A 115343-nucleotide genomic window follows, 5' to 3' on the forward strand; every position below is an offset into this window, starting at 1 on the left:
CGGCCTTCAATCATGGCCGGCCGGTGCCCTGCGAATGTTTCCAGACCGGCGAACGCTGGCCGTATGTATGGACCCGCGATGTCAGCTTCGCCGCCGACCTGGGGTTGGCGCGGCTGGACCCGGTGCGCACCCGGCAATCACTGCAGTTCAAGCTCTCCGCGGCGCGTGACGGGCGTACTGCGGGAATGTTCGTGGCCCAGGACACCGGCTCCGGTGGCAGCTGGCCGATCAGCAGCGACCGCGTGGTGTGGTTTCTCGCCGCGCGCAGCCTGCTCGATGACCGTGCTTTTGCCGAACAGACCTGGCAGGCGCTGCAGGGCACGCTGGCGCAGGACCGTGCGATGGTCTTCGATGCGCGCATCGGCCTGTACCGCGGTGAGACCTCGTTCCTGGACTGGCGCGAGCAGACCTACCCGGACTGGACGCGGGAGGACGTGCGCTTCATCGGCGAGTCGTTCGCGCTGTCCACCAACGTGCTGCACTACCAGGCGCTGCGCCTGGCCGAGCGGCTGGCGCGCGAACGTGGCGATGCCCGTGCCAGTGAATACGGCGGTTCGGCCGCCGCCCTGGCCACGCAGATCGATGCGCGCTTCTGGCGCGACGATGCCGGCCAGTACATGAGCTACATCGGCGAGGCCGCGCACCCGGTGCCGTATGCCAAGTACGACCTGCTGGCGACCTCGCTCGGCGTATTGGCCGATGTTTTTCCGGCCGACCGGGCGCGCCGCGCGCTGTCCGCCTACCCGGCGGTGGAAGGTGGCAGCCCGGTGGTATGGCCGCAGGAGGCGCAGCAGCCGATCTACCACAACCGCGCCGTGTGGCCGTTCGTCAGTGCCTACTCGCTGCGCGCGGCGCGCAAGCTTGACGATGCAGCACGTATCCAGCTGGACATCCAATCGCTCATGCGTGGCAGCGCGCTGGCCGGGTCCAACATGGAAAACTACGAGATGCGTGGCCTGGCCGTGCACGTCGAGGACGGCGCACTGAGCGGGCCGGTGGTGAATTCGCCGCGCCAGCTGTGGTCGGTGGCCGGCTATCTGTCGATGGTGCTGGAAGGCGTGTTCGGCGTGGAGGCCGATGGCAGCGTCACCCCGAAGCTGCCCACCGCGCTGGTCCCACTGCTGTTCGGCAAACGCAGCAGCATCGAACTGGACGACGGCACGCGGCGTTACATCCTCAAGCGCCCGCGCAGGCTGGACGGCGACCTGCTGGTTGCCAGAAAGGTCGTGCGCAACGGCAACACCGTCACCGTCCAGCTGGTGGCGGTCGCCGCGCCACGCCCGGCCGCGCATGTCGTTACGGCAGCGTCTACCTACGCCCCCGCCACTCCCGCAGCCCCCACGCCAACAAAGCGTGGCAATGCCTGGACCTTCCCGGTCCCGCCCCACCACACCCTCTGGCAGGACGGCCGCGAGGTCAGCACGGCCACCGCCTTCACCCTCAACGATGACGGCCACCAGCATTGCCTCAGCCTGACTCGACGCGAGGGCAATGTGGAATCGCTGCACAGCGCGATGACCTGCGTCGGCCCGCAGCAGCGCCTGGCCGGTGCATCGACGTGGAACTGGAATGCCGCGCAGGCCACCCGCGTGCGCATCCGCCTGCGTTACAGCAACCCGAACGGTCCGATCAACACCGGCGTCACTGCGGCGGTCAAACAACTGGTGGCCCAATGCCCCGGCCAGCCCGAACAGCGCGCCCCCGTGGTAATGCCGCACAGCGTGGGGGTGCAGACGTCCACCGCCGCAACCTTCGACCTGGGCAAGGGCCGCTGCCGCTTCCGCCTGGAGGAGGGCTTCAACATGAGCGCGCTGGAACACTTCGCCGCCTACAACGGCGGCAAGGGCGGCCGTGAGGGCGTACTCAACCAGGCCACGGTCAGCGCACTGCTGATCGCTCCGATCGCCGCCGACGTGGAGTTTGCCCGATGAACCGCCCGGCCAAGCCGACCCTGTCGTTCTGGCAGATCTGGAACATGTGCTTCGGCTTCCTCGGCATCCAGTTCGGCTTCGCGCTGCAGAATGCCAACGCCAGCCGCATCTTTGAAACCCTCGGTGCGCCGATGGACGCGGTACCCGGGCTGTGGATCGCCGCGCCGCTGACCGGCCTGCTGGTGCAGCCGATCATCGGCTATCTGTCCGACCGCACCTGGACCCGATGGGGTCGTCGCCGCCCGTATTTCATGATCGGTGCAGTGCTCACCACGCTGGCGTTGCTGGTGATGCCCAACTCGTCCACGCTGTGGATCGCCGCTGGCACGCTGTGGGTGCTGGATGCCTCGATCAACGTGTCGATGGAGCCGTTCCGCGCCTTCGTGGGCGACCAGTTGGCGCCGCGCCAGCGTCCCACCGGGTTTGCGATGCAGAGCTTCTTCATCGGGGTCGGCGCGATCGTGGCCAGCTTCCTGCCCTACCTGCTGACCCAGGTTGGCGTGACCAACACCGCACCCCCCGGCAGCGTGCCCGATACCGTGCGCTACGCGTTCTACTTCGGTGCGGTGGTGCTGTTGGGGGCAATCACCTGGACCGTGCTCAGCACCCGCGAGTACGCGCCCGCCGAGCTGGCCGCCTTCGACGATGCCGAACCACCGCTGGCGCAGCAGCACACGCGCAGTGCCGGGCCACCGGCTTGGACGCAGAGCGTGCAGTGGCTGTTGATCGGTGTTGCCCTGGCCGCACTGATCGCCTGGCAGCACGGCGACAAGATGCTGTACGTGCTGGCTGGCCTGTGCGTCGGTTACGGCGTGCTGCTGGCATTGGCGCGGTACCTGCCCGGCACGCACATGCTGGCGGTGATCGTCGATGACCTGCGCGCGATGCCGCCCACCATGCGCCGGCTCGCCTGGGTCCAGTTCTTCTCATGGTTCGCCCTGTTCGCAATGTGGATCTACACCACGGCCGCCGTGGCCGGCACCCATTTCGGTTCGGTCGATCCAGCGTCGGCGGCCTACAACGAAGGCGCCAACTGGGTGGGCGTGCTGTTTGGCGCCTACAACGGCTTTGCCGCGCTGGCCGCCTTGTTGATCCCGCTGATGGTGCGTTGGCTCGGCCTGCGCTGGAGCCACCTGGTCAACCTGTGGCTGGGCGGACTGGGGCTGGTGTCGTTGCTGTTCATCGACAACCCGACCTGGCTGCTGTTGTCGATGGTCGGGGTGGGCTTTGCCTGGGCCTCGATCCTGTCGTTGCCGTATGCACTGCTGTCCGACAGCGTTCCCGCCGCCAAGATGGGCGTGTACATGGGCCTGTTCAATTTCTTCATCGTGATTCCGCAGCTGGTCGCGGCCAGTGCGCTCGGCTTCGTGCTGCGCACCGTGCTGGGCGGTAATCCGATGCACGTGCTTGCCGTCGGCGGTGCCAGCCTGTTCGTGGCCGGCCTGTGCGTGCTGCGCGTGACCACCCACCCGGAGGTTGCATGATGCGTTGTCGTTCGCGTGTGTCGTTGGGGCTGTCGCTGGCCCTGTTGTCGGGCCCGGTCATGGCCGCATCGCCGCCGGAGTACGTGGGGACGCAGGAGCCGTTCGCCAGCGACGCGGTGTACTTCGTGGTCACCGATCGCTTCGTCAACGGCGATCCATCCAATGACCATCGCGACCAGGGTGGCAAGCATCCTACGTTCGACATCCCGGTGGCCTGTCCGGACAAGGTGGACGGCAACATCGGTTACCTCGGCGGTGACTTCAAGGGCGTGCTCGACAATGCCGGGTACATCGCCAACCTCGGTTTTGGTGCGGTGTGGATCACGCCGATCGTGGACAACCCCGACGAGGCCTTCACCGGCAGCAAGCCGATCAGCTGCAGCAGCACGCTGACCGATCGCGGCAAGACCGGCTACCACGGCTACTGGGGCATCAACTTCTACACCCTCGACGAGCACCTGCCCAGCGCCGACCTGGATTTCGCCGGGCTTACCCGCGGCCTGCACGCGGCCAAGCTGAAAGTGGTGCTGGACATCGTCGGCAACCACGGCTCGCCGGCCTGGACCATGCCGGTGCGGCAGCCACAGTTCGGGCAGGTCTTCGACAAGGCCGGCACCCTGGTCGCCGACCACCAGAACCTGCCGCCGCAGCAGCTGGACCCGGCACACAACCGGCTGCATGGGTTCTACAACACTGTCGGCCCGGTCGACGGTGAGCACGGTTCGATCTTCGACGGCAACCTGGCCGAGCTGGGCGACTTCAACCAGGCCAATCCGGCGGTGATGGATTACCTGGTCGATGCCTACCTGCAATGGACCGCGCAGGGCGTGGACGCGTTGCGCATCGATACCATCGGCTGGCTGCCACACCCGTGGTGGCACGCGTTTGTCCGTCGTATCCGTGCCGAGCATCCGGGCATGTTCATGTTCGGCGAAGCGTTCGACTATGACGCCAGCAAGATTGCCGAGCACACCTGGCCGGCCAACGCGAACGTGAGCGTGCTGGATTTCCCGCTGCGCGGCGCACTGTCCTCGGTGTTCGGCAAAGAGCAGAAGGGCTTTGAAACACTGGCCGAGCCGCTGTACCTGCTGGGTGGGCCCTATGCCAACCCGTATGAGCTGATGAGCTTCTACGACAACCACGACATGGCGCGACTGGATGCCACCGATGCCGGTTTCATCGACGCGCACAACTGGCTGTTCACCGCGCGCGGCATTCCGGTGCTCTATTACGGGTCGGAAACCGGCTTCATGCGCAGCCGTGCCGAACACGCCGGCAACCGCGCGTACTTCGGCCAGCAGCGTGTCGATGCCGCCCCGCAGAGCCCGATCTTCGGCCCGCTGCAGCGTATCGCCAGGCTGCGCGCCGCCACCCCGGCCCTGCAGCGGGGGCTGCAGGTCAACGAGCGGTTGTCCGGCGAGGAGGCGGTGTTCTTCCGTGTCCTGCAGCACGACGGCATGGCCCAGACCGCGCTGGTGCTGCTCAACAAGGGCGACACCGCGCGCCGCATCCAGGTCGGCCGCTACCTACAGCCAGGCCAGTGGCGCGACGCGCTCGATGGCGGCAGCCGGCAGGTGACCGACCGCCTGGAGGCCGAGGTGCCGGCCCACGGGGTCAAGGTCTTCCTGCTGGACGCGGTGGTGAACCAGAAGGCGCTCCAGGCCGAACTGCACCGCGCCGTCACCGACCAGGCCGCCAGGACCAGGCGCCTGGCCCGGTAACAGGGTAGGTACCGACCGTTGGTCGGTACGCGCGGTCTACGACCCGGATGCCAAAGGAAATACAGCCGGGCAGGGAGCGCCTCTACAATGGGGCGCCCCTCACCTCCTGCCGCCATGACCGACCTGCCGCCCCAGACCCCGATCGAAACCCTGCTCAAGTCCGCGATGGACGGCCAACTGCCGATCGCGCTGTTCATGAAGGCATTCGTCGCCTCGGAGGTGGTGTTGTTGACCGGCAGCTTGGTGACCGCCGATGGCAGCGGCTTCGATCCGCTGCTGTTCGACAAACAGGGGGTGCTGCACGTGGCGGTGTTCACCGGCCTGTCGCGGGTCGGCTTCCACAGCCAGCAGGCCCCGCACACGCTCCACATGCAGATGCTCAATGTGCTCAAGCGCGTGCCCGGCGGCTACGGCGTGGTGGTCAATCCCGGGACCTCGCTGGGGCTGGAATTGTCCGCCGCGGGCATTGGCGAGATCCTCAAGGATTTTGCCTGACGCCTGTCGCGCGGCCACCACGTCGCGCCTTGCGTTGACGAGGGCTTTCATGCCTTCCACTACGCCGTCATGAGTTTGCTGAACGTGCCGCTCTGGCGCGATCTTGATCACACAATTCGTACACAGAACCCGTTGCTAGACTCCCCGTCGTTGAAATTGGGGATTTTATGCAGACACAGAGTTCACGCATAACCACCGGTATCCAAGGCCTGGATCAGATCCTGCGCGGCGGCTTTCCACAGGGGCGGCTGTACCTGCTGGAAGGTCCACCTGGCTCGGGCAAGACCACGTTGTCGCTCCAGTTCCTGATGGAGGGGCTCAAGCGCGGCGAACGCTGCCTGTACATCACCCTGTCGGAGACGGCCGAAGAACTTCGCGAAGTCGCTTCGGCGCACGGCTGGTCGCTCGATGGCCTGCATCTGTTCGAACTCGGTTCGGCCGAGGATGCACTGGGCAATGGGCGGCTGCAGTCCGTGCTGCACTCCTGGGAGGTGGAGCTGGACGAAACGGTCAACCTGATCCTGGGCGAGGTGGATCGCATCGCGCCCCAGCGCGTGGTGTTCGATTCGTTGTCCGAGCTGCGCCTGCTGGCCCAGGATTCGCTGCGCTACCGCCGCCAGATCCTGGCCCTGAAGCAGTTCTTCGCGCCCAAGAGCACCACCGTGTTCCTGGTCGATGACCTCACCTCCACCGGTCAGGATCACGATGGCCAGTTGCACAGCCTGTGCCATGGCGTGCTCTCGCTGGAGCGCCTGACGCTGGACTTCGGCGCGGCGCGGCGGCGGCTGCAGGTGCAGAAGCTGCGCGGCGTGGATTTCGTGGCCGGTTACCACGACATGGTGATCCGCGAAGGTGGGCTGGAGATCTTCCCGCGGCTGATCGCCTCCCAGCATCACGAGCAGTTTGCGGGGGCGGCGATCAGCAGCGACGTGGTGGAAATAGACAACCTGCTGGGCGGCGGGCCGCTGCGTGGCACCTGCACGCTGCTGACCGGCCCGGCCGGCAGCGGCAAGACCAACGTGGCGCTGCAGTACGTCTGGGCCGCCTGCGAACGGGGCGAGAACTGCTGCATCTTTGAATTCGACGAGCGGGTCGGCACGCTGCTGACCCGGGCCAAGGCGCTTGGGCTGGACCTTGGCGCACACCTGGCCTCGGGCCGGTTGGAGATCATGCAGATGGATCCGGCGGAAATCTCGCCCGGTGAGTTCTCCTGGAACATCCAGCGGGCCGTGGAGGAACGCGGCTGCCGTGTACTGCTTATCGACAGCCTGAACGGTTACGTGGCGGCGATGCCGCAGGAAAAGCAGCTGATGCTGCAGCTGCACGAGATGCTGTCCTACCTCAACCAGAAGGGCGTAGTGACCTTCCTGGTCAATCCGCAGCACGGGCTGGTCGGAACCATGTCCACCGGAAACCTCAACGTGTCCTACATCGCCGATGCGGTGATCCTGTTCCGCTTCTTTGAAGCGCAGGGGCGCATCCGCAAGGCGATCTCGGTGATCAAGAACCGCGGCGGTGCCCATGAGGACACCATCCGTGAGCTCAAGATCGATGCCGGTGGATTGTCGCTCAGCGCGCCGCTGAAGGAGTTCAAGGGCATCCTGACCGGCACGCCGGAGTTCGTCGGCGACAATGGCGCGCTGCTGGGCCACCCCTATGCCGGATGATGACGACGCATCGGGAATCGTCCATATCGTCGCGCCGTTCGGGCGGATGCCCCGAGCATTGCATCGGTGCTGCACAGTGCCGGGCTGACCCCCCAGGTGCAGCCCCACCTGGCTGCCCTGGCCGACGCACTGGATGAACGCGCCGGCCTGGTGGTAGTGACCGAAGAAGCCGTGGCCGCCGACACCGATGGGCTGATGGCGGCGCTGTCCGCACAACCCACCTGGTCGGACCTGCCGTTCATCCTGCTGCGCTCTCCGCGCACGCACCGACGTTCACCGGCCGACGGGTTGCTGCCGGGTTCCATCAACGTGGTCGAACTGGATCGCCCGTTGGGCAGTTTGTCGCTGCTCAGCGCGGTGCAGGGGGCGCTGCGGGCCCGTGAAAAACAGTACCTGGTACGCGACCAGATGCGTGCATTGGCCGATAGCCGTGTCGCGCTGGTGCGCAGCGAGTCGGAGCTGCGCCTGATCGCTGACGCGATGCCGGTGCTGATCGCCTTCATCGACCGCTCGCTGCACTACCGCTTCGCCAACAAGGCCTACGAAGCCTGGTTCGAGCTGTCGGTGGGCGAGGTGATCGGACGGCACGTCAGCGAGGTGATCGGCAACGACGCCTGGGAGGCGCGCAAGCCGGCGATGGCGCGCGCGCTGGCCGGCGAGGAATCGGTGTTCGAGATCCACTGGCCGCGCCCGGACGGACGTCGGCGTGACAGTGAGGTGCGCTATTCGCCGCGCTTCACCGCCGACGGCAGTACCGACGGCTTCCACGTGTTCGTTACCGACATCACCGTGTCCAAACTGGCGCTGGAGACCAGCCGCCAGCACGCCCAGGACCTGGAGGCGATGGTCGCCGAGCGCACCGGCGAGCTGGAGGCACAGATGGCCGCACGCGAGGCCAGCGAAGCGGCGTTGCGCCAGGCCCAGAAAATGGAAGCGATCGGGCAGTTGACCGGGGGCATCGCGCACGACTTCAACAACATGCTGACCGGTATCCTGTCGGCATTGGACATCGTGCGCATGCGCCTGGAAATGGGCCGGTTCGACGACCTGGAGCGCTTCCTGGATACCGCAACGGCATCCAGCCAGCGCGCAGCCGCGCTGACCCAGCGCTTGCTGGCGTTTTCGCGACGGCAGTCGCTGGATACCCGCCCGGTCGAGCTCAATGCGCTGGTGGCGGCACTACCGCAGCTGCTGCGCAGCTCGCTGGGGGAAACGGTGCGCATCGAGACCCGCATCGCCGCCGAGCCGCTGCATGCCGCACTGGACACCAACCAGTTCGACAGTGCGTTGCTCAACCTGGCGATCAACGCCCGCGATGCCATGCCGCACGGTGGCGTGCTGGAGCTGCGAACCTCCTCGGTGGTGATGCAGGAGGGCGAATCGGCCACCATTCCGGCCGGTCGCTATGCGGTGATTGCCGTGGCCGATACCGGTGCCGGCATGGCCCCGGAAGTGGTGGAGCGCGCGTTTGAACCGTTCTTCACCACCAAGCCGATCGGCAAAGGCACGGGGCTGGGCATGTCGATGGTGTATGGCTTCATGCAGCAGTCCGGCGGGCACATCGGCATCGATTCGATGCCCGGCCAGGGCACCACGGTCTCGCTGTTCATCCCGCTGGTAGCGGCGGCGCAGCCGGAGCAGGAGGCCGGCACACCGGCGGTAGCGCTGGGCGCAGGCCAGTCGATCCTGGTGGTCGAAGATGACGAACAGGTGCGGATGCTGGTCACCGTGGTGCTGGAAGACCTCGGCTACCAGGTCGAGGTGGTGGGCGATGCCAATGGCGCGATGCCGATCCTGGCCTCGTCCCGCCACATCGACCTGCTCATTACCGACGTGGGCCTGCCCGGCCTCAATGGACGTCAACTGGCCGAAATCGCCCGGCAGTCGCGGCCGCTGCTGCCGGTGTTGTTCATGACCGGCTACGCGGAAAAAGCCCAGGAGCGTTCGTCCTTCCTGGAACCGGGCATGGCGATGATCGCCAAACCCTTCGTGCTGGATGAGTTCAGCGCGGCGGTGCGCGGCTCGATGCCGGCGCTGGCGATGGCCGGCAGCGGGTGAACGCTTCGCGGCCGGCACTGCGGGTCAGGTGATCCTGCCCCGCGTGCCGGTGCCGCGCCAGCGTGCTCCAATCGATGACAGCGCGATGCAGCCGGCCCCGGCCAGCATCCACGCCAGTGCATTGGGTCCTGCCCAATGGGCCCACGCCTGCCACCCTGCGGGTGCATACCATGCGCCGATCAACACGGTAACGGTGGCAAGCAGGCCCAGCAGCACCCGGGAAACCCAGCGCTCGACCCAGGCGTCGTGCCCGCTGATGCGTACCGCCACCTCGCCGGCCAAGTCCATCGGTGGCCCACTGAGCGGTGCGGTGGCGATGGCCTGTGCGACACGCAGGTAGTCCGATGTCGTCGTATCGGCAACCAGGCGCTCGCCGGACAGCGTCGCGCGCAGCGCACGCTCCTGGGCGTCCCATTCGACGGGGTCGATATGCGGATTCTCCGCGCTGTTCATACCGGCACTCCGATGCGTGATTCGAGTAGATCCCGCAGCCGCTTGCGGCTGCGGAACAGGTGGCTCTTGATGGTGCCTTCGGCCAGGTCGGTCAGCATGGCGATCTCGGCGATGGGAATCTCTTCCAGGTGGTACAGCGTCAGCAGCGTGCGTTGCAGCGGTGGCAATGCATCGATTGCCGCATGCAGGTGCGCGGCGATCTCCCGTTCGCCGACGCACGCCTCCAGGTCGATCCCGTCACTGATCTGGTCCATCAGCGATACGCCATTCTGGTCGGCGCCATTGTCGGCGATGGGGAGGCATCGCCGTTCCAGGTGGCGCTTGGCCACCGAGTAGGCGACCTGGGCCACCCAGGACTTCAACGCACTTTCGCCACGGTACTGGTGGATCGACTGGTGGATGCGCAGGAAGGCTTCCTGGCACAGCTCGCGGGTGTCATCGGGGTGGCGCACCATGCGCTCGACCACGCGCCAGCACAGGCCCTGGTACTGGCGCACCAGGTGGTCGAAGGCACCGGGCTGGTGCGACAGGATCGCCGCGACCAGGGCGAGGTCGGCGTCCAGGCTGGCGGTGGCGGCAGCAGGCGGGGTAGTCATCAGTACAGGGGATACGTCGAGCAGGCGGTTGGTTGCACGCGCATCGGCTGCAACCGGGCGCGCACTGGGTGTATCTCAATGCACACACCCCCACTCAATGGAACCGCCGCCTCATGGACTTCAACCTGATTCTTCCCATCACCTTCATCCTGGGCACCGTCTACGCGATCAAGGCGGTGGTCGATGCACGTACGCGCCGGCGCATCGTCGAGGTACGCGGTTCCGAAGCGCTGGTGCGCTCGCTGCTGGAAGGCGACACCGCCAAGCGACGCCTGGCGGCCCTGCATTGGGGCTGCGTGATGCTTGCCCTGGCGCTGGGCTTCGGCCTGGTCGACCTGCTTGGGATCGACCGCGTCACTCCCGGTGCGATTGCCCTGCTGCTGGGCGCGACGGGGCTCGGCAACGTGGTGTACTTCGTGCTGGATCGGCAGGTCAAGTAACCAAACTACAGGCGATCCCAGGCGCAGCGATGCGCCCGGGATGGTCGTACTACAGGTTCACCTTGCGGCGGTTGTCCTCGCTGACCCGGTCGATCAGCTTGTTGTACGGATCAAAGCCAGCCTCGTCCGGCCTGGCGTCCACGACCACGGTAAGGGTAGGCGACCCACTGGTGATGTGGTGGCGCTGCAGGTACAGCACCTTCTGGTCGCGCTCCTTGCCCGAGGGCCCGTTGGCGAACACGCCCACCTCGATCCAGTCGTCCATCGTGCCCTCGCTCTCCTTGCCGCTGCCATCGGCGTAGCGCTTCTGCGCGTGCAGCGACAGGCTGACGTCGTACTTGCCGTCGGGCCGCTTGCGCGCCGTGGCCGCCAACAGCCGGTTGTCGTACAGGCTGATTTTCTCGAACAGGTCGGTGACCAGTTGCTGGCGGTCGGCCGGCGTTTCGGCACGGATGTAGTCCAGCAGCTCGCGCGAGGTGGTGTAGGGCGGCTGCTGGTAGCCCTTGTCCTGCGCGAAGCGCTTGAGGGCGCGGTTCAATGCCGCCTCGCCGATCTCCTCGCGCAGCCGGTAGAACGCCAGTGAGCCTTTCTCATAGTGGATGTACTGCTGGTTTTCCACGCGCGCCAGCGGCAGCTCCTCGATGCGCTCGCCGCCGCGGCCGGACAGGTAACGGTCCAGCTCGGTCTTCAGGAACTGACGCATGTGCGCCCGGCCGTATTCCTTCTCCATCACCATCAATGCCGAGTACTGCGCCAGCGATTCGGACAGCATCGTTGCCCCCTGCACGTTGGCCCCGATCACTTGGTGCGCCCACCACTGGTGCGCGATTTCATGCGCGGTGACGTAGAACACGTAGTCGATCTTGTCCGGGTCGCGCAGGTCGGCGATGAACCCGATCGACTCGGAGTAGGGGATGGTGTTGGCGAAGGACTGCGCGAAGCTCTGGTAGCCCGGGAACTCGATGATGCGCACCTGGCGGTGCTGGTAGGGGGTGAAGTTGGCCTCGTAGTAGGCCAGCGACTTCTGCACCGCCTCGATCATGCGGTCCACGTTGTAGTCATGGCGCGGGTCGTAGTACACCTCGATCGGGATGTCCTTGTACATGCCGCGCTTGACCGTCCAGCGTGCCGACAGGTACGCATAGAAGTTCAGCATCGGTCGGTCCATGGCATAGCGGAAGCAGCGTCGCCCATCCACCACCGATTCCTGCTGCAGGTAGCCCGGGGCCAGGGCGATCTGGTCCGGTGCGGTGCACACGGTGGTGCGGAAGTCCAGCCAGTCCGCATCGTCGGAGATGTAGGTGTTGGCGCGCGCGGCCTCGTCTTCCAGCTTGGGCATACGGGTGGGTTCGCCCAGCCCGCGCTTGCGCCGCTCGTTGCGATCCTCCAGTTCCGCAGCGTCGTCATAACCGAAGGAGGGCAGCATGCGGCTGTTGAAGAAACTGCCGTTCTCGACCAGGTTGGTCGGTGCCTGTTCGGCGGTGAGGCCGGTCGGGTGCTGGTCCACGCGGAAGTGGACGCGGCGTTCCTCCCCGGGCTGCAGCGGGGTTGCCAGGCGGTAGATGCGATAGCCCAGCTCGACATCGTGGAAGCCCAGCGTCTGCCCGCCCAGGTCCACCGACACCAGTTGGCGGTCGTCGCCCATCGTGATGTGGATGTCCTGGATCGGCGCATCGTGGGTGTTGCGCACGGTCCAGTCCGCATCGATCACCACCGATTGGGTTTCCGGATGCAGGTCGACCCGGTTGTCCACGGCGATGATCCGCGGCTGCGGCAGGTTGCGGTACCTGGACAGCTCGCGCTCGTAACGGGCCTGCAGGTCGCGTTGCTGGTCTGGAGACAGGAAAGGATTGGCGATGTTGGTGCTCCAGTACAGCCAGCCGCCCACCGCGATGAAGCCCAGCATCGCCACCGCGGTGCCCAGCCCGGCCGGCCCACGCAGGCGACGGCCGGCCAGCGCCAGCCGCTGGCGCAGGCCATTGCCCACACCACGTACCCAGAATGCCGAGGCCAGGCATAGCAGTGCGGCCAGCAACACTGCCCAGTAGCCCTGGAACGCCAACTGGCCGGGCAGGAAATGACCGAAGCCGTTCATCTCCGAATACGGGGCGTTCGGCCAGCTGCCGAAGTTGTAGATGTTCTGGCTGTAGTCGAGCATGCCCAGCGCGATCTGCCCGATCATCACCAGGATCAGCAGCGCGTAGCCGAAGAACTTGTTGTTGGTCAGCACCTGCAGCACCAGTGCCATGCCGCCCATCAGCACATAGAACATCGAGCCCAGCGCCAGCGTCTGCAGGTAGACCAGCGGTTCCAGGCGTGTATAGCCCTGGGCCAGCTGCAGCGCCATCGATACCAGTGCACCGATGCCCTGGAAACAGGCAATCACCACCACCAGCGTGGTGAACTTGGCCAGCAGCGGCACCCAGTTCGGCACCGGCATGGCGTCGTTGACTTCATTGAGCCGCGCCGTGCGCTCCTTCCACACCAGCTCGCCGGCATAGAACAGCACGATGATCACCAGCAGCCAGCTGTAGGCGCCCTGCAGCGCGGCCAGCATCTGCGAGGTGACCGGCCAGATGGGGGTGCCGTAGAGAGTGTCCTGCGACAACGCGGCGGGGATGAAGTTGGCCAGGCCCAGCACCAGCAGCACCAGGAACGGCACGCTGCGCAGCACGCCGGAGGTGTCAAAGCGCACTTGGCGCAGGTACTGGTGCCAGCCCGTGGCTGCGCTGAAACGCGGATGCACGCGCGGCAACGTCACCTGCGCCGGGCGCGGCGAGGTGGCGGCCGGTGTAGCACGCTGGCGCCCCCAGCGACGGCGCCCGCTGCCGCTGCGCTCGGTACGGAACAGGGCGAAGGTTGCCGCGAACAGTACCGCCGCCACCCCCAGCCACAGCGCGCGGTTGGCCAGCAGGTAGCCGGAGAGCGCCGGCAGCTGGGTGTTGCTCTGGTCGATGGCCCAGTAGCGCACCGTGCGGCCCAGCGCACGCATGCCCAGCGGCTCGCTCAAGGTGGCGATCCAGGTGTTGTCGATATCGCGCAGCAGCGAGGCGCTCACCCCGTACAGCACGAAATAGCCGACCAGGCCGATGTACACCCACAGGATCGAGCGGGTCAGCGCGGCCAGCAGCGACAGCAGCGCGACGGTGAACACCACGTTGGGCACCACGATGAAGGCGAAGCTCCACGCATAGGCGCGCAACGAGATCGGGCCGAGCCGGGCTGGATCCACCCACGGCATGAACGGTGCCAGGAAGATCCCGACGGCGATGATCACGTACACCAGCAGGCTCGCGCACAGCGCGGCCAGGATGCGGCCGCTGAGGTAGTGGCTGCGCTTGATCGGGCTGGCGAAGATCAGTTCGGCGGTACCCAGCTCGAAATCGCGCAGCAGCGCATTGCTGACGAACAGCGTGGACACCAGCATGCCCATCATGGTGAAGATGCCCATGAAGCGGGCGATCACGATGGGCGCGTTGCTGTGCACGTTGCCGCTGCCACCGCCGATCTGCACGGCCTCGGAAGAGGCGGCGGCAAAGGCCAGGGCGGCAAACAGCAGGGCCAGCAGCCACAGCAGCGGGGAGCGGAGCTGCTCGCGCAGCTCGAAGCGGAAGAAGGTGGCGATCATGGGCGTGCTCCGGTCAGGCTGCACGCGCCTGCAGGCGCAGGCGTTGGAAGTAGACGTCCTCGAGATCCGGCGCGACCGGCACGAAACCATCGCCCGGGTCGCTGGCACTGTGCACATGGATCACCGGCCGCCCGCCTACCAGCCGGGTGGACAGCACCACATGGTTGGCCTCGTAGTCCGGCAACGCCGACGCATCCACCTGCTTGCGCCACACCTGCTGCTGCAGCGCCTCGATCGCGTCGGTGGGCTTGCCGGTCAGCAGTACCTGGCCCTTGTTCATGATCGCCATGCTCGGGCACAGGTCGGTGACGTCCTCCACGATGTGGGTGGACAGGATCACCGCGACGTTCTCACCGATCGCCGCCAACAGGTTGAGGAAGCGGTTGCGCTCTTCCGGGTCCAGGCCGGCGGTGGGTTCATCGACGATCACCAGGCGCGGATCGCCCAGCAGCGCCTGGGCGATCCCGAAGCGCTGGCGCATGCCGCCGGAATAAGTGCCCAGTTTGCGCTTGCGCGCATCCCACAGGTTCACCTGCTGCAGCAGCGCATCCACCACCTCGCGGCGCTGGCCGCGGGCAGTGATGCCCTTGAGGAGGGCGAAGTGGTTGAGCAGGTCCAGCGCGCTGACCTTCGGGTACACCCCGAAATCCTGCGGCAGGTAGCCCAGCCGGCGGCGCACCGCATCCTTGTCGCGCAGTACATCGATGGCCGCCTCGCCGGGAATGGCCAGGCTGACGCTGCCGCTGTCGGCTTCCTGCAGCGTGGCCAGGGTGCGCATCAACGAGGATTTACCGGCGCCGTTGGGGCCGAGCAGGCCGAACATGCCGCGCGGGATGTCCAGGGTCACCGCATCCAGTGCGTGCACACCATTGGCATAGGTCTTGGAAAGCGACTGGATCTGCAGCATGGGGCGGACACCTTTCCCTGTGTGGAAGAGCGAGTTATCCCGGCAAAGGGGCGCCACCACATCGGCCGTAAGTCATGGCTGCCGCAGGACGAAGCAGGTAGGCTGCCGGCTACTCTCCGATCCGGACTGTCCATGGGCGAGCTTTCGCTTGAGGCACGTGGTGAACGACATACCAATATCGCCGTCTGTCTTTTCCTCATCGAGGTACTGGGCAGCGCGGCGCTGGGCATGGTGCTGGCCGCGCTGGGGTATTCGGCCGAACTTGCCCTGGTGGTGGTGTGGCTGGTCAATCTGGTCGCGGCCTGGCACGTGGCCCAGGCGGCACGTGCGCAGGGCAGGCGCGCGTGGTTGTGGGGCGCGCTCGCCGCGATCTGGCCGGCAGTGGCGATGGGGGTATGCTGTTTCCTGACCTTCAGCCGTTGGTTTGGTTGGAGCGCGCCGCGCCATTGAAGGCGTGCTCGCACCGTGGTGATCGCGTTTCATCGCGCCAGGGGGGCCTTCGTCATGCCGTAGTGGCAGGCGGCAGCCGGTAGCGGCACGCTGGGTCATCGACTGCAGGAGCGCGCCATGTCCATCCATGCCTCATCGTCCCGTGTGCGGCTGCGGCGTCTGGCGATGCTGTCGGCCGTGTTTCTGGCGACCGGCCTTGCCAGCGCCAGCCCCGCGCCCGACCCGTCGGCCTCCCCGCACTGCGCGGTGGGCAGTTACCGCATGCGCGATGGCAGCAGCCTGGACATCGGCCCGGGCGCCACGGCCGGGGAACTGCGCTGGCGGCTTCCGGACGGGCGCACCGGCAGGTTGCGGGCGGTGGCGCCGGGCCGCTGGTCCAGCACGCTGGGCTGGACCGAACGCGCCGACGGGCATCGGCTGCTGCTGCCGGAGTGCGGCGACACCACCATCGCCTTCGATGGCCTGCACGGTGAACGCATCGCGCTGCTGCAGACCGACACCCGCTTCACCTCCAGCGGGGCATTGCTTGCCGGCCGGCTGACCCTGCCGCCGGGTAGCGGGCCGGTTCCCATCGTGGTGCTGGTGCACGGTGCCGAACATGACGCGGCACTGCCGCGCTACTCGCTGCAGCGTGAGTTCGCCGCCGCCGGCATCGGCGTATTCGCCTACGACAAGCGCGGCACCGGCCACTCCTCGGGCCGCTACACGCAGAACTACCTCACCCTGGCCAACGATGCCATCCAGGCGGCGCGCGAGGCACGTCGGCTGGGGCTGGCCGGCTCGGCTACCAGGGCGGCAGCCAGGGCGGTTGGGTCGCACCGCTGGCGGCCAGGATCGAACCGGTCGATTTCGTCATCGTCAGTTTCGGGCTGGCCGTGTCGCCGTTGGAAGAAGACCGCGAGGCCATCGCCGGGGACATGGCACGCGCCGGTTACGGAGCGGACGTGGTGGCCCAGGCGATGGCCGTCGCCGATGCCACCGCGACCCTCGTCGACAGCGGCTTCACCGACGGTTACGCAGCGCTGGACGCAGTGAAGGCACGCTACGGGCAGGCGCCGTGGTTCAAGGCGGTGCGCGGCAACATCAGCGGTTACCTGCTGGCCACGCCGGAGGCCATCGTGCGGGTCGATGGGCCCCGGCTGCTCGACGGCGTACCGGCGCATTACGACCCGATGCCGGTGCTGACCCACCTGGACGTCCCCCAGCTGTGGGTGTTCGGCGGCCAAGACCGCGACGCTCCACCGGGCGAAACCCTGCGCCGCCTGGCACGCCTGCAGCACGAGGGCCGACCGATCCAGACCGCGGTGTTCCCGGACGCGGACCACGGCATGTATGCCTTTGAACGCGATGCGGCGGGCGAGCGTGTGTCCACCCGGCAGCCCGACGGCTATCTGCGCCTGATGCAGGCGTTCATCCAGGCACGCCCCTTGGCCGAATCCTACGGCGCGGCCAAGGTAGTCGGCAGGCCGCCTTCACCCTCGCCGTGACGACTCGCGCAGCACCTGCTTCACCGCGATGGTCTGGCCTTGCACCGGCTCGCCGTTGATCAATGCCAGCAGTTTCTCCACCAGCAGTTGCCCGGCCTGTTTGGTGTCCTGCTGCACGGTGGTGAGCGGGGGCGATACCGAGGCGGCCAGCGGAATGTCGTCGAAGCCGGTCAGCGCCACGTCCTGCGGAATGCGCAGGCCCTGCTCGCGCAGCGCACGCATCGCACCGATGGCGATCAGGTCGCTGGCCGCGAACAGGCCGTCAAAGCGTTCGCCGCGCGCCAGCAGCGCCTGGCAGGCATCGAAGCCGGACTGTTCGGTGGTGATCGCATCGCACTGCAGGCCTGGCGCGGCGGCGATGCCGCGGGCGGCCATGGCGGCTACGTGGCCGCGGTAGCGTTCCTCGAACTCGGGGTAATGGCTGGAGGCATGGCCGACAAAGGCGATGCGGCTGCAGCCCTGGTCGAGCAGATGGGCGGTGATGTCGAAGCCGCCCTGGAAGTTGTCGCTGCCGATCGACACCCCCGGCTGGTCGGGCAGGGCCGCGCCCCAGCGCACGAAATGGGTGCCCTGTTCAACCAGCCGCTGCAGCCGCTCGCGCGACTCGTGGTAGTCGCCGTAGCCGAGCAGGATGATGCCGTCGGCCTTGTTGCTGTCCTCGTAATCGGCCTGCCAGTCAGTGGACAGCTGCTGGAAGGACACCAGCAGGTCGTAGCCGCGCAGCGCGCAGGCGCGGGTGATCGCACCCAGCATGGCGTGGAAGAACGGGTTGATCAGCGAATCGTCGTTGGTGGGGTCTTCAAAGAACAGCAGCGCCAGCGTGCCGGCATTGCGCAGGCGCAGGCTGGAGGCGTTCTTGTCGACTTTGTAGTTGAGCTCGCGGGCGATGCGCAGGATGCGCTCGCGGGTTTCCTGGTTGACCATCGGGCTGCCGCGCAGGGCACGCGACACGGTCGGCTGGGAAACCCCGGCCAGGTGGGCGATGTCCAGGGAGGTGGCTTTGCCGCGGATGGTCATAAGGGGCAGGGCGGGGACGACGATCTGCATGATGCCATGCGGCGCATACCCCGGCCGGTCGCGCGGATGCGCGGGCGGGGTAGGCCCGGGGGCGGCGCGGGCGTCAGCCTGGCGGGATCCCGCGGGCCTTGGGGCGCTAGGCCTGGGCAGGATTCCGAACCCTGCAGGGAGGATTCCTGACAGGGCCGGGGACGGCCGCGATGGTAAGATGGGTTGTTCTGGATCCCCCCCCAATTCTCCCGTGGGCGGCCCGGCGTATCTGCACCCCGCCCGGGGCTGTGATATGACTGCGGCCTGCCCTCGGACAACGGAAGAGCAACCCTATGGCGCGCGGCATCAATAAAGTCATCCTGGTCGGCAACCTCGGCAACGACCCGGACGTGAAGTACACCCAAGGCGGCATGGCGATCACCCGCATCAGCCTGGCCACCACCAGCGTCCGCAAGGACAAGGATGGCAACCAGCAGGAGCGTACCGAATGGCACCGCGTGGTGTTCTTCGGCAAGCTCGGCGAGATCGCCGGCGAATACCTGCGCAAGGGCAGCTCGGTCTACGTGGAAGGCAGCCTGCGCTACGACAAGTACACCGGCCAGGACGGTGTGGAAAAGTACTCCACCGACATCATTGCCGATGAAATGCAGATGCTCGGCGGCCGTGAAGGCGGTGGCGGTGGCGGCGAGCGCCCGCAGCGTCAGCAGGCCCCGCGCCAGGAATACGGCGGTGGTGGTGGCGGCGGTCAGCGCCAGGGCGGCCAGGGTGGGCAGGGCGGCGGCTACGGCCAGCAGCGTCCGCAGCAGCAACCGCAGCAGGCGCCGCCGATGGACGACTTCGCCGATGACGATATTCCGTTCTAGGTCCTACTTAAGCGTTTTGTTGTTGATAGAGGCCTCCTTCCCTACGGTTGGAGGCCTTTTTCGTTAACAACATTTATTTCTGGCAGAATTTCGCTGTGATCTAACCTTCTACCTACCCGAGGTGTTGATAGATGACTGGCTACACGGCTGAGCGAATCAGATTTGAAAACGGAGAGCGGCACTCGGTGCTCCGTGGACCCAGTGGCCTCCCTGCGCATGAAGTGACGCTCTACCTGGGCACGTTCAGGACGAAGGGGCTCGCGGCGAACACGATTCACTTTGCTTGCGCAAGCATAGCTGTCCTCTACAACAGCCTAAGATCTGAGAAGATCGACCTGATTCAACGCCTTTGCCACGGTGAGTTTCTAACGGCGCCGGAACTAGCGCGCATAGCCACGGCCGCCCAGTACTGGGTGCAGGATGGCGACGAGGAGGTAAGTAAGCCATCCTCCGCGATCAATGTTCGGACAATCAGCGCTAGACGGGGCAGAAGCGATACTGAGGTCTTGAAACGCGTGGTCGACGTTCAGACCCGTGCCTCGCGCTTACGCTACATAGCGGGCTTCCTGTCATACATCTCTAGTTACGTTGGGGCAACTTTGCCGCGTGTGCAGCGCGACGAGCTAAGGGCCGAAACCCTTCATGCACTCGCAGGCTTTCGGGAGCATATTCCGCGCATCACTAAGCGGGCCAAGTTGGGCGCACGTGTGGGCTTGAGTATGGAGGAGCAGGATCGAGTTCTCGTGGTCGTTCACCCGGAGTCGCCCACCAATCCGTGGGTGCGTGGGTTCACCCGTCGACGAAACTGGCTCATCGTTGTTCTCCTCTTGGCAATCGGCATTCGCCGAAGTGAGCTGCTCGGCTTGCAGCTTAGAGACATACACGCGGATCAGCCAAAGATCGACATCATAAGGCGCGCTGATGCGCCGGAAGACGCAAGGCTCAGTCAACCAAATACGAAGACCAGTGATCGGACCCTCGAGGTCGCACCGTCGATCATGCGAGTACTGCTTGCTTATGTGAAAGAGCGCCGTGTTATCAAGTTGGCGCGAAGGCACCCTCAGCTGATCGTATCTGATGAGGGCGATGCGCTATCGCAGAAAAGCATCGACAAGATTTTTCAGCAGATCAGGGCTGCTTGCCCGGACCTCTCGGTGAAGATAACGAGCCATGTGATGCGACACACATGGAACGAGCGATTCTCTGAGCAGGCAGATGCCATCGGCCTATCGGAGATTGTGGAGCAGCGGGCCCGGAACTCCCAGCAAGGTTGGAGCGACAACTCGAAGACGGCGACAACATACACGCGGCGGCACACGGATAGGAAGGCACAGCAGCTGTCGTTGAGGATTCAAGAGGACTTGGAGGGGAAGATCAATGGCAAGCAGTAATCTCGCCAGGGCGGTGTCACTCACGAGGCTCCCTTCAAGGGCGCTGACTCGGAGTGGCCTGGTGTTTAATCCTCGAGATGACGTGTGGCAGTGGGTTGACGGTGTGTTCTCAATCCGTATGGACTTTAGTCGTCTTTCGATGCATGACAATCAGTTCGTGGAATCATTAAAGTACACGCTGCACATCCTCGTAAGAAGCAATGCTCCCACATACGCCCTTAACCTCTTCAACGAATTTCTCCATTTTCTCCGCGAAACCGAACTTGAGTCGCCCGTCGAATCAATTGGCGTCGAGGACTTGTCTTCCTATAGGGCTCGGTTGGCCGAAGACGAGGCATGGCGCGTAGGTTGGCTGAATGTACTGATTCAAAAGTGGGTCAAGCTGGGGTTGCCGGGTGTTCGTGCCGACTGCGCCGAGTATCTTCGGGAAAGGCGCAAGCCAGGAAATGCCAAAGGCCGGGCAGTAAGACAAAGCTGTCCTGTCGAAGGCCCGTACTCAGATGAAGAGTACGTTGCTCTTTACAGATCAGTAGATGCTGCCTACGGGCAGGAGAAGATTCCTCTCTGGGTACTGGTTTTAACACGACTTCTGTTCGCTACAGGCGGTCGGATCTCCCAGCTCGCATCCTTGAAGGTGAAGGATTTCACGTGCGTCAATGGCTCATATCTGCTGGAGCTTCCTCAAGTAAAGAATGGCCTCGATCACTCTCGCGAGTCATTCACGGTATTCCCCATTAGCCATCCGACTGCGCGCTTGGTGCTTGATCTTATCGAGAGTCGTGTTGATTGCGATGCCGAATCAGCGCTTTTTCTTCAGGAAGAGGTGATGTGGCGTCGGCCTCGTCGGGATCAAAGGGCTGAAGGTGATCCGTTCTTTGGCCACTGCACGCAACAACTATTGAGTCGAATTTTCAGCACAATTCTTGGCTCTATCGCTCCGCTTACCTCCAGACTGGATTTCGAGAAGATCCCAATCAATCCGAGGAGGTTTCGCTACACGTACGGCACGCGCTTAGCCGAAGAGGGGGCAAGTAAGGCTGAGATCGCTGATAGGTTGGGTCATGCCGACCTTCAGAACGTAGACGTGTATTTTGAGGCATCTCCGGACATCGTGGACAACATTGACCACGCCATGGGAGAGCAGCTCGCTCCGCTGGCCCGAGCCTTCCGTGGCCGCATGATCGATGCTGAAGAACAAGCTACACAGGCGGGTAGGGCAGGCAGCCGAATCATTGATTTCCGCGTATCCAGTAATCCGTTAGCAAGTTGCTCTGCCGGTGGGCGGGGGTGTGCGCTGAATAAACCGGTTGCCTGTTATACATGCTTCCGCTTTGAACCTTGGCTTGACGGTCCACACGAGTTGGTCCTGGCCCGCCTCGAGCGAGAGCGTGATCAATGGGCAGCAGATCCTAGAATGGCGGCGATCAACAATCTCGCGATCATGGCAATCCGGGAGGTCATTGCAGACTGTGCGCACGTGCGGAAGCAGCGGGACGGCGGGGTGGCTATATGACAAAGAATGTACTCCACTTTACGCCGAGGGATGAGCTTGAGCCGCGCGAGAACATTCAACAGTTCATAACGATTTGCCGCAAAAGCAAGGTCCTAGGAGCAAACTGTCAGTTCGATAGCGATGTCTGGAGTCTGGGTAGTTTTAAGGGCCACAACAAAGTACACAGGGCAGTCTTCAGTACCTATGAATCTGTGCGGGGCGGGCGAAGCGTCGAGACGATGTCACAGCCATTTCTGGATTTTGCGAAGGCCACTCTGATTTATCTTCACGATTGTCGGCCGGTGGTCTCGCAGAGCATTCGAGTGTCTGCTCTACGCTTTCTAGAAGCCGCTTTGCGCCAGGGGAACAAGGCATCTAGGCCGACCGCAGTTGACATCGGTGTTCTGGATAGTGCGGTTGAGCTTGCTGTGAGATCGGTTTCGCCCTCGGTAGCATATAGGGTTGGTGGCCAGCTGGAGCTCATTGCGAAGTTCATGAGGGAAAAGAATTTCATCAGCCTGACGCAGAATTGGAACTGCAGCCTGGTGAAGCCGAAGGAGCTCGGTTCCCGAATATCCGAGCAGGCCATGCAGGCGCGACAGGACAAGCTGCCATCAGCTGCCGCGCTGCGCGGGCTCGGTGGCATATTCCAAGAAGCGGTCAAGCCTCTGGACGTCCTTGTTTCGAGCTATTCGGCCCTTCTGAGCTGCGCGCCGGAACGGATCAACGAAGCGCTGCGACTGGAGCGCAATTGCATAGTTGAGGGCTCGGGGCGCTTTCAGGCAAAGCTGGGCTTCCGGTGGCCGGGATCGAAGGGAGCGAAGGACACCATCAAGTGGCTGCCCACGCAGATGGCATCTATCGCGAGAGAAGCTCTGAGGAAGCTTCTGATTGCAACGCATGCGGCGAACCGAGTTTCTGCGTGGTACACGAAGAATCCGGGCGTGCTGTTTCTAGGTGATGATGTAGCTCATCTTAGAGGGGTAGAGGTTCTGATTCCGGCTCAGATTGCGCTGATACTTTGGGGTGACGAGAGTGCTTTCCGTTCTGCATTTCATTGGGCGAGGAGCGCGAAGAAGCTTGAACCAGTTCAGATGGGGGGAAGGCAGATGGGCTTTCGTTTTTCAGATGTAGAGGAGGCAGTGATCGCGATGCTTCCTCGCACATTTCCATTTGTCCCTGGTGCGCCTAACCTGCTATGTCGGGACTCGATCGGTGTTGTGCTTGTCAATGAGCTTCATGCCCACAGGGGTACCTATACGTGTATGTTCAGTTGCGTGGACTACGGGGCGATCGCAAACGCGCTTACTACGCATGATGGCCAGCCGTCCATCTTCACGCGATTCGGATATGCCGAGGATGACGGCACCCCAATCAACATGAACACGCATTCGCTTCGGCACTACTTGAATATGCTTGCTCAGATGGGAGGTATGAGTGACGTCGAGATTGCGATCTTCTCCGGCCGCAAGGACGTAGCGCAGAACCGCGCATACGACCATATGACCTCTGACGAAGTCCAAGCTCCAGTGAGTCAAGCCATCGCATCTGGCTTCATGGCCAATCTGGTCGACAAGCCGTCCAAGCACATCATCTTGCGAAGCCGATTCTCCGAGGCGGGTGCCTCAGCCGCCCACACAACCGCGTTTGGCTGGTGCGTGCATGATTTCGCAAGCGAGCCATGTCCGATGTATCGCGATTGCATCAATTGCGAGGAGCAGGAGTGCGTGAAGGGGGAGGAGCAGAAGGAGCGGAACCTGCGTGCATTGAAGAAGGAGACCGAGTCGCTTCTGGTGGCTGCCAAGCTTGCACTTGAAGAAGAGGAGTACGGCGCAGACACATGGGTGAAGCATCAGGAGCTGACGCTGGAGAGAATTGATTCGCTGCTGGCTATATTGGAGGACAATTCAGTTTCCGCTGGTGCACGCATTCGGCTGAACATCGTCAATGCAGCACTGATCGTAGACCGCAGTGAAGTTCAACGTAGTTTGTCCAGGTCCAAGAATTTGAAGCTAGCCAAATGAAGAAGAAACGTGCTCCTGACCTCACAGAGGATCTCGTGGGTAGCGTCCTCGATGCTATTGACGGCTGGAAGGGCAAGCTGACATGGGGCCTGCTTATCGCTGCAGTGGAGAGGACGACGGGCATTGCATATTCCAGGTTTACGCTAAGTGCGTATCCAGAGATCGCCAACGCCTTTACGCTGCGGAAGGAGGCTTTGAGAGGTACTTGGGTAATCCCTCCGCTTTTAGCGGTCGCCAAAAGTGGAACTACGCTGCCAGTGCAAGCTTCTGCATTGGCGTGATGCCGCCGAGCGCCATGTTCGGGCGCTCGTGGTTGTAAGTCCATAGCCAACGGGTGGCGATGTCCTGGACCTGCTGGATGTCATTGAACAGATTGCTGGCAAGCCAAGCGTAACGCACGGTCCGGTTGTAGCGTTCGATGTAGGCGTTCTGCTGAGGATTGCCTGGCTGGATGTAGAGCAGCGCAATGCCTTGCTGCTCGGCCCATGCTTGCAGCGCTCCGCTGATGTACTCGGGCCCGTTGTCGCAGCGTATGGCGCGAGGCTTTCCGCGCCATTGAATGATCTGTTCCAAGCTGCGGATAACGCGCGCCGCAGGCAAGGAGATGTCGACCTCCATCGCCAGACCCTGCCGGTTGAAATCATCCAGTACGTTGAGCATCCGGAAGCTGCGTCCATCAGCCAGTTGGTCGTGCATGAAATCCATCGACCAAGTGTGGTTCGCCGCCTTCGGAACCGCTAGCGGCGCCGGCACTTCTCGGACGATGCGCTTACGCGGCTTGATGCGCAGGTTCAGCTCCAAATCGCGATAGATCCGATACACGCGCTTGTGGTTCCAAGCGAAGCCCTTCACGTTGCGCAGGTGTAGGAAGCACAGCCCAAAGCCCCAATCGCGGTAGGCGCTGGTCAGCCTGAGCAACCAGTCAGCGATGATCGCATTTTCTTGGCAGGCCTTGGCCTGATAGCGGTAGCAGGTCTGACTCACCTCGAACGTCCTGCACGCATGAACGATGCTGGTGATGCCTGCCTGGACCGCCAGTCTGGCCATCTCGCGACGCTGAGATGGCCTCACCATTTTTTTGAGAGCGCTTCCTTCAGCAGCTCGGCACTGAGCTGGGCATCGGCGTACATCTTCTTCAGCCGCCGGTTCTCGTCCTGCAGTTCTTTTAGCTGGGACACCATGGACGCATCCATGCCGCCGAACTTGCTGCGCCACTTGTAGAACGTCGCTGAGCTGATGCCATGCTGTCGGCAAAGGTCCGGGACAGGCGTGCCGGCCTCGGCCTGCTTGAGTACGGCGATGATCTGGCTGTCGGTGAATCGTGATTTCTTCATGGGATCTCCTCGGGTTAGGTTACGAGAAAATTCCACTTCTGGCTGCTACTAACCTGCGGGGGGATTACCTGGAGGCCGGCGTCTTCTAGTGCATAGATGTCCTGGAGAGCCGGGCTGGAAGCCAGTGTTTCGAGACTCGCGGCCACGGCGGTGTATTGATCGACTAGGTGATTGATATGAGAGGTGGACGATTCGTACGCATCATCAAACATCCGCTCTAGCTCAGCCTTGAGGTCATGAGGCTCAGTCTGCTGGCAGAAGGGGCAAATACCCTGTGTTTGTGCCGACAGTTCAATGCCTTCCTTAACCCAGTTCTGCGATGCTAGCCTATCGATAAGCGGAGATAGTCTGCTGTCGGTAGATGGCGCAATCACGGCTCCGAGAGTTGGATCGCCTTCCAGTGCAAAGTGTACAAAGTCTTCCGTAACCGGTTCCGGCTTTGCCGTGGGGTTGTCCTCGTCAAGCTCGTGTGCAGTGGCGAGCAATTCCTCTAGTGAATGGCTTCCGTCAGCAGTGGGGACCTTGAGAAGGTGCGTGAGCAGGCGACCCTTGTCCCCCAGCAGGGATTCACTTTCCAAGCAGAACCTAAGGGGGCTAAGTGCATAGTCCTTTTTGATCTGCCAAGTGGCTTCCTTTGCCGCAACCTCTGCTGCATCCAGCGATGTGCCAATCTGGACAATCTGCGCTTCCAACTCTGGGAGTTTTGCTTGGGCCACCGTGAGCAACTGCTCAGCTTCCGCTATCGCGGCAAGGTCCTCCGCAGATTTTTTCCCCAGTGTGAAAATACCCTTTATGCCGGCTCCTTCCTTGGGCTGAAAAGTGTCTTCCACGTAGTCAGTGTCGTAGATGAGGATCTCAGGATTTGCCAGTCCGGTCACGGAGATCTGGCATTTTCCTGCCGGCCCCAACGCTGGATTACTGTGATGTCTCAATGCGCGTGCGATCGTGCTCTTCCCGGAACCGTTCGTGCCGTAGATCATCGCGATTGGCTTCTCGATCACTAGTGTCGCCGGAGTCGCCTCCGAGTAGCTCGCAAAGTCCTTAAGAGTAATGGTTATCCTTGCCATTTTCCTTCCCCTTATCGCTAATGAGAAACGCTGATGCGCAGCCGATCTTCGCGCACGATAACGCGCGGTCATGCGCCTGTGCAATTGCTGGCGCGGACTGGCCTAGGCATCAGCGGATTCTATCCGCAACTTAACGAATTGTAGCTTGCTCCCGTTCGCGGAGGCACGCCCAGCCCAATGTCACGCGGGTATTGGTCAATGTCAAAGAGGGTTAAGCGGCGGCCAGGGGGATTGGGTCGTTCCCAATGGATACCCTGGTCAACTGCTCGTATTGCGAGCATCGTGTGAACCGGCACGGCTGAGGACATCGTCCCTGTCGCTGGCCCCTTGAAAAATAGCTCGCCTTACAGGGCAGCTTAATTTGCGGATTGAATCGCCCAGGGTTTTGTAGACAGTCGTCAACCGTTTAGTGCGTACTGCTTCTCAAACTCTACCGGGGACAGCCCGTCGTTGGAACCGTGCCGCCGTTTTGGGTTGTAGAACATCTCGATGTACTGGAAGATGCCGGCCCGTGCCTCGTCGTGATTGCTGTAGATCCTCCGCTTAATACGCTCCCGCTTCAGTAGCTGGAAGAAGCTCTCCATCGCTGCGTTGTCATGGCAATTTCCTCGTCGACTCATGCTTCACACGATGTCGTGTTCGCGCAGGAAGCTCTGCCAATCTTCGCTGGTGAACTGGGTTCCCTGGTCGGAGTGAAGCAGAAGCCCGGGGCTTGGTTTGCGCCGCCACACTGCAGCCAACAGCGCCTGCAAAACCAAGTCCGTATGCTGAGTTGGTCGGGTTGCCCATCCAACAACCTGACGCGAAAACAGATCAAGCACTACCCCAAGTACAGGAAGCCGTCGTACGTGCGGATGTAGGTGATGTCCGTCACCCACGCGCGATTTGGTTCACTGACCTTGAAGCCGCGAGCCAGGACGTTCTTGGCGATTGATCCAACAGGGCCGCTCAATGGGCGTGGTCTCCGACCGTACCCTCCCTCCCCGAAGCTCTATAAAGCCTTCGTGCAAAGGCGCTTGGCGAAGGGAAAGTGGCATCCGCCGGGCGTGGCCAAGTTGGGCCTCAGAACGCGTGGGCTGTAACTACCCGCCGGATGGACTCCACCACGCTCATGCCTTCCCCTCTTGGCGCTCCCCGCACTTGAACGACCAGGTCGCAGGATGTCCGGATGGGGGGGCAGCTAGGCATGCCAAGCATCTACCGGACACGCAGGGAGCAGGTGGGTCCGCTCCAGGTACAGGGCGAGCCATTGGCACAGGGCATCGCTCTCGCCCACCCCGGTCTTCTTGGCGTGTCCGGCCAATGTCTGGCGCAAGGTCGAGGACAGCGGCACTTTGAGCAGCACGCCTGTCAGCGGAGGCCTGAGCGTAAGAATCATAGCCTGCCTCGGTCGGTCCACGGGAGCTCGGGGTAGACTCGCCCGAGCGAGCGCTCCAATCTGGCGCTGTCCACCATGGCTTCCATCTCGCGGGCACATCCAGTAGCGCTTGATAGAGTGTCGGCCCAAGTACACGCCATTGCTTGAGGAAGGTTTCGCTGGGAGCTCCGCCGTCCACAATTGGAAGGCCATGCCATATGACACCTAGAGCCGTTGCTCGCTCAGGCAGCGCCACGATCCTGAGCTCATCGAACTCCCACGGCTCGATGAGGGAGATCAGGTGCGCGCCCCCCCCCATCTGCGAATCGCGCATAGGTCCAGATCTAGGTCGCGGTTCCATGATCCCGTCATGGCTGTCTCCTGGTACTTCCCCGGTGCGAATGTCACGCCTATCGCGCCGCCGTTACCTCCTACAGCACACTGCCCGCAGCAGAACGGGATGGTCGAACGCGTGATCCGGACGCTCAAAGAGCAATGCGTGCACCGGCATCGCTTCGAGAGCCAGACCCACGCGCTGCGGGTGTTACTGACTGGATCGCCTTCTACAACCAACAGCGCCCTCATCAGGCGCTGAAGATGATGACCCCAGATGCGGCCTATGCGGCTACATTAACCGCGTGACCTGAGCAGAAAGCGGTGGGTCATTACACTCAAGTCTTGGACTTATGTCCGCGTCTGACCTCTTAGGCGGGCTGCCTGAGTAGGAGCATGGGCTGAACTATCTGGCGAGAAGCGCTTTGCGGTCCTGACGGGCCTGCACACTTGTTACAAGTGCGATCAAGCAACAAGGATCAGCGAAGACGACTCACCCTTGACCCTGCTCCTCGCGCTTCCAGCGCGTCAGCAACGTATCTCGGATCCTCCGCCCCTGGGCCTGGGCACAGCTCACACCCGGCCGGCCTACCCGCTCAACCGCACCGCGCTTGAATTCTGCGCTGAACTTCCTTGCGTCCGGCATGAACACTCCTCATGACCTAGATTGGCCCTCTTGTAATTGCCTTCAGCGCCGGGCATCGTTATCGCCATCCGCATTGCGAATCCGTGGACCGCTACACCACCGTGGGAGCTGTTCCGCCTGCGTGTGAGTACTTCTGCGGAAATTCCGACAGAGGCGAGACCTGAAAGACCCGGAAAAGCATCCTAGTGACGGACTTCCACCAAAAGCATCGTTAAGGTCACTCACAGCTGGCGCTCGTACAGCAGCTTGATGCCTATATTGCTGTCGGTGCCGTAATACCGCGAGCTCGTGCCGTCTGGGTCCTGATAACTGACGCGCGAAGACTGCGTCTGGTGCAGCAAATTGGAAAGTGACAGCGTGATCTTGCTTGCCGCGTCGATTTTCCAGTTCGCGTAGGCGCCGAGCGTGCGTTCTGGCCACGACGACATGCTCCAGACCGGGCTGAGGCGATTGAAGCTGCTTCCCACATAGCTGAAATCCATGCCGCTCGAGAACCGCTCCGACATCTTCCATTCAACGCCGAAGGTGCCGCTGAACGGAGTCTGGTTCGCCAGCCGGTTGTCCGGGCCGGGAACCGCATCAACCCGCGACCAGTTGCGTGTCAGGTTGCCACGAAACTGAATATCCGCCGTGGATTGGATCAGATCGCTCAAGGCGAACTTGGCTTCGAGCGTCAGCCCATGGGTACGCGCCTTGCCCGCATTGAAGGGCATCGAGATCCAGATGCCGTCCTGCTCGAACAGCGACTCCAGTGTGACGTCGTCGATCCGGCGAACGTAGCCGCCCAGGCTCACCATGGCGTCCTTGCCAAAGTAGTGCTCATAGGCTGCGTCCAGGCCCCAGGCGATCTCAGGGCGAAGGCCAGGGTTGCCCTGCTGGTCGGGATTGGTGGGGCCGTTGCCGTTGTTTACCGTATAGCGGCGTGGCACCAGCCGCCTCGGCAGCGGCGCGCTGAACGTGCGTGCGACACCCCACCGCAACTGGTCCTTACTGTTCTCCGATAGCTTCCAGACCATCTGCGCGATCGGACTGAACTCACTCGAACGGTTGCTGATGCGGGCGATGGTGCGGCCACTCACCGAGGTGTTCCAGCCCTCCCAGCGCAGGCCGAGGTAGGTCTGCAGTCGCGCGGCAGTCTGCCATTCGTCCTGCGCATAAAGGGCGATTCTGCTGATGCCGGCGCTGTAGTCCTCATCGATCAGGTCCAGCAGCGTGCCATCCGGGGCGAGATCATGCTGGAGTCGGCTTTCGCTGCGATGCGTGTAGGCGCCATCCCATCCGAAGGTCATGCTGTGCTTGTTGCCAACGTGGGTTACGTACTTGCCGACGGTCGTATAGCTGGTATCGATCGCGTCGGACACAACTTTGCGATCCAGCGCGAAATCGCCCGCCGGTGCGAACCCCAGGAAAGCGAAATCGGTGTCCCGCTTGAGGTAATTCACGCCGAACTTGATGTTCAGGCTATCTCCCTCGCCGATTTCACGCGTCCAGTTGCCATCGGTCTTGGCAGACAGCGTGCGTGAATCGCTGATCCATATGTTGCGCGGATATTCACTCGGACCGCCCGCGAGCACCTCCTCGTTGCGGTCGCGGGACCATTCCTCTTTGCCATACTGAAGCAGACTCTGCCAGCTGAATGAATTGCTCTCGCCGAAGTCCCACGTGAGCCGCGGCGCAAGATTCAGGGTTTTGTTTTCGCTCTCATAGCGTTCCCGCGTATGACGCTCGTAGAGCGTTGCCCCGGAACTGTCGGTGGCCTCATCGTCAATAACTCCATTCAGGCGATCCTTGGGATTGGATGCGGTTCCACTCAATGACCAGGAAAATCCTTTCCGCTTTCCGGAGAAGAGCAGGGTGGCGCTGGGGTACCACTCCGCGCCCGCCTTGGCTGCATTCAATTTAAGCGTGCGTTGGCGGGTGCTCGCCGACTTGCGCAGGACGATGTTGATGGTTCCGGCGATCGAGCGGGTGCTGTACTCGGCGATGGCGGTAGGCAGGATTTCGATACGTTCGACTAGGTCCGGTGGGATCGAATCGAGGGAGAAACCAGTGGGTGCGGGGTCTCCGTCCAGAAGAATCTGCACGTAACCGCCCCCCAGTCCGCGCATGCGGACACCTTCGGCAGTGACCGTCACCCCCGGAAGGCGTCGCAACGTACTGCTCAGCTGATCATCGTTGTGGCGCTGGATCTCTTCACGGCCAATGCTGATGCGATTGGTGACTTCCTCGCGCCGGATGCCGGTGTCTGAGGTCCCTGATACTTCAACGGTTTCGAGTACGACGGTGTTCTGCTCCTTGCCGGCGTCCTGCGGCGCTGCCCGTGCGGTGCCGCCCCCTCCGAGCAGGGCGAGGGAGAGGGCAAGGCGAATCGACGTTGCCAGTGATGTCGTCATGGTGTCTGGTCGGCACGGAAGAATGAGTGGGCCGGCAAGGAGCGTGCGGCAAGGCACACGCGCGCAGCCTGCGGGCAAATGATCACGGGCGCAGGAGAAACATGTCCGGCTGTGGGATGCGATGCTGTCTGGCGGGCAGGTCGCAGCAGATGACCCGGTGGCGCGACGGCGCGCGTTGAATGATCCAGTTGCGGTCCAAGCATCCCTGCTTCCTTCTGTCCGCCCGGGTCCGTCCCGATCTGGGCGACTCTATACCAGAGTCTGTCACATCAACAAGTTTCTACCGTAGATGCAATGCGCTAGCGCACGGCGTCTTCAGGACGCACGTCGGGGGGCGTTGGCAGGCAGGTGGCCGCTACAGAAGATTGTGCCGGCCGATTCATGTTTTCCATGTCCGAGCGAATCAGCCAGGCCCCGTCCGCCGTGCGCCGCAGTGTCAAGGTGAACTTTCCGGTTTCGGTCGTGTTCTGTCCAAACCCATAGGTGCCGATGATCGAACCGCTGTCCCCGCTTACATCGTAGGCGAGTGCGCGCAACCGCAACGGGCTTCCACCCTGGCCGTTGTAGACGGCACGGATGGCCTCGCGGCCGCGCACCGGCGGCCTCGCGTTCTGCAGGACGAATCCATCTTCCGAGAACAGCAGCGAGAGCGCGGATGCATCGTTGCGTTGCCACGCCTGTTCATAAGCGCGAAGCAGGCCGGCCAGATCAGCAGGAAGGTCGATGGCTGCCTCTGCGCTGCCGTGCAGGGCCTGCGCGGGCGCAGGGCCCGGCGTGCGCTGGTTCACCCGTCCTTGTGTCTGTGCCAGCGCGAAAAAAGCAACGCTGGACGCCAGTACGGTGGTGCCAATCAGACGTCCGATGCCCAGTTTCATGCATTCCCCCTTTTTGGGTTGTTCCATCGCCATGCAGACTGACCCGCATGATAGGCGCGAATCGACGAATTCAACGCCAGTATTCGTGATGCAGTGCGCAATAGCTGATTTGGACACCGCCGATTTCACATCGTGATGTAGTGCGGTGCCAATTCAGAAAAGCCGGATCCCGCTGGCCCGTCCATCCTGCCCCGATTATGTTGACTATTCGAATTCCCGCCGATAGTGTCTGCTAGGTCCTGCATGCAGATGCTGCAGGGAATGCCTGCCCATGCACTCGCCGTTGATGAACTACGCCGGTGCGATGGAGGAGGGTCCGCAGGTGTCGATCTGAATGCGACGCGGCTGCGGACAGTGATTTGTCCGACGTTGTTCCGATCCTTGTTGCGGTATGCCTCACGGAAATGGATGAAACGAAATGGAATTCGATGCACTTCAAGGTTGGTGCTGGCCCGTCCCGCAATGTGCATGGCGGCGATCCCGGTTGAGATCGTGGACACACCAGAGCGCAGCCGTCCTTGCGCGGTCATGGGGCCGATGACATGCAGTTGCTCCCGGAACTGGTAAGAGAACGCTGGCAGACCCACCCTGATCGGATTGCCTATCGCTTCTTCCAGGGTCGTGGCGAGCCGCAGGTTCTTACGTTCAACGGACTCTGGCAACGCGCCAGCAGCCTGGCGACCGCATTCATCGAGCGCGGCTGGCATCGCCAATGCGTTTTGCTGGTCTGCAAGGGGCAGCAGGAATTCGTTGTCGCGTTCTACGCGTGCCTGCTGGCGGGTGTGGTCGCGGTGCCGACAGCTCCGCCGCGCCGTCAGCTTCTTCGGGAGCGGCTGCGGTTGCTGGTCCAGGATTCGCGGGCCGTAGCGATCATCTGCGACTTTCCCATGCAGGAGGCCCTGGGGGCTGGCGCGAAATTCGCCGGCGTGCACCTGTTCGATATTCGCGAGCCGTCCGGTTTCGAGAATCCGGGTCTCGTTCCCAGGATGGGCTCCGGGCACGACCTGGCATTTCTGCAATATACGTCCGGCTCCACGGGGGATCCCAAGGGCGTTGCGGTCAGTCATGCCAACCTGATGGCAAACAGTGAAGCAATCCGCGGGTCGATGGGTATGTCCTTCGCCTCGTCGGTACTGATCGGCCTACCGCTCTTCCATGACATGGGCCTGGTGGGGGGCGTGGTGCAGTCGATGTTTGTCGGCTGCCAGGCCAGTTTCATTCCGCCATCGGAGCTTGTGCAGTACCCGGAACGTTGGTTGAGCCTGATTTCGGCCCTTCGCATCACCACCAGTGGCGGGCCTGATTTCATCTATGACCTGGCCACACGGGAAGTGAGTGACACCGACCTGCAGGGGCTTGATCTGTCGTGCTGGACGCTGGCCTTCTGTGGTGCCGAGCCGATCCGCGCGCGCACTTACGAGCGGTTCGCGGCGCGTTTCGCGGCCGCTGGATTCCGCCCGGAGGCATTCTATCCCTGCTACGGCATGGCCGAAGCGACGTTGTTCATCACCGGCAACCGGCTGGGGCAGGTGCCCCGGATGACGGCCCGCGACGGTGTGGACGTGGTGTGCTGCGGCGAACCTGCAGCGGGCACGCAACTGCGCATCGTCGACCACCGCACCGGGCAGCCAGTGGCCGAGGGGGAGATTGGCGAGATCTGGGTGCGCGGAAGTGGTGTTGCGCAGGGCTACTGGATGCGCGAAGCGCTTTCCCGTGAAGTGTTCCATGCGCGCTTGAGCGGCGAACCGGCGGCGCGCTACCTCAGGACTGGTGACCTGGGCTGGCTGGAGGACGGGCAACTTTTTGTCTGCGGGCGGCTGAAGGACCTGATCATCGTCAACGGCCGCAACGTCGCGCCACAGGATATCGAGGAATCCGCCGAGAGTGCGTGCTCGCTGCTTCGGCGCGGCGGGGTGGCTGCATTCATGATGGAACACACGGCCGGCGGCGAACGGCTTGTCATCGTTGCGGAGATTGAACGCGAGGGTCTGCGGCAGACCCATGCGTGGCTGCAGATGGAATCCGCCATCCGTGCCGCGGTGTTCGCTCGTCACGGCCTCACGGTCACCGACATTGTCTTCATCAGGCCTGGCATGTTGCCCAGGACATCGAGTGGCAAGGTGCGGCGTTCGCAATGCCGCGCGGACCACCTGGCAGGAGCGTTCTCGCAGGCTGCGGCAGGTGCTGCGGTTTGATAACGGCTCGCGCGTCAACAACGGCGGCTCCATTGGGTTGGTTTTGATCTCAACGAGGCAGGGATGCGTACTACAGAACAGTTGCTGCTTGAGATTCTGCGCCGGGAGATGGACGTGGATGCCGGGCAGGTATCTGCAGAAACAGCGTTCTCAGCGTTGGGGCTGGATTCGATAGCGGGCCTGCGCTTCATGCGCAGGGCGCAGGATGCATTGGGGATCGAGATTGAGCTGGAGTGGATGTACGACCATCCCTCCGTCGCCGAGTTGGCGCGATTCCTGGATGGACGTGTAGCGTCCGGTGAAGCCGATGAGGCGAACGCCGATGCCTGACGGCACGACCATGGGCGGTGACAGCCAACGGTACTGGTTCGACCTGTCGCATGCCCAGCGTGCGCGGTGGTTCATGTATCAGTGGGCTCCGCAACGGCAAGGGCAGCACAACAACGTGTTCGCCGCGCGCCTGCATGGCAGCATCGACGTTGAGGAACTCTCCCGCGCGTTGATCGCATTGGCGACCCGGCATTCGATGTTGCGTGCTCGCTTCCGTGAGGATTCCGGGCAACCCCTGCAGAGCGTTGACTTCATCGCCGATGTTCCGTTCGATTGCATCGATGCCACCGGGTGGAGCGGGGAGGACCTGGTGCGCCGCGTACGCGACGACGCGCTCCGCCCCTTCGATGTCGTCCATTCGCCTCCGCTGCGCGCCGTTCTCTATACCTGCGGGGAAGACGAGGCGGTGTTCTGCCTGGCGGCGGATCATCTGGTACTGGACGGATGGGCGTACTGGCGGCTGCTGGCAGAGCTTGGTGACCACTTGAACGGGTGTGCGGAGACCTCCGCGCTTGCGCTCGATTACGCTGACTACGTCACGGCACAGCAGCGCTGGCTGGAAGGCCCCGAAGCGCTGGGCCAACTCAATTACTGGCGACAGGCGCTGGCGGGCCCGTTGCCGGCACTCGATGTGTCGTTTGCGCAACCCACGGGTGGCGGCCAGGAAAGGCAGCGGTTTGCCCAGATTCTTGTGCCCGCTTCGTGCACAGAGCGCCTGCATACGCTGGCTGTGGCCCATGGTGGCACGCTCTTTACCTGCCTGCTGGCCGCCTTTCAGATCCTGCTGCATCGCTACAGTGGACAGGACGACATCGTGGTGGGATGCCCGATGCCTGCCCGCGGGATGGGTGAGTGGGATCAGGTTGTCGGCGATTTCGTCAACGTCATCGGGCTACGCGCGCGCTTCGAGGGTGCGCCAGGCCTGGGCGAGGCGCTCCGCCAAGCCAGGACGGCCGCGTTTCAAGGCATGTCCCGCCAGGACTACCCTTTCGCGGCGCTGGTAGAGCAGCTTCACATTCCACGGGGTGCTACACATCCTGTTTTCCAGGCCCTGTTCTCGTTGCAGCGGGCGCGCGCGGATGGGGGAATTCATCGGCTCTGGGCAACGCGCGACGATCCTGCGGCGCGGCCGCGCTGGGCACAGGCATCACTGTCTCCGTTCCCGATGCATCAGCATGTCGGCATCGAAGGCATCGCGATCAGTCTGCAGGCCCTGGAGCTGGATGAAGGGATTCGTTGCGAGTTCGGATTCGACGCCGGGCAGCTTGACGCGGCTGTGATGGCAGATTTCGCATCCAGTTTTGGTGGCCTGCTTGAAGCAATGACCGACGCTGCGCCTGCGATGGCGGTGGCATCGCTGCCGATCCTGCCCCCGGGGCAGAGCGAGCGCCTCGTCGACAGCTTCAACCAGACGCGAAGAGATTACCCCGATGCCCGCTGTGTACATGCTCTGTTTGAAGCCCAGGTCGCGGCCCGTCCGCAGGCGGTGGCGTTGGTCGAAGGCACACAGGTGCTGCGCTACGGCGAGCTCAACGCACAGGCCAACCGCTTGGCGCATTACCTGATCGGGCAGGGGGTGCGCCCCGATGACCGCGTCGGGGTGTGCCTGGAGCGGGGCATCGCGCTGGTGGTGGCGCTGCTGGGCATCCTCAAGGCCGGGGGCGCCTACGTGCCGCTGGACCCGGGCTATCCGCCGGACCGGCTGGGCTACATGCTGGCCGACAGCGCGCCACGTTGCGTGCTGACGCAGGCGGCGGTACAGACGGTACTGCCGGCGTCGGTGCCGGTGATCGCACTGGACCAGGCCGGCCTGCTGGACGGCCAACCGGTGCATGACCCGGACCCACAGGCGCTGGGGCTGACCCCGCAGCACCTGGCATACGTGATCTATACCTCCGGCTCCACCGGCCGCCCCAAGGGGGTGATGAACCAGCACGATGGCGTGGTCAACCGCCTGCTGTGGGCGCAGGAGCAGTTCGCGCTGGATGCCAGTGACCGGGTGCTGCAGAAGACCCCGTTCGGCTTCGACGTTTCGGTATGGGAGTTCTTCCTGCCGCTGCTGGCCGGGGCACAGCTGGTGCTGGCCCGTCCCGGTGGCCACCAAGACCCGCACTACCTGGCGGGCCTGATGGCCTCGGCCGGCATCACCGTGCTGCATTTCGTGCCTTCGATGCTGCAGGTGTTCCTGGACGAGGCCGACACCAGCGGCTGCGGCGGCGTACGGCAGATCCTGTGCAGCGGCGAAGCGTTGCCGGCGGCGCTGCAGGACCGGCTGCTGGAGCGGCTGCCGCAGGTGGCGCTGTACAACCTGTACGGGCCGACCGAGGCGGCGGTGGACGTGACCTGCTGGCGCTGCCAGCCGGGCAGCGCCACGGTGCCGATCGGGCGCCCGATCGCCAACACGCAGATCCACATTGTTGATCGCTACCTGCAGCCGGTGCCGATCGGGGTGGCCGGTGAACTGCTGATCGGCGGGGTGCAGGTGGCGCGTGGCTACCTGAACCAGCCGCAGCTGACCGCCGAGCGCTTCATCGAGGACCCGTTCCATCCCGGCGGCCGTGTCTACCGCAGTGGTGACCTGGCGCGCTGGCGCCAGGACGGCACGATCGACTACCTCGGCCGCAACGATGATCAGGTGAAGCTGCGTGGACAGCGGATCGAACTGGGCGAGGTCCAGTCGCAGCTGCAGCAGTTGCCGCACGTGCGTGATGCGGTGGTGGTGGCACGCGAGGACCGTGCGGGCGACCCTCGCCTGGTGGCCTACGTGGTGACCGTGCCGGGGGTGGAACTGACCGTATCGACGGTGCGTGAGGCACTGGCACGGACGCTGACCGAGGCGATGTTGCCCAGCGCGGTGGTAAGCCTGCCGGCGCTGCCGCTGACGCCGAACGGCAAGCTGGACCGGCAGGCACTGCCGGTGCCAGGCATGGAATCACTGGCGGCCCGCGCTTACGAGCCGCCCCGGGAAGGGATGGAGCAGGCACTGGCACAGCTGTGGTGCGAACTGCTGGACGTGGCCCGGGTCGGCCGCGCCGATCATTTCTTCGACCTCGGGGGAAACTCGCTGATCGCGGTGCGCCTGGTCGCCCGCATACGCCAATGGGGTTGCCCCGGGGTGTCGCTGCGTGACCTGTTCGCCCATCCCAGGCTGGATGACATGGCCAGCCTGCTGGCCGACGGCCCTGCCGAGGCGGCCGTGATCACCCGCCGTGACCAACAGGTGCCGCTGTCCCTGACGCCGGCGCAGAAGCGATTGTGGTTCCTGGACCAGCTGGACAAGGTGGCCAGCACCGCCTATCACATGCCCGCCCGGCTGATGATGACAGGGCCACTGGACCACGCCGCGCTGCGTCGCTCACTGGACACACTGGTGGCGCGCCACGAGGTGCTCAGGACCCGTTTCATCCGCGGAGGTGACGCACCGGTGCCGGTGGTTGCGCCGGCTGCCACGGGCTTCGTGCTGAGCGAGCACACCGTTCCTGCCGGCAACGCCCATGTCCGCGACGCCGCCATTGCCGAGTGGAGCAGGCGGGAAGCGCTCGCGCCCTTCGACCTCGCGGGGGGGCCGCTGATCCGTGGTTGTCTGCTGCAGCTGCGGGCTGACCAGCACCTGCTGCTGGTCACCCAGCATCACATCATCTCCGATGGCTGGTCGGTCGGGATTCTCGTCCGCGAACTGATGGCACTGTACGCCGCCTTCACCGAAGCCCGGGACAATCCGCTGCCGCCCCCGCTGCTGCAGTACGCAGACTATGCCGCCTGGCTGCGCGATCAGGTGCCGCCCGGGCAGGCAGAGCAGCAGGCAGCATACTGGCAGGGCCAGCTCGCCGGTGCGCCCGCCCTGCTGGCATTGCCCAGTGACCGGCCACGCCCGCCGGTGCAGAGCCATGCCGGGGCCAGCGTCGCCCTGCGCCTGCCGCCGAGCGTGGTCGAGGGGCTGCGGCATCTGGCGCAACGCAACGATGCAACGCTGTTCATGACGTTGCTGGCGGCGTGGTCGGTGCTGCTTTCGCGCCTGAGCGGCCAGCCTGACGTCGTGGTGGGTACGCCGGTGGCCAATCGCCCGCGGCGCGAATGGGAGCCGGTGGTCGGCCTGTTCGTCAATACCGTGCCGCTGCGGATCCGGGCCGACGGCGCCTTGCGCGTCACCGAACTGCTGGCGCAGGCGAAGGACGTCGTACTCGACGCCTTCGCCAACGACGCGCTGCCCTTCGACCAGCTGGTCGAGGCAGTACGGCCGGTGCGCAGCCTGGGGCACAATCCGGTGTTCCAGACCCTGCTTGCGCTGGACAACACACCGTCGATCCGGATGGAGCTTGCCGGGCTTGACGTGGTGGAGCTGGCGACGATCCGCCACCGGACCCAGTTTGACCTTTCGCTGTCGCTGAGCGAACGCGACGGTGCACTGCACGGCTGGCTTGAGTATTCCTCCGATCTTTTCGACGAGTCGACCATTCAACGCTGGTCGGTGCATCTGCAGACGTTGCTGGCGGCAATGGCGGGGCAGGGGGATACCACTGTTGACCAGTTGCCCCTGCAGTCGCGGCACGAACAGCGTGACATGCACGCTACGTTCAATGCGACGCAGGCGCCTGCCGGCGAAGGCGCGCTGCATCACGAGTTCGAGCGGCAGGCCGCCCATGCGGGCTCCGCGATCGCTTTGCTGAGCGATGCCGGTGCGATGCGCTATGACACGCTGAACCGCCGCTCCAACCAGCTGGCGCACTATCTCATTGCCCTCGGCGTCGGCCCGGAGGCGCGCGTTGCCATCTACATGAATCGCGGTGTCGACCTTGTGGTTGCACTGTTGGCCGTGCTGAAGGCAGGTGGGGCATATGTTCCGCTCGACCCCCGCTATCCGCCGGATCGCCTGGCCTACATGTTGTCCGACAGTACACCGCACTGCATCCTCAGCGAGAGGGCGCTGTGCGGCCTGCTGCCCGAACACCCGGCAAGCGTCGTCTGCGTGGACACGCCCGGCCTCCTTGACGGGCATCTGGAAACCAACCCCGACCACGCTGCTGTCGGGCTGAAGGCTTCCCACCTCGCCTATGTGATCTATACCTCCGGTTCCACCGGACGGCCGAAGGGCGTGATGATCCAACACGCCAATGCAGGAAACTTCGTCGCGTGGGGGCTGCGCAGCTTCCCGCGCGACGTACTGGAACGAACACTGTTCTCCACCTCGATCAATTTCGATCTGGCAGTGTTTGAATTGTTTGTGCCGCTGTCGGCGGGCACAACGGTGGTGCTTGTGGAGGATCTGGTCAGCGCAGGCCCCCTGCTCGGTCACGCCACCCTGATCAACACGGTTCCTTCCGCCATTGACGCCGTGCTGGAACGCGGCGAAACGCTGCGCGGCGTGATCCAGATCAACCTGGCGGGAGAGCCGCTCAAGCGGGCGCTCGTGGAACGGATCTTTTCCCGTACTGGGGTCCGGGGGGTGGCCAATCTATATGGTCCTTCGGAAACCACCACCTATTCCACCTGGGTGGCGATGTCGCGGGAGCAGGGGTTCCAGGCGCACATTGGTGCACCAGTGGCCAATACCCAGATCCACATCGTCGACACCCTGATGCGGCCAGTTCCCATCGGTGTCACCGGGGAGATACTGATCGGTGGCCTGGGTGTGTGCAGAGGCTACCTTGGCCAGCCGGCACTGACTGCCCAACGCTTCCTTGAGGACGCCACGGACGGTCGCCTCTACCGGACCGGTGACCTCGGCCGCTGGCGTCCGGATGGGAACATCGAGTACCTAGGACGCAATGATTTTCAGGTGAAAGTGCGTGGTTTTCGCATCGAGCTGGGCGAAGTCGAAGCCCAGCTGGCCCGGCTGGCGGGGGTTCGCGATGCCGTCGTGGTTGCGCGCGACGACCCGGCCGGCCAGCAGCGTCTGGTCGCCTATGTGGTGGGCGTGGACGCGAGTGCTCCGTCCGTACCGACATTGCGCAAGGCATTGTCGGGATCATTGCCCGAGTACATGGTCCCCGCTGCGTTCGTCATCCTGCCGAGCCTGCCGCTGACACCGAACGGAAAACTCGACCGGCACGCACTCCCAGAACCCGCCCGGTCCGCGCTGGCCGCGAACAGCTATGAAGCGCCCCAGGGTCTGCTCGAAACGACCCTGTCCAGCATCTGGTCCGAGCTGCTCGGCGTGGCGCAGGTAGGGCGGTACGACCACTTCTTCGAGCTCGGCGGCCATTCATTGAACGCGCTTGCGCTGGCATCCCGGCTGCAACGCGAGTTGCAGGTCGAGGTACCGGTCAAGGAGATCTTCCATCAGCCCACCCTTGCAGCATTGGCAGAATGGATCCAACGGCAGCGCCACTGCGTGGCGCGCCCGGTCCCGCCGCCGCTGCGCAGGGCGTCGCACGCCGACGAGGTTCCGCTGTCGTTCGCGCAGCAGCGGCTGTGGCTTGACCATTGGCTCAATCCGGCGAGCCCCGCCTACAACATGTCCGCCGCTTTGCGGATCCGGGGTGCCTTCGATGTCCAGGCATTCTCCAAGGCGATCGCGCTGCTGTTTGCAAGGCACGAGGCGCTCCGTACTGTGTTCGCGCTGAGGCACGATCGTCCAGTCCAACGTGTGCTGGCCACGCCTGATCATGCTCTGGTGTTCAAGGATCTCTCCACCGTGCCTGCTGGGGAACGAGAGCGGCTGGCGCAGGCGGCGGCGAATGAAGAGGCGAGTACGCCCTTCCAGCTGTCCACTGGGCCGCTGTTCAGGGTACGGCTGCTGCGTCTCGACGCATGTGAGCATGTGGCGCTCCTGACCGCCCATCACATCATCTGCGATGGCTGGTCGATCCAGCTCATGCAGGCCGAGATTGGACGCATCTACCAGGCCCTGGCGTCCGGCGAGGTTCCGGATCTGCTCGATCTGCCGGTTCAGTACGCGGACTACGCGCAATGGCAGCGCGAAACAATGCGCGGTCAGTATCTGCGGGACCGGCTGGACTACTGGCGTGGCGCGCTTGCCGGCAGCCACGCACGCCATGAGCTGGCGACCGACCACCCGCGCGTTGACGGAAGCGCCGCGCGAGGCGACTACCGCACCTTTCCTCTTTCCCACGACCAGGTCCGCGGACTGCGCGCACTGGCTCGCCAGGAGGGAGCCACACTATTCATGACGGTCTTGGCTGGCTTCCAGATGCTGCTCGCGCAGCGCACCGGCGCTGATGACATCGTGGTGGGCTCTGCGATCTCCGGGCGTGGTCCCGTCGAGGTCGAACACCTCATCGGATGTTTTGTGAACATGCTGGTGCTGCGCACCGACCTGTCCGGTGACCCGCTCTTCCGGCAGCTGCTTGCCCGTGTCAGGCAGACGACGGTGGCTGCCTTCGCGCACCAGGAGTTGCCATTTGACGTGCTGGTGGATGAACTCAAACCCGAGCGCCTGCCCGGTCGCACGCCGTTCTTCCAGGTGGCGTTCGGCCTGCAGCCGCAGCTTCCGCTTTCCATGGATGCCGCCGATCTCGAGCTGTCGGTCTATGCCATGCAGAACGACACCGCACGCTATGACCTTACGGTATGGGTCTACGAAGGGGAGGACACGCTGGACATCAAGTGGACCTACCGCAGTGACCTGTTCGAGCCGGCCACGATCGAGCGCCTGCATGCCGACTACATGACGTTGTTGGACAGCGTGATCATCGACCCCGACCAACGACTGAGCAGCCTGTTGCCCGCGCTGGAGGGCCGGATGTCGGCGGCCATGCCCGGCCAGAGTGACACTGCACGGACCGGTAAGGGCGGCCAATTCAGTGCGCGCAGGAAGGCCATCATGGTCCCTGCGCACGAGCGAGGAACTTCTTTATGAGCCACCCCGTCGAACCACGCGGTACAGCGTCTCCCTTCAAACGCAAGGCATCGATCCGACTGTCGCAGCAGACGCTGGTCAGCAGCACGTACCTGGATGGCTGCAGCCAGTGCCCTCAGGTGGTGAAGCCGCTGGTGGACGGTCTGGACCTGGCTGAATGGGCGCGCGGGAACACCGGGTTCATCGACGACAACCTCTACCAGCATGGCGCGATTCTGTTCCGGGGCTTCCGCCCGACGGATGTGGCCGGATTCCAGGCGTTCGTCACCACCACCAGCGGCGCAGCCCTGGACTATACCGAGCGCTCATCGCCGCGCACCCAGGTGCAGGGCGCGATCTACACCTCCACCGACCATCCGCCCGAATCCCCGATCTTTCTGCACAACGAACAGTCCTACAACATCTCGTTTCCGACCCGGATCTTCTTTCAGTGTGTCGTTGCCAGCGAAACCGGCGGGCAGACGCCGATCGCCGATACCCGTGCCGTGCTCAAGCGGATCTCCTCAGCGACGCGTGAGCGCTTCGAGCGCGATGGCTACATGTACGTACGGAACTTCGGCGACGGGCTCGGGTTGAGCTGGCAGGACGCATTCCGGACCAAGGATCCTGCGGCCGTCGAGGCCTACTGTCGCAATAATGCGATCGCGTGGGAGTGGAAGCCGGGCGGCAGGTTGAAGACCTGGCAGGTCCGACGGGTCATCGCGCGGCATCCGCAGACCGGTGAGCTGACCTGGTTCAATCATGCCACCTTCTTCAATGTCACCACCCTGGATGAGCGACTGCAGCACCAACTGAGGGAGGGCTTCGGTGACAGCGCTTTCCCCAACCAGACCTGCTATGGCGACGGCAGCCCCATTCCCGACCCGGTGATGCAGGAACTTCGCGACGCGTATCTTGCGGAGAAGAAGACCTTCAACTGGCAACAGGGCGACGTGTTGATGCTCGACAACCTGTTGTGCGCGCATGCGCGCGAGCCGTTCAGCGGAGCGCGCAAGGTCGTGGTCGGCATGGCCCGCCCCTGCGCCTGGGCAGACGTTTGATCAACGCATGGGAACCCCGCAGATGAATGCAACGATATCTACGCGGCGCAAAGGGCTGCGACTGTCAGAGCGCGAGCTGGTCACGCTTGGATCACTCGATGGACTGGAAGGGTTTCCCCTGGTCGTGACCCCCGCGATAGGCGATCTGAATCTCGCCGCATGGGCGGCAGGGAATCGGCAGCTGATCAATACGACATTGATTTCGCACGGCGCGATTCTCTTCCGGGGATTTTCCAGCGACACCGTCGATCATTTCTCCCGGTTCGTGCACACGGTCACCACCGATGTTCTGGACTACCAGGAGCGTGCGGCGGCACGAACCCAGGTGGCGGCACAGATTTTCACCTCCACCGAATTTCCCCGGGACCTGCCGATCCCGCTGCATCATGAAATGTCCTTCTCGCATTGCTGGCCCGGCAAGATCCTGTTCCACTGCCGGCAGCCCGCACAGTCCGGCGGGCAGACGCCGATCGCCGATGATCGCAGGGTCGTGGAACAGCTGCCGAAATCGATCAAGGATCTGTTCCTTGAGAAGGGCGTCATGTACGTCAAGAACTACGGCGAGGGTCTGGACCTGTCGTGGCAGGAAGCCTTCCAGACCGACGACAGGCATGTGGTAGAGCGCTACTGCAATGACGCCAGGATGCAGTTCGAGTGGCGCTCGGGGGGGCGATTGCGGACGCGGGCTATACGCCACGTGATGGTTCCGCATCCGACCCTGGGCACGCGCGTCTGGTTCAATCACGCGCACATGTTCCATCTCTCCAGTCTGGCTGCGCCGATTCGTGACGGGCTGCTGTCGCAGTTTGCCGAGGACGAGGTGCCGCGCAATGCCTTCTTCGCCGATGGCAGCGCGATCCCCGATGCGCTGATGGAAGACGTCCGCTGCATCTACCGCGAGAACATGGTCGCCTTCGACTGGCAGTTTGGCGACATTCTCCTCGTCGACAACTTTCTCGTTTCGCACGGGCGTGAGCCATTTGAAGGTGCGCGCCAGATCCTGGTGGCGATGGCGGAGCGCTATTCGCTTGCGGACGATGGATCATCGCAGCCCCAGTTCGAGCCCCGGCCGTAATTGCAACTCCACCGTATCAGTGAGCATTAAGGACAGCCAGATGCAAAATGACGTGATCGAGGGCTTTCGCCTCTCTCCGCAGCAGAGGCACCTGTGGCTGGCTGGAGGCGGGCGTAGGGATGTCTGCCAATGCGCTATCTCCATCGCCGGGCCACTGACGCAGGCGCGCCTGCAACAGGCACTGAGCACCCTCACGGCGCGGCATGAAGTGCTTCGGACGCAGTTCCAGACGTTCCCGGGAATGGACGTGCCGGTGCAGGTGCCGGGGGCCGTGGCCCAGGCGCGGCTATCCGTCCTTACGCTCGCGCACGACGCGGTGCTGGCGGAGGCGATCGAAATGCAGCTCGAAGCAGACGCGCGCCCGGACGCGGCAGGCGGCAACCAGGTCCGCTATACCTGGTTGGCCACGGCGGATGATACGGGCACGCTGCTGGTGACGGTTCCCTCGCTGTGTGGCGATTCCGCCTCGCTCCTCAACCTGTACGCGCAACTGGCGGACCTGTGTCTGGACGAGCGCGATGCCGCCGACGATGGAGACGTGGTCCAGTATGCCGACTACAGCGAATGGCAGAACGAGACGGTGGAAGCAGGCACCAGCGCCACCGGGGGCCCTTACTGGGAAGGCTTCGACGTAGATGCCGGCGTTCCAGGGGCCCTTCGCAGGGATGACGCGCAGACAGGCGGCGCCATCCCCTCATTCCGGCTGGGCACGCTGCCGGCGGCGGTGGTCGAGCGGATGCGCGCATTTGCCCGCACGCAGGAGGTCGAGCCATCCACCGTTGTCCTGGCGGCATTGAGCGTACTGCTGTGGCGGACCGGCGACGGCCAGGTGCCGGTGCTCGCAATACCGGTGGAAGGCCGCGCGATGGATGGGCTCGGCGCGGCGCTCGGTCTGTTTGAAAAGCCGCTGCCGTTCGCGTTGCGCATCGAGGAGGATTACAGTTTCGCCGATGTCGTGCGCAGAACCCGGGACCAGCTGGCGCAGGCTGCCGCTGCCCATGGCCACTACCTGCCGGGCAGTGCGGCGCGGCCGGAGATAGCATTTGGCTGGGTTGCGTATCCTGCCGCACGTGAGCGCGGTGCGTTGCGTCTCAAGCTGACGCACCTGCGCGGCCGCGCGGCCGCACCGGTGTTCAGCTTGACAGGCCTCCAGACCGACGCCGAAGTCGCGCTCCGGCTCGATTATGATGCCCGGCGTTACCCCGAGGAGGCAGCCGACCGCCTGATGGAGCGCCTGCTGGTCCTGCTGGATGCGCTGTTGGATGCGCCGCAGCGTAACGTGCTGTTGGCGGATCTGATGCCCGAGGGGGAGCGGCGCCGCGTCCTCGTTGAATGGAATCAAACCGAACGGACGTACCCGCGCGGCATTACGCTTCATGCGTTGTTCCATGACCAGGTGCAGCGATCGCCACATGCCACTGCGGTGATCTGTGACGAGCAGTCCCTGAGCTTCCTGGCACTTGATGGCCTCTCGCAGTCTGTTGCCCAGCGCGTGATTGCATTGCGCCCCCCAGGGGCCCCGGCGTCCGCCATCGGGGTATGCCTTGACCGCTCCTGCTGGATGCTGGTTGCCATACTGGGCATATGGAAGGCCGGCTGTGCTTACGTTCCGATCGACCCTTCGCTGCCGCCCGCACGCCGTGCCCTGTTGGCGCGCGAAGCCGGGTGCGCGGCCGTGCTCACGCAGCAGCGCCTGGTCGAAGCGCTGAGCGACCTGCCATGCCCCCTGTTCGCACTGGACGTGCCGGGCAGCCTCGACGACGGCGAACCAGTGAACGCCGAGCTGCCCGCCTGCGCGCCGGACAGCTTGGCCTACATCCTGTATACGTCCGGATCAACCGGCACGCCGAACGGCGTGATGGTCGAGCACGGTGCCGCTGTGAATCTGGCATTTGCCCTGCAGGATGCGATCTACCAGCCGATGGGTCGGGCATTGACGATCGCGCTCAATGCCCCTCTGATGTTCGATGCGTCCGTCAAACAGCTGATCCAAGTGATAAACGGCCACTGCGTATGCATCGTCACGGAGCAGGTGCGGCGCGACCCCGGTGAGCTGTGTGCGTACCTGCGGCAGCACCGTGTTGATGCCATGGATTGCACGCCTTCGCAGCTCGCACTGTGGCAGGTCGCGGGGCTGCCTGCGACGCTTGAAGGCCTGCCGTCGATCATTCTGGTGGGGGGTGAGGCGGTGGATGGATCGTTGTGGCGGGTGCTGGCCGACGCGCCGGGCAAACGCTGCTACAACCTCTATGGGCCGACCGAATGCACCGTCGATGCCACAATCGCGCGGATTGAAGGTCCGCGGCCCACCATCGGCCGGCCGCTCCCGAACGTGCGCGTGTATGTGCTGGACGACGCGATGAATCCAGTTCCAACCGGCACCGTGGGTGAGCTGTACGTCGGTGGTGATGGTGTGGCCCGCGGCTATCTCAACCGTCCGGAACTGACCGCGCTGCGGTTCGTCGCCGACCCGTTCCATCCCTCGGCTGGCCGCCGCATGTACCGCACCGGCGACAAGGTCCGTCAATTCCCGGACGGCAACCTTCAGTATCTGCACCGCGTGGATCACCAGGTCAAGATCCAGGGCACTCGCATCGAACTGCCGGAGATCGAACAGGTCTTGCGCGAACACCCCGGCGTGCGCGAAGCGGTGGTGGTAGTCGCGACCGGTGAGGTGGAGCAGCTTGCGGGTCATGTGCTGCCCCACCCGCACTATCGCAGGAAGATAGAAGGAAACCGGCGCTTCGTATTGCCTGATGGTCGTGCCATCGTGCAGCGCAACCGCAATGAGAGCGAGTATCTTTACCTGGAAATCGTGGAGCGCCTGACCTATCTGCGCAACGGGATCACGTTGCCGGAAGACGCCGTCGTGTTCGACGTCGGGGCCAATATCGGCATGTTCTCCATGCTGGTTGCCGAACGCTGCCCGCATGGGGCGTTGTATGCATTCGAGCCGCTGCCGCCGATCTTTGCGCTGTGCAGGATAAACGCCGAACTGTATGCCCCGCACACACGCCTGTTTCCCTTTGGGCTTTCCGGTTGCCAAGAGACAGCCACGTTCACCTATTACCCCCACTACAGCATGATGTCCGGCCGGGAAGCGTACTCCGATGCGAATGCCGATATGGAAGTCATCAAGCGCTACCTGGCCAACCAGAAGGACGCTGAGGCGGAAGGGAGCAGCCAGCTGTATGAACACGCCGATGCGCTCCTGCCTGGACGCTTCATCGCCGAGCACCACGCCTGTACCTTGCGACGCCTGTCAGATGTCATCGCCGAGCAGCAAGTGACGCACATCGATCTGCTCAAGATCGATGTCCAGCGTGCGGAGCTGGATGTACTCGAAGGCATTGACGATGCGCACTGGCCATTGATCCAGCAGGTCGTGATGGAAATCCATGACGGTGAGGGCACCGAGAGTGCAGGCCGTACCGGGGTGGTCGCACGCCTGCTGGAACGTCACGGTTTCCAGACATTGATCGAGCAGGAGGGCGAGTTGATTGGGACGGATCGATTCAATTTCTACGCCAGCAGGCTCGGGCTGCGCCCCGGTGCGGTAGCCGATCCTGCGCCGGCCGCGCGGCCGGCCATCGGCCCGCACGTCCTCACCACACAGGAGCTCCGTGAACACCTCAAGGCACATCTGCCTGGCTACATGGTGCCGGCGAGTCTGGTCCTGCTGGAGGAGATGCCGCTGACACGCAATGGCAAGGTCGACCGTAACGGCCTGGCGAACGCGGGCGTGTGTGCCGGTGACCTCGATGAGACCCAACAGCTGCCGCAGAGCCAGCTGGAGCGGCAGATTGCCTCGGTCTGGCAGGAGGTGCTGGGGCTGGAGCGCGTGGGGCTGCGGGACAACTTCTTCGATATCGGCGGGCATTCGCTGCTGCTGATCCAGCTGCATCGCCGCCTGTGCGAGGAACTCGGAGTGGAGCTGCTGATTCTCGATGTGTTCCAGAACCCCAACGTTGCCGCGTTGGCCCAGCATGTGCAACGCAAGCAGAAGGGCACCGAAGAAGCGCCCGCCTTCGAGGGCGCACGGGATCGCGCCAGCCGCATGAAAGCGGCAAACGAACAACGGCGTCGGCCCAACCCGGCGCCTGCAACCAGGAGCGAAGCATGACGCAGTCGACGGAGAACCCCCTGATGGACGGCATCGCGATCATCGGCATGTCGGGCCACTTCCCGGGCGCGCGCGGGCTGGATGCGTTCTGGCGGAACCTGGAAGGCGGCGTCGAATCGATTCGTTTCTATTCCGACGAGGAACTGGTAAGTGCTGGCGTGCCCGTGCACACGCTGGGCGATCCGAACTACGTGAAGGCCAGGGCCGAGCTTGCCGACATCGACATGTTCGATGCCGCACTGTTCGGGTTCACGCCACGCGAGGCCGAGATCGCCGATCCGCAGCGCCGGGTTTTTCTGGAATGCGTCTGGGAAGCGCTCGAGAACGCAGGGTGCGATCCGACCCGGTACGCCGGCGACATCGGCCTGTACTGCGGGGCCAGCATGAACACCTATCTCATCAACAACCTCCTGCACAACCGCAGGGCCGTGGATGCGATGGGCCTTTTGAACACGGTCATATTCAATCGCAATGACCATCTGGCCACGCATACGGCCTACACCCTCGATTTGAAGGGCCCGGCGGTCACCGTACAGACCACATGCTCCACCTCGCTGGTGGCCGTGCACATGGCCTGCCAGGCGCTCATCGGTTACCAGTGTGACATGGCGCTGGCAGGCGGTGTCTCGGTGGCGGTGCCCAACCGGGTTGGCTACCTGTATGAAGAAGGCGGGATCGGGTCGGCCGATGGACACTGCCGGGCCTTCGACGCGGCGGCCAACGGCACGGTCAGTGGCAGTGGCGCTGGCGTGGTCGTGCTCAAGCGGCTCGCGGACGCCATTGAAGCCCGTGACACCATCCGTGCCGTCATCCGCAGTTCTGCGATCAACAACGATGGGGCAAACAAGATCGGCTACACCGCGCCCAGTGTTGACGGGCAGGCCCAGGCCATCGCACTGGCGCAGGAGATCGCCGGCGTTGTACCGGACCAGATCGGTTACATCGAGTGCCATGGCACGGGCACGCCGTTGGGCGATCCGATTGAAATGCAGGCACTGGGCCAGGTATTCCGGCGCGCGACCGCACGCACCGGCTTCTGCGCGATCGGGACGGTCAAGACGAATATCGGCCACCTGGATGCGGCGGCAGGGATCGCTGGGCTGATCAAGACCACCCTGGCGCTGGAACACCGCAAGTTGCCGCCCAGCCTCCATTTCTCAGCGCCCAATCCGCGGATCGATTTCGCCGGTTCGCCATTCCGTGTAAATGCCACGTTGAGCGACTGGCCTGCGGAGCAGGGGACGCGCATTGCAGGCGTCAGCTCGTTCGGCATCGGCGGTACGAATGCCCACCTCATCATCGAGCAGGCCCCGGCACCGGCGCCACGGCCCGCGCGCCGCCAGCCCCAACTGCTGGTGCTGTCCGCGCGGAGCAAGGCAGCGCTGAATGACATGGTGTCCAACCTGACCGAGCATCTCCTGCACAACCCGCAGCAGGATCTGGGGGACATTGCGTACACCTTGCAGGTGGGGCGCCGGGCGTTGGGGCAACGCTGCGCGTTCGTTTGCCGCGACCACGACGATGCCGTATCAGTGCTGAGCATGGGCGATGTCGGACGGATGGCCTCGGGCGCCAATGAAGCCGCCAGCCGCGCGGTCACATTCATGTTCCCGGGGCAGGGCGCGCAGTACGTCAATGCTGCCGCAGATCTCTACCAGACGGAAGCGGTGTTCCGCGCAGAATTCGACCGCTGCGCGACCGGACTGCGCGACCATCTTGACCGACCGCTTCACGACCTGCTGTTCGCCACGCCGGACCAGGCGGCCGCTGCCGCTGATCGCCTCCAGCAGACGGTGTACGCACAACCGGTCCTGTTCGCAGTGGAATATGCGCTGGCACGGCAACTGATGGCCTGGGGCGTGAAGCCGCAGGCAATGATCGGGCACAGCATCGGTGAATACGTCGCGGCCTGCCTGAACGGCGTTTTCTCGCTGGAGGATGCGCTCAGGCTGGTAGCCACGCGTGGCAGGCTGATGCAGGGGCTGCCCGGCGGCAGCATGCTGTCGGTGGCGCTTCCGGAGCAGGAGCTTCGCGCCCGCCTGAGCCCAGGGCTGGAGATTGCCGCCGTCAATTCGCCGTCGCTGTGCGTGGTGGCCGGGCAGTCGGCACGGGTGGTCGAATTCGAGGCGGGCCTGGTCGAGCAGGGCGTAGGCTGCCTGGCGCTTCGCACCTCGCACGCCTTCCATTCATCGATGATGGACCCCATCCTCGCCGCGTTCACCGAAGCCTTCGATGGCGTGGAGATGCACGCGCCCAGCGGTCGATACATCTCTACCCTGACCGGGACCTGGATCACGGCCGCCGAGGCCACGTCCCCGGCCTACTGGGCGCGCCACCTGCGCGAGCCGGTCCAGTTCGGAAAGGGCGTCGCACAGTTGTTCGCGGACCCGGCGTGGATCCTGCTGGAGGTTGGCCCCGGGCGCACGTTGATGTCGATGGCGCGCCGGCACCCGCAGAAGGCCGCCGCGCAGCTGGCCCTGCATACACTGCCGACGCCCGACGGCGGCCGTTCGAGCGTCGAATCGGCACTGCTGGCCGTGGGCCAGCTGTGGACCGCGGGTGTCGAGCCGGACTGGGAGGCGCTGCACCGGCAGACGCCGCGCGCCCGCGTACCGTTGCCCACCTATCCGTTCGAGCGACAACGCTACTGGGTCGACCCGGTCTCCGTCGGCTCGGTCCTGTCCGATCCGCTGCAGCGCGATCCGGAGCCCGGACGCTGGCTGTATGCACCTTCGTGGAAACGCACCGCCCAGGGAGCCAGGCCCCCGGCAGGCTCTCCCCCCGCATCCTGGCTGCTGTTCAGCCATGCAGGAGACGTCTCGGCGCAGATCGCGGGAAGCGTTGAAAGACATGCCACACAGGTCGTGACGGTGCATGCCGCCACGGAGTTCGTGCGCCATGGATCCCACGCGTTCGGTATCGACCCGACGGATGCATCGCATCATTCGCGCTTGCTAGCCGAGCTGCAGCGTGACCAGTTACTACCGGACCGGATCGTGCATGCGTTCGGCCTGCAGTGGCCGGACCCGGACGCGACAGCACCGGCCGCGTTCTACAGCCTGCTGTATCTGGCGCAGGCCCTGGGCATGGAGGCGGGGGGGCAGACGGTCCACATCGACGTCTTGGTCGCCAATGCACATGACGTTACCGGCGCGGAAGTGCTGTGTCCCGAGCAGGCGATGTTGACCGGCCCGGCGCTGGTGATTCCGCAGGAGTACGCCGGGATCAGCTGCCGCCTGCTAGAGGTGGACCGGAGCGAGACAGGCAGGGCAGAAGGGGCTGTGCTGCCCGCCGCCCTGCTTGATGATCTGCAACGCAGCGACGCGGCGAGCGTGGCGTATCGGAATGGCTATCGCTGGGAGCAGCTGTTTGAGCATATCCAGACCGATGCCTCGCCGGTGCCCGGGGAACGGCTGCGGGCCGATGGCGTGTACCTGATCACCGGCGGCCTGGGCGGCATGGGCATGACGCTGGCCCGGCACCTGGCCGACCGCTTGCCCGGCGTGAAGCTCGCGTTGCTCGGCAGGCGCAGCCTGGGCGATGAAGACGCCGCCAATGACGCAACGACCGAGGTCGATCAGGGCCGAAGCCGGATGCGGGAGGGATTGCGCGTGCTGCGCGAGAGTGGCGCTCAGGTGGTCTACCACGCTGTCGATGTTGCCGATCCCGTGGGTCTGCACGAGGTCGTGCAGCAGGTAACGGCACAGCTCGGACCGGTCAATGGCCTTATCCATACCGCCGGCATTGCGGGCAACGGTCTCATCCAGCTGAAGACACGCGAGCATGCCGATCAGGTGCTGGCCGCCAAGGTGGCCGGCACCCGTGCCCTGTATGATGCGCTGTCCGGCCAACCGCTGGATTTCTCGATCCTGTGCTCCTCCCGCAGCGCCCTGTTCGGCGGCATCAGCAGCGTGGACTACTGTGCCGCCAATGCTTATCTGGACGCGTTCGCTCACGCTCGACGCCGGCAGACCGGCGACTTCATCGTGTCGGTCAACTGGCCGGCTTGGCAGGGCGTGGGCATGCTTGTGGACAGTGCCGCGCGCCATCATCTCCGCCACGATGCGGCCGTGCCCGCAGGGCAGGCCGTTGGCCATCCGCTGGTCGAGCGCCACGTACTGGCCAGCGCTGACCGCCACGTCTTCCATTCATGCTTCGCGGTGAAGTCTCACTGGGTGCTGGACGAACATCGGATACTCGGTACGGCCGTGGTTCCCGGTGCCACCTACCTGGAGATGGCACGAGCAGCACTTGCAGGCGCGGTGGGCGGCGGTCCGGTGGAGATCTCCAATGTCTACTTCCTGACGCCGTTGCGCGTGCAGGACGACGACGCCCGTACGGTGCGGGTGGTGCTGGACAGGAGCGAGGAAGGCTACGACTTCTGCGTGGAAAGCGCCTCCACCACTGCGGTGGAGGCCGCGCAGGAATGGGTGAGGCATGTGATCGGAAAGATCAGCTCGATTGCGGCTCCGCCGGCGCAGAGGCAGGATATCGCCGCGCTGTCGGCCGGGTTCCCGGGCGACGGCCAGCGGCTCAATGAAGAGAATTTCTACGACGAGAGCCTGGGGCCACGCTGGCAGTGCGCAACCCACGTGAAGGTCGATGAGGGCCGGATGCTGATGGAGCTGCGCTTGTCCGACGAGTTCGCCGGCGATCTGCAGCACCTGCACCTGCACCCGGCGTTGCTCGACCGCGCCGCGGGCGTCGGGCTCTTGTTCCTCGTGGATACCGGCAACTATCTGCCTTTCGGCTATGGCAGCCTGCGACTCTACGCCCCGTTCCAGCAGCGGATGTTCGTGTACTCCCGAGGGGGGGCGGATCCGTCCACCGACGCGGAGACCACGGTCTTTGATGTCGATGTGCTCGCCGAGGACGGTACCGTGCTGGCACAGATCAGCCGCTTCGCACACAAGCGCATCAACGAAGTTGGCAAGGCCGTCAACGCGCTGATGGCTGGCCACCAGCAAGGGGGCGATGCCTCCGTTGGCAACGTGGTGGTCGTCGAGCCGCGCAGCTCCTCGTCCGATATCGCCAGCCCGTTCGAGGAAGTCCTGAACCAGGGGATCTCACCGGAAGAGGGCGCACGGGTGTTTGATCGGCTGCTGAGCCGCTGCGTGCCCGCGCAGGTGGTGGTGTCGCCCAACGACCTGGCGGCGGCCATCGAGCGCGCGCGTAACGTCTCGCTGGACCGGCTGTCCTCGATGGACGCAGCGGTGCCCGCGCTGGCCAGCTATGCCCGACCGGGGCTGGATACCGAGTTCGTCGCACCTGCAAGTGAGCTGGAGCGCCGCCTGGCCCAGCTCTGGCAGGACGGCCTGGGCATCGACCGGGTTGGGCTGCATGACGACTTCTTCGAGCTGGGCGGGAACTCCGTGCTCGCCATCCAGATCATGGCCATCGCCAGGAAGGCGGGACTGTCCTTCAGTGTGCAGCAACTGTTCCAGTTCCCCACCGTGGCGCAGCTTGCGGCCTGTCTGCAAGACACCGGCGCCGCACCGTCAGCCGCCCAGGAGAGGGCCACGCTTCGGCTGCTTCCGCTGCAGCGGCACCTGCTCGCCGCCGGTACACACGCGGCGGCGGGAGGGTGGACAGTGCTGCTGGAGATCGATCCAAACCACACGGCATCGGTGTTGAGCGAACGCCTTGAAGGCTTTCTGCAGGACCACGATGCACTGCGGCTGCAGTTCTCAGGCAGCGGGCACGCGGTCCGTGCAGAGGTGAGCAGATCTGCCGATGGTCTGCTGGAGATCGTGGACGTGGGCTCGGTTGCCGGGCACCAGCGCCAAGCCTTCATCGTCGAACAGGCACGGGAGATCGCCGCCGGGCTGCAGGCCGATGCGCCGGCTCTGGTTCGCCTCGTTCTGTTCCAGGCAGGCGCTGGACAGTCTGCTACGCTTCTGGTCGCCGCGCATCCTGCGGCGGTGGATCCTGGCGCTGCGGCCCCGCTGCTTTCGGCCTTGCGGGTGGCGCTGGATCCGCTGCAGCGTGTGGCCGGTGAACCCGAGAACATTCCGCGCTATCGCGAGGCCACCGAGACACTGGCTGCGTTTGCGCAGTCCGCCGTTGCAGACGCGGAGTTCGCCTACTGGCGCGACGGCAGCGATGAGCACAGCGTGCTGTGGCCTGCACGGGGCGAGCAGACTGAACCCTCGCGATCGCTCTATTCGGTGGCCCTGGACGACGCGCAGACCCGTCTGCTTCAGACGGAGGCCGCCCGCGCCTACCGCCTGCGCATCGAGGACTGCGCGCTGGCGCAGCTGGTCGAGGTGCTGGGCGGACAGACAGCTGGGCGCCCGCTGTGGATTGATTGCCAGGGGCGCCCGCACCGCCTGGGGGGCGAGGACGTGAGTGCGGTGATCGGCGCGTTCGCCACCGCGGCACCGGTGCTGTTCAGCCCTTCGCCGGGCGGCGATCCGGCTGCGCTGCTGACCCGGGTAAAGGAGCAGTCGCGTGCCGCGCCACGCAATGGCACGGTGTATGAGCTGGTTCTTGAAATGGGCGATGCAGCGCACGAAGGTGCCGGCAGCGCCCGCCTGTCGCGGCCGTCGGTAGGCTTCGCCTACCTTGGCGATCTTGACGACGCGCTGCCGCCCGGTGCCGGCCTTCGCCTAGCACCGGGGGCGGCACTGACCGGCATCGAGCATCCCCATTGGTCCGGGTACGCGCTGAGCGTGCGCTGTGTTGTCCAAGCAGGAAGCCTGCATCTGCACTGGAGCTACGATCCCGCGCGTCTGGACCGCGACGTAGTCGCGGCGCTGGCTACCGCGCACCGTGATGGCATGGCCGCACTGGGCAGGCACTGCGCGAAAGCAGAACGTGAGGTCGTCTCCCCGTCGGACTTCCCGCTCGCCGCACTGGACGCGGACAAACTGGACAGAATCATGAAGATGCTGGAGTAGTCGCGCCGGGGGGCACTTCTCCACCAGTTACGACAAGGGCTGTGAAGCTGTGAAACAGGAGTTCTATCGATGAAAGGCGTGAAGGACATCTATCCGCTTTCCCCCATGCAGCGCGGCATGCTTTTTCACGCACTGTATGCGCCAGGAGAGGGCAGTTATGTCGAGCAGGTGAGCTACCGCCTGGAGGGTGAGCTGGATCAGGCTGCCTTCGTCGAGGCCTGGAAGGTGGTCCTCTCGCACCATGACGTACTGCGTACGGCGTTCCTTTGGGAAGGGCTGGATGCGCCGGTCCAGGTTGTCCGCACGACGGCCGCCCCCAGCTATGTCTTCCAGGACTGGCAGGGTGAAACGGAGGATCGGCTGCAGCAGCACCTGGCGGACTTCCTGAGCCACGATCGCCGCCGCAGCTTCGATCTAGCTTGCGCGCCCTTGACACGCTTCATGCTGGCTAGGACCGGGCCACGGACGCACTATCTGGTTTGGACATTCCATCATCTGGTGCTGGACGGATGGTCGATTCCGCTAGTGCTTCGCGACCTGTTCACCGCCTACAGCGCCCTCTGCACGGGCGCCGCGCCGGTCCTGCCACGTGCCCGTCCCTTCAGTGATTACATCGCCTGGCTCCAGGAACAGCCCGAGCACGAGGCCATGGCCTTCTGGGCGGAGAACTTCAACGGATACGCGGCTACCGCGACGACGGTTCCGATGCCCGGCACCCCAGCTCCCGCCGCGGACGGCGAGGAGTACGCGGAAACCAGCTTCCGCATTCCGGCGGCAGCCACGTCGCAGCTGGAAACTTTCGCGCGCCAACAGCAGCTGACCTTGAATACCCTGTTGTTGGGGGCGTGGTCGCTGTTGCTGGGGCGCTATACGGACAGCGAAGACGTTGTGGTGGGTTCGACGGTCTCCGGGCGCTCTCCAAATCTGCAGGGGGGTGGTGCAATGGTCGGCATGTTCGTCAATACCCTTCCCGTGCGTGCCCGGATGGATGCCAACCGTCCAGTAGCGGACTGGTTGCGGCAACTGCAGAAGCAGCTGCTGGATGCACGTGAGTACGAGCATTGTCCTTTGGTCCAGATCCAGGCGTGGGGTGGCGTTCCTCGCGGGGCAGCGCTGTTTGACAGCATCATTGCGTTCCAGAACCAGCCGATCAGCGAGGTTCTTGGCCACTTGGAATCGGCCGTCCGCGTGCTTCCGCTGGTCGATCGCCACACCCGTACGGCCTACCCGCTGACCCTGATGATCGAACCGGGGGAGTCGATGTCCGTGACGGTGGTGTATGACACGCGTCGCTTCGGCAAGGACGACCTGACCAGGATATCCGGGCATCTTCAGACGCTGCTATCCAGCATCGCGTCCGATCCCCAGCGTCCGCTGGGCGAATTGCAGATGATTACGGCAGCCGAGCGCGAGGCGCAGTTGCGCTCACGTGCCGGCCCGGCCCTTGCGGTGCCGGCCACTGCAGGTCTCGTGCATCAGCTGTTTGAAGCCCAGGTCGCGGCCCGTCCGCAGGCGGTGGCGTTGGTCGAAGGCACGCAGGTGCTGCGCTACGGCGAGCTCAACGCACAGGCTAACCGCCTGGCGCATTACCTGATCGGGCAGGGGGTGCGCCCCGATGACCGCGTCGGGGTGTGCCTGGAGCGGGGCATCGCGCTGGTGGTGGCGCTTCTGGGCATCCTCAAGGCCGGGGGCGCCTACGTGCCGCTGGACCCGGGCTATCCGCCGGACCGGCTGGGCTACATGCTGGCCGACAGCGCGCCACGTTGCGTGCTGACGCAGGCGGCGGTACAGACGGTACTGCCGGCGTCGGTGCCGGTGATCGCACTGGACCAGGCCGGCCTGCTGGACGGCCAACCGGTGCATGACCCGGACCCACAGGCGCTGGGGCTGACCCCGCAGCACCTGGCATACGTGATCTATACCTCCGGCTCCACCGGCCGCCCCAAGGGGGTGATGAACCAGCACGATGGCGTGGTCAACCGCCTGCTGTGGGCGCAGGAGCAGTTCGCGCTGGATGCCAGTGACCGGGTGCTGCAGAAGACCCCGTTCGGCTTCGACGTTTCGGTATGGGAGTTCTTCCTGCCGCTGCTGGCCGGGGCACAGCTGGTGCTGGCCCGTCCCGGTGGCCACCAAGACCCGCACTACCTGGCGGGCCTGATGGCCTCGGCCGGCATCACCGTGCTGCATTTCGTGCCTTCGATGCTACAGGTGTTCCTGGACGAGGCCGACACCAGCGGCTGCGGCGGCGTACGGCAGATCCTGTGCAGCGGCGAAGCGTTGCCGGCGGCGCTGCAGAACCGGCTGCTGGAGCGGCTGCCGCAGGTGGCGCTATACAACCTGTACGGGCCGACCGAGGCGGCGGTGGACGTGACCTGCTGGCGCTGCCAGCCGGGCAGCGCCACGGTGCCGATCGGGCGCCCGATCGCCAACACGCAGATCCACATTGTTGACCGCTACCTGCAGCCGGTGCCGATCGGGGTGGCCGGTGAACTGCTGATCGGCGGGGTGCAGGTGGCGCGTGGCTACCTGAACCAGCCGCAGCTGACCGCCGAGCGCTTCATCGAGGACCCGTTCCATCCCGGCGGCCGTGTCTACCGCAGTGGTGACCTGGCGCGCTGGCGCCAGGACGGCACGATCGACTACCTCGGCCGCAACGATGATCAGGTGAAGCTGCGTGGACAGCGGATCGAACTGGGCGAGGTCCAGTCGCAGCTGCAGCAGTTGCCGCACGTGCGTGATGCGGTGGTGGTGGCACGCGAGGACCGTGCGGGCGACCCTCGCCTGGTGGCCTACGTGGTGACCGTGCCGGGGGTGGAACTGACCGTATCGACGGTGCGTGAGGCACTGGCACGGACGCTGACCGAGGCGATGTTGCCCAGCGCGGTGGTAAGCCTGCCGGCGCTGCCGCTGACGCCGAACGGCAAGCTGGACCGGCAGGCACTGCCGGTGCCAGGCATGGAATCACTGGCGGCCCGCGCTTACGAGCCGCCCCGGGAAGGGATGGAGCAGGCACTGGCACAGCTGTGGTGCGAACTGCTGGACGTGGCCCGGGTCGGCCGCGCCGATCATTTCTTCGACCTCGGGGGAAATTCGCTGATCGCCATCCAGCTGCTTGGGCGGATCCGAGTTGACATGGTGGTCGATATCTCCCTGCGCGACCTGTTCGACAATCCCGAGTTGCAGTCACTTGCCGCGTTCATTGCAGCGGCGCAACTGCAGACGTTCCTCGGCGACGAGCTGGCTGCCATGGAGGCCGAGCTTGCCGGATTGTCCACCGAAGAACTAGACCGGTTGCTGACGGACGAGAGCAAGTGATGGGTGAGCAGACCCCGCCTGCCTCCGCGCAGGCGCTCCGGCAGAAGATCCTGCAGCAGCGTCTGCGCAGCCGCATGCAGGCGCACCGCGCGACGATGGCCCCTGCCGGCATCCCTGTGGCCGATCGCAGCCGTCCGGTGCCGCTGTCCCCGCCGCAGCAGCGGCTGTGGCTGCTCGATCAGCTGGGCCCGGCGAGCGCGGCCTACTGTCTGCCGACCGCCCTGCAGCTGCGCGGCGCGCTGGACAAGGTGGCGTTGAGGGCAGCACTGAATCGCCTGGTGGCGCGCCATGAATCCCTGCGCACGCACTTTCCCTGCGTACAGGGCGTCCCGGCCCAGGCCTTCAGTGCGGATGACGCCGGCCTGCCATTGATCGACGTGGATCTTCGTGGCCTGCGGGACGGGGAGCGGCGACGGGAGCTGGAGCGTCTTGTTGCACAGGAGGCACAGGCACCGTTCGATCTGGAGCAAGGTCCGCTGATCCGTGGGCAGCTGTTGCAGCTGGCGGACGACGACCACGTCCTGCTGATCACCCAGCATCACATCATTACCGATGCCTGGTCGCTGCGACTGATGATTGGTGAGGTCGCCTCGCTCTATGCCACGTTCCATTCCTGTGCACGGGACAGCACGCCGCTGCCGGCAGTCCAGTACGCGGACTTCGCGGCATGGCAGCGCCAGTGGCTGCAGGGACCGGTACTGGAACATCAGCTCGCCTTCTGGCGCCAGCATCTGGAGGGCGCTCCGGCACTTCTGGAATTGCCTGCGGATCGGCCACGGCCACCGCTCCAGCGCCATGCCGGTGCAAGCATCGCATTGGTCCTGCCCGAGCGATTGACCAAAGCGTTGAAGGCGCTCGCGCAGGCGCAGGGCTGCACCGTGTTCATGGTGCTGCTCGCGGGCTGGTCGGTGCTGCTGGCACGCTTGAGTGGGCAACAGGAGGTGGTCATCGGCACGCCCGTGGCGAACCGGCAACGACCGGAGACCGAGCGCATCCTCGGCTTCTTCGTGAATACTTTGGCGCTGCGTGTGGACCTGTCCGCAAATCCCAGCGTCAATGCACTGCTGGCCCAGGTAAAGGCCAGCGCGCTGGCGGCGTTCGCCCATCAGGAGCTCCCCTTCGAGCAGGTCGTCGAGGCGCTGCAACCGCAGCGCAGCCTGTCCTACAGTCCTGTGTTCCAGGCAATGCTGAGCCTGGACGATGCGCCCGACACCAGCGCCGCGGCACTGCCCGGGCTCTCGATGGAGCCACTCGCCCCCCCCCGCACCAGCAGCCATTTCGACCTCTCGTTGGCCTTAGGGGAGAAAAACGGGGTACTGTCGGGAGCGATCACCTACAGCACCGATCTGTTCGACGCGTCAACGGTCGAACGGTGGTCCGTGCATCTGTGCACGCTGCTGCAAGACATGGTGGAACACCCCGGCACGCACATCGGCAGCCTGTCGCTGCTGAGTGCCGGACAGCGCCAGGAGGTGGTCGAAGGCTTCAACGCAACGGCCGTCGATGACTCGCAGGATGCGTTGATCCATGAATTGTTCCAGCAGCGTGCGGCGGAAATTCCGGAATGCGAAGCGGTGCGCATGGGGGATCAGTACCTCAGCTACGGCGATCTGAATGCACGCTCCAACCAGCTGGCACATGATCTGCTGGAGCGCGGCGTGGTACCTGACCAGCGCGTGGCGATCTGCGTCGAGCGTGGCGTGGACCTGGCGGTGGGGATACTCGGCATCCTCAAAGCTGGGGCCGCCTACGTTCCGCTGGACCCGGACTACCCCACCAGCCGACAGGCGTACATGCTGCAGGACAGCCAGCCAGTCGCCCTGGTCACCCAGGCCGGGCTGGTGGCCCGGTTGCCGCCCAGCACGGTGCCGCTGGTCGTGCTGGATTGGCAGGCCACAGGAACCGGGCTTGCAGCCCAGCCTGCTCACGACCCCCTATTGCGCCGGTCCGGCCTGGGCCCGCGCAATCTGGCCTATGTGATCTACACCTCCGGATCCACCGGCCAGCCCAAGGGGGTCATGGTCGAGCACCGTTCGGCGGTCAATTTCTGGCGGGTGATGACCAGAACCACCCACGCCCGCTGTCTGCCGGGCTCGCGGATCGGCCTCAACGCCGCATTTTCGTTTGACATGTCGTTAAAGGGCATTCTGCAGCTGCTGTCCGGGCACTGCTTGATGCCCATTCCGCAGTCCATCCGTGCAAGTGGTTACGAGCTGGTGCAGTTCCTTGAAGACAACAGGATAGACGCACTGGACACGACCCCATCCCAATTGGAGGGGCTGCTGGAGGCCGGCTTGCTTGAACCGGGCCGCCACCGACCCTGCAGCGTGCTGGTGGGCGGCGAGCCGATCCGCGCCGCGCTCTGGGAGCGGCTCAGGGCGTCTCAGCAGGTGCAGTTCCATAACATGTACGGTCCGACCGAAGCCACGATCGATGCGACCATCATCGGTATCGAAGTGGCGGGAAGCACTCCCACCCTCGGCGGTCCGATCGACAACGTCCGCATCTATCTGCTGGATACCCTCGGCAACCCAGTGCCGATCGGCGTGGCCGGCGAGATCTACATAGCCGGTGCCGGCGTCGCCCGTGGCTACCTGGACAGGCCAGCGCTGACCGCCGAACGATTCCTCGCCGACCCCTTCAGTGGCCAGAAGGGGGAGCGCATGTACCGCACCGGCGATCTGGCGCGGTGGCGGCCGGATGGCACGCTGGTATTCCTCGGTCGCAACGACTCCCAGGTCAAGATCCGGGGTTTCCGTGTCGAACTGGGAGAGATCGAGGCCCAGCTGGGCGCTTGCCCGGGCATTCGCGAGGCCGTTGTGGTCGCGCGTGATGACGCGCCAGACACGGTCCGCCTAGTGGCCTACGTCGTCGCCGACCCGCAGCCGGTGGCCGCCGAACTCCGCGACGCCCTGCACAGGCAGCTGCCGGAGCATATGATTCCCAGTGCTTTCGTGCACCTGCCATCGCTGCCACTGACCCCCAATGGCAAGCTGGACCGCCAGGCACTGCCGTTGCCGGACGCGGACGCACTTGTCAGCCGCGCGTTCGAGCCACCGATCGGCCCCGTTGAACAGACCCTGGCGACCCTGTGGTCAGCGCTGCTCGGCCCGGAGCGCATCGGTCGCAATGACAATTTCTTCGAGCTGGGCGGGCACTCGCTGATGGTGGTGACCCTGGTGACCCGATTGCGTGAGGCCGGCCTGCATCTGCCCGCGCAGGCGGTCTTCGCCACCCCGGTACTGCATGTGCTGGCCAGCGCAGTTACCGACGTGGGCACGGAGGGGGTGTCGTCGGCGGTTTCGCCGATCCTTCCGCAGGTTGTGCGTATCACGCCGGCGCAACTGCCGCTGGTGACGCTGGGCCAGAACGACATCGATCTGATCGCTGTCAGCGTCCCGGGCGGTACTGCGAACATCCAGGAAGTCTATCCGCTGCTGCCCCTGCAGGAAGGCCTGTTGTTCCATCACCTGCTGGAGGAGGAGGGCGATACCTATCTCTCGCGCGATCTGCTGGCGTTTGATTCACGCGCACTGCTGGATGGCTTTCTGGACGCACTCAACATCGTCATTGCCCGGCATGACATCCTGCGCAGCGCGCTGCGCTGGGAAGGTATCTCAACACCAGTACAGGTCGTGCACCGGCACGCACCGCTGCAGATGAAGGTCCTCTTCCCCGCATCGGATGGTTGCGCACGGTCGGCACTGGAACGTGCCAGTGATCCGCGGCGGCTGCGCCTGGATCTGCGCAATGCGCCGGTTCTGGCCGCGTATGGGGTGGAGGACAGGGCGAAGGGCGAGTGGCTGCTGGCGCTGGTACGCCACCATGTGGTCTGTGACCATGTGACCCTGGACCTGGCACTGGAAGAGGTCGCCATGGTGTTGCGGGGGCAGGAGAAAAGGCTGGGTGCTCCGCGGCCCTTCCGCGAGATCGTGGTGCAGGCCCGGCAGGTTTCGGTTGAGGAACACGAGGCCTATTTCCGACAGGAGCTGCATGACATCCAGACGCCCACCGCTCCCTTCGGCGTGGCCGACATGCTTCCGGGTGGCCGGGCGCTGATCGAGTCCGTGGAGCACTTGGAACCCCAGCTGGTGCAGCGCATCCGCGCCTGCGCGCGCCGCGAGGGTATTGCACCGGCCGTGCTCTTCCATGTCGCCTGGGCACAGGTACTGGCACGCTACACGGGCAACGATGATGTGGTGTTCGGCACCGTCCTGTCCGGCCGCCTGCAGGGTGTTGCCGGTGCCGAGCAGATCCTCGGCATGACGATCAACACCTTGCCGCTGCGCATTTCGCTCGGTGCACGCAGCGTTCGCCAGCTGCTGCTGGAGACGTCGCAGCGGATGAGGGGGCTGCTGGCCCACGAGCATGCGCCACTGTTGCTGGCGCAGCGCTGCAGCGGTGTCGAGCGGAGCCAGCCGCTGTTCTCCACGCTGTTGAATTTCCGCCACAGTCAAGCGCGCATCCTTGCTGCCGACACGGCCTCTCGCGCCCTGCAGGACGGCATCCGCAGCCTCGCTGTCGAGGGTGACCACACCAGCTATCCGTTGAGTATCCGGATCGATGACACTGCAGACACCTTCGCGCTGACCACGGAGTGGTGGGACGGGCTGGACGGCCGGCGGATCGGCGCGAGCCTGCCGGTGGCGCTTTCCAGTCTGGTCGATGCCCTCGACAGCGCACCCGGAACTCCGCAGTTCCAGCTGGAAGTGCTGGGCGCTTCGGAACGCCAGCGGCTGCTGCAGGGCTTCAATGCGACCGACAGGCCGTATTCGACCCATGATTCCATCCACTCTCTGTTTGAAGCCCAGGTCGCGGCCCGTCCGCAGGCGGTGGCGTTGGTCGAAGGCACGCAGGTGCTGCGCTACGGCGAGCTCAACGCACAGGCTAACCGCCTGGCGCATTACCTGATCGGGCAGGGGGTGCGCCCCGATGACCGCGTCGGGGTGTGCCTGGAGCGGGGCATCGCGCTGGTGGTGGCGCTTCTGGGCATCCTCAAGGCCGGGGGCGCCTACGTGCCGCTGGACCCGGGCTATCCGCCGGACCGGCTGGGCTACATGCTGGCCGACAGCGCGCCACGTTGCGTGCTGACGCAGGCGGCGGTACAGACGGTACTGCCGGCGTCGGTGCCGGTGATCGCACTGGACCAGGCCGGCCTGCTGGACGGCCAACCGGTGCATGACCCGGACCCACAGGCGCTGGGGCTGACCCCGCAGCACCTGGCATACGTGATCTATACCTCCGGCTCCACCGGCCGCCCCAAGGGGGTGATGAACCAGCACGATGGCGTGGTCAACCGCCTGCTGTGGGCGCAGGAGCAGTTCGCGCTGGATGCCAGTGACCGGGTGCTGCAGAAGACCCCGTTCGGCTTCGACGTTTCGGTATGGGAGTTCTTCCTGCCGCTGCTGGCCGGGGCACAGCTGGTGCTGGCCCGTCCCGGTGGCCACCAAGACCCGCACTACCTGGCGGGCCTGATGGCCTCGGCCGGCATCACCGTGCTGCATTTCGTGCCTTCGATGCTGCAGGTGTTCCTGGACGAGGCCGACACCAGCGGCTGCGGCGGCGTACGGCAGATCCTGTGCAGCGGCGAAGCGTTGCCGGCGGCGCTGCAGAACCGGCTGCTGGAGCGGCTGCCGCAGGTGGCGCTGTACAACCTGTACGGGCCGACCGAGGCGGCGGTGGACGTGACCTGCTGGCGCTGCCAGCCGGGCAGCGCCACGGTGCCGATCGGGCGCCCGATCGCCAACACGCAGATCCACATTGTTGACCGCTACCTGCAGCCGGTGCCGATCGGGGTGGCCGGTGAACTGCTGATCGGCGGGGTGCAGGTGGCGCGTGGCTACCTGAACCAGCCGCAGCTGACCGCCGAGCGCTTCATCGAGGACCCGTTCCATCCCGGCGGCCGTGTCTACCGCAGTGGTGACCTGGCGCGCTGGCGCCAGGACGGCACGATCGACTACCTCGGCCGCAACGATGATCAGGTGAAGCTGCGTGGACAGCGGATCGAACTGGGCGAGGTCCAGTCGCAGCTGCAGCAGTTGCCGCACGTGCGTGATGCGGTGGTGGTGGCACGCGAGGACCGTGCGGGCGACCCTCGCCTGGTGGCCTACGTGGTGACCGTGCCGGGGGTGGAACTGACCGTATCGACGGTGCGTGAGGCACTGGCACGGACCCTGACCGAGGTGATGTTGCCCAGCGCGGTGGTAAGCCTGCCGGCGCTGCCGCTGACGCCGAACGGCAAGCTGGACCGGCAGGCACTGCCGGTGCCAGGCATGGAATCACTGGCGGCCCGCGCTTACGAGCCGCCCCGGGAAGGGATGGAGCAGGCACTGGCACAGCTGTGGTGCGAACTGCTGGACGTGGCCCGGGTCGGCCGCGCCGATCATTTCTTCGACCTCGGGGGAAATTCGCTGATCGCGATACAACTCGTCTCCCGCATCCGGATGGCATTTGAAGTGGATCTGGCCCTTGCCACCGTCTTCCGCCATCCGCATCTCGCCGACCTCAGCGAGCAGGTGCTGCTGGCGATGTTGGCCAGCTGCTCCAGCGACGAGGTGGCGGCGATGGAACTAGATCTCGGTGACGGTGAACGGAGCGACAGGCATGGTTGAAGGGGGGTGGTTCGTTCGTCGCCGCCAGCCGGGCAGGACATTCCGGCTGTACTGCTTTTCCTACGCGGGTGGAAACGCCGCCAGCTACCTCGGTTGGCAGAGCCAGCTTCCGCCACAGGTCGAAATCTGTGCTGTGCAGCTTCCAGGGCGTGGGGCGCGGCTGCGCGAGCCCCCGCTGTACGCGCTGCCGCCATTGATCGACACCCTGGTGCCGCTGGTGGCCCAGAGCGCTGACCTTCCCTTCGCGTTCTTCGGTCACAGCCTGGGGGCCCTGGTCGCTTTTGAAACGGCGCGTGGGCTTGCCCGGGTAGGTGGCCCGGCACCGCGGCATCTGTTCGTATCCGGGTGCCAGGCGCCGCGCCTGCGGGACCCACCCAAAGGCCACCACCTGCTGGACGATGCCGGATTGCTGGAGGTGCTGGCTGACTACAACGGCACTCCGCCGGAGATCCTGGCAGACCAGGACCTGATGGCAATGCTGCTGCCGATTGTCCGTGCCGATTTCACCCTGGCTGAAACCTATCGCTACGTACCCGGCGAACCACTCTCGATGCCGATCAGCGCCTTCGCCGGCGAGGACGAAGAGCGATCCGGCCTGGAGCAGGTAACCGGATGGTCGCAGGAGACCTCGGCCGGCTTCGATCACTACCTGTTCGAGGGCGGTCATTTCTTCATACAGGGCCAGCGCGAGCATGTGCTGGCACTCATCAGCACGACGTTGGCCCGGGGTGTCATGGCCTGAACTGCTACCACGCGAACCCGGTCATCAGTACGTCCCGATCCAGCCAGCGGTAGTCGATGCGGCAGTACTGACCCGCCCGGAAGTCGCTGCACAGGGTCTGCTGGATGATCAGCTCGATGATGCCACGCCGATGATCGATCCTGACCACCCGCGCGGCCGTGAAGTCGAAGTAGCGGCCCACGGCCGCGAATGCAGCCTTGAACAGCGTTTCCTTGGCCGAAAAGCACAGCGCAAGCAGGGCGGCCTCCTGGTCGCCGCCCCGCAGGCCATCCAGGTACGCCTGCTCCGTGGCGTCGACCACCAACAGGCGCATGGCCTGCAGATCACGGCCCACATTGGCGCAGGACTCGATGTCCAGCCCCAACCCCTGGCAATCGCTGCGCGAGGACACCGCCGCTGCCGCCAGGCCGTCGATATGGGAAATGCTGCCGGTCGTGCCGTCGGGCCATTGCGGTTGGCGCGACGGCCCGATCGCGATCGGGGCCCCCGGCCCCCCCTGCAGGGCCAGGGCGGCCCGCGCGGCCAACCGCCCGAAGAAGAACTCCGCCTGACGGGCGTGCACGCTTCGGGCGATCTGTGACGGGCTCTCGATGCCGGTTGCCGCAAACATCCCGGCATCGAAGTGCTGCGCATCGAAGCGGATCAGGCACACCGGCCCAGCCCCGGGCCGGGAAAACAGCGGATGCTCGCACCATGCCGCACAGATGGCCGGCATCGCCGCCGGGGCCAGGGCGTCCAGCAGCGCTGCCAGGCCGTCTTGCGGAAGCTGAATGGCATCGGCGCCAGCAGGCGGTGGGTGGGCGCCGATCCGGGTCAAGGCCCCCCCGTCGCTGCACTGGATGCAGATGAAGGCGAGGGCGGATGGGCCACTGCGAGGCCGTTGTCGACCGCCGCGTTTACCGCCGCATGGCCCGCGCGCACCGACACGATCACACCTTCTTCCATCGTGATGATCTGGTCAGCTACATCGAAGTAGCGATCATCGTGACTGATGGCCACAATCACCTTGTTGCGCTGCTTCAACGCCGGCAGAATCTCGTGGTAGAACACCGCCTTGAAGACAGGATCCTGATCGGCCGCCCACTCATCGAAAAGATACAGTTCCTTGTCTTCCATGACCGCCACCAGCAGTGCCAGGCGGCGGCGCTGGCCATCGGACAGTGACAGGGTCGAGAAGCGTCCATCACGGAATTCGATCTTGTGTTCCAGACGCAGCTCGGCCAGCAGTCGCTGTACCTGCGGAGCCGCGGCCGCATCATCCTGGCCCAGTACACGATCAAACAGGTAGTAATCCGAATAGATCGCGCCGATGCCCTGGCGCAGGGAGCCGAGGCTGGCATCGGTGACTTCCTGCCCACCGAAGCAGATGCGCCCGGCGCTGGGCCGGTAGTGCAGGGTAATCAACTTGCTCAGCGTGGACTTGCCGGAGCCATTGCCGCCGACGATGAAGGTGATCTCGCCCTTGTGCAGGGTCAGGTCCAAGGGGCCCACCTGGAAGCCGCCGCCTTCCTTGCGCTCATGCTGGTAACAGACCTGCTCGAAACTAAGCTCGCTCCATTCGCGTGCAATCTCCTGGTGCGCCGACAACGACTCGGCGGGTATCTCCTCGAAGAGCGCGGCGAAACGCTTGAGCGAGACCCGCGAGATGCTCAGTTGCGGAATGGCATTGAGGATGATGGCTATCGGTCCAGTGATATACAGCAGCACCATGACCACGCCGATCAGGTCCTCGCTGGTTATGGTGCGATAGTTGACGAGGATGAACACAATCGAGCCGATGACGAAGAAGCTGAGCAGGTCGCCATAATTGCTGGCGGCACGCACGATCGTATGGCCGGCCTTCTCATTGGTTCGGACGTCAGTCTCATGCTTCATGATGACTTCGTCGAAGAACGCGCCGCGTTTGGCGTCGCTCAACTTGAGCTCCTTGATGCCATGGATCAACCCGTGGATCGATTCCTGCAATCCGTCGAAGCCGGTGCGCGCCCGTATGAAATAGCGCCTGCCCAACAGCATCGGCACCTGGTAGGTGACAACGCCGAATACGATGCAACCTATCACGTACAGGAACACATGCGTGTTCAGCACCAGCAGGAAGCCCAGCATGCCGACCAGCATCACGATATCGATCAGCAGATCGGGCATCATCCGCGCGCCCAGCACGATGCGGGGAACGTCGGTGGTCAGCACGGCGATCATCCGCGCCGGCCCAATCCGCTCCAGGGCGGGCAGGGGGGCATTGGCGATTCGTGAATACATGCGGGTACGCAACCCGGAGGCCACGTCAATGGCGATCCGGGTCAGCATGATCTGCGACAGCGTGCGCGCCAGCAGGATGATGAGGCAGATCGCCGCGAAGACGACGGCGAAAGGCGCATGCGCGATTTCGATCCCCAGGAAGCGCGGCAAGGGGGCCGCCACCTGTGCCAGACGCGGATCTTCCGCGCGGATCGCGCTCAGGACCAGTGGAATCAGCAGGGCATAGCAGATGCCGGATAGCGCGCCCAGCACCACGGAGACGAATACGCGGTTGGGGGCGTGCGTGGCGAACTGCGAAAACAGCTTCATGGGGTGACCTCTGCGGTCGCGCTCCTTGCCGCGGATTCCGGTGCCGGCAGGAAAGCGTCAAGTGGCACGTAGCGACCATCGTGGAAAGGGATGACCATGTCCGCGTAGTGCGGGCTCAGCGGATTGCCGGACTGCCCGGTGGAAATCATGTAGTCCTGCACCACCGTGTCCGGCCCCATCTGGATGACCTGCCGGAAGCCCGCACCGAACTGCTGCCGGTAGCCCTCGCCCTCCACGAAGTGCGACGCCGCCACGTTGACGGTATCGCTGGAACCGCCGTTGCCGACGCGACGCTCGAACAGCACATTGAAGGGCTTCATGGCGCTGAACGGCGCATGCGCATAGACGGTCTGCTGTACGGTCGACCAGTGCCAGCGGCGCATGCTCCAGTCACCCCGGAGCTTGTGCAGCTCAGCCAGCGCATCCTCTTGCGAGAGGGCAAGCAGGCGCGCGCAGCTACGGAGTGAATTATCATTGCTGGTGTCACACCAGCCCTCTTCGTCGCCCTGCAGCAGGCGGTTCAACTGGGACGTCCTGACCCCCTCTCCGAGCCGCACCGCGATGTCCGTGGACTGGGGTGCCTCCCAGCTGCCACGCAGCCGCTCCCGGAACAGGCGTTGGCGGAAATGCCGCATCCACGAATGGAACAGGGCGGCGGCCTGGCTGTCCCCACGCATATCGCCGTCCCAGTTCTGCAGATACTGCGCCGCGACGGCCGCATGGCCCTGGCGTGGCAGGTGTTGCCGCAGCGTATCCATCAGCGCCGCGGCATCGAGATCGAGGGTGTCTGCCTGGATCCGCTTCATGTCATCCGGGTTCAACATCCGGCCCGCATCCATCTGCTGGCGCAGCAGTTGTTCTATCCGCATCGCGCGCGCAGGAGAGGCCCAGTCGTGCGAGATGAAATAGGGATAGTCCACGCCCACCATGCGGTTGTTGGCGCTGACGATATAGCCCGCTGGCGGGTTGTACAGCTGCACCCATCGCTCGACCGGTACATACCCCTTCCAGGCGTGGCTGGCATCCCAGCCCGGCGCCGGCGCAGTGCCTTCGCCCTGGCTGCGGATCGGAATGCGCCCCGCCGCCAGATAGCCGATGTTGCCCGCGCGGTCGGCGTAGAGCATGTTCAATGCGGGCGCAACGTGCTTCTCGAGCGCCCGCTTGAACTGCGTCCAGTCCTGTGCGTAGCCCAGCCGGTAAAACGCTTCATAGCTGGTATCGCCATCATCCAGCCCCGTCCAGCGCAGTGCGACCGGACTGTCGAAGACATCGAAATAGTCGCTGACAACCGGCCCGTGACCGGTACGCCGTACCTTGAGCGATATCCCGGTGTAGGGCCGGCGCAGCTGCTCGGGGAAATCCGCCCGAACCTGTATGGTTTCCGCGCGGACGTCAAAGGCCGCCCAGCCCGCCGGCGTCTGGTAGCGGCGGCCTTCCGCATCGGCACGTTCCAGGAACAGATCCTGGGTGTCAGCCATCATGTTCGTGCCGGCCCAGGCGATGGCCTCGTTGCGTCCGAACACCACGACTGGCAGGCCGATGAGGCTCATGCCGGAGACAGTCAAGCCAGGCGAACGCACGCTGATGGCGTACCACAGTGATGGAATCTGCAATGCCAGATGGGGATCGTTGGCCAGCAGCGCACCGCCGTCGGATGTCAGGCGGCCCTGAACGGCCCACGCATTACTGCCCGTTCCCGGGTGCGGCATCTGCAACTGCTCCTGCAGGCGCTGCTGGCGGACTGCCAGGGCGGTCAGGGCCCCGTCAGTGGAGCGGACGCGGGCTGTTGTGGGCGTCTGCTGCGGGTAACGGGGATAGCCCGGAAAGAAAACGTCGGCCTGTGCGGTAGGCAGGGCATGCCCGGCCACGTAGCGATCAATCTCCCGGCGGAAGTTGCCGCCCATGCTCAAGGCGAACATCTTGATCCACGCCAGTGAGTCCAGCTCGGTCCATGGCTCGGGCTTGACGCCAAGCAGCCGGAACTCCGGAGGCAGGGACGGTGTCCGGGCGATCGCTGCATTCACCCCGCGGGTGTAAGCGGTCAACGAGGCCTGCGCCTGCGGGCTGAGTGCGGGCCATGCGGTCCGCGCCGATTCGTAGAGGCCGAGGGTACGGAACCAGACGTCGGAATCGATGCTCTGCCTGCCGAACACCTCGCTGAGCCGCCCGCGAACCATCCAGCGCTGCACCTGCAACTGCCAGAGGCGATCCTGCGCCTGCGCGTAGCCGACGGCGAAGTAGGCATCGAGATCCTGCGTGGCGTGGATGTGCACCGCACCATGCGCGTCACGTTGCAGCATCGTCGCTGCGCTGACGCCATCCTGCAGCAGGGTAACGCCGGTTTCCGGGAGGCTCCGCTGCAGGTCGACCCATAACCAGGCCGCGACCAGCCCGAGCGGCAACAGCAGGAACAGCGCAACGCGCACAAGCAGTGGATGCCGGGTGGCAATGCCCGGCATCCTCATGATGAACGGGCGACCTGGGAGCCTGCGGCGTCGGCGCACGGTGTTGAAACATACGTACGGTGGATCAGATCGACATCCATTCGTCAGGTCCAGGCCTCGTAGCGTGGGATTCTGCATCAAAGCGGCGAAGAATGCAGTACAACGTCGCAGTATTCCGGCAGCCCATCGCAGGGCAGGCAGGCCATGCAACAAAATGTGCTACAAAATACCCGGCGTGGCATGCCGGCAATCGGCTCCTGCCGGCCCATGCGGATGTGGTCCGTTGCATGAACCTTCCTCAAGTCATATTGCCAGGACAGCGCCATGGAAAAGGAAATCCTAGATAATCACGCCACTGTTTCCGCAGCCTCCGCGCGTTTCATTGAATACGCAGTCGGGCAGCAGCAATGCCTTGGCAGGCTCGACCTGCTTGATGATGACCTGCCGCCGATGCTGCGCCATTATCAGTTCGGGCTGCATTCCTGGCCGTGGTTCATCTCGCCGGCCACACGGGCCATGCTGGAAGAGTGCGTCAGTCGCATCCCGGCGCTGGTCATGCGCGCGGTACTGCTGGAATTCGACCGCGACACGCGCCGATTCAGTGAATTTTATAAACTGGCCGATGTCATTGGTGAGATGGTGCTGGCAGGCGGCCTGCAGACCGAGTACGTCTGCCAGCGAACGGATGCCATCCTCACCGGCAAGGGCCTGAAGATCGTCGAGCTCAACCTGGGCTTCACCGTGGGTGGGTGGCAGATCCAGTGGATGGACCAGCAGTACCGCAAGCAACGCGAACTGCAGCCGTTCATCGATGGCATGGCGTGCCATTCCCGGAACATCCCCTATGGATACATGAGCTATCTGATCCGCTCCGTGCGCAAGCAGAAGGCGCATGCGGCCGATGGCAAAATCAATGTCGCCTTCATCATCAACGCAGATTTCTTCGGGCAGGACGGCGTGCGCATGATCGGCTCGATCTTCGAGCAGGCACTTGCCGACCATGGCGAGGTCGGCGCGATCCACTTCCGGACCGACCTTTCCGAACTTGTGTTCCGCGCCGATGGCGTGTACCTGGCTGGCGAACGCTTGGGTGCGATTGTTTCGGCCCATGATGCCCCCCCGGCTGAGCTGTTCCGCGCCAGCGTCACCGGGCAGATCATCTGGAGCGACAACGCGTTGCAATGGGTGCTGGCCGACAAGCGTTCGCTGGCACTGCTTTACCGCCATCGCAAGCATGCATCCTTCAGCGAAGACGACTGCAGGATCATCGAACAATTTCTGCCCTGGGCCACGCCGCTTCGCCCCGGCAAGGTCGAGTTTGAAGGCCAGCTCGAGGACTTGCCGTCCCTCTTGCTCCGCGACAAGGATCGTTTCGTGATCAAGGTTGCGATGGGCGGCAAAGGTGATGACGTCTTCGTCGGCAAGTATCAGTCCACCCAGGACTGGATCCGCCTGGTCATGCGGGGGCTCTCCAGTGGCAATTGGCTGGTCCAGGAGTTCTGTCAGTCGCTCCCGTTCTATGGCCAGCACGGGGAGCACGGGTTCGGCATCTTCAACGTGGTGTGGGGCGTGTATGGTTTCGGTGACCAGTACTCCGGGTGCTGGTTGCGACTGATGGAACGCGGCGCCGGGGGCGGCATCATCAACTCCGACAAGGGCGCCGAGGAAAGCATCGTTTACGAAGTTGCCGACTGATCACGTTGCCCGCCGCACTGCCAGGTTGGCAGGGTGCGGCGGGTACAGGTGCGGGCATCAGTCTGCCAGCACCTTCTCGACCTTGCGCAGGCGCTCACCGACAATCGCACTGATCTGGCTGACGTGGGCATCATCGAACATGCGGTTGTGCCGCATGTCCACGGTGATGAGATCAATATTGCCCTTCACTAGGCCGGTCCATCGCCGCACCATGTCATCCAGGTCATGGTCATCATCCCGCGCACCCACGTAGACCAGGTCGCCGTCATAGCTGCCGGGCCGGTAATGCATGCTCATGTGGATCACCTCCTTGATCGCCGACAACTGCCTGTCCAGATCCTCCACCCGCGCGCTCTCCGGATAGATGTGCCGGCGCTGCAGGTACGCAAGTGCCAGCGCCAGAAGTGCTTCGCGGCTCTCCGCGGAATCGCCCAGCCTCTCCAGTTCGGACAGGTCATCGCCATTGCCGATCAGGTCATAGACCTTGAGCATGTACAGCAACGCCTGCCGGTCAGACCAGCGGGTGCTGGGCGGCTCGCCACTGGCGATCAGTGCATCCAGCAGGCACAGGAAGGATACGTCTTCGCCTGCAGCCCGAAGCTGCCCCGCCATCTCGTATACGGTAAGACCGCCGAACGACCACCCCAACAGCTGGTAGGGTCCCGTCGGCTGCACGCTCTTTATCAGCCCGATATAGCTACGCGCCAGATCGCCGACACTGGCCGGGTTTGCGGCATCGCTGGAGGGTGTCGGGTACTGGATTGCGTATACGGTTGCTGCATCTCCCACCGCCGCACACAGCTTCGCGTAGTGCGCTGCATCGCCGGTACCGCCATGCACGCAGAACAGGGGCGCAGCGACGTGACCCTGCGACAGCTTCGAGAGCACGGCGGCGGCCGCGGGGCGCACCGGCGTACCGACCCCGAGCGCCTCGATGGTCTGTCGTTCGAACAACTCGCGCACCGATATCTTCAGCCCCAGCGTCTTCTGTGCACGGTTGATCATCCGGATGGCGGAGACCGAATTGCCGCCCAATTCGAAGAAGCCATCGGTGATGCCGACACTCTCGTGGCGCAGCACTTCCGCCCATATCCGGGCCAGTTCGGCCTCCATCTCATTGCGTGGTGCGACGCGTCCAGGCCGGGCACGCGTGCCACCTGGATCGGGCAGCGCCGTCTGGTCGATCTTTCCGCTGGCGGTCAGTGGAAGGGCGTCCATCAGCACGATGCTGGCCGGCCGCATGTACGGCGGCAGCTCGCGCGCCATCATGGCTTCCAGATCCGCCGCACGCACGCCTCGCGTGCAACTCCGGCGCAGGCGGTCAAGGACAGGCAGGGCCGCCTGTACGCGTTCGCCAGGAATCCCGAAGTCGATCAGGCAGGCAATTTCGTCGACCCCTGCCTCGAGCAGGCTGCGGACCGTACCCTGGCATGACTGTGGGCAGCCGATCAGCGCCTTGCTGGCCAGGAAGCGATCGACGGCCAGATGCACGACATCATCCGAAAGCTCCTCATCGGTCTGGACGTCCAGGCCAAGCGCCTTGCCGACATCCTTGCGCAGCATCAACTGCGATCGGAAGTAGTTCTCCAGATGCGGGCGCGCCTCGGCAATCGCCTCGCCGGCATCCTCTCCCACATAGGTATGCAGCATCACCGCCACACGCCCCGACGCGGGATCATGACCCGCCGCCAGGCGCGCCGCACGATACGCAGCGATCTTCTCGGCCAGTCCCTCGACCGTGGTGTTGAGCACGTGGGTCAGTACATTCGCGCCGATCCTTCCCGCGTCGGCGAAGGTCTGCGGCGCACCGGCCGCCGTCACCCACACCGGCAGCTCGGCCTGTACCGGGCGCGGCTGCACGGCGATTTCGACGGATTGGCCGACGCCGTTCTTGCGGGTAATGGTGCCCCCCCGCCAAAGGGTACGCACCTGCTCGATCGCCTCGAGCATCACCTCGTGACGATGGGCGAAGTTGTCCGGCGCCAGCACGAAATCATTCGGCACCCAGCCCGATGCAAATGAGAGCGCCACACGACCACCGGACAGGCGATCAACCACGGCCCATTCTTCGGCCACCCGTAGCGGATCGTGCAGCGGCAGCACCACGCTTCCTGAGCGAAGCTGCAGCTTCGTGGTGACCATGGCCGCCGCCGCACTCAGTACCGAGGGGTTCGGGAATGCCGCGCCAACCTGGGTGAAATGCCGCTCCGGCGTCCATATCGCACTGAACCCCAGTCGATCTGCCTGCTTGACGCTTTCGATATAGAGGGCAAGCTCGTCTGTTCCCGAGGTGCTGGCAGCGTCGGAGAAATAGAACAACCCGAAGGGCACTGGCTCAGCCGCCTGTCCGGCGGTGGGCACGACGTAGGCCGCCAACTGCTGGTCCTCCCCGCGGGCCACCACCACCGACTCCGCCACCTGGGGGTGGCGATTCAGCGTGGCCTCGATTTCGCCGGGCTCGATGCGGAAGCCATGCTTGTTGATCTGGCGATCTGCTCGCCCGCGATACTCCAGGCCACCGTCCTGCCGCCAGATCACCCGGTCACCGGTGCGGTACATCCGTTCGCCCGCTACGAAGGGGGAGGGCAGGAACGCTCTGGCGGTCACCTCGGGATTGCCGATGTAGCCGGTACCCATGCCGTGGCTGCTGACATACAGCTCCCCTTCCACGCCGTGGGGGACGGGGCGCTGGCGCTCGTCCAGCACGTAGACACGCACCCCCGGCATCGGCCGTCCGATCGGTACCGGTCTGCCGCGCCCGGCCTGCCCCGCACCTTCGCCGGCATCGACATCGGCGAAGGTGTGAGCGCTGGCATCCCAGAACTCGGTGGTCCCGTAGATGTTGACCAGTTGGACGTGTGGCAGCGCAGCGTGGAACCGGGCAGCCAGGTCGGCGGAGAGCGGCTCACCACTGGATACGCAGTAGCGCAGGGCAGGCAGCCTGTCATTGCCGGCTTCCAGGTGCGAAACCAGCGCCGCCAGCAGGGTCGGCACCATGACAACATGGCTGATCCCTGCATCGTGCAGCGCCCGGCTGAGCGCCTGGGGATCCTGCACGGCCGTGTGCGGGATGACCTCGATAGTGGCCCCCGTGGACAGCGGCAGGAACACCTCCCAGAGCGAATCGATGAAGTTGATCGAGGTCTTCTGCGCATAGACCTCGTCGCCGCTGCGCAGGGCACGCTCCGGCAACAGGCGGCTGGTCAGCATGCGGTGGAGGCCTGGCACGCCCTTGGGGCGCCCGGTGGAGCCAGAGGTGTAGAGGATGTACGCCGTGTCGTCTGCAGCAAGGGCCGGATCGGACCACGGTGGGGCGGGGGTCGGGTCGTGGTCCACCAGCACGGTGGTGGTCACCGGCAGGCTGAGGTGCCCAACGTGGTTCGAGCAGGTCACCAGCACCGTGCAGCCGCTGTCGCGGGCCATGTAGTCGAGGCGCTCGGCCGGGTAATCCGGATCCAGGGGCAGGTAGATGCCACCGGACTTGAATACGGCCAGCAGGGCCACGACCTGCTCGATCGAGCGGGGCAGGTGGACCCCGACGACGCCGTGCCTGCGGACCCCGGCCGCCTGAAGGCGGCCGGCAAGGTCGTCCACGCGCCGGCCAAGCTCCAGGTAGGTCATGGTGGCCCCACCCGCGCGGATCGCCAACCGCTCGGGATGCTGAGCAATGGTCTGGTCCACGTAGCGGTGCATCGTCCCGGCCGTGTCAGCCTCGGACAGCGGCGCACCCTGCCAGTCATTCAACAACTGGCGTTCGTCCTCGTCATTCAGGACCGGAATGTCTTTCAGGGCCCGCGATTGAGCCGTTTCCAGCGCCTCGATGATGCCCATCAAGGCGTTACGGGTCAGCGACAGCACCTGCTCAGGATCGATGCCGCGCGCCGCCTGGATCGACAGCTTGAGCGCCGTCTGATACTCGTCCACTGACAGGGTGAGCGGGTAATTGTTGCCTTCGTGCTGTTCTAGGAAGCTGATCTTTGCTTCCGGAACAACCGGCGCGTCCAGCAGCGGTCGGTCGCGGCTACCGCTGTGGCGATAATTGACCACCGAGGTGAACAGCGGAACACCGCTGGGAAGGCCTGCGGCCTTCTGGGTAACGGTGAGCGGTGCGTGTTCGTGGTGCAGCAGCTCGGCCAGGAGGCGCTGCATGTCACGCACGCACTCGATGACCGGCCGATCTGCATGCACGATGACGGGCAGCGTATTGATGGATACGCCCAGGATGCGTTCGTTGCTGCCGCCGGCCTTCAATCGACCGAACATGACCGTGCCGAACACCGGGGCATCCGTGCCACATACCTTGGCAAGAACGTGCCCCCAGGCCACATGCAGGAGGCTGGTGGTGCTGACGCCTTCGATGCGGGCAAGCCGCGACAGACGGGAGGCGACGTCCTGATCGAGCACGATGCTGCGCTCGAGAATGCCCGAGCCGTCGCGATGGACATTGAGCAGGCCGAACGGTGCGGTGGTCCGGTCCACCCCGGCGAGCAGCTGCTCGAAGAACGCGTTGGGCTGCCCGTTGCCCTGGCTCGACTTCACGTGGGCAACGAAGTTGCGGTAAGGGACGGGCTTGGGCAGGGTATGCGCCTGCCCGGTCATGAGCGCGATGATCTCCGAGGTCACCACGTCACCGGTGGTCCGATCGGTGGTCAGGTGATGCATCAGCTGCATGACAATCAGCCGGTCGCGCGTTGCATCCCGAGCGACCAGCAGCTTGACCAGCGGCGACACGCGTAGGTCCAGGCGGTAGTGGGTCGGATTGAAGCGCGCCTTCATCTGCTCGACGATATCGCCGTCGGCCGGGTCCAGTTCCACGTCCTCGACCTGCACTTTCGCCTCCCGCAGGACGACCTGCACCGGGTCCCTCAGGTGCTCCCAGCGCAGGCACGTGCGCAGGATATCGTGGCGTGCGATGACCTGGTTGAATGTGGTCACGTACGCATCCAGCGTGGCGCGGTCCTCCACGGCATAGATGCTCCAGATCAGGTAGGGGTCGCCCTTGTCGGCCATCATGTAATGAAAGAGCATGCCCTCCTGCAGCGGGGTCAGCGGATAGATGTCCTGGATTGCCCCGGCGCCACCCTCGACCGACACGACGATCTGATCGATCTCCTCCTGCCCGATCTGCAGCAGCGGCAGCAGTTCGGGCGTGATCCGCTCCGTGCCCGGCGCCAGCAGGTTGGCGGGAATCGCTTCGGCCTCTTGCGCTTCATAATTGAAGGATTCACCAGCACCGAGCTGCTCGAGGAGCTGATCGCGGTGGGACTTGATCAGCTCGATCAGCGCCTGATCCTTGAGCGCCGCGCCCGGACCACGCAATGAAAGCTTGCCGTCCACCAGCCGGATTGACGCTTGCCGCTGCTGCAGGAGCGCACGAAGAGGAGCGAGGCTCATAGCACGATTTCTCCATATTCCTGGGTATTGGCGGCAACATCGGCTAGCACCGGCGTCGTGAACATCGTGCGGATATCAGTCTGCAGATTGGACCGGCGCATGTGCTCCAGCACCCGCACCGCCAGCAGCGAGTGGCCGCCAAGCTCGAAGAAGTTGTCATGGCGCCCGACCTGTTCCACGCCCAGGACCTCGGCCCAGATACGTGCCAGCGCGGTTTCGATCTCACCTTCCGGTGCCGCATAGGGCCGGCTCAGGTAGGCCTCGCCATCAGGGGCCGGCAGCGCCTTGCGGTCCTGCTTGCCGTTGGAGGTCACCGGCATCGTGTCCAGCTTCACATACGCGGCCGGAACCATGTAGTCCGGCAGCTTGCCGGCCAGGTACGCAAGCAGTTGTTCGGTGGATACCTCCACACCGGGGGCGGTGGTGTAGTACGCCACCAGGCGCCGATCACCGGGCACGTCCTCGCGGACCATGGCAATCGCATCGCGGATGCCCGGGACGTCCAGCAGCTGGGCTTCGATCTCGCCCAGCTCGATGCGGAAGCCGCGTACCTTCACCTGGAAGTCGTTGCGACCGATGAACTCGATGTCGCCACTGGGGAAGAAGCGCGCCAGGTCGCCGGTGCAGTAGAGCGGCCCGGGAATATCCGGCCACGGCGAGGTGATGAAGCGCTCGGCGGTCAGCTGCGGATCGGTGTAGCCCTCGGCCAGGCAAGGGCCGGCAATGTAGAGGTTACCGATGACCCCGACCGGAACCGGCTGCAGGTGCGCATCCAGAACATAGTAACGGGCATTCTGGATGGGCCGACCATAGGGAATGCTGCGCCAGTCGCGGCTGACCTGGTGGACCTCGAAATGGTTGGACCAGATCGTGGCCTCGGTGGCGCCGCCAAGTGCGATGAAGCGCACGTTCGGGAACGAGGTGGCCACCGCACCGGGCAGCGACAGCGGAATCCAGTCGCCACTGTTGAAGATCAGGCGCAGCGAGGGATTCTGCTGCGGGATCTGCTCCAGGAACGGCACCAACAGCTGCAGCGCGGCAGGAGCCGAATCCCAGAAGGTGACACGCGGGTCGAGCACCGCCTCGGCCAGGCGTTGAGGATCGGCCAGCTGTGCGCTGCTGGCCATCTGGATGGTGGCACCGGCGGCGAGGATGCCGAAGATGTCATAGACCGACAGGTCAAAGCTGATCGACGTGATGAACAGCAGGCAATCGCGGTGGTCAACCTGGTAGGTGCGGTTGACCCAGTGGATCAGGTTGATGACTGGCGCATGGGCGACCTTGATGCCCTTGGGCTTGCCGGTGGAACCGGAGGTGTAGATCACGTAGGCCAGGTCGCGGCTGCCCAGACCGAGCAGGGCAGCCGACAGATTGCCCGCGTCCTGATCGGCCCACCGCGGCGCATCGGCTTGCAGGTCGATGACCACCGGTGTACTGGACAGGGTTTCCAGCGCCGTCTGCAGCTTCGCGGCGGTGGCCGCATGCACCAGCGCCACCTGCGGGCTGGCGTCGGCCAGCATCGACGCCAGACGGTCGGCCGGGTAACTCGCATCCAGCGGAACGTAGGCACCGCCGGCCTTGAGGATCGCCATCAGCCCGACCACCATTTCCGGCGACCGTTCCACACAGATCGCCACCTGCACGCCAGGCGCCACGCCTTGCTCGCGCAGGTGCCGTGCCAGGCGGTTGGCCTGAGCGTTGAGCTCCCCGTAGCTGAGTTCATGTTCCTCGAAACGCAACGCCGTGGCATCCGGGGCCTCGGTCGCGCGTGCCTCGAAAAGCTCATGGATGCAGCGTTTGGCCGGATAGGGGGCCGCCGTGGCGTTCCAGTCCACCAGGATCCTGTGCCGCTCTTCTGCGGGCAGCATGCTCAGGGTCTGCAATTCGCTTTCAGGGTCCTGATCCAGCGCATGGATCAGCGATTCGAGTGCGGTGCGCACCATGGCGGCCACGAGGTGGGGGTCCACCGCAGGCATGACCTGGACCGTCGTCAGGAAGTCGTCCTCGATATCATCGACATTGAGCACCAGCGGATAGTTGGTGCGCTCTTCACTGACCAGCTCCTCCACATCGGCCAGCGTGTTGGTACCGCTGGCATCCTGGCCTTCGTTGATGGCATGCCGGTAATTGAGAATGGCAGTGAACAGTGGGGCGGGCGCGGCGACGCCGCTGCAGCGCTGGGCCAGTGCCAGCGAAGCATGCTCATGTGACATCAGCTCCGTAAGCCGCTGATGGGCCTGACGGACGCCCTCGGATGCCCGCACACCCTCGACCCCGATCAGGATGGGCAGCGTATTGATGAAGGGCCCGAACACGCGATCAGCCGATTCATTGAGAGACATGCGGCCGAACAGCACCGTGCCGAACACCGCATCGGCACGACCGGCGGTGCGTGCCACGACCTGGGCCCATGCCACGTGGAATAGGCTGGCCGCGCTAACACCGAGCTGTTTTGATCTGCGCCGGATCTGCTGCGACAGGCTGGCAGGCAAGCGGTGTCGGGCCTCGACCACTTGGGTGCCATCGCCGTGCACATTGAGCAGGTTGAACGGTGCTGTCGGCTCGCTAACCCCGCCCAGCATGGTCCGGAAAAACGCCTCATCCTCGACGTTGCCGCGCTCATGCCGCGCCCGTGCAACCACATGCTTGAATGGCAACGGCGCGGGAAGCGAGGCTCCATTGCCGTGCAGCAGCGTCATGACTTCATTGTTTAACAGCTGCGCGGTGGTGACATCGTCGATGAGATGATGGACCAGGCGAAGCACCAGCCACTGGTTGCTGGTGCTATCGCGCGCGGCATAGATGCGGGTTAGCGGTGCCGTCCGCAGGTCGAGCCGGTAATGGCGCGGATCCACATGGTCGAGCAGCTGGCTCGCCACGTCGCCGGCGGCCGCGTCGAATTCCAGGATTTCGACCTGCAGCGGCGCATCGCGCCATACCACCTGCACAGGGCTGACCAAGCCTTCCCAGACCACGGCTGTCCTGCATATATCGTGGCGCACGACCACCGTCTGCAGCGCGGCGATGTAGGCGTCAAGCGCGTGCCGCTCGCCAAACCGCACCAGGCTCCACATCAGGTAGGGATCGCTCTGCGTCGCCATCAGGTGATGGAAGAGGATGCCCTCCTGAAGGTGGGTGAGCGGGTAGATGTCCTGGATGTTGGCCATGCCACCGGCAACGCTTGCGGCGATATGGTCGATATCCTCCTGGCCGAGCCCCGCCAGGGGCACCATGTCCGGCGTGATCCGCTCGGTGCCTGCCGGAACCGCCGGCGGCAGAGCGTCATGCGAACCGCCGGTCTCCTCCTGCAGCACCTGGGCAAGCTGCATCAGTACCGGCGCCTTGAACACGGTCAGCACGTTGGCATGCAGATTGGACTGCTTCATCCGCTCAAGCATGCGCACTGCCAGCAGCGAATGGCCACCCAGCTCGAAGAAGTTGTCGTGGCGGCCGATAGTGCCGATACCCAGCACCTCGGTCCAGATACCAGCCAGCGCGACTTCGATGTCACCGACCGGCGCTTCATAGGGCTTGCTCAGGTAGGTCTGACGATCCGGTGCCGGAAGCGCGGTCCGGTCCAGCTTGCCATTGTCGGTGAGGGGCATCGCCTCCAGGGCGATGTAAGCGGCGGGCACCATATAGTCGGGCAGTACCGCCCCGAGCCGCGCCGACAGACCTTCGTGGGACGGTGTGGCAGCGCCGCCGGTGGTGTAGTACGCGACTAGACGCTTGTCCCCGGGAGAATCTTCACGCACCAGCACCACCGCCTCGCGTACGCCGGTAAAGCTGGCCAGCTGGGCTTCGATCTCCCCCAACTCGATACGGAAGCCGCGCAGCTTCACCTGGAAATCGTTGCGGCCGATGTACTCGATGTCTCCATTGGCACGGTAGCGGGCGAGGTCTCCCGTCCGGTACATCCGTTCGCCGGCTACGAGCGGGCGGGTGATGAACCTGTCGCGGGTCAGTTCGGGACGGTTGTGATAGCCGCGGGCAAGGCAGGTACCTGCCAGATGCAGTTCGCCTACCGCACCGATGGGCGTGGGTTCCCCGGAGGGGTCGAGAATGTAGGTACGGACGTTGTCGATCGGCTTGCCAATGGCGACCTGCTGGTCCTCGTCGAAGGGCCTGGGGCAGGTCCATGAGGTCACGTCCACGGTCGCTTCGGTGGGCCCGTACAGGTTGTGCAGCTGTGTGGATTCCAGCCGTTCCAGGCAGCGGCGCGCCAGCGTTGACGGAAGCGCCTCGCCGCTGCAGAACACGTGCTCCAGCGAGGTGCACCCACTGCTGCCTTCGGTGTCGATGAATGCCTGCAGCATCGACGGAACGAAGTGCACGATGGAGATCCGCTGCTCTTTGATCAGTGCGATCAGGTAGCTGGGATCCTTGTGCCCGTGCGGGCGCGCCAGCACCAGGCAAGCCCCCGCGATCAGCGGGCCGAACAGCTCCCAGACCGACACGTCGAATGTGATCGGGGTCTTCTGCAGGATGCGGCTGTCAGGACCGAAGCCGTAGGTGTTCTGCATCCAGACCAGGCGGTTGACCAGGGAATGATGCTCGATCAGCACCCCCTTCGGCACGCCCGTGGACCCGGAGGTGTAGATGATGTAGGCCACATCGCGACTGTTCAGCGTGATCGGTGCCGGTCCCAGATTGGTGGCGTCCTGCGCACTCCAAGCGTCCACATCGGCCAGCAGATCGATCACTGCCGGCGCCAGTGCCAGCTCGGCGAGGGCCGCCTGCAGCGAGTCCTGTGCGCTGGCATGGGTCAGGGCCAACGGGGCGGCGATATCGGCGAGCATGAACGCCAGGCGGTCGGCCGGATAGGAAGGGTCCAGCGGCACATAGGCACCGCCCGCCTTGAGGATGGCCATCAGCCCGACCATCATTTCCGGGGACCGATCCATGCAGATGGCCACCGGAACGCCAGGGCCGACGCCCTGTTCACGCAGGTGCCTGGCCAGGCGGTTGGCCTGTGCGTTGAGCGTGCGGTAGCTGACACTGCGGTCGTCCTGGCGCACCGCCGTGGCCTCCGGCCGCTGCTCCACCTGCGCCTCGAACAGCTCATGGACGCAGCGCTGCGCCGGGAACGGCTTTGCGGTTGCATTCCAGTCCACCAGCAGCGTCTGCCGCTCCTCCCGCGGTAACAGCGGCAGGGCATCCACCCGCTGCACGCTGTTCTCCACCATGGCCGACAGGATCGTCTGCAGGTAGCCGGCAAAACGCTCGATGGTGCTGCGGTCGAACAGGGCCGTGGCGTAGTTCAGCGAGCCCTGCAGCGCATCGTCGTGCTCGCCAAGATTCAGCGTCAGGTCGAACTTGGCAAACGGTGCGGCCGTCTGCAGTGGCTGCACCGCAAGTGCGGCCAGCGACAGGTCGGCATGCTCCATGTCCTGCCAGGACACCATGGCCTGGAAGACAGGCGAGTGGGACAGGCTGCGGGTGGGGCGCAGGATCTCCACGATCTGCTCGAACGGCAGGTCCTGGTGCTGCTGGGCCCCCAGCGCAGCCGAGCGGACACGCTGAAGCAGTTCCGCCACGCTCGGTGAGCCGGAGGTATCGATGCGCAGTGCCAGCGTGTTTACGAAGAAGCCGATCAGTCCCTCCAGCTCCAGCCGCGGACGGTTCGCTGTGGGCGTGCCGATGACCAGGTCTGATTGTCCCGACAGGCGCGATAGCAGCACCGACCAGGCCGACAGGATCGTCATGTACAAGGTCACGCCGTTCTGCTGGCTCAGCGCCTTCAGGCGCGCCGTCAGGGCCGCATCGATCACCATCGGCACGGAATCGCCTGCGAAATCCTGGACGGTGGGTCGCGGACGATCCCCCGGCAATTCAAGCACTGCCGGCGCACCCGACAACCGGTTGCGCCAGTAGTCGGCCTGGGCGGCCAGAGCTTCATGGGACAGCCACTGCCGCTGCCAGAGCGCATAGTCAGCGTACTGGATCGGCAGCGCGGGGAGCGCGGCGTGCCTGTCCTCGAGGAAGCCGGCGTACAGCGCCTGCAGCTCGCGTATCAGCACCGTGATCGACCAGGCATCGGAGACGATGTGGTGCATGTTCAGGGCCAGCACGTGGTGCTGTGCCGCAAGCCTGATCAACCGCGCGCGAGCCAGCGGGCTCTGGCTCAGGTCGAAGGGGGTGGTCGCTTCAAACTCGAGCAGCACCGGAAGGATCGACGCGCTCTCCGGCGCATCGCTGAGATCGTCGAACGCGAACGGGAACGCGTCTCCGACCGCGTCAACCTGCTGGATCGGCGCGCCATTCACCGCCACGAACGCGGTGCGCAACGAAGCATGGCGTGCCACTAGCGCATCGAGCGACCGACGCAGCGCCGCTACATCCAGCGGGCCACGCAGTTCCAGCGCGGACGGCATGTTGTAGGCCGCGCTCGCGCCCTGCAACTGGGTGAGGAACCATAGCCGCTGCTGGTTGGAGGAAAGGGGGATGTCGGCCCCCTGCGTGTGCTGGACTGCGGCGATGGCCGGTAGACTGGGCTGCTGCGCGCGCGCCACCGTCTCCGCGAAACGGGCGACCGAAGGATCGCTAAACACGGTGGCCAAGCTGACCTCCGCCGCGAAGCGCTCCCGCACCAGCGACAACATGCGCACCGCCAGCAGCGAGTGGCCACCAAGCTCGAAGAAGTTGTCATGGCGCCCGACCTGTTCCACGCCCAGGACCTCGGCCCAGATACGTGCCAGCGCGGTTTCGATCTCACCTTCCGGTGCCGCATAGGGCCGGCTCAGGTAGGCCTCGCCATCAGGGGCCGGCAGCGCCTTGCGGTCCTGCTTGCCGTTGGAGGTCACCGGCATCGTGTCCAGCTTCACATACGCGGCCGGAACCATGTAGTCCGGCAGCTTGCCGGCCAGGTACGCAAGCAGTTGTTCGGTGGATACCTCCACACCGGGGGCGGTGGTGTAGTACGCCACCAGGCGCCGATCACCGGGCACGTCCTCGCGGACCATGGCAATCGCATCGCGGATGCCCGGGACGTCCAGCAGCTGGGCTTCGATCTCGCCCAGCTCGATGCGGAAGCCGCGTACCTTCACCTGGAAGTCGTTGCGACCGATGAACTCGATGTCGCCACTGGGGAAGAAGCGCGCCAGGTCGCCGGTGCAGTAGAGCGGCCCGGGAATATCCGGCCACGGCGAGGTGATGAAGCGCTCGGCGGTCAGCTGCGGATCGGTGTAGCCCTCGGCCAGGCAAGGGCCGGCAATGTAGAGGTTACCGATGACCCCGACCGGAACCGGCTGCAGGTGCGCATCCAGAACATAGTAACGGGCATTCTGGATGGGCCGACCATAGGGAATGCTGCGCCAGTCGCGGCTGACCTGGTGGACCTCGAAATGGTTGGACCAGATCGTGGCCTCGGTGGCGCCGCCAAGTGCGATGAAGCGCACGTTCGGGAACGAGGTGGCCACCGCACCGGGCAGCGACAGCGGAATCCAGTCGCCACTGTTGAAGATCAGGCGCAGCGAGGGATTCTGCTGCGGGATCTGCTCCAGGAACGGCACCAACAGCTGCAGCGCGGCAGGAGCCGAATCCCAGAAGGTGACACGCGGGTCGAGCACCGCCTCGGCCAGGCGTTGAGGATCGGCCAGCTGTGCGCTGCTGGCCATCTGGATGGTGGCACCGGCGGCGAGGATGCCGAAGATGTCATAGACCGACAGGTCAAAGCTGATCGACGTGATGAACAGCAGGCAATCGCGGTGGTCAACCTGGTAGGTGCGGTTGACCCAGTGGATCAGGTTGATGACTGGCGCATGGGCGACCTTGATGCCCTTGGGCTTGCCGGTGGAACCGGAGGTGTAGATCACGTAGGCCAGGTCGCGGCTGCCCAGACCGAGCAGGGCAGCCGACAGATTGCCCGCGTCCTGATCGGCCCACCGCGGCGCATCGGCTTGCAGGTCGATGACCACCGGTGTACTGGACAGGGTTTCCAGCGCCGTCTGCAGCTTCGCGGCGGTGGCCGCATGCACCAGCGCCACCTGCGGGCTGGCGTCGGCCAGCATCGACGCCAGACGGTCGGCCGGGTAACTCGCATCCAGCGGAACGTAGGCACCGCCGGCCTTGAGGATCGCCATCAGCCCGACCACCATTTCCGGCGACCGTTCCACACAGATCGCCACCTGCACGCCAGGCGCCACGCCTTGCTCGCGCAGGTGCCGTGCCAGGCGGTTGGCCTGAGCGTTGAGCTCCCCGTAGCTGAGTTCATGTTCCTCGAAACGCAACGCCGTGGCATCCGGGGCCTCGGTCGCGCGTGCCTCGAAAAGCTCATGGATGCAGCGTTTGGCCGGATAGGGGGCCGCCGTGGCGTTCCAGTCCACCAGGATCCTATGCCGCTCTTCCGCGGGCAGCAGCGACAGTGCGTCGATCTGTCGGGTGCTGTCCTCCACCATCGCCGACAGAAGGGTCTGCAGATAGGTACCGAAACGCTCCACGGTGCTGCGGTCGAACAGTGCAGTGGCATAGTTGAGCGAACCGACCAGGCCCTGGGGGCCCTCGCCCAGGTTCAACGTGAGGTCGAACTTGGCGTACGGCGGCGAACCATCCAGTGGACGTACCGCCAGATCGGCCAGTGCAAGCTCGGTCTGCTGCATGTCCTGCCAGGACAGCATGACCTGGAAGATCGGCGAGTGGGCGACGCTGCGCGCCGGCTGCACGATCTCGACAATCTGTTCAAACGGAAGATCCTGGTGCCGCTGCGCCGACAGTGTCACCTCGCGTACGCGGTGCAGCAGGCCCTCCACGTCCAGTGGGCCGGAGGTATCGATCCGCAGCGCCAGGGTGTTGACGAAGAAGCCGATCAACGCCTCGAGTTCACGCCGCGGGCGGTTCACGGTGGGCGTGCCGATCACCAGGTCGGAGTGACCGGAGAGCCGCGACAGCAGCACCGACCAGGCCGACAGCACCGTCATGTAAAGGGTGACACCACAGCGTTGGCTCAGCGCCTTTAGTTGCGAGGTCAGGTGGGCGTCGATGTTCAGCGCCACGCTATCACCGGCGAAGTCCTGCGCCGGGGGGCGGCGGCGATCGGTGGGCAGTTCCAGCAACGCCGGCGCATCGGCCAGCTGGCTGCGCCAGTATTGGGCCTGCTCCACCAGCGCCTCCTGCGAAAGACAGCGCCGCTGCCAGGCCGCATAGTCAGCGTACTGGAGGGGGAGGGGCGAGAGCTCTGGCTCCTGCGCATGCAGGCGTGCGGCGTAAAGTACTTGCAGTTCACGCAGCAGTACCGTACCCGACCAGCCATCGGAGACGATGTGATGCATGTTGAGTGCCAGCACATGATGCTCGGAAGCGAGCTGGAACAGGCGTGCATGCACCAGCGGGCCCCGGCCAAGATCGAAGGACCGAGCGGCTTCACCTGCAAGGATGCCTGGCAGGGCCGCCTCCGCATCGGCCACGTTGCGCAGATCCTCCACGGCGAATGGGAAGCCCACATTGGCGGGCTCTGCCCGCTGCGCCGGCGAGCCGTCCACCGTCACGAACGACGTGCGCAGCGACTCATGGCGCGCGACCAGCGCGTCCAGCGCGCCCCGCAGCGCTGCAACGTCAAGTTGGCCACGCAGCTCTAGGGTCAAGGGAATCGTATAGGCATCACTTGCGCCCTGCATCTGCGCCAGCAACCAGAGGCGTTGCTGCGCGAAGGACAGCTGTCCAAGCGAACCGGCCTCGCGCGGCACCAGGTCAATGGATGGCAGACGGCTGGAGCTGTCCGAACCGCGGTTTCGCAACTCGGCCAGCTCGGAGAGGGTCAGCTTCCTGAGCTTTTCAGTGATTGACATTGCGGATTCCCTTCCATTTGAGAGTGCTGCGGAAAAATTCAGGCGCGACGGAGCAGGGGTCAGCCCCGGCCGCCAAGATAGGCGAGCATGTCGCGGTCAAAGTCGTTGCGCATGTCAGCGACCTCGCGCCGATAGGACTCGGCGTGTGACTCGTGGACGAAATTCCATGTCACCGAAATCGAATCGGACAAGGACGTGACGTCGTGAAACCAAGAGCCCGGGATGAACAGGATCTCGCCGGGCCGGAGTACATCCTCGAAGGTCGGCGCGACGGCGCCGAACGCAGGGAAACGCGCTGCATCGATGTCCTGCGGGTCAACGTAGCCGTTTGCATCCATCACGCTGGCAGCCGCGTCCGGGGCGTAGAACACCAGCCGTTTCTCGCCATAGAACTGGCACAGCACGGCATCGGTGCCGAACGGGTCCCGGTGCAGCCGCGTACGGGCGCCACCGCCGCTGATGAATAGTCCCTTGTACGGGAACAGGTCGGTTACCGGCGAACATCCCCCCCCCGGCGGGGTGCGCGGCAGTACGAAGGCGTCGCGGGGGAAGAAAGTGGGATGATCCCAGTCGTCGGCCAAGGCATCGAAAAGACTGTCGGCCCAGCTGAAGTCAACATCCTTGAAGCGGACATAGGCACGCACGTACTGGTTGCAGCGGGTGCCAGCCGGCTTGCCGAAGTTGCTGTCGAGGTAATCGGAAAGCGCTTCGATGTTCTGCAGCGCGAACAGATCATCATAGACCTGCACCTCCATATCGCCGCATTTCTGTTTCAAGTAGGCCGGAGACCATCGCTCCAGTGCGGGCCAGTCCCGCATCGCATCGGTGACGATCACCGGCACACTGGCCTGCAGATGGTCCTGGATGAACGCTTCCGGTGTCATGACCGGCTTCCTGACAATCTTGTTCACTGTGCTTTCCGATCAGTAATGTCTTCTATCAGCGCCTCAACGTCGCTACCAGGCCCCAGGCGCGAGTAGATGCCCATCAGGATGCTTTCGGCGAAGTCGGACAGTTGCGGGTGGTCGAACACGCTCGACAGCTCCAGGGTCACGTCCAGTTCCTCCTGCACCCGGCTGAGCATCCGGGTGGCCATCAGAGAGTGCCCACCCAGTTCAAAGAAGTGGTCTTTGCGCCCCACGCGCGGCACGCCAAGCAGTTCGACCCAGATCCGCGCAACGCTTTCTTCCAGCTCCCCCTGCGGAGCTACATAGGACTGCGTGGCGCGTGCCTGCAGGCCAGGTGCGGGCAGGGCGGCGCGGTCGAGCTTTCCATTCGCGGTGAGTGGCAGTGCTGGCAACAACACGATCGCTGCCGGCACCATGTAGCTGGGCAGGGCGCGGGCCAGCGCCGCACGCAGTACAGAAACCTGCAGCGCCGCGCCCTCGCGCGCTACCGCATAGGCCACCAACTGCTTGCCGCTGGCGCCGTCGTCACCCGCGATGACGACGGCGTCCTGGACCCCTTCCAGTGCAGACAGGTGCGCTTCGACCTCCCCCAGTTCCACCCGGAAGCCGCGCACCTTGACCTGGAAGTCGTTGCGGCCCAGGTATTCGATGCTGCCATCGGCCTGCCAGCGCCCGAGATCACCGCTGCGATAGACTAGGCCGGCAGCAGGGTCGAACGGGTTGGCAATGAAGCGCTCCGCCGTCAGCGCAGGCTGATTGAGATAGCCGCGCGCCACCTGCGGGCCGCCCAACAACAGCTCGCCAACCGCCCCGAAGGGAACCAGCTGAAGGTGGTGGTCGACGATATGGATGCAGGCATTTGCAATGGGGCGGCCGATGGGAACCACGCCACCAGTCACGTCGAACGACGCGCTGGCCTCGAAGATGGAACAGCCGACCACCGTTTCGGTTGGTCCGTATTCGTTAATGATCCGGGCCCCGGGTGCGAGTTCGCGCCACGTCGCGACCGTGCTGGCCGGCAATGCCTCGCCCCCCACCACGAAGCAACCCACCTTCGGGCGCCGCGATTCACGCCGCAGGCGCTCCCCCAGCTGCTGCAGGTGCTGCGGGGTGATCTTGATCAGGTCGATATGCCGCTCACTGCCCAGCAGTGCCTCTAGCTCGCCCTGGCTGTTGTCCTCGGACAGCAGCAGCGCACGTCCCCCGCACAGCAGCGGTACGAACAGGCTGGTGAGGGTGGCATCGAATGCGAGCGGGGAGGAGACCAGCGCCACCATCGACGGCTGCGACGGATAGGTCTGCACTGCCCACGCCAGGTACTGTGACAGGGCATGATGCTCGACCATCACACCCTTGGGCGCACCGGTGGAACCGGAGGTATAGATAACGTAGGCCAGGCTCCGCCCGGACACCCCGCTGTCGGCCAGCGCCACATCATGCGCGGGCTGCGTGGCCCAGGCCTCCTGCGCATCCAGCGCCAGCACCGGCAGGTCGGTTTGGGGCAGCAACCCGCGAACAGGGGAATGGCTGAGCACGCACGCAGGCGCAGCATCGGCCAGCATGTAGGCCAGGCGCTGCAGCGGCAGGCCGGGGTCGAGCGGAACGTAGGCGGCCCCCGCCTTGAGCACGCCCAGTAGCGCGGCGACCATATCCACGCTGCGACGCAGGAACAACGCCACACGTTGCTCGGGGCGCACGCCACGCGTGCGCAGTGCATGCGCGATGCGGTTGGCACGCATGTTCAGTTCGGCGTAGCTGACCGTCTCTGCGCCGCACTCGATCGCCACCGCCCCCCCGCGCGTACGCACCTGTGCCTCGAACATATCGTGCACGCAGCGCTGGGGGGGGGGCATGGGCGCACCGGCGGCGAAGCGATCAATCAGCAGATCGTATTCGGCCCGGGGCAGCATCGGCAACCGCAGCGCCGGCTGCGCGTCGCCCTCGACCATCGCCTGCAGCGTCTCGGTAAGATACGCCGCATGACGCTTGAGGGTGCCAGCATCGAACAGGGCGGTCGCATAGTTGAACGTGCCGGCGATGCCCGCGCCCTGTTCGCTGAGATTTAGCTCGACGTCGAATTTAACCTGCGTTACCGGGCGCGACACCACCTCTGCGCTGAGCCCCGGAAGATCGAATCGCGGCTCCCGGTTGTTCTGCCAGTTGAACATCACCTGGAACAAGGGCGTCGCATTGCGCCGACGGGGAGGGTTGAGCGTCTCAACGATCAGCTCGAAAGGAACCGATTGATGCTCCTGCGCTGCCAGGACGGTGTCGCGTACAGCCGCCACAAGCTGCGCGAGCGAGGGAGACCGGGACAGATTGACGCGCAGCGCCAGCGTGTTCACGAAGAACCCGGCGAGCGGCTCGATCTCGCGCCGGTCGCGGTTGGCTGATGGGCTGCCGATCACCACCTCATCCTGGCCCGAAAGACGTGACAGCACGATACTCCAGGCCGCCAGCAGGATTACGTAAAGGCTGCAGTGGTGCGCGCGCGCAAGCGCCTTCAGGCGCGCGGTCAACGCATCGCCCACAGCGATCGGCACGCTCGCGCCCTCGGTGGACTGGCGTGAAGGGCGCGGTCTGTCAGTGGGAAACATCAGCTGCTCCGGAGCCCCCGTCAGCTGCCCACGCCAATAGTCCAGTCCGGCCTCCAGCCGTTCCCGGGTCATGTGCGCACGCTGCCATGCGGCGAAGTCGGGATACTGGATGGTCAACACCGGCAGCGCCGGCTCGCGCATCTCCACAATGGCGCGATACAACTCGCACCATTCCTGCACCAGAATGCCCAACGACCATCCGTCGGAGACGATGTGGTGCTGCGACAACGTCAGCAGGTGCTCATCTTCACCGACCCGGACTAGGTAAGCGCGCGCCAACGGACCCACGCTGAGATCAAAGGCAGCGTCGTTCGGAGCCTGTTCGGACTGGCGTGCATCGACCACAGTGAATGGAAGGCCTGACGAGGGCTCAAGCAGACGTACCTGTGGCTCGCCGCCGCGTTCGACGAACACCGATCGCAGCGCTTCATGGCGGGCATACAACGCGTCGAGCGCGGTTCTGAGCACCGACGTGTCCAACATCCCCCGCAGGGCGAGGGTTGCGCTTATGTTGTAGTGGGTAGCATGTGGTTCAAGCCTGGCGATGAACCACAAGCGCTGTTGCGAAAAGGACAGGGGCAGATCACCGCCGCGTTCGATGCGTTCGATGACGGGCGCAGAAGAGGCCACCTTCGACGTCATGTGTTTCGATCGTGCCAACAGATCCTGGAGCTGGGCACGACTGAGACCACGCAGAATCGCATCCTTACTGTTCATCACGCCTCGTCCGGTCAGCGGTCAGCGGTCGGTGTCGGTCACTGACCGGCAATTAGTAGGTCAGCACCAGATAGTCCTGCTCGGCAGGTTCGCCCCTGGCTGTCGCAGCCCGGACTTCGGCAACAGACTGTCGAAGGTCGCCGAAGTAGTGGTCAAAACGTGCGTGGTGAACAAGATTCAACGTCTGGTGAATGGCCTTGGGCCTGCCCACCAGGCTCATATACCAGCCGCGGGTGCTCATCTTCGCGGCAATATCGAAGATATCCAGATCCACGGCGGTGAAGGCAATGATGGTGAGATCCGGCGCCGTCACGAGGCGCAGCCCCTCGATGCCCTCGAGCTGCTCCAGATAACGCGCGCGCAGGTTCATCAGGGCCGTTGTGATGTCTAGGTATCCGCGCCGCCCCAGATGATGCATCACCGCCCAGGCCGAGGCGATCGGGCCTCCAGAACGGGTTCCAGCGAGCGTTGGCGTGAAGTAGCCCCCTTTGGGCCAATTGGCAAAATGATTGAACTGAAAGCGCTGATCATCTGCGCTGCGATAGAGCACCAGCGATGCGCCCTTCGCCGAATAGCCGAATTTGTGTAGATCCGCAGAAAGTGAGCGCACACCGGGCATGCAGAAATCAAACGCCAGGAGGGGATGGCCCAGTTCGCGGACGAAAGGTGCCAGCATGCCTCCCACGCAGGCATCGACGTGAAGCCACAGCCCATGGCGCATCGCAAGGTCGGAAAGTTCCTCGATGCGATCCACCAGGCCGAATGGCAGCGAGGGTGCGGAACCTGCGATCAGGATTGTATCGGGGGTGATCGCCGCTTCCATCGCCGCGACATCACTGCGCATGTCAGCATCTACCGCGACGCGGATCACACTCAAGCCCAGAAGCTGTGCCCCCTTGTCGAAGGCAGGATGCGCCGAATCCGGAATGACAATCGAGGGCTTGTCAGTGCGATGTCGCTCTGCAGCCTCATCCCTTGCAGCCTTCAACGCGAGGATGATGCTTTCGGTGCCGCCGGAAGTGATGCTGCCGGAGGCATCGAGCGGCGCATTGAGCAGGCCAAGCGCCATCGCCACCACCTCGAGTTCCATCTTGTGGCAGCTTGGAAACGCCTTCGGGGCCAGCACGTTGGCATCAGCGAACTGAATGAATGCCGCCCGCGAGATTTCGTCTACCGTTTCGCTGGCGAAGTAGCAATGCAGCGGCAATCGCCCACTGCGTACGCCCCAATCTCCTTGCTGTGCTTCCGTCAAACGCTCGCGAACCTGCGCGACCTCGAGCCCCTGTTCAGGCAAACAGTAACGTACCATCGGTGCAACCTTCCTTGTGGCAACCAAGTCACGGGGGGCATTCCGAATCAATCTGCCGAAGAGCGACGACGGGCAGCTGGGTTGCGCCAAAATATACCCCATCATCGGCAAACGCAACGGCCAACGTCGTGCCACCTTTGCTGGAACAAAAAATCAACAGGCAATGTGCTGCGGTGCAAGCAAGGCAGCCGATCCGCAATTCCATGTGCGTATTCATCATGATTGTCGCCGATCGGGCAACGCACCGCATGCATCGTGATCTTCACTCCGTGACGGAGTTTGAATTTTTGCGCGAGTATGGCGGGTAGCATCCGGAGCTACGTCAGAGCCGCCAGTTCGGCGACCCTTCAACGCTTCATCTGCAATATGTCGCTGGTGTTCGAGCACCAGTCATTTTCATAATCGCGCAGCAACCGACCAAGCCTGGCACGACGTACGGTACTACCTTCACTGCGGGTTGCAGCTGAAATCGGAGCTGCCGAGGCGCGCAACCTGACTGCGCAAGATGTGAGACGCAATTGCCTGCGTGTGTATGGAAGCCAGGTCCATTCGTCATCCTGTAGAAGGGCAGATCCCCGTCGGCGCAGGTCCGCCGTCCGGCGCGCGACCACTCAAAGCCCCTGCCCTTGGTGCGATGAGCCGGCGCAAGACCCTCCCGGTACGGCACCTGAGCCACTGCCCGGAGAGGCGGTAGAGGTCGCGATGCGCCAAGCCCTCTATGTCGCAGCGGCACTGCGCGCAACGGAGGAGATGCCATCATTTTTATCTGCCGCTTGGCTGTCGGCTATCGAGACTCAATCCTGCCGGCGAATCCTAGCAGCCACGTAAGCCGGACTGGCTGGCTCGTCTTCAGGCGAGCAATGGCGTCAGCGAGGATGCCCAATCGCTGCTGGACCAATGGCAGATGATTGCGTCCCGATTTGGGATGTTTATCAGGGGTGTGGAAGACATCTTCTCTTTGTTTCAAGCCGACTGCGCTGGCACGGGCAATAAGCAGGAACCAAGGCTTAAGATCGCATTTGGCCGACGACCCCGCTGACTGATGGCATTGCCCGTTGATGAATTCTGCAATGGGTGACAATCTAAGCTGCAGCTACTTCTGGCTTCAAACGGATGATCGAGTCAACTTATTGGCGGCAAGAGCTGCGCGCAGAAGTGCTGTGGCTCAAGCGGCATCGCAAATATCGAAGATGGTCCGAGAAGCAGCTTGGTTCTGTATGAGCGCCGTCTAATGCTAGTGGCCTTCCAGGTCCGCTCCTTGCTTGAGCGCCCCAAGGTCAGCGATCGTGCTCGAAGCGTTCGGCTACCTGCAATTCGCTACAAGAAGATCGGCATCAAGCCATTCACATTTGTAGGCGCAGGATTTCCGGAAGATCGATTTGACATTGCAAATGCTGAGACTGTTGATCTGAGCATTCTCGATGTTTGCAATCAGCTCATTCACTACTATTGGATGCAGACATGGTCAGAGGGCACTGCTTTCAAGGGCATGCTCGTCTTCTCTGACTACATGCGGTATAAGTGGGTCTACGAATTCTTGATTGAAAACCTAATATGCATCTTCAGCGTATTTGCCGATGAATTCTCTGCGGTCACTGGTATCAGCTTTGGGTGGAACGATAAAAAGCAAGACTACGTGACTCACTACGCTCGCTGATGACCGGGCGCTGCCAGCACATCCGCTATAACGAAGCCGGCAGCTGGAAGGACGGCCGGCTAACGCATGAAGGAGGCCCGCATGGCCGCTAGGGATGCTCTGAACAGCTCCCGGGGTAGTGCCGGCCGCTGGCCGGCAACCTGAGAGACAATGACGGCTCATGTTGAGGAGCCATCCATGCAGCTGACATTCGGCGGCGTCGAAGACCGGCTGGGATACTTGCACGGTGATCTGACCAAGCAAGTCACTGTTGATTCCAGTCAAGAACAAGGCCGGGATCAGCGTGCCGGCACTGATGCCGGTTGCCGTAACCGGGGCAGTTAGCTGGCTGGCGAGGGGCCGCCATCGCCTTTTTCCTTGGCAAAATCCCGTTTGTCATCCTGACGGTTGGCATCGTCTCGCGCGGTCTTGCTGCTGCACTACCTCCACGCCCACGGGGGGGGGCATGGGGGCGAGCAGAGCTAGGCCGATAGCTGCATTGATGTAGGTGATGCTGCTGTTCTGAACTTTCATCATGCAATCCCTTGTAGCCGCTGGAGAAAGGGCATCGACCGTCCTGACGCTTTCGCTGGCCACGACGTGCTCCCAACTGATGACAGCGTTATCCAGGAGAGATGCGCAGGCATCTAGAAAAAGTCCTATATTTCGCTGATGCGGACTTGCGTCACAAAAGCGCGGTGTTGGCATGGCCAATCCTGCTGGCAGCGTGACGCACAGACTGAGACTTCGCGTGCAACGTCGTAGCGGTGGTGGTAGGTTCTATGCGCGGCCTAGGTAGTTAGCGCCGCTGATGCAGAGATACTAGCCAAGGAGATGGAATCATGAAGATCCCTGCCACCGTGCTTGCAGCAGCTGTACTGCTTTCGCTCTACTCCGACCAGGCGCTAAGCGCCTCACCGGACAAAAAAGATGCAATGACCTATGCGGGTGTTACCGATAGCCCTAAGAATGTTGTTCATATGAGGGCGTTGGATCGAGCACAGCTCGAATACGATCTCACCAACGAAGCACAGAGGATTGTAGACAGGCTCCCGCCGTTGGAGGGGCAAGCCTCGAACAACCATAAGGTTTCGGTGAGGTTTGATGGGAAAGGAGAGATGCTGATTGTTGATTTGGGAAGAGACTTCATCCCTGAAATCAACGGAGCCCAGTTCGAGGACAACCTGCATGAGGTATCTACCTTACTTCTCACACTGCTGGAGGGAGAGGTTCCAGTGGCAGGGGTGCGCTTTATTTTCAGCGGAAAAGACCGGTACGAATATTTCCCTGAAGACAAGCGCGAAACGCCACCTCAAATCTCACCATCTACCAAGTCGTCGGCTCTTTCTCTGCCGACTGCAGTCGCCCCAAAAGTAATGATTTCCGCCGGGCACGGGTCCTACTATCATTATGGCTACAAGGACTGGCGATACCAGCGAGACGAATACAATGGCGTCTTGGAAGATCTAATCACCCCGCCGATGGCGGAGCTTCTCTCGAGTGCACTGATATCTAGAAGTGGGGCAACAACATCATTCGTCAGGTCACGGGAGTCCACGATCCATGGGCCGAGTGGACTCGAGTGGTGGAAAGTTTCGTCCAGGTACCATCTGGCGAGCAAGTATCCTGATCTCACTTCAGTGTGGAACTCAAAAGCATCCTCGCCACGTACGGGCGATATCGAAAGAACAGAGGACCTGTACGCGCGTCCTCTGTTCGCCAACAACCAGAACGTCGATACACTGCTTCAAATCCACACCAATGGCGTTGCTGACACCACCGCTCGCGGCCTGAGGCTGATCCATCAGCCTGGGCGATTGGAAGATAGGAAGTTGGCGGAAAGTGCTTTGTGCTACATGAAAGAGGTCATCCATGCGACTCCGGGGTACGAGTCTTACCCAATAGGCGGCGTACATGAGGATGACAATGCTGAAACGCGTGAGGCCCATATGTCCACCGTCATTGCGGAAGTCGGCTTCCACACCAACCCTGAGGATCAAGCCGCCCTTAAAGACCCGAATTTCCAGAAAGCTGCCATGCTTGGATTCGAAAAGGGCTATCGGATGTATCGCCTCGGTAAAACCTGCGAACCCTTTGCAATCACGAGCACCCCTGATATCAAGGCACCTTCAATTAGCAGCTTTAACATCGTATCGAATTTCACTGGAAACCCAACATTTCCAGTGACGAGAACTAGTAAGGCAACCAGCTGTCCCTCTGGAATTACGTGCACCGGCAGCACGCAAAAGTTGACCGCAGCGACGGATAACTCTTTCGTCACTAAAGGGACCTGCACCGCTCGCGACACCATGCCAAGGTTCACCATCGGATGGGCCGTTACATTTATTGATGCCGACGGTGTAACTTCGAGGACCACTTTCAGCGTGGAGTGCGGAGGGGCGTAAAGGCAAGTGAATTCATGGATGAAGGACCTGCCACATGCGAAGAGCTCCCACTAACTGGGGGCTTTTCGTTGGCCCTGTTTCTACTATGCGTAGCTGGCGAATTGGTACTCGTGCCCTCTAGCAGTGCTGTTAACGACTTTGACACGAAGCATCTCCTGTAATGACCCGTTGATTTCGACGGCACGGCGCAAGTCGGCACTGGTCCTTGAGATCATCCAGGGCAAGACGACGGTAGCCGCGGCCAGTCGCCAGTTCGACCTGACGCCGGCCGAGATCGAGAGCTGGGTCGAGGATGGCAAGCCCGGTATGGAGAACGCCGTGCGCGCCAAGCCTGAGGACGTAGAGAAGCCGCCGCATGCGGCATCGGTGCGCAACACCGCAGCCGGTGACCGCGTGCGTGCGCACCCGCACCTAGTTTGACAGAAAGCCTGGGACGGGTTGAAGTCGGTGAACGACCATGGGAAGGGCCAGAGCATGCCGAGTACCGCGACAGACATAGCCGATTTGAATCGCGTTCAACGCGAGATTGTCCAGTCGAAGAACAGGATTGCTCAGAATATCAAGAGCATCGCGCACGAGAATCAGACCAGGGCATTGAAGCAGAAGGAACTCGACCAATGCCAAGATCGGCCAGGGAATCAGCAGCCGACGCAGAAGGGATTGCGACGGGCAGTGGATAGCTGTGACGCCAACATCCAGCGCTATACATAACTCAGCCTTGTCGAAGAGATTGCGATCAGGCGCAAGAATCAGGAAGCCACCCGTATCCTCGCAAAGGGCTAGGGAGGTCGCCTGGAGCTACGTCGCGTAGGGATGACGGGCAACCCCTTCCGGGCCCGACACCAGCGCACCATCCATCGCATGGCGTGCGTTTGGCTGCTGGCGATGCCGTGTGTTCTTTACCTTGCCAGCGGATGACGCGGTGCCATTTGCCCAATCCATCGGCAACGGCTCGGTGCAGCTGTGCCCAAGTTCGCCTGCAGGTACGTCCATCGGCTCCTCCACCAGCGGCACCATGGAGTGCAGCGCTACCGAGCATGCGTTCAGCATGCACAACAATGGCAATACCAGTGGTGCGGGCGGTGAAGCCGATGGGACTGCCCGTGTGAGGGCATCAGCTCTTGTGCTAGTAGTGACTTTGAAAGCTAGTTCGCCGTAGAAGGAGCCTTATTTTGCGGGTTTCCCTTTGGATGCAATGAAGAAATGCATTGCCTGACGCGACCTAAGCGCTTGTTCCGGAAGATCGATCTTCAATTGGTAGCAGATCGTCTTGGCATAGGCGATCTGAGCCTTCGTCGGGCGTTTGACATCCCAATCCAGCAACTCAGGAAGAATCCGCGACAATTCTAGGGCGAGTCTCTTGGAGAAGGTCTCCGGATCCCCGCCACTCTGGATCTTTGAAATTTGGCGCCGGACATCTTCCACGCCCTCACGCGTCAGAGCTAACTCCAGAGTGAAGTCCGATTCGGGGTCTACTAAGAAAAGGCTCATGGTCGCTACCTTCGACGCGGCGAAGGAGCCGCAGATGTGGCTCGTGTCTTCCGAGGACCGGCTGCCCACGAGTTAAATGCTACCGTAAGTACTGTAGACCATAAGTACTGCAGAGACAAAGCTTTGACGGGTGACTACTGCCCCTCACCAACTAGCTTTTGGCCGCGCCGTTCAGGCGGAGAGGCAGCGGATGGGCATGAGCCAGGAGGACCTCGCGGAGGCCCTGGGCATGCATCGGACGCAGTTGGGACATATCGAGCAAGGGAGGAAGGACTGTCGCTTGTCGACTATTCTTCGAGTCGCTGCGGTTCTGCGAATGCCGGCTTCTCGGTTGCTCAGAGCGGCCGCGCTCTAGGCTTTGACTCCTGGTGAAGTCGAAGCAGCTATTCGGCTGTCGTGGTCCTATCTCTGCACAGTATGCCCGTCTATCAACACTTTTCGATCAGTTTGACCCTCTGGTGGATATTTGATAGAAATAAGTGAAGCTAACAACATTCGTATGTTCGTATTCGGAAGTGTTGGTTCTACATTTCAGTGGTTTTCGCCTTTATCAACGGTCTTTAAGTAGGCACTACCGTTCTGAGTCGTGCCCTCGGTGCGTCTGGATCAGAAAGGCCCGCTTTTCAGCGGGCTTTTTCTTTAGCGCAATGATGCTTTCACTCAACGCGCCATTGCCTGGGTAGGCGCGCAGGCCCCATCGACGGGGCCACAGCCGCCCTCCAGCGCGCCGCCGCACGCCAGGCGCTCGCCTACGGTGTCGGGCAGGCCCTGAAACGCCAGCTCGAACCGGCCCCCCGCCACCGTGCAAACCGTGCGGCGCCATCAACTCCCGGTATTCCATCACTGTCACGCAGCCACCGGCGTGGCCGGCGTTGTGCCCTGCAGCATCGGTTTTAGTGCACTGCGTCTTGCAAAAAAACGATTTCCTCCTCTATGGTGCAATCGATTGCATTGCGGCGAATCCTCAGTGTTTGATGCCGGTTGGGAGGCCGGGAAGTGGATGTCTAACCATTCGATTGGACCGGCACCGGCGCCGGGGTTCACGCGGCGAGATGCGCTCCGCATGGCGGCCGCCGGGAGCGTTGGCCTTGGCCTTGGGGCTGCTGGCGTGCTGCCTGCGTTTGCCGCCCCAGCCGCCGCGCCGCTCAAGGGCAAGCTGAAGCATTCCGTAGCCCGCTGGACGTTCCCGCAGCAGTCGATCGCCCAGCTCTGCCAAACCGTGAAGGGCATTGGTTTTGCCGCCATCGACCTGGTGGGCCCGGCCGATTGGCCCACGCTGAAGGCCAATGGCGTGTACAGCTCGATGTGCAACGGCGCGGAGATGGGCCTGGACAAGGGCTTCGCCGGCAGCCAGTTCCACGACCAACTGGTCGAGCGCTACACGCGGCACATCGACCTGGTGGCCGATGCCGGCTATCGCAACCTCATCTGTTTTTCCGGCAATCGCAACGGCATGGACCCCCAGGAAGGCATGGCCCATGCCGAAGCAGGACTCAAGCGCATCCTTGGGCATGCCGAGAAGCGCGGCGTCGTGCTGGTGATGGAGTTGCTGAACTCCAAGGTCGATCATCCCGACTACCTGTGCGACCACTCCGCCTGGGGCGTCGAGCTGTGCCGGCGGATCGGCTCGGATCATTTCGGCCTGCTGTACGACATCTACCACATGCAGATCATGGAGGGCGACATCATCGCCACCATCGGCAAGCATCACGATAACTTCAAGCATTACCACACCGCGGGCGTGCCTGGCCGGCACGAGATCGGAGACCAGCAGGAACTCCATTATCCCGCCATCTGTCGCGCGATCCGCGACACCGGTTTCGATGGTTATCTGGCGCAGGAATTCATGCCTGCGGCGCCGGATCCCGTCGGCTCGCTGCGCGAGGCGATCCGCCTCTGCGACGTCTGAAACGATATCCACCTAGGTGAAGTACCCATGGCAGACAATCATTACGACGCCATCGTCGTTGGCTCGGGAATCAGTGGCGGTTGGGCGGCAAAGGAACTGACCCAGAAGGGCCTCAAGGTCCTGATGCTGGAACGCGGACGCAACATCGAGCACGTCAAGGACTACGTCAACGCGATGAAGGAGCCGTGGGATTTCCCGCACCGCAACCGGCCAACCCAGGCGATGATGGCCGACTATCCGGTGTTGATGCGCGACTACGGCCTGGCCGAGAACCTTGAAGGAATGTGGGCCAACGAAAAGGAATCGCCCTACATCGAGACCAAGCGGTTCGATTGGTTCCGCGGCTATCACGTGGGCGGCCGCTCGCTGATGTGGGGGCGGCAGAGTTATCGCCTGTCGGACCTGGATTTCCAGGCGAACCTCAAGGACGGCATCGCCACCGATTGGCCGATCCGTTACGCCGACATCGCGCCCTGGTACGACCACGTGGAAAAGTTCGCCGGCATCGCCGGCACGCGCGAGGGGCTGGACGTGTTGCCGGACGGCGAGTTCCTGCCGCCGATCCCGTTGAACATCGTCGAGAAGGACGTGGCCGCGCGGATCAAGAAGGCCTTTGGCGGGACAAGGCACATGATCCACTCGCGCACCGCCAACATCACCCAGCCCATGCCCGAGCAGGGCCGCGTCAACTGCCAGTATCGCAACAAGTGCATCCTGGGCTGTCCCTTCGGCGCCTACTTCTCCACCCAGTCGGCAACGCTGCCAGCGGCCATGAAGACGGGCAACCTGACGTTGCGGCCTTTCTCGATCGTCAAGGAAGTGCTTTACGACAAGGACCGCAAGCGTGCGCGGGGCGTGGAGGTCATTGACGCCGAAACCGGACAGACTTACCAGTACACCGCTAAGGTCATTTTCCTCAACGCGTCGTCCTTCAACTCGACGTGGCTGCTGATGAACTCGGCCACCGATGTCTGGGAGGGCGGGCTGGGTTCTTCGTCCGGCGAGCTGGGCCACAACGTGATGGACCATCACTTTGGTGCCGGTGCCTCCGGCCGCGTCGAGGGCTTTGAGGACAAGTATTACTTCGGTCGCCGTCCGTGTGGCTTCTACATTCCCCGTTTCCGCAACGTCGCCACGGATGACAAGCGTGGCTATCGGCGCGGGTTCGGCTACCAGGGCGGCGCCAGCCGCAACGGGTGGTCGCGCGAGATCGCCGAAATGAACATCGGCGCCGACCTGAAGGACGCGCTTACCCTGCCGGGCGACTGGCGCATCGGCATGACCGGATTCGGCGAAATGCTGCCGCACCACGACAATACGATCCGCCTGGACCCGGACCGCAAGGACAAGTGGGGGCTGCCGGTGTTGGCGATGGACGTTTCGATGCGCGCCAACGAAATGGCCATGCGCAAGGACATGGCCGCCGATGCCGCCGAGATGCTGGAGGCCGCCGGCGTCAAGGACGTGAAGATGCACGACAACGACTACGCTCCGGGCAAGGGCATCCACGAAATGGGGACCGCGCGCATGGGCCGTGACCGCAGCAACTCCGTACTCAACCAGCACAACCAGGTCTGGGATGCGCCGAATGTCTATGTGACCGACGGTGCCTGTATGACCTCCAGCGCCTGCGTGAATCCCTCGCTGACCTACATGGCGCTGACGGCACGGGCCGCCGACCATGCCGTGCGCGAGCTGAAAGCGGGGAACCTCTAATGGATCGCCGCGAACTGCTGAAGATGATCGTCGCCGCCACCGGCGCGGCCATGGTCGGCCTGCCCGCGCTCGTCCAGGGACAGGCACCGACCGCGGCGGCGAAGACACCCTTCTCCACCGCCGATGTCGGCACGCTGGACGAGATCGCCGAGACCATCCTGCCGCGGACCAAGACACCGGGGGCGAAGGACGCCGGCGCCGGCGTGTTCATGGCGCAATTCGTCACCGACTGCTACACCGCCCGGCAGCAGGCAACGTTCCGCGCCGGCCTGGTCGATATCGATAAACGTGCCGGCGGCCGATTCGTGTCGCTCGCACCGCAGGCCCGTGCCGATCTGCTGCGAACACTGGATGCAGAAGCAAAAGCACGTGCGGTCGAGGTGACCGATACCGGCACCGCCGAAGAAGGTGAAGCGATGCCGCATTACTTCACGATGATCAAGCAATTGGCCATCTTCGGCTTCTTCACTTCGAAGGTCGGCGCCACCGAAGTACTGCGGTATGTCGCCGTGCCGGGTCGCTACGACGGCGATCTGGCGTATGTTCCCGGTACGCCTGCGTGGGGGACCAGCTGATGGAGCGCATCCTGATGATCAGGCCACTGCTGATGGCGGCCGGCCTGCTGGCTGCGGCACCGGTGCTCGCACAGGCCGGCACTGACCCCGCGCGCGATCCGGCGAAGACCGAAGTGTGGACGCCGGTGCCCGCCAGCGTGGCCACGCCTGCAGGTGGCGCGCCCTCCGATGCGATCGTGCTGTTCGATGGCAAGGATGTCTCCGCCTGGGAGTCCGAGCAGGGCGGACGCGTGCCCTGGCTCGTCGACGACGGCGCGCTGACCGTGGTTCCGGGGAGCAAGGGCATCCGGACCCGGCAGCGCTTCTGCGACATCCAGCTGCATGTGGAGTGGCGCGCGCCCCTCGCAACCGGGGGCTTCGAGGGACAGCATCGGGGCAACAGCGGCATCTTCCTGCAGGAACTGTATGAGCTTCAGGTGCTCGACAGTTACAACAACCCGACCTATGCCAACGGCCAGGCCGGCTCGATCTACAAGCAGGCCATGCCGCTGGTGAACGCCTCGCGTGCGCCGGGCGAGTGGCAGGCCTACGACATCATCTGGAAAGCGCCCCGCTTCTCGCAGGGGGGCGGGCTCACCTCACCGGCCCGCATCACCGTCCTGCACAACGGCGTCCTGGTGCAGGACGACACCGTGCTGTCGGGCAAGACCGAGTACATCGGCGCGCCTTCGTACTCGCCACATGCCTGCGCGCCGATCTCCCTGCAGGAGCACGATTCCAAGGTCAGCTACCGCAACATCTGGGTGCGCCAGCTGTAGCGCCGGCGCGCCGCCGGAATCCTATTTCGCCAGGTAGCTGGCGATGTCGTCGATCTCCTGTTGGGACAGCTGGGGAAAGGGCGGCATCAACCCGCCGCCCTTGCTGATCTTCTCCTTGATCTGCGCCGGCTGCAGCCGCTTGCCGACGTCGGTGAGCGCGGGAAACGCGCCCGGCATGCCCGCGCTATCCACGCCATGGCAGGCCGTGCAGTGGGCTGTGTAGAGCTTCGCACCGGCCGCAGGGTCGTCCTTGCACCACGCCGCAGTAACAAACGTCGCGCCGGATAGCATCACGGCCACGGTGAGGATCGTTTTCAAAGGCAGGTTCAAACGGGTGTCCAAGCGGGGCTCCTTCGCGCGCTAGCGCGGTGCGCTGGCGGGCAGCGTGGGGATCAGGTGTTCACGCAGGTAGTCCGCCCCGGCCTGGATGACCTTGGCCGGATCACGCGGATGGTCGTGCTCGACGATGTACCACTGCACCCCGGCACCTGCCGCGGCAGGCAGGATCGCGCGCCAGTCCAGCACCCCTTGGCCCACGGCAGCAAAGCCGCCCTCGTCTTCGGCCTGGCCTTTCGGCGCATTGTCCTTGGCGTGTACCGCGAACAGGCGGCCCCGGAATTTACCCAGCATCACCGCCGGGTCGTAGCCCGCACGCGCGACCCAGGCCAGGTCCAGCTCGCTCTGCAGACCGGGGCCGGCCGCTGCGAACAGCAGTTCCAGGCCCGTCTTGCCATTGAAGTCGACCAGCTCGAAGTCGTGGTTGTGGTAGGCCAGTTGCATGCCCTTGGCCCGCGCCTGCGTCGAGATCCGGCCCAGTTCCTGGCCCAATGCGGTCCAGCCTGCGGCATCGGTCGGCCGGTCCTTTTCGTCCAGGTAGGGCACCACCAGCGTCGTGTTGCCAATCGACCGGTTGAAGGCCACCACGCCGTCCAGGTCCTTGCGCAGATCGGCCAGTTGCACGTGGGACGAAATCGCCTTGATCGAATACCGGTCCAGCAGCTGCTTTAGTTCCACGGCGCTGACATTCTGCGTGCCGACCGTTTCCACCGCGCCCACGCCCGCGTCGTGGACGATCTTCAACTGCTGGTCGAGCGAGCCGGCATTGCGCAACGTATACATCTGCACCGCGATGGGCTGCTGCGGGCCGGCGGCCTCGCGTGCGAAGGCGGGCAGGGCAACGAGGAACAACAGTGCGAGGGTCATGGTCCGGCGTGTTGGGGTGTTCATCAGGAAATCCTCCCGGGATTCAATCGATGGTTGTCCAGGCGCGCGTCCTGGCCGATGTGATGACGCGATCGACGATCAGCGCCGAACGCACGCCGTCTTCGAAGGTGGGCAGGCCCTGCGGCCGCTCGCCGTCGATGGCGCGATAGGTGTCGGCGACAAACGCCTCGAAGCAATTGGCGTAGCCCTGCGCGTGCCCAGCCGGCAACACCGACAGCCGACGTTGTTCGGCACTGCCGGCGCCGGGCCCACGCACGAAGATCTCCTCGCGCTGGTCGGGCAGGCCGATCCACAGCCGCTCGGCGTCTTCCTGGTTGAACGCCACGCTGGCCCGGGCACCATCGATCTCGAACCAGAGGCGATTGCGGCGTCCCGCCGATACCTGGCTGACCGTCAATGAAGCCAGCGTACCCGCGCCGGTTCTGAACATCGCCGCGGCCACGTCCTCGCTCGATACCGCCTGCATCGCGCCGCCCGCCGCCGGCGTGGTGAAGCTCTGCCCGGCGAGGGTGCCGCGCTCGGCGATCACGGTGGCGAACGCCGCGCTGACGTCGACGAAGCGCTCGCCGCTGACCCATTCCACCAGGTCGCACCAATGCGAGCCGATGTCGGCGAACACACGCGACGCGCCACCCAGCGCCGAATCCACCCGCCAGTTGTTGCTGGCCGGGTCCAGCAGCCAGTCCTGCAGGTAGCTGCCGTGGATCAGGTGCAGCGGCCCCAGTTCACCCTGCGCGATGCGTGCGCGCGCCTCGCGGACCACGGGGTGGTAGCGGTAGACAAAGGGTACCGTGGCGACCAGCCCGGTCGAGGCGGCCAATGCGGCCAATGCCTGGGCGTCTTCCAGCGTCGTGGCCAGCGGCTTCTCGCAGATCACGTGCTTGCCGGCTTCCAGCGCCGCCTGCGCCATGGCGCGGTGCAGATGGTTGGGGGTGCAGACATGCACGACCTGTACCTGCGGATCGGCGACCACCTCCTCGATGTCGCGATAGGCCCGCGGAACATTCCACGATTGCGCCACCTCGCGTGCGCGCTGCGGGGAAGAAGCGGCCACGCCGCGGACCTCGGCACCGGCCAGCAGTGCCGCGCGACGATGCACGGCGCCGATCATGCCCGTGCCGACGATGGCGATTCCAAGCTTTGGCATCGGATGGGGTCCTCAGGGCGTGGAGGGTGTGGCCGCGACGACCGGGCGGTCGCGGAACAGCAACAGGAAGGCGACCAGCACGACCAGCGCGACGCCTGCCGGGAACAGCCAGATCTTCTGCCAGTCCGGACCGGCCGCGGTGGTGTAGTGCTCCACCACTGCGCCGGACAGGAACGTGCCGATCAACATGCCCACGCCATACGTGGCCAGGGTGATGAAACCCTGCGCGCTGCTGCGTGCGGCGGGGCCGGCATGCGCATCGGTATAGATCTGGCCGGTGACGAAGAAGAAGTCGTAGCAGATGCCGTGCAGCACGATGCCGATCACCAGCAGCGAGAAGCCACCGCCCGCATCGCCAAAGGCGAACATGGCGTAGCGCACCACCCACGCTGCCATGCCCACCGCCAGCATCGTCTTGACCCCCAGCCGCACGAACAGGAACGGCATGGCCAGCATCAGCAGGACTTCGGAAACCTGGCCCAGCGATTGCAGGCCGGCCGCGCCGCGCACACCCAGATCATTGAGATACGGATTGGTGAAGTTGTAATAGAACGCCAGCGGGATGCAGATGGCGATGGACGCCAGGAAGAACACCAGGTAGGAGCGCGACTTCAGCAGCCGCAGCGAGTCAAGCCCCAGGACCTGCCCCAGCCCGGCGTCACGCTGTTGCGCCAGCGGCGGCGTGTGCGGCAGGGTGAAGGCATACAGGCCCAGGGCCAGCGACGCCATCGCCGCCATCTGGAAGGTCAGCTCGAGCCGATGTGCCTGTTCCCAGCCCAGCCAGCCGATCAGCACGCCCGCCACGATCCAGCCGACGCTGCCGGCCACCCGCACAAGCGGGAATTGTTTCTCAGGCGATTGCATGTGCCGCATCGCCACGCTGTTGACCAGTGCCAGGGTCGGCATGAACAGCAGCATGTAGCCCATGACGCAGGCGAAGAACATGCTGAAGTTCGTCGCCGTGGACGCCAGCCATATGAGCACCGCGCCGGCCAGGTGCAGTACCGCGAGGATGCGCTGCGCCGCGAAGTAGCGGTCCGCGACCAGGCCGACCAGGAAGGGCGCCACGATCGCGCCGATGGATTGGCTGAGGAAGGCCGTCGCCACCTGGCCTGCGCTGGCCTGAAGCGGGCCCTGCACCAGGTACGTCCCCAGCGTGACGAACCAGGCGCCCCAGATGAAGAACTGCAGAAACATCATCGCGCCCAAGCGCGACATGGCGTGCGTCATGGCTTGCCCTCCCAGGGCGGTAGTGACTCAGAGTCCCAGCATGCGGCGCAGTGATTCAGGATCGGTGCCACTGTCGGCGAAGTCGTCGAACGCACGCTCGGTCACGCGGATGATGTGATCGCGGATGAAGGCGGCACCCTCCCGCGCGCCGTCTTCCTGGTGCTTCAGGCAGCACTCCCACTCCAGCACCGCCCAGCCCGGGAAATCGTATTGCGCGAATTTGGAGAAGATCGCCTTGAAGTCGATCTGGCCGTCCCCGGGCGAACGGAACCGCCCCGGACGATCGATCCAGTCCTGGTAGCCGCCATAGACGCCACTGCGCGCACTGGCGCGAAACTCCGCGTCTTTGACGTGGAAGATGCCGATGCGCGCGTGATACCGGTCGATGAAGCCCAGGTAGTCGATCTGCTGCAGCAGCAGGTGGCTGGGGTCGTACAGGATCCTGGCGCGAGGGTGGTGGTCCACCACGTCGAGGAAGCGCTCGAAGGTCGCGCCATCGTGCAGGTCCTCGCCCGGGTGGATCTCAAAGCACAGGTCCACGCCGCAGGCGTCGAAGGCATCCAGGATGGGGCGCCAGCGGCGGCCGAGTTCGGCGAAGGCTTCTTCCACCAGCCCGGGCGGGCGTTGCGGCCAGGGATAGAAGTAAGGCCAGGCCAGCGCGCCGGAGAACGTGGCATGCGCCGTCAGCCCCAGGCGCTGGCTGGCCTTGGCGGCCAGCATCAGCTGCTCCACCGCCCAGGTTTGGCGGGCGGCCGGATCGCCGCGCTTGTCCGGTGGCGCGAATCCGTCGAACAGGCTGTCGTAAGCGGGATGGACGGCGACCAGCTGCCCCTGCAGGTGGGTGGACAGCTCGGTGATCTGCAGGCCATGGCCGGCCAGCATGCCGGCGACGTCGTCGCAGTACGCCTGGCTCCGCGCCGCCTCGGCCAGATCGAACAGGTGGGGAGCGCTGGTCGGTACTTGTACGCCAGAATAGCCCAGCCCCGCGGCCCACCCGGCCAGCGTGTCCAGCCGATCAAAGGGAGGTGTGTCGCCGATGAACTGCGCCAGGAACAGCGCTGGACCCTTGAGCGTTTTCAACGTGATTCGCCTCGATGCAATCGATTGCATTATCCTAGCATTGCCCTCCCGCAAGACCTGTTGTGCACTGCACAGCGGACAGAAGACCTAACGCCATGGCAACCATCTACGACATCGCAAGGCACGTCGGCGTCTCCGCCGGCACGGTGTCGCGCGCGCTTTCCCGGCCGGAGAAAGTCCTGCCGGCCACGCGCACGCGCATCGAGCAGGCGGCCGCCGCGCTGGGCTATGTCCCCAACACGGTGGCCAGGACGCTCAAGACCCAGCGCAGTGGCAAGATCCTGGTCACCGTCCCGGACATTGCCAATCCGTTCTTCGCCCAGATCCTGCAGGGCGCGGAGGAAGCGGCGCAGGCCGTCGGCTACGCCGTGCTGCTGGGCGATACCCAGCATCGACCCGACCGTGAGGAGCGCTACGCACAGATGCTCCGGCGCAACGAGGCCGACGGCCTGATCGTGCTGGGGCATCGCCTGCCGCCGACGGCGCGCGAGATCGTCCAGCAGCAGGGTGCCGCCGCGCCGGTGGTCAATGGATGCGAGTTCGACCCCGCGCTGGGCATCCCCAGCGTGCACATCGACAACGCGGCCGCCGCGCGCGCCGTGATGGAACACCTGTACGGACTGGGACACGAGCGGATCGCCATAGTGGGCGGGCCGCCCGACAATCCCCTGCACCAGCAGCGGCTGGAAGGAGCCAGGGCCGCCGGCAAGGCACGCGGCCGCCTGCGCACGCTGAGCGTCGCGCCGGGCGACTTCTCGGTGGAATCCGGTCATGCGGCCGCGATGGCGTTGTTGGCCCGCGCGCCCGCGCCGACCGCGATCTTCTGCTTCAGCGACCAGATGGCACTGGGCGCCCTGGCGGCCTGCCGGGATCTGGGCATCCGCGTGCCCGATGACCTGTCCATCGTCGGCTTCGACGACCTGGCCTCGTCCAGTTACCTCACGCCCCCGTTGACGACCATCAGGCAACCCATGCGGGAGATCGGTATCCGCGCGGTCAACCTGCTGCTCGCCATCATCGAACGTGTGGAGGTGCCCCGTCAGCAGACACTGGATTTCAGCTTGATGTTGCGAGGCTCGACGGGTGCGCCGAGGGTCAGGTGATGGCGCCGCGGGGCGCCGGTTGGCGCCTCTGCGTCACCACCAACGGTGGTGACCTACGCAGCGGTATCGGTTCCCGCGTGTCGAGAATACCGGTGGCCCACGGCAAACATCGGAGTGCGCCTGTGCGTACCGCAAGCCGAGCCCCTTGGCGGCCGGCAGGTCCTTGGCAAAATAAAGGAGGAGGCCGTCGCCGCAGGCGGCGACCGGGGGACATTTGCATAAGGGCCTGCCGGCCGCCAAGCGGCCCCGGATGCTCGCGTAATAGCCAAGCGAAGACACGCCAGAGAAAGGAACCTTTCTGCGGTCAGAGCCGGACGCTCACCCCGATCTGGAACCCGCGTCCCGGTAGTGGTGCGATGTACTTGAGCGGGGAGTTGTGCGGTCGCGCCTCTGCGTCGAGCAGGTTGGACCCGCTGAGGAAAACCTCAATGCCCGAGACATAACTCCCGAAGGCCTTGATTTCCCGGCTGACCTGCATGTCCAGCATGTTGAAGCCATCGAGCGGTATCTCCTCGCTTACATTCTTGCCCAGGTACTTCTGCCTGTCGTAGTAGGTGCTGGACAACCTTGCCTTCCAGCCCTGGTTTTCCCAACGAAGATCGGCCCCGTAGCGGTTGGTGGGCATGTTGGGCAGGTACTCGCCATCATTGTGGGCGCGCAGGGAATCGGGATTGTCCGCCTTGTTGCTGACCAGGTCGGAGAAGGCCGAGGCAGTGAGCGTTCCATGGCGCCCCAGGTCCAGCGACTGCGACACGTCGATCTCGATGCCCTTGACCGTGGTATCGGTCTGCTTCCAGTACTTGAGCGGAAGACGATTGGCCATCTGTGCTCCCGAGTGTCCCTGGTAAAGATAGTTCGCATACCGCATGCGATAGCCGGTTGCGGAAATGTCGAGCCCGGCATGGCTGAACAGCAGCGTCAACTCCGAGGTTCGTGCACGCTCGGGCTTCAGATCCTGGTTTCCCTCTTCCTGGGTCATGATCGAATAGTGCGGGTTGCTCGCATACAGCTCATTCACCTCCGGTGCCCGCGCGGAAGAGGCGTACCGCACTTTTGCGCCGAACATCCTGCCCAGTTGGACGTAGCCGCCGGTGTTGAAACTGTTGAGGACGAAGGCGCGATCCTCCAGACCGGAATTGGCCGCGTTCCGGGAGGTCTTGAAGCGGCTCTGCCGAACATCATGGTCCACGCGCTCGTGCCGGAAACCCGCGTCGAAGGACGCCCAGTCGAAGGTCAGGCTCTCTTTCACGAACACCGCCCGGGTGGTCGTGCCTACATCCGGCAGGTACTGCTGCACACCGGTGCCGACAACGTCCCTGGACCGGTAGCTCAGGCCAACCAGACCGGTGAGTGGACCGGCCTGCCGATGCGCAAGCAACGCCTCTGCCTGCAGGGTGTCGAAATCGAATGCATTGGCCTGGGTCGCCCCGATGTACTCCCCGGAGGTGTTCTTCAACCGCGAGACGCTGAGCTCGGCGCTTTCCAGCAGCGGCAGGGGCTCAAGCAGATGAGCCTCGAGCGCGTACTTGTCCTGCTTGAGCACCACGCCCACCGGGCGTCCCAGGGCGTAGTTCGATCCAAACGAGAGATTCTCCGTCGAGAACCCCGGCACGCCGTATTCGCTGTCCTTGGAATCGATGCTGACGCCGACATAGCCACGGTCGAAGAAGTAGGTCGAGCCCGCCGCCAGGTGCGAGTTCCTGAAGTAGCTGTTGCCCAGCGTGCCGCGGTAGTTGGGGGTCACATCGCGGTTGATCTGCCTGCGCACATACGGCGTCGTGCCTTCCACATAGGCCGGGTTGGCGGGGTTGGTGTAGGTCCTGCCCGACCATGTCGAGGTAGGCTGATTCGTGTAGAACGAGAAGTCGCCGTCGGCCCAGTCCGGGTTCTCGGTCATGAACTGGTCGACGTAAGGCTGCGATGCCTTGTTGTATACCTGCTGCACCCGGGCTTCCTTCTGGCAACTGTCAGCCAGCGAGGCGTTGACCCCGCCGCCCACGAACAACCGGCTGTCGCACACGCCGGCCTTGCTGTTGCCGGGAATGTCATAGTGCGACATCCGCTGCATCGACATCTGCAGGTTGGTGGAGATGTTCTTCTGGTTGTTGAAGTTCATCCGGAAGCCCTGCGCATCGGCATCATTGAAGCCTTTGCGGACCACCAGCTCCATCTCCTGGTCCTTGTCCTCCATCTTCCTGGACAGGATGCCCGAGTCGATGTCGACGCTGCCGCCGATCGCATTGCCGCCATGGCGAGCCGTGTCCGAGGACTTGTTGACCGTGACGCGCCTTGCAAAGAGCGGGTCGAAGGGAATGTTGATGTCGCCGCTCAGCGCGTTCATGCCCAGGATGGACTGCCCGTCCTCCAGGATCTGCACGCGGCTGCCACTCAGGCTGCGGATCACCGGCGCGCCAGCATTGGGACCGAACGCACTGCTCTGAACGCCGGAGACATGGTCGAGCATGTCGCCCAGGGTCCGGTTCTGGGCGCGGGTGTTTTCTACGATGACGACGCTGTCGATCTTCGACGGGCTGTCGGCCTGGACGTTGACCGTCGGCAGGGTGAGGTCATCGGCGTAGACGTTCTGGATACTGAAAAGTACTGCAACGGCAAGTGCGTGGTTACGCATAAATCCCCCTTGAAAGGCGATGTTATAACATCACAATAATAGGGCGGCAATGTGTCCAATGGCCCAGGCGCGCCCTTCGCCGCGCGCCGCCGACGATCCACCCGCATGCACAGCGGGTGGACTCAGTGCGATGACGCCAGCATTGCGCTGTGCTGGATCCGCTCGACGCAGCGGGTGATTGCTGCCATGCCATTGGCAGCGGGCCCGCCATTGATGGCATGCGACTTGAACTGCCGGTCCAGGCCGGTCACCGCCTCTACGAGGTCGGTATCGCCCACCAGCGATGCAGCGCCGCGGATGCGGTGGGTCATCGCCAGCGCATTGCGCCACCGCGCGCTGCTGACTTCGGCATGCAGCGCGGCCAGGTCCTTGGGAAGCTGGGCGCGGTAGATCATCAGTATCTCCGCATTGATCGGTGCCGGTGCCGGTGCCACGCAGGGTTGCGCATCGAGGGAGATCGCCGCAGCGAAGGCGTTCCAGTCGATCGGCTTGGACAGGTAGGCGATCACGCCGGCATCTGCGTAGCGCGGGGAACCGGGCCGAACCGGTTCACCGCTCACCGACACCACCGGTGCCGACGGCCAGCGCAGTTGCCGTTCCACCGCACGCAAGGCAGCCAGGACCTCGCTACCGCTCTGCTCCAGCAGCGTGCCGTCCAGGGTCACCAGGGTGAACGGGCCCTGCTGGCGCATCGCCACCGTCGCCGCCTCCCCGCTGACGGCATGGGTGACAGTGAATCCGCGATGGCGCAGGTGCTGGCTGATGGCTGCCGCGACGGTCGGTTCGTCCTCCACCACCAAGGCATCGCCGGCGCAGTGGACAGGCACGGCCGGCACGGTGGCTTCGCGCATGGGCGCGCCTTCGGCGCAGTCACGGCCGGGAAGCATCGCGGTGAAGGTCGAGCCGCCGCCAAGCCGGCTGTCGACCCCGATGCTGCCTCCCTGCGCCACCGCGATGCGATGGCACAACGCCAGGCCCATACCGGCGCCGCCGCGGCGACGACCGTCCGCACTGGAGGCATGCAGCGGGTCGAACAGGGTCTTTACGACAGCCGGCGCGATACCGGGCCCGCTGTCGGTGACCTCCAGCAGCACCCGGCCCAGCCCGCCAACGCCCGCCTCGAAACGCAGGCGGACCTCCACGCCGCCCTGGTCGCAGAACTTGACCGCGTTGGAGACCAGGTTGGTGGCCAGGTGGCGCAACGCGCGCACGTCGCAGCACAGCGCCGGGGGTACCGCCGGGTCGATCGACAGGGTCAGTGCGATGCCCTTGCGCGCGGCCAGCGGGCCGGTGGCGAAGACGCACTCGCGCAGCACGGCCAGGGCGGTGGGCTGCCACTGGCCACGGGCATTCCCGGGGCGGTCCAGGAACGCATACTCCAGCACGTTGGCAAGCATGTGCTGCAGCGAACTGGCCGCCACGCGCGCCGCCTCCTGTGGGCTTGGGTCGGTGGAAACGCCCGGCGTGGACGGAAGCTGGTCGATGGCCGCCATGACCAGCGTCGCGCTGTTGCGGACTTCGTGGTTGGCCAGGGTCAACGCACGCATCGTGGCCGCGTGCATCGCCGCTGTCGCACGCGCGCTTCGCCACGCATGCACGACGGCCAGCAGGATGCCCAGCCCGGCAACGGCCAGTGCGATGAGCGTTACCCGGTAATGGGCCAGCACCGCGCGCAGCGTGGGCGGCGCGCGATACAGCGTGTTCAACCAGCGCGACGTCACTCCTTGCTGGATCGCCAGCGGCAGTGCCCGGAATGTCGCGTGTGCACGCGCGATATCGCCGGCGCGCTGCGGCCATGACGCCACGCGCAGGTCAACCGCAGGGGCATCGTCGGCCGCGTGCACCGACAACAGCGGATTGCGGCTGCGCTGCGCCAGGGGAATGAACACCGCATCCATGCCCAGCGCCGCATCCGCGGCACCGGCGGTGACCGCAGCCACCATGTCCGACGGACTGCGCAGGGGCAGCACCTGGATGCGTGGATGCTGCCTGGCCAGGTACGCCTGGTATTCCCCGTCGGCAATAACGCCGACCCGTTTTCCGGCCAGTGCGGCCAGGCTGTCGTACGGTTGGGCGCGGCGCGACACCAGCACCGAGCTGCCGCGGTAGAACGACGGCGACAGCAGGGCGGTGGCGGGTAGTTGTGCCTGTGAGGTGGCCAGTACAAGGGTCACCCCATCGGCCTGGTTGCGCTCGAAGCGGGACAGCGCCTGGTCGAACGTGGCGGCCGGGGCCAGGGCAATCTTCAACGAGGTGCCGCGTTCAACCGCCTCCAGGTAGGCGCGTATCGGGCTGATGGTTGCCGAGCCGCCCAACCCGTATCTGCCGGTCAGTTGTGGCCCGGCCGCCAGCACGAATGGGCGGGTGCCGACGCCGCGCGTGGGCGCTCTGGACCACAACAGCAGGGCGGCGGCCAGCAGTACCGCTACCAGCAGGAAAAGCAGCGGCGACAGACGCTGACGAGGCGCGGGAATGTTCATGCATGACGCTCGGCCGGGGCTCGCACAGCGGAGAGCCTGGAGGGATACAGCGGCTTCTCCAGGTGCAGATGCGACGTGGAGGAATGAAGAAAATGCTCTCACGCACCCCGACTGCCCTCAATGTGCATTCACGGACGAAAACTGTCGCAATCAACGCACGCTTGTCGGCACGATGCGAAATGCCGCCTCGGGCCGTGGCACTGGCCGTTCCCTCGCGTGGCCAGCTGGGCTTACATCGCATCCCCTACCGGGATGTCACGGCGCGCATCCTGCGCCGCCTTCACCTGCCGCCACCAC

General features: G+C 64.3%; 64 protein-coding genes and 3 pseudogenes (2 of these 67 only partly in view). 37 read left to right on the forward strand and 30 right to left on the reverse strand.

Annotated features, from left to right (window positions below; translation table 11 throughout):
- The 6 genes and pseudogenes from AC3IR9_RS05230 to AC3IR9_RS05255 all read left to right on the forward strand — a co-directional run.
- Positions 1-1931, forward strand: the 3' portion of a protein-coding gene (locus AC3IR9_RS05230; RefSeq protein ID WP_489294498.1) for a glucosidase family protein. Its footprint begins 262 nt before the window's first position; the window shows 1931 of its 2193 coding nt (coding positions 263-2193); the start codon falls outside the window, past its left edge; it ends in the stop codon at positions 1929-1931.
- Positions 1928-3415: an MFS transporter gene (locus AC3IR9_RS05235; RefSeq protein ID WP_489294499.1), complete on the forward strand. Its 1488-nt coding sequence runs from the start codon at positions 1928-1930 to the stop codon at positions 3413-3415. Before AC3IR9_RS05230 ends, AC3IR9_RS05235 begins: the two co-directional genes overlap by 4 nt.
- Positions 3415-5136, forward strand: coding sequence for an alpha-amylase family glycosyl hydrolase (locus AC3IR9_RS05240; RefSeq protein WP_489294500.1), 1722 nt, complete (start codon positions 3415-3417; stop codon positions 5134-5136). The genes AC3IR9_RS05235 and AC3IR9_RS05240 overlap by 1 nt, the downstream gene beginning before the upstream one ends.
- A 114-nt stretch (positions 5137-5250) precedes the next feature.
- Positions 5251-5631, forward strand: coding sequence for an SseB family protein (locus AC3IR9_RS05245; RefSeq protein ID WP_489294501.1), 381 nt, complete (start codon positions 5251-5253; stop codon positions 5629-5631).
- A 155-nt stretch (positions 5632-5786) separates the two neighbouring features.
- A complete protein-coding gene (locus AC3IR9_RS05250) occupies positions 5787-7298 on the forward strand; it encodes a DUF7125 family protein (RefSeq protein WP_489295715.1) in 1512 nt (503 codons plus the stop codon).
- A pseudogene (locus AC3IR9_RS05255) lies at positions 7288-9356 on the forward strand (PAS domain-containing protein). Before AC3IR9_RS05250 ends, AC3IR9_RS05255 begins: the two are co-directional and overlap by 11 nt.
- Positions 9357-9380: 24 nt before the next feature.
- Here the strand turns inward: AC3IR9_RS05255 and AC3IR9_RS05260 are convergent.
- Entirely contained in the window at positions 9381-9809 is a 429-nt protein-coding gene (locus tag AC3IR9_RS05260; protein WP_489294502.1) for a hypothetical protein, read from the reverse strand.
- Positions 9806-10405 (reverse strand): RNA polymerase sigma factor, encoded by a 600-nt coding sequence (locus AC3IR9_RS05265; RefSeq protein WP_489294503.1) that lies wholly within the window; start codon positions 10403-10405, stop codon positions 9806-9808. The genes AC3IR9_RS05260 and AC3IR9_RS05265 overlap by 4 nt, the downstream gene beginning before the upstream one ends.
- Positions 10406-10518: 113 nt before the next feature.
- On the opposite strand from AC3IR9_RS05265, the gene AC3IR9_RS05270 reads away from it, so the two are divergent.
- Positions 10519-10845, forward strand: a complete 327-nt coding sequence (locus AC3IR9_RS05270) for a hypothetical protein (protein ID WP_489294504.1) — start codon at positions 10519-10521, stop codon at positions 10843-10845.
- Positions 10846-10894: 49 nt separating this feature from the next.
- Here AC3IR9_RS05270 and AC3IR9_RS05275 read toward each other — a convergent pair whose 3' ends face one another.
- The gene (locus tag AC3IR9_RS05275) at positions 10895-14473 is read right to left on the reverse strand and encodes an ABC transporter permease/M1 family aminopeptidase (protein WP_489294506.1); all 3579 of its coding nucleotides are present in this window, start codon (positions 14471-14473) and stop codon (positions 10895-10897) included.
- A gap of 13 nt (positions 14474-14486) precedes the next feature.
- Positions 14487-15380 carry an ABC transporter ATP-binding protein gene (locus AC3IR9_RS05280; RefSeq protein WP_489294507.1) on the reverse strand — a complete coding sequence of 298 codons (894 nt, stop codon included), beginning with the start codon at positions 15378-15380 and terminating at the stop codon, positions 14487-14489.
- A 132-nt stretch (positions 15381-15512) separates the two neighbouring features.
- On the opposite strand from AC3IR9_RS05280, the gene AC3IR9_RS05285 reads away from it, so the two are divergent.
- From AC3IR9_RS05285 to AC3IR9_RS05295, 3 genes are all read left to right on the forward strand, one after another.
- Positions 15513-15830, forward strand: a complete 318-nt coding sequence (locus AC3IR9_RS05285) for a hypothetical protein (protein ID WP_489294509.1) — start codon at positions 15513-15515, stop codon at positions 15828-15830.
- 117 nt (positions 15831-15947) lie between these two features.
- Positions 15948-16865, forward strand: coding sequence for an alpha/beta hydrolase family protein (locus tag AC3IR9_RS05290; RefSeq protein WP_489294510.1), 918 nt, complete (start codon positions 15948-15950; stop codon positions 16863-16865).
- Complete coding sequence (locus tag AC3IR9_RS05295) at positions 16790-17317, forward strand: alpha/beta hydrolase family protein (RefSeq protein ID WP_489294511.1); 528 nt, start codon at positions 16790-16792, stop codon at positions 17315-17317. The genes AC3IR9_RS05290 and AC3IR9_RS05295 overlap by 76 nt, the downstream gene beginning before the upstream one ends.
- Here AC3IR9_RS05295 and AC3IR9_RS05300 read toward each other — a convergent pair.
- Complete coding sequence (locus tag AC3IR9_RS05300) at positions 17303-18334, reverse strand: LacI family DNA-binding transcriptional regulator (protein WP_489295716.1); 1032 nt, start codon at positions 18332-18334, stop codon at positions 17303-17305. The genes AC3IR9_RS05295 and AC3IR9_RS05300 overlap by 15 nt on opposite strands.
- A 323-nt stretch (positions 18335-18657) precedes the next feature.
- Here AC3IR9_RS05300 and AC3IR9_RS05305 point away from each other — a divergent pair, with 323 nt between their 5' ends.
- The 5 genes from AC3IR9_RS05305 (at position 18658) to AC3IR9_RS05325 (ending at position 24376) form a co-directional block, all read left to right on the forward strand.
- Positions 18658-19188 (forward strand): single-stranded DNA-binding protein, encoded by a 531-nt coding sequence (locus AC3IR9_RS05305; RefSeq protein WP_489294513.1) that lies wholly within the window; start codon positions 18658-18660, stop codon positions 19186-19188.
- A gap of 131 nt (positions 19189-19319) precedes the next feature.
- On the forward strand, positions 19320-20579 hold the full coding sequence (locus tag AC3IR9_RS05310) for a tyrosine-type recombinase/integrase (RefSeq protein ID WP_489294514.1): 1260 nt from the start codon (positions 19320-19322) through the stop codon (positions 20577-20579).
- 61 nt (positions 20580-20640) lie between these two features.
- Positions 20641-22092, forward strand: coding sequence for a site-specific integrase (locus AC3IR9_RS05315; RefSeq protein WP_489294516.1), 1452 nt, complete (start codon positions 20641-20643; stop codon positions 22090-22092).
- Positions 22089-24095: a hypothetical protein gene (locus tag AC3IR9_RS05320; RefSeq protein WP_489294518.1), complete on the forward strand. Its 2007-nt coding sequence runs from the start codon at positions 22089-22091 to the stop codon at positions 24093-24095. The genes AC3IR9_RS05315 and AC3IR9_RS05320 overlap by 4 nt, the downstream gene beginning before the upstream one ends.
- On the forward strand, positions 24092-24376 hold the full coding sequence (locus AC3IR9_RS05325; RefSeq protein ID WP_489294519.1) for a hypothetical protein: 285 nt from the start codon (positions 24092-24094) through the stop codon (positions 24374-24376). The genes AC3IR9_RS05320 and AC3IR9_RS05325 overlap by 4 nt, the downstream gene beginning before the upstream one ends.
- Here AC3IR9_RS05325 and AC3IR9_RS05330 read toward each other — a convergent pair.
- From AC3IR9_RS05330 to AC3IR9_RS05345, 4 genes and pseudogenes are all read right to left on the reverse strand, one after another.
- Positions 24342-25429 (reverse strand): IS3 family transposase gene (locus AC3IR9_RS05330; RefSeq protein ID WP_489290575.1). Its coding sequence is split into 2 segments (ribosomal slippage): positions 24342-25177 and positions 25177-25429, totalling 1089 coding nucleotides; the frame shifts between segments, so codons are not numbered across the junction. The genes AC3IR9_RS05325 and AC3IR9_RS05330 overlap by 35 nt on opposite strands.
- 14 nt (positions 25430-25443) lie before the next feature.
- Positions 25444-26496: an AAA family ATPase gene (locus AC3IR9_RS05335; RefSeq protein ID WP_489294521.1), complete on the reverse strand. Its 1053-nt coding sequence runs from the start codon at positions 26494-26496 to the stop codon at positions 25444-25446.
- Between the two features lie 398 nt (positions 26497-26894).
- Positions 26895-27472 (reverse strand): annotated as a pseudogene (locus AC3IR9_RS05340) (IS3 family transposase); the annotation flags it as partial.
- Between the two features lie 204 nt (positions 27473-27676).
- The gene (locus tag AC3IR9_RS05345; protein ID WP_489294522.1) at positions 27677-27874 is read right to left on the reverse strand and encodes a hypothetical protein; all 198 of its coding nucleotides are present in this window, start codon (positions 27872-27874) and stop codon (positions 27677-27679) included.
- Positions 27875-28223: 349 nt separating this feature from the next.
- Between AC3IR9_RS05345 and AC3IR9_RS05350 the strand changes: the two genes are divergently transcribed.
- Complete coding sequence (locus tag AC3IR9_RS05350) at positions 28224-28448, forward strand: integrase core domain-containing protein (protein ID WP_489295953.1); 225 nt, start codon at positions 28224-28226, stop codon at positions 28446-28448.
- Positions 28409-28495 (forward strand): hypothetical protein, encoded by an 87-nt coding sequence (locus AC3IR9_RS05355; protein ID WP_238982061.1) that lies wholly within the window; start codon positions 28409-28411, stop codon positions 28493-28495. The genes AC3IR9_RS05350 and AC3IR9_RS05355 overlap by 40 nt, the downstream gene beginning before the upstream one ends.
- 187 nt (positions 28496-28682) lie before the next feature.
- Here AC3IR9_RS05355 and AC3IR9_RS05360 read toward each other — a convergent pair.
- The 3 genes and pseudogenes from AC3IR9_RS05360 to AC3IR9_RS05370 all read right to left on the reverse strand — a co-directional run.
- A pseudogene (locus AC3IR9_RS05360) lies at positions 28683-28832 on the reverse strand (transposase); the annotation flags it as partial.
- 221 nt (positions 28833-29053) lie between these two features.
- Complete coding sequence (locus AC3IR9_RS05365) at positions 29054-31225, reverse strand: TonB-dependent receptor plug domain-containing protein (protein ID WP_489294524.1); 2172 nt, start codon at positions 31223-31225, stop codon at positions 29054-29056.
- A 299-nt stretch (positions 31226-31524) separates the two neighbouring features.
- A complete protein-coding gene (locus AC3IR9_RS05370) occupies positions 31525-32100 on the reverse strand; it encodes a YybH family protein (RefSeq protein ID WP_489294525.1) in 576 nt (191 codons plus the stop codon).
- A gap of 542 nt (positions 32101-32642) precedes the next feature.
- On the opposite strand from AC3IR9_RS05370, the gene AC3IR9_RS05375 reads away from it, so the two are divergent.
- The 10 genes from AC3IR9_RS05375 to AC3IR9_RS05420 all read left to right on the forward strand — a co-directional run bounded on the left by AC3IR9_RS05375 (position 32643) and on the right by AC3IR9_RS05420 (position 66249).
- The gene (locus AC3IR9_RS05375) at positions 32643-34295 is read left to right on the forward strand and encodes a fatty acyl-AMP ligase (RefSeq protein ID WP_489294527.1); all 1653 of its coding nucleotides are present in this window, start codon (positions 32643-32645) and stop codon (positions 34293-34295) included.
- Positions 34296-34358: 63 nt separating this feature from the next.
- Positions 34359-34625, forward strand: a complete 267-nt coding sequence (locus AC3IR9_RS05380; RefSeq protein ID WP_489294529.1) for an acyl carrier protein — start codon at positions 34359-34361, stop codon at positions 34623-34625.
- Positions 34618-42444: an amino acid adenylation domain-containing protein gene (locus tag AC3IR9_RS05385; protein ID WP_489294531.1), complete on the forward strand. Its 7827-nt coding sequence runs from the start codon at positions 34618-34620 to the stop codon at positions 42442-42444. The genes AC3IR9_RS05380 and AC3IR9_RS05385 overlap by 8 nt, the downstream gene beginning before the upstream one ends.
- Entirely contained in the window at positions 42441-43484 is a 1044-nt protein-coding gene (locus AC3IR9_RS05390; protein ID WP_489294532.1) for a TauD/TfdA family dioxygenase, read from the forward strand. The genes AC3IR9_RS05385 and AC3IR9_RS05390 overlap by 4 nt, the downstream gene beginning before the upstream one ends.
- A 7-nt stretch (positions 43485-43491) precedes the next feature.
- Positions 43492-44559 (forward strand): TauD/TfdA family dioxygenase, encoded by a 1068-nt coding sequence (locus tag AC3IR9_RS05395; protein WP_489294534.1) that lies wholly within the window; start codon positions 43492-43494, stop codon positions 44557-44559.
- 40 nt (positions 44560-44599) lie between these two features.
- Complete coding sequence (locus AC3IR9_RS05400) at positions 44600-48682, forward strand: amino acid adenylation domain-containing protein (RefSeq protein WP_489294535.1); 4083 nt, start codon at positions 44600-44602, stop codon at positions 48680-48682.
- Positions 48679-55581 (forward strand): type I polyketide synthase, encoded by a 6903-nt coding sequence (locus tag AC3IR9_RS05405; RefSeq protein WP_489294536.1) that lies wholly within the window; start codon positions 48679-48681, stop codon positions 55579-55581. The genes AC3IR9_RS05400 and AC3IR9_RS05405 overlap by 4 nt, the downstream gene beginning before the upstream one ends.
- A gap of 69 nt (positions 55582-55650) precedes the next feature.
- The gene (locus AC3IR9_RS05410; RefSeq protein WP_489294538.1) at positions 55651-58896 is read left to right on the forward strand and encodes an amino acid adenylation domain-containing protein; all 3246 of its coding nucleotides are present in this window, start codon (positions 55651-55653) and stop codon (positions 58894-58896) included.
- Positions 58896-65507 (forward strand): amino acid adenylation domain-containing protein, encoded by a 6612-nt coding sequence (locus tag AC3IR9_RS05415; protein WP_489294539.1) that lies wholly within the window; start codon positions 58896-58898, stop codon positions 65505-65507. Before AC3IR9_RS05410 ends, AC3IR9_RS05415 begins: the two co-directional genes overlap by 1 nt.
- Positions 65500-66249, forward strand: a complete 750-nt coding sequence (locus tag AC3IR9_RS05420) for a thioesterase II family protein (RefSeq protein ID WP_489294541.1) — start codon at positions 65500-65502, stop codon at positions 66247-66249. The genes AC3IR9_RS05415 and AC3IR9_RS05420 overlap by 8 nt, the downstream gene beginning before the upstream one ends.
- 4 nt (positions 66250-66253) lie before the next feature.
- On the opposite strand, the gene AC3IR9_RS05425 is transcribed toward AC3IR9_RS05420, so the two are convergent.
- The 3 genes from AC3IR9_RS05425 to AC3IR9_RS05435 are packed head-to-tail and all read right to left on the reverse strand — an operon-like array spanning position 66254 to position 71276.
- A complete protein-coding gene (locus AC3IR9_RS05425) occupies positions 66254-67066 on the reverse strand; it encodes a 4'-phosphopantetheinyl transferase family protein (RefSeq protein ID WP_489294543.1) in 813 nt (270 codons plus the stop codon).
- Positions 67063-68817: a cyclic peptide export ABC transporter gene (locus AC3IR9_RS05430; RefSeq protein ID WP_489294545.1), complete on the reverse strand. Its 1755-nt coding sequence runs from the start codon at positions 68815-68817 to the stop codon at positions 67063-67065. The genes AC3IR9_RS05425 and AC3IR9_RS05430 overlap by 4 nt, the downstream gene beginning before the upstream one ends.
- Positions 68814-71276 (reverse strand): penicillin acylase family protein, encoded by a 2463-nt coding sequence (locus AC3IR9_RS05435; protein ID WP_489294547.1) that lies wholly within the window; start codon positions 71274-71276, stop codon positions 68814-68816. The genes AC3IR9_RS05430 and AC3IR9_RS05435 overlap by 4 nt, the downstream gene beginning before the upstream one ends.
- A gap of 309 nt (positions 71277-71585) precedes the next feature.
- Between AC3IR9_RS05435 and AC3IR9_RS05440 the strand changes: the two genes are divergently transcribed.
- The gene (locus tag AC3IR9_RS05440; RefSeq protein ID WP_489294548.1) at positions 71586-72956 is read left to right on the forward strand and encodes a hypothetical protein; all 1371 of its coding nucleotides are present in this window, start codon (positions 71586-71588) and stop codon (positions 72954-72956) included.
- Between the two features lie 57 nt (positions 72957-73013).
- On the opposite strand, the gene AC3IR9_RS05445 is transcribed toward AC3IR9_RS05440, so the two are convergent.
- Genes AC3IR9_RS05445 through AC3IR9_RS05470 form a run of 6 tightly spaced genes read right to left on the reverse strand, consistent with a single transcriptional unit; the run spans position 73014 to position 93868 of the window.
- Positions 73014-78350, reverse strand: a complete 5337-nt coding sequence (locus AC3IR9_RS05445; protein WP_489294549.1) for a MupA/Atu3671 family FMN-dependent luciferase-like monooxygenase — start codon at positions 78348-78350, stop codon at positions 73014-73016.
- Positions 78347-88132 carry a non-ribosomal peptide synthetase gene (locus AC3IR9_RS05450; RefSeq protein ID WP_489294551.1) on the reverse strand — a complete coding sequence of 3262 codons (9786 nt, stop codon included), beginning with the start codon at positions 88130-88132 and terminating at the stop codon, positions 78347-78349. Before AC3IR9_RS05450 ends, AC3IR9_RS05445 begins: the two co-directional genes overlap by 4 nt.
- A gap of 59 nt (positions 88133-88191) precedes the next feature.
- Positions 88192-89043 carry a cupin-like domain-containing protein gene (locus AC3IR9_RS05455; protein ID WP_489294553.1) on the reverse strand — a complete coding sequence of 284 codons (852 nt, stop codon included), beginning with the start codon at positions 89041-89043 and terminating at the stop codon, positions 88192-88194.
- Positions 89040-92354 carry a non-ribosomal peptide synthetase gene (locus tag AC3IR9_RS05460; RefSeq protein ID WP_489294554.1) on the reverse strand — a complete coding sequence of 1105 codons (3315 nt, stop codon included), beginning with the start codon at positions 92352-92354 and terminating at the stop codon, positions 89040-89042. The genes AC3IR9_RS05455 and AC3IR9_RS05460 overlap by 4 nt, the downstream gene beginning before the upstream one ends.
- A gap of 52 nt (positions 92355-92406) precedes the next feature.
- Positions 92407-93663, reverse strand: coding sequence for a pyridoxal phosphate-dependent decarboxylase family protein (locus tag AC3IR9_RS05465; RefSeq protein ID WP_489294556.1), 1257 nt, complete (start codon positions 93661-93663; stop codon positions 92407-92409).
- Between the two features lie 28 nt (positions 93664-93691).
- Positions 93692-93868 (reverse strand): hypothetical protein, encoded by a 177-nt coding sequence (locus AC3IR9_RS05470; protein ID WP_489294558.1) that lies wholly within the window; start codon positions 93866-93868, stop codon positions 93692-93694.
- 1026 nt (positions 93869-94894) lie between these two features.
- Between AC3IR9_RS05470 and AC3IR9_RS05475 the strand changes: the two genes are divergently transcribed.
- The 3 genes from AC3IR9_RS05475 to AC3IR9_RS05485 all read left to right on the forward strand — a co-directional run bounded on the left by AC3IR9_RS05475 (position 94895) and on the right by AC3IR9_RS05485 (position 98124).
- On the forward strand, positions 94895-95320 hold the full coding sequence (locus AC3IR9_RS05475) for a hypothetical protein (RefSeq protein WP_489294560.1): 426 nt from the start codon (positions 94895-94897) through the stop codon (positions 95318-95320).
- An 821-nt stretch (positions 95321-96141) separates the two neighbouring features.
- A complete protein-coding gene (locus AC3IR9_RS05480) occupies positions 96142-97704 on the forward strand; it encodes an N-acetylmuramoyl-L-alanine amidase (protein WP_489294561.1) in 1563 nt (520 codons plus the stop codon).
- Positions 97705-97872: 168 nt separating this feature from the next.
- Positions 97873-98124 carry a hypothetical protein gene (locus tag AC3IR9_RS05485; protein WP_489294562.1) on the forward strand — a complete coding sequence of 84 codons (252 nt, stop codon included), beginning with the start codon at positions 97873-97875 and terminating at the stop codon, positions 98122-98124.
- A gap of 747 nt (positions 98125-98871) precedes the next feature.
- Here AC3IR9_RS05485 and AC3IR9_RS05490 read toward each other — a convergent pair.
- A complete protein-coding gene (locus AC3IR9_RS05490) occupies positions 98872-99195 on the reverse strand; it encodes a hypothetical protein (RefSeq protein ID WP_489294563.1) in 324 nt (107 codons plus the stop codon).
- A gap of 130 nt (positions 99196-99325) precedes the next feature.
- Between AC3IR9_RS05490 and AC3IR9_RS05495 the strand changes: the two genes are divergently transcribed.
- The 5 genes from AC3IR9_RS05495 (at position 99326) to AC3IR9_RS05515 (ending at position 104153) form a co-directional block, all read left to right on the forward strand.
- On the forward strand, positions 99326-99550 hold the full coding sequence (locus tag AC3IR9_RS05495) for a helix-turn-helix domain-containing protein (protein ID WP_489294564.1): 225 nt from the start codon (positions 99326-99328) through the stop codon (positions 99548-99550).
- 645 nt (positions 99551-100195) lie between these two features.
- Positions 100196-101104, forward strand: a complete 909-nt coding sequence (locus AC3IR9_RS05500; RefSeq protein ID WP_489294565.1) for a hydroxypyruvate isomerase family protein — start codon at positions 100196-100198, stop codon at positions 101102-101104.
- A 27-nt stretch (positions 101105-101131) separates the two neighbouring features.
- Entirely contained in the window at positions 101132-102820 is a 1689-nt protein-coding gene (locus AC3IR9_RS05505; protein ID WP_489294567.1) for a GMC oxidoreductase, read from the forward strand.
- Complete coding sequence (locus AC3IR9_RS05510) at positions 102820-103395, forward strand: gluconate 2-dehydrogenase subunit 3 family protein (protein WP_489294568.1); 576 nt, start codon at positions 102820-102822, stop codon at positions 103393-103395. The genes AC3IR9_RS05505 and AC3IR9_RS05510 overlap by 1 nt, the downstream gene beginning before the upstream one ends.
- Positions 103396-103409: 14 nt before the next feature.
- Entirely contained in the window at positions 103410-104153 is a 744-nt protein-coding gene (locus AC3IR9_RS05515) for a 3-keto-disaccharide hydrolase (protein ID WP_489294570.1), read from the forward strand.
- Between the two features lie 21 nt (positions 104154-104174).
- Here AC3IR9_RS05515 and AC3IR9_RS05520 read toward each other — a convergent pair whose 3' ends face one another.
- From AC3IR9_RS05520 to AC3IR9_RS05540, 5 genes are read right to left on the reverse strand one after another with little or no spacing between them, the layout of a single operon-like run.
- Complete coding sequence (locus AC3IR9_RS05520) at positions 104175-104471, reverse strand: c-type cytochrome (RefSeq protein ID WP_489295718.1); 297 nt, start codon at positions 104469-104471, stop codon at positions 104175-104177.
- Positions 104472-104513: 42 nt separating this feature from the next.
- Positions 104514-105380: a sugar phosphate isomerase/epimerase family protein gene (locus tag AC3IR9_RS05525; protein ID WP_489294572.1), complete on the reverse strand. Its 867-nt coding sequence runs from the start codon at positions 105378-105380 to the stop codon at positions 104514-104516.
- A 19-nt stretch (positions 105381-105399) separates the two neighbouring features.
- Complete coding sequence (locus tag AC3IR9_RS05530) at positions 105400-106524, reverse strand: Gfo/Idh/MocA family protein (protein WP_489294574.1); 1125 nt, start codon at positions 106522-106524, stop codon at positions 105400-105402.
- A gap of 12 nt (positions 106525-106536) precedes the next feature.
- Positions 106537-107754: a nucleoside permease gene (locus AC3IR9_RS05535; protein ID WP_489294576.1), complete on the reverse strand. Its 1218-nt coding sequence runs from the start codon at positions 107752-107754 to the stop codon at positions 106537-106539.
- Between the two features lie 27 nt (positions 107755-107781).
- Positions 107782-108834 (reverse strand): sugar phosphate isomerase/epimerase family protein, encoded by a 1053-nt coding sequence (locus tag AC3IR9_RS05540; protein ID WP_489294578.1) that lies wholly within the window; start codon positions 108832-108834, stop codon positions 107782-107784.
- 95 nt (positions 108835-108929) lie between these two features.
- Here AC3IR9_RS05540 and AC3IR9_RS05545 point away from each other — a divergent pair, with 95 nt between their 5' ends.
- Positions 108930-109937, forward strand: coding sequence for a LacI family DNA-binding transcriptional regulator (locus tag AC3IR9_RS05545; protein ID WP_489294579.1), 1008 nt, complete (start codon positions 108930-108932; stop codon positions 109935-109937).
- 304 nt (positions 109938-110241) lie between these two features.
- Here the strand turns inward: AC3IR9_RS05545 and AC3IR9_RS05550 are convergent, their stop codons facing one another.
- From AC3IR9_RS05550 to AC3IR9_RS05560, 3 genes are all read right to left on the reverse strand, one after another.
- Positions 110242-112566, reverse strand: coding sequence for a TonB-dependent receptor domain-containing protein (locus AC3IR9_RS05550; RefSeq protein ID WP_489294581.1), 2325 nt, complete (start codon positions 112564-112566; stop codon positions 110242-110244).
- Positions 112567-112688: 122 nt separating this feature from the next.
- Positions 112689-115046, reverse strand: a complete 2358-nt coding sequence (locus AC3IR9_RS05555) for an ATP-binding protein (RefSeq protein WP_489294582.1) — start codon at positions 115044-115046, stop codon at positions 112689-112691.
- A gap of 230 nt (positions 115047-115276) precedes the next feature.
- On the reverse strand, positions 115277-115343 hold the 3' end of the coding sequence (locus AC3IR9_RS05560; protein WP_489294583.1) for an MBL fold metallo-hydrolase. Its footprint extends 1049 nt past the window's final position; the window shows 67 of its 1116 coding nt (coding positions 1050-1116); the start codon falls outside the window, past its right edge; the stop codon is at positions 115277-115279.

This window comes from Stenotrophomonas sp. GL_101 (genome assembly GCF_057835675.1).

Excerpts from the sequence above, each read along its gene's own strand:
- AC3IR9_RS05490 (WP_489294563.1), bottom strand. The coding sequence starts at position 99,195 with ATGAGCCTTTTCTTAGTAGACCCCGAATCGGACTTCACTCTGGAGTTA.
- AC3IR9_RS05285 (WP_489294509.1), top strand. The coding sequence starts at position 15,513 with ATGGGCGAGCTTTCGCTTGAGGCACGTGGTGAACGACATACCAATATC.
- AC3IR9_RS05395 (WP_489294534.1), top strand. The coding sequence starts at position 43,492 with ATGGGAACCCCGCAGATGAATGCAACGATATCTACGCGGCGCAAAGGG.
- AC3IR9_RS05410 (WP_489294538.1), top strand. The coding sequence starts at position 55,651 with ATGAAAGGCGTGAAGGACATCTATCCGCTTTCCCCCATGCAGCGCGGC.
- AC3IR9_RS05265 (WP_489294503.1), bottom strand. The coding sequence starts at position 10,405 with ATGACTACCCCGCCTGCTGCCGCCACCGCCAGCCTGGACGCCGACCTC.
- AC3IR9_RS05290 (WP_489294510.1), top strand. The coding sequence starts at position 15,948 with ATGTCCATCCATGCCTCATCGTCCCGTGTGCGGCTGCGGCGTCTGGCG.
- AC3IR9_RS05300 (WP_489295716.1), bottom strand. The coding sequence starts at position 18,334 with ATGACCATCCGCGGCAAAGCCACCTCCCTGGACATCGCCCACCTGGCC.
- AC3IR9_RS05405 (WP_489294536.1), top strand. The coding sequence starts at position 48,679 with ATGACGCAGTCGACGGAGAACCCCCTGATGGACGGCATCGCGATCATC.
- AC3IR9_RS05535 (WP_489294576.1), bottom strand. The coding sequence starts at position 107,754 with ATGACGCACGCCATGTCGCGCTTGGGCGCGATGATGTTTCTGCAGTTC.
- AC3IR9_RS05465 (WP_489294556.1), bottom strand. The coding sequence starts at position 93,663 with ATGGTACGTTACTGTTTGCCTGAACAGGGGCTCGAGGTCGCGCAGGTT.
- AC3IR9_RS05445 (WP_489294549.1), bottom strand. The coding sequence starts at position 78,350 with ATGAGCCTCGCTCCTCTTCGTGCGCTCCTGCAGCAGCGGCAAGCGTCA.
- AC3IR9_RS05260 (WP_489294502.1), bottom strand. The coding sequence starts at position 9,809 with ATGAACAGCGCGGAGAATCCGCATATCGACCCCGTCGAATGGGACGCC.
- AC3IR9_RS05375 (WP_489294527.1), top strand. The coding sequence starts at position 32,643 with ATGCAGTTGCTCCCGGAACTGGTAAGAGAACGCTGGCAGACCCACCCT.
- AC3IR9_RS05380 (WP_489294529.1), top strand. The coding sequence starts at position 34,359 with ATGCGTACTACAGAACAGTTGCTGCTTGAGATTCTGCGCCGGGAGATG.
- AC3IR9_RS05235 (WP_489294499.1), top strand. The coding sequence starts at position 1,928 with ATGAACCGCCCGGCCAAGCCGACCCTGTCGTTCTGGCAGATCTGGAAC.
- AC3IR9_RS05420 (WP_489294541.1), top strand. The coding sequence starts at position 65,500 with ATGGTTGAAGGGGGGTGGTTCGTTCGTCGCCGCCAGCCGGGCAGGACA.
- AC3IR9_RS05435 (WP_489294547.1), bottom strand. The coding sequence starts at position 71,276 with ATGCCGGGCATTGCCACCCGGCATCCACTGCTTGTGCGCGTTGCGCTG.
- AC3IR9_RS05275 (WP_489294506.1), bottom strand. The coding sequence starts at position 14,473 with ATGATCGCCACCTTCTTCCGCTTCGAGCTGCGCGAGCAGCTCCGCTCC.
- AC3IR9_RS05505 (WP_489294567.1), top strand. The coding sequence starts at position 101,132 with ATGGCAGACAATCATTACGACGCCATCGTCGTTGGCTCGGGAATCAGT.
- AC3IR9_RS05400 (WP_489294535.1), top strand. The coding sequence starts at position 44,600 with ATGCAAAATGACGTGATCGAGGGCTTTCGCCTCTCTCCGCAGCAGAGG.
- AC3IR9_RS05470 (WP_489294558.1), bottom strand. The coding sequence starts at position 93,868 with ATGGAATTGCGGATCGGCTGCCTTGCTTGCACCGCAGCACATTGCCTG.
- AC3IR9_RS05280 (WP_489294507.1), bottom strand. The coding sequence starts at position 15,380 with ATGCTGCAGATCCAGTCGCTTTCCAAGACCTATGCCAATGGTGTGCAC.
- AC3IR9_RS05525 (WP_489294572.1), bottom strand. The coding sequence starts at position 105,380 with ATGAACACCCCAACACGCCGGACCATGACCCTCGCACTGTTGTTCCTC.
- AC3IR9_RS05460 (WP_489294554.1), bottom strand. The coding sequence starts at position 92,354 with ATGAACAGTAAGGATGCGATTCTGCGTGGTCTCAGTCGTGCCCAGCTC.
- AC3IR9_RS05515 (WP_489294570.1), top strand. The coding sequence starts at position 103,410 with ATGATCAGGCCACTGCTGATGGCGGCCGGCCTGCTGGCTGCGGCACCG.
- AC3IR9_RS05550 (WP_489294581.1), bottom strand. The coding sequence starts at position 112,566 with ATGCGTAACCACGCACTTGCCGTTGCAGTACTTTTCAGTATCCAGAAC.
- AC3IR9_RS05555 (WP_489294582.1), bottom strand. The coding sequence starts at position 115,046 with ATGAACATTCCCGCGCCTCGTCAGCGTCTGTCGCCGCTGCTTTTCCTG.
- AC3IR9_RS05475 (WP_489294560.1), top strand. The coding sequence starts at position 94,895 with ATGCTAGTGGCCTTCCAGGTCCGCTCCTTGCTTGAGCGCCCCAAGGTC.
- AC3IR9_RS05350 (WP_489295953.1), top strand. The coding sequence starts at position 28,224 with ATGGCTGTCTCCTGGTACTTCCCCGGTGCGAATGTCACGCCTATCGCG.
- AC3IR9_RS05335 (WP_489294521.1), bottom strand. The coding sequence starts at position 26,496 with ATGGCAAGGATAACCATTACTCTTAAGGACTTTGCGAGCTACTCGGAG.
- AC3IR9_RS05480 (WP_489294561.1), top strand. The coding sequence starts at position 96,142 with ATGAAGATCCCTGCCACCGTGCTTGCAGCAGCTGTACTGCTTTCGCTC.
- AC3IR9_RS05295 (WP_489294511.1), top strand. The coding sequence starts at position 16,790 with ATGGCCGTCGCCGATGCCACCGCGACCCTCGTCGACAGCGGCTTCACC.
- AC3IR9_RS05390 (WP_489294532.1), top strand. The coding sequence starts at position 42,441 with ATGAGCCACCCCGTCGAACCACGCGGTACAGCGTCTCCCTTCAAACGC.
- AC3IR9_RS05370 (WP_489294525.1), bottom strand. The coding sequence starts at position 32,100 with ATGAAACTGGGCATCGGACGTCTGATTGGCACCACCGTACTGGCGTCC.
- AC3IR9_RS05530 (WP_489294574.1), bottom strand. The coding sequence starts at position 106,524 with ATGCCAAAGCTTGGAATCGCCATCGTCGGCACGGGCATGATCGGCGCC.
- AC3IR9_RS05345 (WP_489294522.1), bottom strand. The coding sequence starts at position 27,874 with ATGATTCTTACGCTCAGGCCTCCGCTGACAGGCGTGCTGCTCAAAGTG.
- AC3IR9_RS05310 (WP_489294514.1), top strand. The coding sequence starts at position 19,320 with ATGACTGGCTACACGGCTGAGCGAATCAGATTTGAAAACGGAGAGCGG.
- AC3IR9_RS05510 (WP_489294568.1), top strand. The coding sequence starts at position 102,820 with ATGGATCGCCGCGAACTGCTGAAGATGATCGTCGCCGCCACCGGCGCG.
- AC3IR9_RS05325 (WP_489294519.1), top strand. The coding sequence starts at position 24,092 with ATGAAGAAGAAACGTGCTCCTGACCTCACAGAGGATCTCGTGGGTAGC.
- AC3IR9_RS05415 (WP_489294539.1), top strand. The coding sequence starts at position 58,896 with ATGGGTGAGCAGACCCCGCCTGCCTCCGCGCAGGCGCTCCGGCAGAAG.
- AC3IR9_RS05450 (WP_489294551.1), bottom strand. The coding sequence starts at position 88,132 with ATGTCAATCACTGAAAAGCTCAGGAAGCTGACCCTCTCCGAGCTGGCC.
- AC3IR9_RS05440 (WP_489294548.1), top strand. The coding sequence starts at position 71,586 with ATGGAAAAGGAAATCCTAGATAATCACGCCACTGTTTCCGCAGCCTCC.
- AC3IR9_RS05270 (WP_489294504.1), top strand. The coding sequence starts at position 10,519 with ATGGACTTCAACCTGATTCTTCCCATCACCTTCATCCTGGGCACCGTC.
- AC3IR9_RS05365 (WP_489294524.1), bottom strand. The coding sequence starts at position 31,225 with ATGACGACATCACTGGCAACGTCGATTCGCCTTGCCCTCTCCCTCGCC.
- AC3IR9_RS05430 (WP_489294545.1), bottom strand. The coding sequence starts at position 68,817 with ATGAAGCTGTTTTCGCAGTTCGCCACGCACGCCCCCAACCGCGTATTC.
- AC3IR9_RS05385 (WP_489294531.1), top strand. The coding sequence starts at position 34,618 with ATGCCTGACGGCACGACCATGGGCGGTGACAGCCAACGGTACTGGTTC.
- AC3IR9_RS05320 (WP_489294518.1), top strand. The coding sequence starts at position 22,089 with ATGACAAAGAATGTACTCCACTTTACGCCGAGGGATGAGCTTGAGCCG.
- AC3IR9_RS05240 (WP_489294500.1), top strand. The coding sequence starts at position 3,415 with ATGCGTTGTCGTTCGCGTGTGTCGTTGGGGCTGTCGCTGGCCCTGTTG.
- AC3IR9_RS05500 (WP_489294565.1), top strand. The coding sequence starts at position 100,196 with ATGTCTAACCATTCGATTGGACCGGCACCGGCGCCGGGGTTCACGCGG.
- AC3IR9_RS05545 (WP_489294579.1), top strand. The coding sequence starts at position 108,930 with ATGGCAACCATCTACGACATCGCAAGGCACGTCGGCGTCTCCGCCGGC.
- AC3IR9_RS05245 (WP_489294501.1), top strand. The coding sequence starts at position 5,251 with ATGACCGACCTGCCGCCCCAGACCCCGATCGAAACCCTGCTCAAGTCC.
- AC3IR9_RS05305 (WP_489294513.1), top strand. The coding sequence starts at position 18,658 with ATGGCGCGCGGCATCAATAAAGTCATCCTGGTCGGCAACCTCGGCAAC.